The following is a 115,343-nucleotide window of genomic DNA, read 5'->3' on the forward strand; positions in this document are numbered from 1 at the left end:
TTGCAGGACCGATCCGTAATAGTTGCCGGCCTTGATCTCGTCATAGGCGGTGGCAAACAGCGTGCAATCGGTGAACTTGATCTTGCCCGGCTTGATCTTGCCTTCGGCGATCGCGGCTTTGACGGCGGCAAGCGCCCCGACGCCCATGTCGGAGTTGGCCGAATAAACCCCGTCGATCTTGTCCCCGTATTTGACCAGATAGGCTTCCATCACCGACTGGGCTTTCTCACGCGACCAATCGCCCGGCTGTACGTCCATGACCTTGATGTCGGGATGCTGCTTGATGACGTCTAGAAAACCCTTCTCGCGCTCCTGGGTTACGGAGTAGCCCGGGAGGCCGTCGATGATCACGACGTTGCCCTTGCCGCCGAGTGCCTCAACCATCATCTCGCCGGCGGCGTTTGCCTGTTTGACATCGTCGGGGCCGGAGAAGGTGTTGAAGTAATCGGCCGCCGACGGATCGGCCTGCGAGTTCGTGACGACGACAGGAATGCCGGCCTCCTTGGCCTTGCGCAGGGCGGGAACGATCGCCTTGCCGTTCACCGGCCACACGATCATGACGTCCGCCTGCTGCGCGATGAGATCCTGAACCTGGTCTGACTGCTTGACCGGGTCGATCTGCGCGTCGAGCACGATGGTCTTGACGCCGAGTTGCTTGGTGTAGGCGTTGAAGGTATCGAGATATGTCGCGACATAGCCGTTCACGCCCGAGCCCAGATTGGCGAAGCCGATTGTGATTTCACCGAGTGGCTTTGGAAGCGGCGAGGGAAGCCAATCCTGTTTGTCCTGCGCTGATGCGGCGCCGACAAGCATGGCCGACAGGGCGAAGCCAGTCGCGAGTGTTTTCAATGGTTGCATATCTTCCCTCCTGCTCTTGGCATAGCGGCAGACCGTTCGTGCGCTGTGTCGATTGCCCCGGGACCCTTTGGAGATCCCGGGGGAGATCCACTCAAAACGTGGGACGCGGATAGTCAGCGATGTTCTTCTGCGTGATCGAAGGTGAAGCGAAGAAGAGCTGCTTGGGCAGTTCCTTGCCCTCCGCGATCTGGATCGCTGCCTGGATGGCGGCCTGTGCATCGACGACTGGCGATTGCAAGACCGATCCGTAATAGTTGCCGGCCTTGATCTCGTCATAGGCGGCGGCAAACAGCGTGCAATCGGTGAACTTGATCTTGCCCGGCTTGATCTTGCCTTCGGCGATCGCGGCTTTGACGGCGGCAAGCGCCCCGACACCCATGTCGGAATCGGCGGAATAGACCCCGTCGATCTTGTCACCGTATTTGACCAGATAGGCTTCCATCACCGACTGGGCTTTTTCCCGCGACCAGTCGCCGGGCTGGATGTCCAGGACCTTGATGTCGGGATGCCGCTTGATGACGTCGAGAAAACCCTTTTCGCGTTCCTGGGCGACCGAGTAGCCCGGAAGGCCATCGATGACGACCACATTGCCCTTGCCTCCGAGCGCCTCGACCATCATCTCGCCGGCGGAGTTTGCCTGCTTGATATTGTCGGGACCGGAAAAGGTGTTGAAGTAATCGGCCGCCGACGGATCGGCCTGCGAGTTCGTGACGACGACAGGAATGCCGGCCTCCTTGGCCTTGCGCAGGGCGGGAACGATCGCCTTGCCGTTCACCGGCCACACGATCATGACGTCCGCCTGCTGCGCGATCAGATCCTGCACCTGGTCGGACTGCTTGGCGGGATCGACCTGAGCGTCGAGCACGATGGTCTTGACGCCGAGTTGCTTGGTGTAGGTGTTGAAGGTATCGAGATATGTCGCGACATAGCTGTTCACCCCGGAGCCGAGGTTGGCGAAACCGATGGTGATTTCACCGAGCGGCTTTGGAAGCGGCGAGGGAAGCCAATCCTGTTTGTCCTGCGCTGATGCGGCGCCGGCAAGCATGGCCGACAGGGCCAAACCTGCCGCGAGTGTTTTCAATAGATTCATGTCTTCCTCCTGTTTTGGTTGTTGGCTGCACGTGTTCGGGTCGAACTCGCTGGCTCCTCCCAGCCTCTCGCCGTCTCAGGACGTCCCCGCGGGTCCCGGTACGGTCACCGTCATTCCCCCGTCGAGCACGAGCGTCTGGCCGGTCAGGTAGGCGGATGCCTTGGAGGCAAGAAACACCATGGTGCCCCCAAGCTCCTCGGCTTCCGCCCAACGTCGCAGCGGTGTCCTGGAAATGACGGATTGGTAGAAATCCTGGTCGTCCAGGATCTGCCTGTTCATTTCGGTGAAGAAATATCCCGGAGCCACGGCGTTACTCGTGATGCCCTGCGGGCCGAATTCGGCGGCCAGCGACTTCGTCAGGCCGACAACGCCGTGTTTCGCGGCCACGTAAGTGGCTTGGCCGGCCCTGCCTATGTTCCCCATGATCGACGATAGGTTGATGATGCGGCCGTACCCGTTCTTCGCCATCACGGGAGCCACCGCTCCAGCCAGCAGCAGCATCGATACAAGGTCGACATTCAACAGCCTGCGGAATTCGTCACCGGTCGTGTCGACCAGGGGCTTGCGCAGTATCATCCCGGCGTTGTTGACGAGGATATCTATCCGCTCATGACGTGCGGCAATGTCCTTGACCAGAGATCGGATGCCCGGCTCGTCGGTGACATCCAGAAGCGCGGCCTCGGCCTTCAGCCCGTTCTCGAGGAATTTCGCGACCACGGCTTGGGTCACGGGGAGGTCGATGTCCGTCGCCACGACATATGCTCCTGCGCCGGCGAGCGCTCGGGCGGTGGCGAGACCGAGGCCCCGCGATGCGCCGGTAACAAGCGCCACGCGACCGGTGAGATCGAAATCCTCGTTCATTGGCCAACCTTTCGCGTCAGCGCGATCGCGTGGTCGAAGCGCCAGGACGGCGGCTGCATGAGCTCCAGCGTGTAGCCGTCGGGATCATGGAGGTAGCAGGTGAAGCCGCCCTTGTTGATCCCGGCGGTGATCGCCACCGGTTCAGAGACGAACTCCACGCCGGCAGCCGACATCTTCTCGTACATCGCGTGAACGTCACGCGTCCCGAAGGCGAAGTGGGCGGCGCCGATGTTGCAGGGCTTGGTGTCGATCTTGACCCCCTTCGGCTGGATATACTCCATGAGTTCGATGATGTGCCCGGAGAGCCCGGCATCCAGCTCCGGCACCTTCAGAAGCACGGCCTTGAGGATCGCGCCTTCGATGCCGACCAGCTTCCTCGTGTATTCGTTGTCCTGGATCTGCGTGTGGATGACTTCGAGCCCCAAAAGGTCGGTATAGAAGGGCAACGTTCTTTCCATACTCTCCACCGTCCAGGAGGCGTGCCACATGGAACATACGGTCATGGTGATCTCACTCGCTTTCGCTTTGCTCGGCGTTCGGCTTCTAGGCGGCCGGCGCCGCGCTGAACCGGTATTCGATGGTTCGGGGACTGGCGGGATCCAGTTCCACCGTCGTCGCCACGCCGCGCCTGTTGATGGGATTGGAAGCCAGGCTCGCCCGTGTTCCGAGGTCGAACGCCCCGGTGAGCGGCTCGACACCCACGCAGACATTCCTGCCGTTCCATGGCGCGTATGCGCGGCCGCGATTGCTCATCCAAAGAAGAAGCGAATTGAAATCGCCGGGATCCCAGGACAACCGGTATAAGACAGCCCTGCTTGCGTCGATGAGCTCCACCCGCCCGTCGATGCCGCAAAGTTCTACGATTTCCTCTGTGTCATGGGCGAACGGAAGCTGATCGAATGCTGCGGTGCCGCCTGCCGATAGGGGGACGCTGGCGAGGTCGTCGAAAACGGCACCCGGCAAGGCTCGCGACACTCCCGGCTCTGGACCCGCAGCATGCACGATGCCGAACTTGAATGCCCCGGGCTTGATCCGAATAGCGCCCGACAGCTGAGGCAAGGCAAAATTGGGATGCAGGCCAATAGGGCGGGCGACGGCCCTGCGGGTCTCGATGGTCAGCGAGAAAGTCAGGTTCGGGCCGTTCCTGTCGGCGGTGACCTTGCGCACCAACCGCCGGATGGCGGAGGTCTCGGGATACTCCACCTCGATTTCGACGCTTTCTTCATCGCGGTGAACCAGGCGCCAATTCGCGACCGTGCAGTAGCCGTGCAGGAGGAAGTCGGTCGTATCGAGTTGGGCATCTGCCTCGGAGCGGCGCAGGCTCGGCTTCCATTCCTCCGTCACGCTCTCCTGCGGGTAGTCCGCGCCGAAAGGAACGCACGCGAACTCGCTCCTGAGATTTTCCAAGATAGGCGGGTCGGCCTTTATGCCTGGCGCGATCCAGGGCGCCTCGTAGAATGGCGCTACATCTTGACCGCCGACTTTCAACTTGACGCCCGCCAGCATTCCGCCCTTGGCGTGGACGTCGAATTTCCCGTGCGGCCAGTTTACTGTCCAAACCGTCGTCATTTCAAACCTCTGGAATTGGGCGCCGAAAGCTACGCCGCGGCGTGGTCAGGTACGCGAGCGGCTGGCTGCGGACCGCTATCCGAGCAGCCGAGCACGGATTGGTCGTAGTCAACCAGCGACCCGGTCATGATCCCGGAGTCCGGAGACACCAAAAAAACCGCCGCGCGTGCGATCTCGGCCGGATCAAGCAGGCGTCCAAACGGCAGTTTCGCGCCGGCTTCGGCCAGGAACCTGTCCGAGCCCGGGCCGATAACGGAAGCCATCATCGCGCGCTCGCCCGGAGAGTCCGTCCAGCCGATGTTAAGCCCGTTCACCCGGATGCGGTCGGGCAGCAGGGAGAAAGCCACGTTCCTGGTCAAAGTGGCGAGGGCGCCTTTCGACGCGCAATACGGTGTGATGAAGCTCTGGCCGCCATGACCAGACATGCTGATCACGTTCAAGATCGAACCGCTCGTCTTTTCCCGGCGCATGATCTCGACTGCTTTCTGGATCAAAAAGAACGGCGCGCGCACATTGACGGCGAACAGACGATCAAAAGTCTCGGGCGAGGTATCGAGAATGCTGCCGCGACTTGTGTCGCCGGCCGCATTTACGAGGATGTCGACCCGTCCAAAAGCTTTGTCGGCGGCGTCGATGATCCGGGCGGCCGCATCGACCTCGGCCAGATCCGCTTGCACGAAGTAAGCGCGACAGCCTTTGGCGGTAAGATCGGCAGCCACGGCCTCTCCTCTGTCGCGTTGCCGGCCTGTGATCAGACATCCTGCGATGCCGCGGTCGGCCAAAAGGCGCGCGGTCTGCTCGCCCACACCCTGTGTGCCTCCCGTGACGACGGCGAAGCTTTCCCCCAGCGGGGGAGCCGTAAACGACATTGAACCCTCCCAGTCAACTCATTGCTTTATCTGATACACACTATCTGTTATCACAGCAAGGCTAAAAGATCGCCATATTTATCAAAATCTGATGATGACATCCATATTTGACATTTCTAGGCTGTTGCGTCATTCCTCCGAACGGACCCTAAGAAGGAGCAGGAGATGAACGTTAGCGTTGGCGTTAGCCGTCAGCCCTTGAAAGAGTTGGACATGAACTTCGCGCGGGAGATGTTCGCAAGAACCGCATTCATCAGGGCGTTCGAGGCCAAGGCGTGGGCTCTAACGCAGACCAATCCGCCACGCGTCATGGGATCGATGCATTTCTGCGCCGGGCAGGAGGCGGTGCCTCTCGGGGCCGTTGCCGGCCTCCAGGAGGAGGATCAACTCATTGCAACCTACCGCGGTCATGGCTGGGCGTTGGCCGCGGGCTTGGACCCGCATTCGGTCATGGCCGAGATATGCCAAAAGGCCGAGGGCCTGAATGGTGGGCGCGCGGGTTCGCCATACTTTATGGCGCCCGATACCCGGTTCATTGGTGAGAACTCGATTGTGGGGGCGGGGACCACGATGGCGTGCGGGGTGGCCCTGGCAAACCTGTCGCTCGGCAACGGCAGGATTGTCGTCGTCTCCATTGGCGACGGCGCGATGAACCAGGGCGCTTCTCACGAGGCGTTCGCCTTCGCCGCCGCCAAGAAGTTGCCGGTCATTTTCGTGGTGGAGAACAATGGCTGGTCAGAGTTGACCGCGACGTCCGACATGTTTCTGGTGGAACGCCTCGCTCAACGTGCCAACGGCTACGGCATCCCGGCGGCGACCATCAACGGAGCCGATCCGATGATCGTGCGCGACAGCATTGCGCTCGCTGCCGCTCGTGCCCGCGCGGGCCAGGGGCCAAGCCTGCTCGAATGCCGCGTCCCGAGGCTATGGGGTCACTATAACAGGGACATCGAACACTACCGATCCAAGTCGGACAAGGCAGAGGCTGAAGCCCGCGATCCGCTTACCGAGTTGGGGGGGCGCCTTCTGGCCAGCGGTGTGCCGGCCGAGGACCTCGACCGCATAGTGGCTCTTCAGGACAAGCAGGTCGAGCACCTGGTCGAGACGGTGATGTCCTCGCGGGACCCCGATCCCAACTCAGCTCGCAGCAATGTGATCGCACCCCTCCTGACGGCAGGGCGGAAAATACCCAAGGTCGTTGAGACCAGGGAGATGACCTATATCGAAGCTGTCAATGCCGCGCTGCGGGCAGAACTCGAAAACGAACCTCGAACGTTGGTCTACGGCGAAGATGTCGGCAAAGGCGGCGGCATATTCGGCGCCAGCCGATATCTCCAAAGGGACTTTGGCGCGGATAGGGTCTTCGATACGCCAATCGCCGAGAATGCCATCCTCGGTTCAGCGGTCGGCGCGGCTTTGGCCGGAATGAAGCCGATCGTCGAGATCATGTGGGCCGACTTCATTTTTGTCGCCTTGGATCAACTGGTGAACCAGGCAGCGAACATCCGCTACATAACGGGCGGTAAGTCGTCGGTGCCTATGGTGGTGCGGACCCAGCAAGGAGCGACACCGGGCTCTTGCGCTCAACATTCGCAATCCATCGAGGCCATGCTCGCTCACGTCCCGGGCCTCAAGGTAGCCTTGGCCGCCACTGCCTCGGATGTCTATTCGCTGCTGCGCTCCGCCGCGGCCGACCCGGATCCTTGTGTCGTCATCGAATCCCGTTCTCTCTATCAGACCAAGTCGATGGTGGAACTGACAGATGGCGCCGAGGCCGTCGGCACGGCAAGGAAGCGTCGCGACGGGAAAGACGCAGTCATCTTGACCTGGGGAACGATGGTTGGGCCCTCGCTGGCGGCAGCGGAGGCCCTGTCGGCCGGCAAACTCGATGTGGGCGTGCTGGACCTTCGTTGGTTGAACCCGCTGGACGAGAAGGCCATCGTCGACGCCGTCACCACGGCAAACGGCAAGGTTCTCATCGTTCACGAAGCGGTGAGGACGGGGGGCTTCGCCGGGGAAATCGCCATGCGCATTCGCGAGCTCGTTCCAAAAATGGACGTCAGAATTTCGCGGTTGACGACCCCAGATGTTAGAATGCCGTCGAGTCCCGTTCTGCAAAAGGCGCTCTTGCCGAATCCAGAGACAATTGCAGCGGCTGCGAAAACGCTGGCGTCCTGAGGCCTGGTCAAACAGGGCCGTCGAGGAACCTTTGACGTCAGCCGGATTTGGCGATGAAGAAGTCGGACATGGCTTCGATCTGGCCGATCAGCATTCTGTCTCCTCGATGGATACGCACGCCGGCTCTCAGCGCGGCTTGCAGCAGGGGCGTCGTCTCCGGCGCCATGACCACCTCGCAGACGACGCCAGACCGCCGCAGCACGTCCTCGCTGAAAGGCAAAGGGTCATCCTTCCTCATCCCCAGGGAGGTCCCGTTGACGAGCAGATCAAACGTGTCGCCGAGGGCCTGCCCGCCCTCGGCCAATACGTTGGCATGCGGAAAGGCTCGCAAAAGCTGATCACGCAGTTCCTCCGCGGCCTGCCTGTTGCGATTTCGGATGGAAAGTGAGCCAGCTCCCCTCGCGACCATCTCGAACGCGATCGCTCTGGCGGCGCCGCCGGCCCCGGCCAGGGCAACCGATTTGCCTTCCCATTGTATGCCCGCTGCCTCGAGACCCCTGATGAAACCCGGACCGTCGAGCATGTCTCCCTCCATCCGACCGTCCTCAAGACGTCGAACGACATTGACAGCCCCGATCGCGTGAGCGCGTTGCGTCACGACATCGCAAAGAGGGGCGATGTCCGACTTGTGAGGGATGGTCACCAGGAAGCCCGCAATGGAGGCGACACTCCTACAGGTGGAAAACACACAAGCCAGACGATCTCGGGGAACCTGAAAGGGTACCACCACTGCGTCGTACCCGAGCTCGACAAACCGCGCATTGAGCAGTGCGGGCGCCCTGACGTGCAGGACCGGATCGGCCAAAATGGGATAAAGCCTGGTCGTGCCTGAAATAGCCAATTGACGCTCCCTGACAGCCCGCAGATAGAGGCGGAAGGGAAGGCTATGTCAACATGTTACACTCGCATCATTAGTTGATTAAAACCTGCCTATCGCTTCGCAATCTCCTTGAGACGATCGACATAGCGACCAAGGTTCTCATTGAACCGTTGGGATGGGGCCGAGAGGCCTAACACCATTTGCGAAGGCATTTTCCCGATCGGAACCGCGAGACAGGACAGCCCCGGAGCATATTCCTCGTTCTCGAACGCAAAACCGCGCTCGCGCGTCTGGACAAGTTCCCCTTTAAAGACCTCCACATCAATGATGGTGTTCTGCGTCCGCTTTCTGAGTTCGTGTTTGGACAGATACTGATCCCGTTCGGATGGATGGACCATGGACAGAAGCATTTTTCCGCTGGCTCGCGCATGGGCATCACCTGTCGTGCCTTGGGCAATCTCTCCCGCACGAATTGGTGCTGTTCCGGTGGCTGTTGCCATCACCACGATCTCGCCGTCGATCCATCCGACGATGTAGGCGGTTTCACCTGTTATTCTGGCTGCCTGTTCGGCCAGTTCCGCCATCATGCCGGGCGCGGTCAGCTGACGTTTGAAACCATCGGCGATGGAGGCGACACCGAAGCCCAGCGCGTACGAACTGCCGCCGATCTTTCTAAGCATGTCGGTTTCCACTAGCGTATGTATCAAGTGGTAGACGACCTGGCGGGGAATCGAGAGATCGTCACTTATCTGCTTCGCCGAAACGCCTCCACCACCTTGCTGGGCGACATACTTCAGAATTTGAACGGTGCGCGCAGCGGTCTGAACCCGCGGTTTCTCCAAGCGATTGTAAACTGCGTCCATGACCATCCCGGTACTCTCGGCCTCGACATCAAGCTTATCACAGAGCTCCCGACTTTTGACAAATTGAGCAATTCGTCCATAGCTGGATGGCTTCAAGGATCATGGATCCTTCGACAAGCCGGCCTTGCCGAAGGGGCGTGAGGCTGTCGCTGTCTGGCGAAGAGCGATCGATCGGCGCCGCCTCCCGCCGGGGGAGGTCCGGACTATCTGATGCCCGGGAAACCGGCGGCTACGCCAACAAAACCAGCGCTCCGGTAGTCTTTCGGGATCCAAGGTCGCGGTGAGCGTCCGCAACCCGAGCCAGATCGTAGCGCACCGGTGGCCCGATTGTGACGGCGCCCTTACGAAATGCCTCGAAAAAGCGATCGACGTGCGGCGCGAGCTTCTGTGGTGTGTCGGTGTAGTGCGCGTAGTTTGGCCGTGAGATGGTAACCGACTTGGAGGCTAACCGGTCGATATCCCAATTACCGACTGGACCCGAGGCCTGGCCGAAGCTTATCAGGTGACCGCGTATTGCGAGCGCCGCCAGCGACCCGCCGAACGTATCATTGCCGACCGCGTCATAGGCGACATTGGCGCCCCTGCCCCCTGTCACCCGCATGACGGCGTCGGTGAAATTTTCGCGGGAGTAGACGATGATATGATGCGCGCCGAGACGCTCGACTATGCGGGCCTTGTCGTCGCTCGACACCGTGGCGATCACCGTCGCGCCGAGATGACGGGCCCATTGCACCAGCAACTGGCCGATGCCGCCGGCGGCCGCATGGATAAGGACTACGTCGCCCGGCTTCACGGCATGAACATCATGCAGCAGGAAACTCGCGCTGACGCCCTTGAGCAGGCCGGCGGCGGCGATCTCATCCGAAATGTCGTCCGAAAGATGAACCAGCAGTTCAGGCACCATGTTGCGCCGCTCGCAATAGGCGCCGACCGGCGGACACGCATAGGCGACGCGGTCGCCGACAGAGAAGCCCGACACCGCCGACCCAACCGCCTCGATGACGCCGGCCGCCTCCATACCCGGCACGCCAGGCGGCTTCAGAAGGTCGAAATAGCCGGTGCGGCAATAGACATCGATGAAATTGACGCCGATCACCGTATGGCGGATCCGCACCTCGTTCGGCCCCAGTGGCGGCAATCCGATTTCTTTCAGCTGTAACTCCTCCGGTCCGCCATAACGCTCGACCAGGATTGCCCTGGTCGTTGCGGCCTGACCTGGAGCAACCGTTGACGCCGCACGTGGCACGCTTGCGGATGGCTTCGGCACTGCAACCGCCCGCGATTGTCTCGCGTCGATCGGCGAGGCCACACTTCGGCCTCGTAGAAGATAGCGCACCGCCGTAAAGCCGGCCTGATAGATGCCTTCGGCGACCAGTCTGACCAGCTCGTCGCGGCGATGCGCCGGCGGGTTGAACTCCGAGCGCCATTCCCAGAAGGTCGCGTTACCGTCGGTGACCGGTTTCAGCCGCACCGAGGCGACATAGCCCATCAAGGGAAGTGGTGCTTCGAGCAGGCAATAGCTCAGCCGCCGGTCCTTGTCGGACAGCGCCAGCAATTGTTCACGCAACTCGTCGCCGTCGTTCAGTCGGAAGTGACGCACGGAGCCGACCGCATCGACTGGCTCGCCGCCTTCGATCTCGCTGAAGGCAATCGCAGGGTGCCAGCGGTCATGGCCGTTGAAATCGCGCAGGATCGCCCAGACCTCGTCGATCGGTGCATCGATGATCGTGCTCTGGCAAACCTTGACCATTGGCCGATGTCAGCGCCCGAACCGGCGTTTCAACGCGGTGAGGGCGGTCTGGAACACGCCAGTGCCGATCTGCTGCGTCAGGGTTGCCTCGCGACCGGCCTCGCAGTCGAACTCCGCTTGCCATTCGGCGAGCGTCAGATTGCCGTCGGTGATCGGCGTCAGCGACAGGGTGGCGACATAATTCTCCACCGCCATCGGGCTTTCCAGGATCGCGTAGCTGCAGGACAGGTCGTAGTCCGACAGCGCCAGCAGCCTTTCGCGGATTCGGCCGCCATCCCTGAGCGTGAAACTTCTGATGCAGCCGATCTGGTCTGCCTGCGCATTCTGCTCGATGCGGCTCTCGGCAACGAACGGCGCCCAGCTTGGCAGACCGTTGAAGTTGCGGACGACCTTCCACACCTCCGCTGCTGGCGCGGGAATGACCGAAGAGACATAGACCTTGGTCATGCTTGCGGGCCGATAGTGGAAGGACAAAGGCCGTGCCCAGGCGCCCAACGGAACACGATCGTCTCAGTGATCGCGGTCGTCATCGTCGTCCTTGGCGGGTTTGCCCTTGCCCTTCTTGTCGCGGGTCAGGCTCGCAATGTCCTTGGCGTCGCGCAGCACGTCGGTCATGCGGCCGAGCGAGCCGCCCTCGATGCCGATCTCCTTCATCAGATTGTCGATCATCGGCGCCTGCACCCGGTAGCGCAGTGCCGAGTCGATCACCTCGTCGGTGACATTGCGGTTGCCGCCCGTGCCACCGTTGAGGCCGTCGACATGCAGGATCTTGATGCCGTCGATCTTCTCCATCGGCTTGACGCTTTCGCGGATGATGCCTTCCATGTGGTCGAGCAGCTTGCCGCGCAGGCGCCCGGCACGCGCGCCTTCGGAAAGGATGTTCTCGGCCTCGTTGAGCTGGCGGTGGCCGGCAGCGTCGACTTCGTAGCGCTGGGCGGCGGCAAGGGCGTGGATCTTCTCCGACTCGGCCGAAGCGACGGCTGCGATCTTCCGTGCTTCGGCGAGACTCTTCGCCGCCTTCATCTCGGCATCCGCGGCCGAGACGATGCGCAAGGCGTCACGCTCGGCTTCGCGTTGCGCGCCGATCAGGTCGGTCAGCTTGCGGCGCTCGGCAATCTCGCGCTCGCGGGCGGTAAAGGCCTGTTCCTCGGCCTGGATGGCCTTGGCGCGCACGGCTTCGGAAGCCGCGATCGCCGACGAACGTTCCTGCGTCTTCTTGGCGATGTCGATGGCTTTCTGGATCTCGGCGATCTCGATCTTCTGGTCACGGTCGACGCCAAGCTGGCGGATGTCGCGATCCTTGATCAGGCGCGCTTCCTCGATGCCGCGCTCGGTGGTGATCCGGGCGCGCTCGACCTCTTCGCCGGCCGAAATCTCGGCCTCCTCGAAGGCCTGGCGCTTGGCGATCTGCAGCGCCTCGAGGTGGCGCTCCCTTGCGATCCTGACCTCGTCTATGGCGCGGTCTTGCGTGATCCGCGCCGTCTCGGTCGCCTGGTTCTCGACGAACTCGGCGCGGCGTTTTTCTGCCTCGGCCCTGGTGACTTCCAGCGCCTTTTCGGCGAGCGCGATCTGGCGCTCCAACTCGGCGACTTCGAGCAGTTTCCTGCGCTCTATCTCCAGCTGGCTCTGCGTGCCTTCGCGTTCGATGCGGGCCTTTTCCAGCGACAGTTCGAGCGCGATCTGCTCGCGCTCGGTCAGCTCGCGCATCTTCATCTCGGTCTCGTCGAGCGAACGGCGACGCGCGATCTCGCGGCGCTGCGTGTCCTCCTCGCTCTTGATGCGCTCCTCGGTGATGTTGCGCTCCTGGTTGAGGCGCGATTTCTCGACGGCTTCGCGCGACGAAAGCTGCGCCTGCTCGGATTCCTGGTCGCGCAGCGCGCGATCGATGGCGAGCTCGGAACGCTGCGCGGCACGGCGGATCTCGACCTCGCGCTCCTGTTCCAGGCGCGCATATTCGCTGTCGCGATCGATCTCCAACACCTTGCGCTGGGTGTCGAGATTCTGGTTGCGGATGTCGACCAGCGTGCGCTGCTCGATCTCGTTGCGCATCCGGCGCCTTGTCTCGATCGATTCCGTCAGTTGCGTCAGGCCTTCGGCGTCGAAGGCGTTGGACGGGTCGAAATATTCGAGGCTGGTCTGGTCGAGATCGACGATGGCAACGCTTTCCAACTCAAGTCCGTTGGCGGCGAGCGACTCCTCGGCGAGCCTTCGCACCTTGGCGGCATAGTCGCCACGCAGTTCATGCATCTCCTCCAGCGTCATCTGCGCGGCTACCGTGCGCAACGCACCGGCAAACTTGCCTTCGAGCAATTCGCGCAGGCTGTCGGGCTGCAACGTGCGGCGGCCCAGCGTCTGCGCGGCAGCGGCAACCAGCTCGCGGCTGGCGCCGACACGGACGAAGAACTCGGCGATCAGGTCGACGCGCATGCGGTTCCTGGTGATCAGCGCATGCCCGTCCTCTCGGCGCACCTCGATGCGCAGCACGTTCATGTTGACCGGGGTGATTTCGTGCAGCACCGGGATGACGAAAGCACCGCCATTGACCACCACCTTCTCGCCCATGAAGCCGGTGCGCACCAACGCCGTCTCCTTGGTCGAGCGGCGATAGAGCCACCGCAAGATGTAGACGGCGATCACCACAACAACCGCGGCAATGATCAGCCACAACAGGAAAGCGCCAAAGGTTTGCGCGTCCATGATCTATCCTCCCCAAGACAATACGGTCGGCGCGAGGCGACCGATTTCAAACATCCACCCGCAGGGTGGTGAAGTCCAATTTTTCATGCCCGCCTCTGCAGCTTCGGCGTGATCGCATGGAACGCGGCGATCGCCGCGTCGACGAAAGGCGGTTCGTTGATGTTGGCCCGCACCCGCTCAACATGGCGCAAAGGCGTGCGGCGAGCCGTCTTCTCGATCGCCTCGAACAGAGCGTTGTCGGCTTCCGGATCATGAAAGGGCTGGCCGGGTGCATCGAGCATCGAGACGCCGCCCTCGGGCAGCAGAAAGCGAACCGGGCCGTTCATGGCATTGAGCCGCGCGCCGATCCATTCGCCGAAGGCGCGGTTCTCGTCGCGCGTGGTGCGCATCAGCGTGACGTTGGGATTGTGGATGACGAATTTGCGGCTGCGGAATTTCTCCGGAACGCGGTCGCGCGGGCCGAAATTGACCATGTCGAGCGCTCCGGTCGAGCCGACATAGGGCAGTCCGGTGCGGATTGCCGCGCCAAAGCGATCCTCGGTCGCCGGGAACACACCGCCGACGATCATGTCGGCGACTTCGGTGGTGGTGAGGTCGAGGAAGGCCGACAGCAACCGGGAGTCGCCAAGATTTTCCATGGCCCGTCCGCCGATACCGGTGGCATGGAAGACAAGGCAGTCATAGTCGGCTTCGAGGCGTTTGGTGACCGCTTGCACCAGAGGCGTGGTGACGCCGAACATGGTGATGCCGACGGCCGGACGCGCCAGCTTTCGCTTTGCTTCCCACGCCTCGGCATTGGGCAATTGCGCGACCATGCCGGCCATGGCGTGCGCGGCGTTGGACAGCACGGCTTCCGTGATCGAGTTCAGCCCCTGCACATCGGCGACCGAATGGAACATCATGATGTCGGCGCCGCCGACATATTGGGCGACATCGCCGGCCGCCACCGTCGAGACCATCAGCTTGGGAATGCCGACCGGCAGCACGCGCATGCCTGCCGTCGCCAGCGTGGTGCCGCCGGAGCCCCCGGCCGAGATGACGCCGCCGATACGCGGCTCGCGCTCGATCCAGCGCGCGAAGGCGTCGGCCATGGCGCTGACCGAGCCGCCACGATCATTGGTGAAGACCGCTGATGAGCCCCGCGCATGCATGCCCGCCACCTGCATGGCGGGCACATCGGCGCTGGTCGGTTTTCCCGATGTCGACAGGTCGACCGTGCGCACGGGCAGACCCAGCGACTTCAGCCGATCGGCGACGAAGCGCAATTCCTTGCCCTTGGTGTCGAAGGTGCCGACGACCAGCACGGTCCTGCCGATGCGCTCGGCAAACGGAATGGCGAAGACTTTCTTCAGATCGTCCTGCGGTGCAGTTTTGTCGACCGCCGCCTGGCGCAGTTCGGTGACCGGCACATTCCARCGGTTGGGCAGTTCTGTGACCGGGCGATAGACGCCGTTCTGCGGCAGCGGTTCGCCAGAGCCATTCCGATCAATGCGATAGACTTCCGCCAGTTGTTCCCTGGCCTGCGCCACTTCCGCCGGCGTGACTGGTGCTTCCTCGGCATGACGACCGACACCGAGCAGCCGCTGCTGCAATTCACGGTCGGCGGCGAGCGCCTTGGCGTCCATCAGCCGGTTAATGCGACCATTGACCATGATGGCGACCTGGTTGGACACTGCGGTCGCCACGCCGATATTCTGCTCTATGACCAGCACCGCCATCTCGCCCTCGGCGGCGAGGTCGACCAGCATCTTCTCGACCTGGTCGACGATGACCGGCGCCAGGCCTTCGGTCGGCTCGTCCATGACCAGAAGTTTCGGATCGCTGAGCAGCGCACGCGAAATCGCCAGCATCTGCTGTTCGCCGCCCGACAGCTGCGAGCCGCCATTGCCGCGGCGCTCGGCCAGGCGCGGAAAGGTCTGGTAGACGCGCTCGACGGTCCAGCTGGCATCGCGCCTGTTGCCGGCGGCAAGGCGCAGATGCTCGTCGACCGTCAGGCTCGGCCAGACGCGGCGGCCTTGCGGAACATAGCCGACGCCGAGGCGATGGATTTCGTGCGGCTCGAGCGCCGTGATCTCGCGGCCGTCGACGCGGATCGAACCGGACTTCGCCCGCTTCAGCCCGACGATGGTATTGCACAGCGTCGACTTGCCCATGCCGTTGCGGCCGACCACCGACAGCACGCCGCTTTCCAGCGTCAGCGAGACGCCCTGCAGCGCATGGCTTTCACCATAGAAGACCTGCAGGTCATCTATGCGCAGCATGGCCTTGGCCACCTTCCCGGGACGCTCAGCCATGCTTGCCCCCGAGATAGATCTCCTGCACTTCCGGATCGGCTTCGATCTCCTGCGGCGTGCCTTCCTTGAACAGGCGGCCATTGTGCATCATCGAGACATATTCCGAGACGCGCAGCGCCACGTCGAGATCATGCTCGATGATGATGTAGCCGATGTGCTTGGGCAGCGCGTTGAGGATGGCGACGAGGTCGCGGCGCTCGGTCGGCGAAAGACCAGCCGCCGGCTCGTCGAACAGGATGAAGCGCGGGGCGCCGGCCAGCGCCAGCGCAATTTCCAGCTGGCGCTGCTGGCCGTGGCTCAGCGTCGCCACCAGCGTGTCGCGATAGGCTTCGAGATGCACGGCGTCGAGGATCGATTCCGCTTGCACCATGTTGACGTCCGATGTGGCCGGGCGCAGCAGCGAAAACCGCCGGCGCGAGACGCCGCGGCAAGCGAGGAAGATGGAATCGAGAACCGACAGGCCCTTGAACAATTGTGAAATCTGATAGGTGCGGCGCAGGCCGCGGCGGATGCGTTCATGCGGCGGCAGGTCGGTGATGTCCTCGCCGAAGAAGCGGATGCGGCCGGCTGTCGGCAGGAAATCGCCGGTGACGGCATTGAACAGGGTCGTCTTGCCGGCGCCGTTGGAGCCGAGGACCGCGCGCCGTTCGCCGGCCGCGATCCTCATATTGATGCCCGAGAGCGCCACCAGCGCCCCGAAATGCCGCGCCACGCCATCAAGCTCCAGCGCGTAGGCGCCGGTGCTCTGGAGACGGTTTGCAGCAAAACTTTCGGTCACTGGCGGCTACACTCGACGTCCGATGTTACGGGCAGCTTGGATTGTCGCGGTTGACCGCGCCGAGCTTCATGAACTCGTCTTCGGGAATGCCGAGCGTCTGGTTGACCTGCGGCACGACCTTGACCAGCTTGTTCAGGAGATTGCCGTCAGCACCCTCGGTGACCTCGGTCAGGAAGATGTCGGCAATGGCGTTGCGGTTCTTGTCGAGCGACACCTTGCCGGTCGGCGTGTCGAAGGACAGTTTCGACAGCGCGTCGCGCAGTTTCTTGCCGCCGTCGGAGACATCGCCGCCGACCTGGTCGAGACCGAGCAGCGTCGCCTTCATGTCGACATAGTAGCCATGCGCGAACAGCGACGGCGAGGGAAAGGCGCCGGGCTGCTTCTTGTAGGCCTCGACGAAGGCCTTCCAGGCCGGCGCGTCGTTGGTGTCGGCGGTCGGGCCGGCCGAGGGCGTGCCCTTCAGCACATCCTTCAACTTGCCTTTCGAAGTCAGCACCGTCTGGTCGACGGTGATCGAGCCGCCGATCAACGGCGCGGTGCCGCCGCCCTGCTGGTACTGGGTCAGGAAGTTGACGGCATCGGCACCACCGAGCGCGACATAGATCGCATCGACGTCTTCGGGAATGGCGGCGATGACCGAGGAAAAGTCCTTGTTGCCGATCGGCACCCAGGATTTCGACGGCACGTGGCCGCCAGCCTTGCAGAACTCGGCCATGAAGCCGAACACCTGCGTGTAGGGGAAGGAATAATCCTCGGCGACCGTGGCGACCTTCTTGTAGCCCTTGTCCTTGAAGGCATAAGTGCCGAGGCCGGCCATCCATTGCGCGCCATCGGTCGAGAAGCGGAAGAAGTTTTCCGCCGGATCGCGCAGCGTGGTGTCCTGCGCGGCCGAGGTGCCGTTGATGAAGGTCACATTCGGCTGCGTCTTGGCGTAGTCCTTGACGGCGAGGCCTTCGTCGCCCGAGAGCGGGCCGACCAGCACCTTGACGCCGTCCTGCTCGACCAGCTTGCGTGCAGCACGCACGGCGCTGTCGGGCGAAGCGTCGGACGAGCCCTTGACGATCTCGATCTTCTTGCCGGCGACCGTGCCGTTCATCTCGGCAACCGCGGTCATGGCGCCGCGCTCGCCGTCTTCGCCCAGCACCGTGAACGGACCCTCGAAGGTGGCGAGCAGGCCGATCTTGATGGTGTCGTCGGCGGCCAGCGCCATCGAGGGCGCCGTCAGCCCGGTGAACACCGCGAGCGCCAGTAAAGTACGTCTATGCATCCTCATGATTTTCCTCCCGTTGATTTCGTTTTGCAGTGGTGCATTCCATCCCGGATGCTACGGTCCGGGACGCAAGGACTCCTGGACAAGATGTGGCTTGATCCTCCCCCACAACCCAAGAATTCCATCCGGTGAGACGAAGACGATCACCAGGAACACCATGCCGATCAGCGTGTTGAAGCGCTCGGCGCCGACGATGTCGATGGCGAAGGTCTGCATCAGGATGACGACGACCGCGCCGAGAAATGGCCCGATCGGATGGCGCAGGCCGCCGATGACGGCAATGATCAGCACGTCGATCGCGGCATCGACGCCGATGGTGCCGGGCGAGACGCGGCCGTTGAACCAGACCAGCAGCACGCCGGCCAAGCCGGCAATGACGCCGGCGATCAACCAGGCGAAGACTTTGTGTGCGGTGACGTGATAGCCCAGCGCACGCATGCGGCGCGGATTGTCTCGGATCGCCTGCAAGGTCATGCCGAAGGTCGAGCGCGAGCCGTAGAGCACGGCGGCGTAGGACAGCACCGCCAGGCCAAGGCAGAGATAGTAGAACGGTTTGGGATCGCGCCAGTTGACGCCCCAGAACACCGGCGCGCGTATGCCGGCATAACCGGAATGGCCGTTGAAAATGGCGTAGTTCTGCTGCGCGAAATAGTAGGTCGCCGTGGCGATCGCCAGCGTGATCATGATGGTGTAGATGCCCTCAGTGCGCACCGAGATCCAGCCGATCAGTGCCGACGCCAATGCCGCGGCTAGGAGGGCGAACGGCACCGCGAGCCACCACGGCCAGCCAAAGCCGAGGACGTTGGAATTGTTGTTGCCGAGAATGGCGATGGCATAGGCGGCTATGCCGGCGACGGTGATCTGCGCCAGGCTGACCATGCCGCCATAGCCGGCGAGCAGCATCAGCGACAGGCCGAGCATGCCGAAGATCAAGGAATAGCCACCGATCTGCGTCAGGAAGAAATCCGAGGCCACCAGGGGATAGAGCACCAGTGCCGCGCCAAGGATGATATGGCCGGCGCCGAGCTTCTCCAGCCAGTTCTGCTGCGCCGCTGCATTGGGGGTGGCGATGGCCAGGCTCATCTTGCCTTCCCCATAATGCCTTGCGGCCGGACCGCCAGCGTCACCACCATGATGACGAAGGTCAGCACGATGCCGTAGGTCGGGAAGTAGACGAGGCCGATCTGCTCGGCGAGGCCGATCAGCAGCGCGCCGATGGCGGCGCCCGTGATCGAACCCATGCCGCCAACGATGACCACGACCAGCGAGGCCAGGAGATAGCGGACATCCTCGCCGGGCGCGACCGACAGTGCCGAGCCGCCGACGACACCGGCAAAGCCGGCAAGGCCGGCGCCAACGGCAAAGACGATGGCGAACACCGCATGCACATTGACGCCTGACGCCTGCAGCATGGCGCGGTCGTCGACACCGGCGCGGATCATCATGCCGACGCGGGTCCGGTGCAGCATGAGCCACAGGCCGACGCCGATGACGATGGCCGCCGCCAGCACGACGACGCGGTATAGCGGATAGGTCAGGAACACCGAGACGCCGTTGGAGCGCACCGCGGTGATGATCGGCAGCGTCAGTGCGCCGTCGAGCCATTCCGGCGTGGCGATCTGATAGGTGCCGCCGGCCCACACCGCCAGCATCAGGTCGGCGGCGACGATCGAGATGCCGATCGAGACCAGGGTCTGGCGCAAATCGTCGCCTTCGAGGCGGCGGAAGACGAAGACCTGCATGACGACGCCGACGATGGCCAGCACGGCGAAGCCTGCGGCGACGCCGAGCAGCCAGTAGCCGGTGCGGTTGGTGACCTCGTAGCCGATATAGGCGCCGAGCAGATAGAGCGAGCCATGCGCCAGGTTGACGTTGCGCATCAGGCCGAAGATCAGGGTGAAACCGCTGGCGACGAGGAAATACAGGCCAGCCAGCGTGATGCCGTTGAGGATGGCGCTGACGAAGGCCTTCTTCGAGATCAGAACCGCGTTCAGCCAATCCGGCCAGACGGCGAAGACCAGCCATGCGATGACGGCGGCGGCAAGCAGGGCGACAAGGCCCCAGGCCTGCCGGCCTGTCATGCCGCCGCTTGAGAGCGACGACGAGGATGGCTGGTCGAGCAGGCTCATGCGGTCAGCCGCCGGCGCTGCTCGTTCATGCGGGGCGCCTTGTGGAACTTGCCGTCCTTCATGATGGCGAGGATGCGGTTCTTGTCCTGCAGGATGCGTACATCCGAGATCGGGTCGCCATCGATCAACAGGATGTCGGCGAGATAGCCTTCCTTGATCATGCCGAGCTCGTCGCCCATGTTCATGATCTGGCCGCCATATTTGGTGCCTGCCTGGATCGCCTCCATCGGCGAGAAGCCGAGCATTTCGACGAAGGTCTGGATGTCCTTGGCGTTGGTGCCTTGCGGCGTCCAGGCAAAGCCGTAGTCGCCGCCGATCAAGACACGGATGCCGCGCCGGTGCATCTTCTTCATCGTCTCGATGCACATTTCGAGTTCGCGCTCATATTCGAGCGACAGCGGCGAACCGGGCTTGATGCCCCATTGCTCGGCATGGCGCGCGGTGTTGATCAGCCAGGCGATGCCGGGCGCGACGAAGTGCTTGTCCTTGACCGCTTCCAGCATGTCTAGCGCTTCCTCGTCGGCGAAGGAGGCGTGGTAGATGTTCTGGATACCGTGGCGGACGCACTGCTTGACCGAGCCGGACGAGCGCGCATGCGCCGACAGCACCTTGTTGCGGCAGCGCGCCTCGGAGGCGGCCATGGCGACCTCCTCTTCCGACATCGGCGTCTCTTCGGCGCCCATGCCGGTGATGCTCTCGCCGGATAGATTGAGCTTGATGGAATCGACGCCGTATTTGATCAGCTGACGCACCGTTCGGCGGATTTCCTCGGGGCCGGAAACGACGATGCCGAGGTTCAGCCCTTCATGCGGAATGTGCGACGGCGAGGAATCGCCGAGGCCGCCGACCGTGGTGATCTCAGGCCCCGCCGCGAGATAGCGCGGTCCGGGAAAACGGCCCTGATTGATGAATTTCTTGGCGACGACATCGAGGCGCGGTTTGGCGGCGGCGGCACCCCGGCCGGCGGTGAAACCGGCATCGAGCACCAGCTTGGCCATCTCCATGGTGACCAGCATATGCTCTTCGACCTCCATCATCTGGATGGGATCGATGCCGGGCGCATTGTTCCAGGACAGATGCAGATGCGCGTCGATCATGCCCGGCATCAGCGTCGCGCCCATGCCGTCGATTACCGTTGCGCCACCGCCATAGGAAGACGACGAGGACGCGCCGAAGCGCGACGAGCCCTTGGTGATCTGCTTGATGCGGTTGCCCTGGACCAGCACCTCGCCGGTGTAGGGATATTCACCGGTGGCGTCGAGCACGCGCACATTGGTGAATAGCGTGCTGCTCGAACCGTTGCCGTTCCAGCTGTCGTCTGCCATCACAAGCCTCCCAACTTGCCGAGCGCGTAGTTCTACGCCCGATCTGAAATTCTCACCTATCAACCCGTCTCAAAAAATCGGCGAGCTTCTGGCTGCTTTCGCGCGGTCTTTCCACCGTGGCCCAGTGCCCGCACCGATCCAGTGACGAGAATATGGCTCCCTTGATCTTGTCGGCAAGCGCCTGGCCGACACCCGCCGGATTGACCGTGTCGGCGTCGCCGGTGACGAGCAGCGTCGGCGCCAAGATCCGCCGCGCATCGACCGCGGTCACCTTGGCCAGCGCCTCACAGGTGCGGGCGTAGGATTCTGGATCCTGGCGGGTGATCGATTCCCGCACGAAGGCGCCGGCGGCAGGCGAGGTTTCCCTGGTATGTGCCGAGATCGCATTGGCGACGATCTGGTCGGCGATATCGGCAATGCCGCCCGAGCGCGCCAACCGTGCCCTGTTGGCAAGACCTTGTCGCGTTGCTTCCGCCGGCTCAGCCAGCGCGCCGAACAGCGACAGCGAGGCGACCAACGAGGGCTGCGTTGCGGCAATCTGCTGGCAGACGATGGTGCCCATCGAATGGCCCACGAAATGCGCAGCAGTGACCCCTATGCCGGCCATGGCGCGAATGACGGCTTCGCTCATCCCCTCGATGGTCAGCGGCTCGATTGGACGTGGCGAGCGGCCGGAGCCCGGCAAATCGAGCCGGATGACGCGGTAGCCGGAAAGTGCTGCCATCTGCGGCTGGAACATGTTCGACGTGCCGCCAAGGCCGTGGATCATCACCACGGCCGCGCCTTCGCCGACGACTTCGGCAACGACCTGGCCAACCGTCACCGTGGTCATTGCGCGTACTCCGCGAAGCGGTTTTCCAGCGTGCCGATGCCGTCGATCTCGATGCGCACGACGTCGCCCGCCTTGAGGTATTTCGGCGGATCGAAGCCGATGCCGACGCCAACCGGCGTGCCGGTGGCAATGATGTCACCGGGCTTCAGCGTGATGCCTTGCGACAGCGTGGCGATGATGGTCGGGATGTCGAAGATGAGCAGCGATATCTGCGAATTCTGGCGCAGATCCTCGTTGACGAAACAACGGATGCCGGCGGTCGCCAGATCCAGCTCATCCCGGGTCACCGCCCAGGGCCCCATCGGACAGAAGGTGTCCTGCGACTTGCCGATCAGCCACTGGCTGTATTTGCCTTGCAGGTCACGCGCGGTGACGTCGTTGACGATGGTGTAGCCCCAGACATGGTCCAGCGCGTCCGCTTTCGATATGCCGCGTCCGCCCTTGCCGATGATGACGGCGAGTTCCGCCTCATAGTCGATGGCGGTCGAGACGGAGGAATCGATCAGCACGTTTGCCTGGTTGGCGACGACCGAGTCCGGAACCTTGGAAAAGATGATCGGATGTTTTGGAATCGCGCCGGCGCCGGCGCTGGAATCGAAACCGCTGCGGGCGAACTCATGTGCGTGTTCGTGATAGTTCTTGCCGACGCAGAAGATGTTGCGGTGCGGTTGCGGGATCGGCGCTTCGATCTCGACCTGCGCCAGCGGGATCGGGGACAGGGTGCGCGGCACACCAGTGCCGTTGCGCTCGATCAAAGCCAGAATGCCTGATTTGGCCTGATCGACGGTAAAATCGAAAGGGGCGACGGTCTTGGCATCGAGGTCGACAAGACCCACGCGACGTTCGCCGGCGATCGAAAAAGTCGCGACCCGCATCCAGTTCCTCCCTGAACCTTTTCTGAACCAATACTTGTTCTTTCGCTACACGCTACCGCTGATTGGTCCACTCTGCAAGAGGTTTTCGCCTCGCAACTTTGGAAGGGAAGGAATGCCGATATTGCCCTTGTCTCGCGCCTTGACACTGGACCAGGCGGCAATCGGTTGATAATATTGGTTCAACATTGGATCAGATAAAAGACCGCACCGAATGCCGAAACTCGTCGCCAACGATATCGCCACAATGCTCAAGAAGCGGATTTCCTCCGGCGAGTGGCTTGAGGACGGCCGCATGCCGCCCGAGCGTGACCTCGCGGTCGAATTCGGCGTCGCGCGCAATACCGTGCGTCGCGCCGTCGGCTTCCTGGAGGATGACGGAACAGTCGTGCGGCATGTGGGGCGGGGCACTTTTCTGACGGCGACCAACACGATGTCGATCGGATCAATGGTCGCGCGGATGGAGGGCACCAGCCCCGCCGACATGATGGAGATCAGGCAGTTGCTCGAGCCGGCAGCGGCCGCCTTTGCCGCGACCAACGCCAGCGCGACCGAACTGAACGCGGTGCGCGAAGCGCACCAGACTGCATGCGACGCCAGGGACATGCCGGATTTCGAACACTGGGACGCCGAATTTCATCACCGGGTGTTCGCGTGCTGCCGCAATGACTTCCTGAAAGAAATCCACAATCTCATGCGCGCCATTCGCAACCAGTCACCCTGGTTCGAAATGAAGAAGCGTTCGTTCTCGGAAGAACGGCGCCAGGCCTACTGCGACGAGCACCAGGTGATTCTGGATTGCCTGATTCACCGCGATCCGGAAGGGGCGAAAAACGCGATGCAATCGCATCTGAGAACCGTCGAACGCAATCTTCTGGGAAGGTAGAGTAACAAGCCAAGGTTCGCCGTTATTGCGGCCCCCTATACATAGCTTCTCTCCAGGTAGACGCCGAGGGGTATCGGTCACCGGCTGCCAGGCTCACGCTGCCGGCAAAGTCACTTCGCGGGGCAAGCTGTTTCATTCAAAGCGTTCTTGGGTGCGGGCTGCAGGTAGATCCCTCCTGCATAGAATTGAACAGCAGCCTGATCGTCCGAGGACGGCCGACGGTCAACGAGCTTCCAAGACAATCGCCCACGCAGAGCCTGAGCCCGCTTTTTCGGGCTGCAAAGAGGCCAAGCGCGAATTTCTGTCTCCCGAAAGTGGCTTACAGGCCGGCCCCTGCGCAAAGGGCATCCTGTGTCGAAAATGCTGCGATGCACAATGCGACTGCAATAGCTTCAATAGAGCAGAATTTGAGCAAAGGGATTGACGCCGATAAGAACGAATGCTTCTATTCTCGATATTCAATAATGATTCTCAATAATCGAGAACATGGGAATGGGAGAACGGCCTTCAGCCATGGTTAACCACCCGATGCATGTCGGCATGACCGGCATATCCAAAACCTATGATGGCCATAGCTTCGTGGTTCGCGATCTCAACCTTGACATCGCGAAGGGCGAATTCCTGACGCTTCTTGGTCCTTCGGGATCGGGCAAGACGACGACGCTGATGATGCTCGCCGGCTTCGAATATCCGTCAGGCGGTGAAATCACGCTCGACGGGCGGCCGATCCAGGACAAGCCGCCGGAAAAGCGGAACATCGGCATGGTGTTCCAGAACTATGCCCTCTTCCCGCATATGACGGTCGCCGAGAATGTTGGTTATTCGTTACGGGTGCGCGGCTTCTCCAAGCAGCAGATCACCACGCGCGTCGGCGAAGCGCTGGCGATGGTCCAACTTTCGGACCTGGCGCAACGCAAGCCCACGGCCTTGTCGGGCGGTCAGCAGCAAAGGGTCGCGCTTGCTCGAGCGCTCGTCTTCGAACCCAGCCTGGTGCTGATGGATGAGCCACTCGGCGCCTTGGACAAGAAGCTGCGCGAGGATTTGCAGCTCGAAATCCGCCGGATCGCCGATCGGCTTGACCTGACAGTCGTCTATGTGACGCACGATCAGCACGAAGCGCTGACGATGTCCGACAGGATCGCCATTTTCAACGACGGCCGCATCCAGCAGATCGGTTCGGCGCAAGATATCTACGGCCATCCCGCGAGCCGCTTCGTGGCGGAGTTCGTTGGCGACAACAACTGCCTTGACGCGAAAGTCGTCTCGATCGAAGGCGACCTGGCGCGCGCAAGGCTCGCCGGCGGCCAGGAAATTTGGGCGCGCAGCAGCGTTCACACGAAGGTTGATCAACAGGCGACGATCGCCATCAGGCCGGAGAGCGTCCGCATCACCGGGCAGGACCGCGCCGCAACGCTCAGCGGGCAGGTCAGCGACATCATTTACTGCGGCGACCAGTTCCGGATCCACGTCGAACTGCCGGGCGGGGAACGGTTGATTGCGAAGAGTTCATCATCGTTGGGAATCCAGCTGGAGATGGGCAGTCCTGTCCTTCTTGACTGGGAGCCCCGCGATGCCTGGGCGCTTGACGGCAGATAACACAACCGAAAATCCAGAGAGGACATCACATGCCACGAGCACGTTCATTCAAACAATCGTTCCTTGTCGGGCTTGTCTTGACTGCGGTCAGTTTTCCAGCCCTGGCAGACGGTCTGACCGTCGTTTCCTGGGGTGGGGCTCTGCAGGAGGCACAGACAAAGGCATTTCTCGATCCTTATGCAAAAGCCAACAACATCACCGTCTCCCAGGACACCTGGAGCGGCGAACTGGCCAAGCTGCGCGCCATGGTTGATAGCGGCAATGTCGCCTGGGACGTCATCGACGTCGATCCGCAAACAGGGGCGACCGCCTGCGACCAGGGATTGCTTGAGAAGATTGGCGCTGACGCGGCCTTCAAGTCCGCGGGTCTCGTTGATGGCGCCCTTACCGATTGCGCGGTGGGAACGAGCGTCTACGCCACGATCCTGGCGTTTCAGAAACAGGCCTTCCCGCAGGCCCCTACCAAATTGACCGACATTTTCGACACCAAAACTTTCCCCGGCAAACGCGGCCTGCGCAAGAGTCCGGTGGACACGCTCGAACTCGCGCTGCTCGCCGACGGTGTCGCGGTGTCGGACGTCTATACCACCCTCGCAACGCCCGCCGGCGTTGACAGAGCCTTCAAGAAGCTCGACACGATCAAGAAGGACATCGTCTGGTGGGAGGCCGGCGCCCAACCGCCGCAGCTGCTCAAATCCGGCGAGGTGAAGATGGCGCTGGCCTGGAACGGCCGCATAGCGGACGCCAACGCCAAGGAAAATGCCGATCTTGGGATCGCCTGGACCAATCAGATCCGTGGCTTTGACATGTGGGTTATCCCATCCGGGTCGAAGAACCTTGCAGCCGCCAAGGATTTCGTGGCCTTCAGCGTCAAGCCGGATGTCAACGCCACCTTGAGCACCTACATCGCGTACGGTCCGACCGTAAAGGCCGCCAGCGCTCTGGTTGCCAAGGACGTGCTGCCGAACTTGCCGTCTGCCCCGCAAAACAGCGAGGGCGCCTTGGCCCAGGATGGCGCATTTTGGGCCAAAAACGGTGACGCGCTGAACGCCCGCTTCTCCAGCTGGATTTCCCAGTAAGCCAAGCGATGGGAGTTCTCGCATGACACTACCGTACGGTGACGTGGGCCTGATGATGACGCAGAATGATACCCCTGCTGCAAAGGCCGCGGCACCGTCGGTGCGTGTCGTTCGCTCGTCGATCAGGAGCGACAGCCACCGCAGGGCAGTTCGGGCTGCGCTTCCGGCGGCGCCGCTCCTGATTTTTCTGCTTCTGTTCCTGGTGATCCCGATAGGTTCGATCTTTCATACGGCGGTATCGGATGGGGAAATCGCCAGAGCCCTGCCGCTGACAACGCAGGCGCTTCAGGCCTGGGACGGAGATGATGTGCCGCTCAGCGCCGTCTACATGACTTTTGGTCAGGAGCTCGAGGCCGCGGGAAATGCTGGGTCAGTACGCCCCCTAGGCCGTCGGATGGGGTACGAATTGTCGCGCGGGGCGAACATCATCCTGGGTGCCCAGCGGATCCTGTCGGAGGATTTCGACCGCGCCGACCCGCAGGCCTGGAAAGCCCAGTTGATCAAGGCGGACCCGGCCTGGGGACAGAGCGGTGTGTGGAGCATCATCAAGCACTACGATGCTCGCTACAGCGCGTTTTATTTGCGCTGGGCGACAGGCTTTCCCGTAAAGATCGAAGCCGATGGCCGGTTGTCTCAGGAAACGAGTTATGATTTCCGGTCGATCTATCTAAGGACGATCCTGATCAGCCTTGTTGTGACGGGGCTCACGATCTTGATCGGATACCCAGTCGCCTACGTCATAGCCAATGCCAGTGGGCGCACAGCCGCAGTCCTCCTGTTCTTCATTCTCCTGCCGTTCTGGACCTCGCTGCTCGTGCGAACAATGTCGTGGATCGTCTTCCTTCAGACCAACGGCGTTCTCAACGCCACGCTGGCTGGAACGGGACTAATATCAGAGCCGCTGCCCCTCCTTTACACGCGCATGGCGACCATTATCGCGATGATCCAGATCCAGTTGCCGTTCACGGTCTTGCCCATGATCAGCGTGATGCGGGCGATCCCGACGAACCAGGTCAAGGCCGCTCGGAACCTTGGGGCAGGGCCACTCCGGGCCCATGCAACTATTTTTCTGCCGCAGGCGGTTCCAGGCATTGCCGCCGGCGGACTTCTCACCTTCGTGCTGTGCCTTGGCTTTTATCTGACGCCCGCATTGGTGGGTGGACCGTCCGATCAGATGGTGAGCTTCTTCATTGCCAGGTTTACCAATGAGGATCTGAATTGGGGGCTTGCCTCGGCCCTTAGCGTCATACTCATCTTGGGCGCCGGCCTCGTTGCTCTGCCCCTTGCGCGACATGTCGCGCGTCACTCGTCGGATCGGATATGAACATGGGCCGCCGCGTCTACACTGAGTTTCCCGCCTACATTCGTATGCCGCTTTATGGATTTGTTGGGATCGCACTTCTCTTGCTGATGCTGCCGCTGGCGGTCGCTCTCCCAATTTCGCTCAATGCCGATCCCTGGTTTACCTACCCATTCCGTGCGTTGTCTCTTCGCTGGTTTGCGGAGCTTTTTTCCTCGGCCTTGTGGACCGGAGCAATGGTCAACAGCCTGGTGATTGCAATTTCGACCACCGTCGTCGCCACGACTCTGGGCACGCTCGCGGCGATCGGGCTTGTCAATCCACGGTTCCCTTTCCGCACCGCCGTGATGGCGCTTGCGATTTCACCGATGATCGTTCCTGTCGTCGTGCTGGGCCTTGGGCTGTTCATCTTCTTTTCGCCGCTCGGTCTCAACTATTCCTACGCCGGTGTCGTTATTGCACACACGATTTTGGCTTCGCCCTTTGTTGTCATCACCGTGACGGCCACGCTGACGCGCTTCGACTTCAACCTGATGCGGGCCGCGGCTGGCCTCGGTGCCGGCCGCGTGACGGCCTTTCGAACGGTGATGCTTCCAATCATCGCGCCGGGTGTCGCGGCGGGCGCGGTCTTCGCCTTCGCCTCGTCATTCGACGAAGTGGTAATGGTCTTGTTTATTGCCGGACCTCAGCAGCGAACACTTCCAAAACAAATGTTCACGGGGCTGCGTGAACAACTCGATCCGACGATCCTGGCTGCCGCCGCTGTAATGATCCTACTGACGAGTTGCCTGATGGCTATCGCCTACAACGCCAATAAAAATAGGTAACGCAATGCTGCACGTCATGTCGCAAGTCCCCGGGAAAGCCGGTGCGGCGCAAGCCGGATTGTTCGCCGACGACTATGTCGAAGAGCCTTATTGGTGGTCGGCGGCACCGCTGTCCGCAGCCGGCGAGCACACAGAACCCGTCGGCCTCGACGGGAGGGCCTATGTCGTCATCGTTGGCGGTGGCATCACGGGTCTGGTCGCCGCCTTGCATTTGGCCCGTGCGGGTTGTGACGTCGTTGTTGTCGATGCGCAGAGGATCGGCGAGGGCGCTGCACGCCGCAATGCCGGTTTCGTCGGGCGCACCCTCAAGCGGTCCGTTGAATGGTTGGCGCAGAGGTCGGGACGTGAATACGCGTTGAACGTCTATCGTGAGCTTGATGCGGCTCTGCGCGGTGTTGCGGCCTTCGTCGAGCGTGAGCGCATCGAGTGCCACTACCAGAGCTGCGGCCGCTTTATTGCCGCCAATTCGAAAGCCCATTTTCAAGCTTTGATTGGCGAACTCGAACAGACGCGCCAGGCCGTCGGGTTCGACTATTCGGTTGTCGAGAAGCAGGACGTCCGTACGGAAATCGCCTCCGACAGATACCATGGCGGGGCGGTCATTCCGGATCTCGGTTCGATTCACCCCGGCCTTTATCACGCTGGCCTTGTCTCCAAGGTGCTTGAGGCCGGCGTCAGGCTGCATCCTCTCACCAATGTCGTGGGCGTCGAGCACGGCGCAAGCGGGAAGATCGTTCGTACGTCGAGAGGAAACATCGTTGCCCCTCATGTCATTGTCGCCACCAATGGCTATACGAGCCGCGATCTGAAGTGGCTTGCAAGGCGTGTCATTCCCTTCCGTGGTTTTGTTGTCGCGACCGAGCTGTTGCCCACGGAAACGATCGACAAGGTGATGCCGCGCCGCCGCACCTATCTCGACACCAGGATGAACATCGATTTTATTCGTCCGGCACCTGATTCAAGCCGCATTCTGTTTGGCGGCATGACTGGCACGGCGAGCCCGACGGCAACGCCGCTCGCAGGCACGCTCCGCGATCGCCTTGTGAGAATTTTGCCTGACCTTGAGGGTGTCCGTCTCAGTCGCGCCTGGACCGGGCACTGCGCGGGTACTTTCGATTTCATGCCCCATATCGGCGTCAAGGACGGGGTGCACTTCGCCCTTGGGTACAACTTTGCAGGCATTCCCCTTGGAACACATTTCGGGGAGAAGCTTGCGGCCCGAATTCTTCAACGGGGAGACATGTCTTCGGCCTTCGATGTCGAAAAATTTCCTACGGTGCCATTCTTTAACGGCTCGCCGTGGTTCGTGCCCTTGGCTATGCGCTATTTCGACTGGCATGATGATCGAATCGCAAGGGGCTAGAGCGCATACATCATGGCAAAAACTCCGACGGGCAAACCGGCCACTGAAAAGCCGCTTGAGCGCTATGTGCGTATTCTTGAGATCGTCGCCGGCTTTCCCGGCGGTATTTCGGGAACCTCCGTCGGCGAGATGCTCGATCTGCCGAAAGCCTCGGCCTATAGGCTGATGAAGAGCTTGGCTGATGTTGAACTGATCGAGCAGAGCGGCCCAAGCGCGGCCAATTTCAAGCTTGGGCGACGGTTGGAAAGACTGCTCTTTTCAGGTGCGAGCGACGACTGGTTCAAGGTCGTTGCGCGTCCGACGTTGCAAGAGCTTTCAGAAAAAACCGGCCAGGCCTGCTTCATCGCGCGACTGTCGGGCGACAGCGTGCGCAGCCTCGACATGGTCGCGCCCGGCGATCTGGTCAGGGCCTACATCGTCCCGGGGCACGAAATCCCAGCGCACGCCGGCGCCTCGGCCAAGGCGATCCTCGCCTTTCAGGAACCGAACTTCATCGCTTCGGTGCTCGACAAGCCGCTCAAGCGGTTCACGGCTGCGACCAAAGTCGACTTCGCCGTCCTCGTGGAAGAACTGCAACTCGTGCGCAAAACCGGCGTGGCCTATTGCATCGGTGAAGATGTCGACGGATTTGCCGCGATCGCCGCGCCGATCAGGATCGATGGGCAGCGCACGCAGCATAGCCTGTGCGTGACGGGCACGATCCAGGGAATTATCGATACCAACCGAGAAACTAACGTTGCAGTGGTCAAGCGTCTGGCGGAGAAACTTTCTAAGGTCCTGGAGAAACAATTCCGGCATACGTTAAAAAGTACAGCCTGAGTCCAGAAAACCCATGTTTGCTCGACAGCGCTCGGTAGTAACCGAAGCGCTCTATTTGCACGTATTATTATAAAAGTTGTGTTTTTCGCGCAACGTTTGAGGGTATTTTCGCAAGAAATATCTGACGAACGTCGTCGATGGCGCTCGTCTTTTGAGAAATCATTGTGGAACATTGCGATATTGTGTTGACAGCCAGCGACCGAAAGGTCTAGTTCTCATTAAATGACTGTATGTATCGATTATCGAGAAAGGCAGCTTCCATGAGTGCGATCGACTGGCGTCAAGCCGCGTCCAATCTCAATCTCCGCAAACAGGCATTCATTGGCGGAAAATTCGTCGACGCGGTGTCGGGTGGGGTGTTCGACGCGATCAATCCCGCCAATGGAACAACGCTTGCCCAGATAGCGTCGTGCGACGCGACGGATGTCGACCTGGCGGTGCGCTCCGCGCGCGGCGCCTTCGAGTCTGGCTCCTGGTCGCGGCGCTCGCCGAGCGATCGCAAGAAAGTGCTGCAGCGCTTCGCCGAGCTGATGCATCAGCACGGTGATGAGCTCGCCCTGCTCGAGACCTTGAATATGGGCAAGCCGATCTCGGACGCGCGCTCAATCGACGTTCCGGCATCTGCCAATACGATCGCCTGGTACGCCGAGGCGATCGACAAGATCTACGACGAGATTGCTCCGACCGGCAGCGGTGCTCTGGGCATGATTACGCGTGAGCCTGTCGGCGTCGTGGCGGCGGTCGTCCCATGGAACTTTCCTTTGCTGATGGCATGCTGGAAACTCGGGCCAGCGCTCGCAGCGGGCAACTCGGTCATTCTCAAGCCTGCCGAGCAGTCACCGCTCTCGGCGATCAGGCTTGCCGAACTCGCGGCGGAAGCCGGTATTCCCGATGGCGTGTTCAACGTGGTCACCGGCCTTGGCGAGACCGCGGGCAAGGCGCTTGGCCTGCACATGGATGTCGATGCGGTGACGTTCACGGGTTCGACTGAAGTCGGCAAGCTCTTCATGAGCTATTCCGCCCAGTCGAACATGAAACGCGTGGCACTCGAATGCGGCGGCAAAACCCCGCATATCGTCATGGCCGATTGCGGCAACCTCGACGAAGCCGCGACGGCGGCGGCTTACGGCATCTTCTTCAACCAGGGTGAGGTCTGCAACGCCGGCTCACGTCTTCTCGTGGACGCCAAGATCAAGGACGCGTTTCTCGAGAAGGTGATTGCTGTCGGGAAAACGCTGACTGTTGGCGACCCTCTCGATGCGGCCACGAAGCTGGGCGCCATCGTCAGTCAGGTTCAAATGGATCGTGTGCTCGACTACATCGATATCGGCGCCAGGGAAGGGGCCGAGCTCAAGTCCGGCGGCAAGCGTGTCCTCAGCGAGACCGGCGGCTACTACATCGAGCCGACCGTTTTCGACAATGTCAGCAACAAGATGCGGATTGCGCAAGAGGAGATCTTCGGCCCCGTCCTTGCCACCATCTCCTTTTCCGGGGCGGAGGAGGCGGTCGCGCTTGCCAACGACACCATCTATGGCCTGGCCGCAGCTGTTTGGACCGACAACATCGACGTCGCGCTGTCCACCGCTCGCCGGCTGAGAGCGGGCTCTGTCTGGATCAACAACTTTGATGAGAGCAACATTACAATGCCCTTTGGCGGCTACAAGCAGTCGGGCTTCGGACGGGACAAATCGCTGCATGCGATCGACAAATACACCGAGCTGAAGGCAACCTGGATCAAGATCCGCGCCTAGCGGTCGTACTGGCTTCATCCCCTGACAAAGCACGCCCTTCGTCCTTCTTTGAGGCGAAGACACAGAAAGAGCCATGCATGCGCGAACCACGCTTCGATATCCTGTTCGAGCCGGTGCGGATCGGACCTGTTGTCGCTCGCAATCGGTTCTACCAGGCACCTCACTGCAACGGCATGGGCAATTTGCGACCGCAAGCCCATGCCGCCATGCGCGGTATCAAGGCCGAGGGCGGATGGGCGGTGGTCAACACCGAGCATTGTTCGGTTCATCCCTCAGGCGACCTCATGCCGGAGGTTCTGCAGATGCTGTGGGATGACGGCGACATTCCACCGCTCGCTTTGATGGTCGAAGCGGTCCACGAGCACGGCTCGCTGGCCGGCGTGCAACTCGCCTATCCCGCCTACTACAACGCCAATCGCATGACCCGCGACGTGCCGCTCGGCCCGATGGACCGACCCGTCAGCGGACACCATCCGGTCCAGGTTCGCGCCATGGACAAGTCCGACATCAAGGCACTGCTGGGCTGGTGGAAGGCGGCGGCGCAGCGGGCGCGCAAGGCCGGCTTCGACATTCTCAATGTCGACGGCAATTTCTCCACCATCGCCTTCCAATTCATTTCGCCCCGCAACCAGCGCACCGACGAATATGGCGGCTCGCTGAAAAACCGGGTTCGCCTTCTCAAGGAATTGATCGAGGCAACGCGAGAGGGTGGCGGCGATGCCTGCGCGGTGAGCGTACGTCTGATCATCTATGAACTGTTTGGCTCCGAAGGACTTCGCGCCGCGGACGAAGGGATAGAGGCCATCGGCTTGCTCGCCGAACTGCCGGACCTGTGGGATCTCGTCGTTGGCACCTGGGCCGACGATTCGCCGACCTCCCGCTTCGCACCCGAGAACGACCACGAGCCGTTCATGACCGGGATCAAGGGCGTCACCACCAAGCCGGTCGTAGGGGTCGGGCGCTTCACCTCGCCAGACACGATGGCAAGCCTGATCCGCCGCGGCGTGCTTGACATGATCGGCGCCGCGCGCCCCTCGATCGCCGATCCCTTCTTGCCGAAGAAGATCGAGGAGGGGCGCTACGAAGATATCCGCGAGTGCATTGGCTGCAACATCTGCGTGTCGAGCCATTTTGCCATGACGAACCTGCGCTGCACGCAGAACCCGACCATGGGCGAAGAATGGCGTCGCGGCTGGCATCCCGAACGAATTTCCACCAAATCAAGCGATGCGACCGTGCTCGTGGTTGGCGGTGGGCCAGCGGGTCTCGAATGCGCCCGGGCGCTCGGTCAGCGCGGCTACCAGGTAACCTTGGCCGAGCGTCAAAGCCGTCTCGGTGGCCGCGTGACCCTTGAGGGCGAGCTGCCGGGTCTGCGTGAGTGGCTGAGGGTCCGCGACTGGCGCGTCACTCAGCTCGACAAACTCTCGAATGTCGGTGTCTATCTCGAAAGCGATCTCGGATTGGCCGAAATTCTCGAGTTTGACGCAGATGAAGTCGTGCTGGCGACTGGATCGCAATGGCGCGCCGATGGCGTGGGGCGCGCGGCGTTCAAGCCGCTTACGCTGTCGGCCAGCGTGCCCGTGTTCACACCGGACGACATCATGGGCGGCAATATCCCTTCGGGCCGCATTGTCGTCTATGACGACGACCACTACTACATGGGCGCCGTGATCGCTGAAAAGCTGGCGCTGATGGGCAATAATGTGACGTTGGTCACGCCAGCGGCCGACGTCTCCTCCTTCACGATCAACACGCTTGAAAACATTCGAACAGCAAAGCGGCTATATGAGCGTGGCGTTGGAATGGTTACGCACATGGCGCTCGCCGGTGCGCATGAAGGCCAGGCCCTATTCGTCGATGCGCGAACAGGCGCAACGAGCCACCGGGAGACCGACGCCCTTGTCCTCGTCACAGCGCGGCTACCTCGCAACGAACTGTTTGAAGCGCTGAGCGCCCGTCTTGACAGGGGTGACGCAGGCCGACTGCGCCGTGTCTCGCGCATCGGGGATTGCGAAGCGCCGGCCGCCATCTATGCCGCCGTCTATTCGGGGCACCGTTTTGCTCAAGAATTCGACAACGGCCATCCGACCTTGCGTCGCGAGCGGATCAATCTTGCCACGTAGAACCAAGTGATGAGCGACCTCATGTCAGCACCAGCGACACCAAATTCCGAAAACCTCTATGCCCGTGCCCGCGAGGTCATGCCTGGCGGGAACACGCGCACGACCGTCTATCGCAAGCCGCATCAAATCTATGCCTGGCGCGGCGATGGCTGCCGGATCACCGATGTCGATTGCCATGTCCGGATCGACGCCTTGGGGAACTTCACCTCTCTGATTCATGGCTATGGCAATCGCCAGATCCTTGAGGCTGCCACACGGCAGCTCGAAGCCGGCACATGTTTCGGCATGCCCACCGAGAGTGAGATCCGGCTGTCGGAAATCCTGTGCGACCGTCTGCCGTCCGTCGAGCAGCTTCGTTACACCAATTCCGGCACTGAAGCGGTGATGAACGCGATCAAGGCGGCGCGCGCCTATACCGGCCGACCGAAGATTGCAAAATGCGAGGGCGCCTACCACGGGACCTACGATCCGGCCGAGACAAGCCAGGACGCCACCCCCGCCACCTGGGGCGATATCGACAGGCCGGGATCCGTGCCGACCGCCAAGGGGACACCCCAGGGCGTGCTCGACGATGTCGTCGTCATTCCCTTCAACAACACGCCTGTAGCCGAGGCAATCCTTCGCGCCAGCGGCAACAGCCTGGCGGCCGTGCTCGTCGATGTCATGCCCAATCGCGCAGGGCTGGTGCCGGCAAAGCCCGAATATCTGGCGATGCTGCGGCGGGTTACGCGCGAGCTTGGGGCGCTGCTGATCCTCGACGAGGTCATCACCTTTCGCCTTGGCTACAATGGTGCGCAGGGCCGCTTCGACATCGATCCGGATTTCACCACGCTGGGCAAGATTATCGGTGGCGGCTTCGCGATCGGCGCCATCGGCGGCCGTGCGGAGGTGATGTCGGTGTTCGATCCGAGCAAGGGTCCGCCCGCGGTGCCGCATGGCGGCACATTCAGCGCCAATCCCATGTCCATGTCGGCAGGGATAGCCGCTCTGGAGGAATTGACCCCTGCCGCATTCGAGAAGCTCGAGGCGCTCGGTGATCGATTCGACCAGGGTATTCGTGCCTGTTTTGCCCGACACGGGATCAAGGGGCAGGTTACCGGACTGGGTTCGCTGCGGCGTGTCCACCTGACGGACGCACCGCTGAGCGACTACCGCTCCACATTCGCCGCAGATGGGGCCGCGCGGGTATCGGCCCTCGCCAAGGCGTTGTTCGACGAAGGCGTGATCATTGCAGGCAATGGATTGATGGCGTTCTCCACTGCCATGGAAGATGCCGATATCGACGACATAGTGCGGGCCTTCGACCGGGCATTGCTGCCTTTCGCATCATGATAGCGGCAGGAAACTCCAGGACAGCCAAGGAGCGGCAAATGAAAAGGGCCAGGGTCGACGTGAACAACAAGTGGGGCGCGGCTATCGGTTATTCCCGGGCGGTGCGCGCCGGAAACATCATTGTTGTATCGGGCACTTCCGCCTCTGGACCCGATGGGGCACTTCACCCCGGCGATCCGGAACAACAAACCATCGTGGTTCTGCAGCGCATCGGTGCTGCGTTGCACGAACTCGACGCCTCGATCGACGATATTGTCGAGACGCGCATTTTCTTGCGCAACATGAGCGACTGGGAGGCCGTCGGCAAAGCCCACGGCTCCGTTTTCGGCGCCATTCGACCGGCAACGACGATGGTGCAGGCGGGAGCACTAATCGACGAGAGCCTTCTCGTCGAGATCGCCGCCACTGCCATCCTTGCAAGCTGAGAGGGTAGTCTGATGTCGAAGGACACCATCATCACCTGCGCCGTGACCGGTAGCCTGACAAGGCCGCAAGACAACGCAAATCTGCCGGTCACGCCGGAGCAGATCGCTGTCTCGGCGCTTGAGGCCGCCGATGCAGGGGCGTCCATCCTGCATCTTCACGTTCGCCATCCCGACGGTCGGCCGTCGATGGAACTCGATCACTACCGCGAGCTCGTTCGTTTGATCCGCGCCAAGAATACGGAGGTGATCCTGAATATCACCACCGGACCTGGTGGCCGGTTCCAGCCCGGTGAGGAGGACCCCAAGATTGCCGGCCCCCGGACCAATTTCGTGACCGCTGAACGCCGCGTCGAGCATATCCGCGATCTGCGGCCCGACATCTGCACCTTGGATCTCAACACGATGACGTTCGGCAGCGAGGTCGTCATCAACACGCCCCCCAACGTCAAGAAGATGGCGGAGATCATCTATGACTGTGGGGTCCGGCCCGAGTTCGAGCTTTTCGACAGCGGAGACATCAATCTCCTCAACGACTTTCTCGCAAGCGGCGTGTTTCGCGGTCCCCCGCTCGCAAGTCTTGTGCTTGGTGTGAAATACGGCTTCGCGACGACGCCTGAGACCATGATGTTCGCCCGCAACATGCTGCCCCGGGAAGCGATCTGGACAGGCTTTGGCATCGGCCGCGCCGCTTACCCGATGTTGATGCAATCCTACCTGCTTGGCGGCCATGTACGGATCGGCATGGAGGACACGATCCGCATGTCGAAGACCGAGCTTGTGAAGAGCAATGCCGAACTGGTCGAGAAAGCGAAATGGCTTCTGGAAAGGCTTGGCGCCACGATCGCCAGCCCTGCTTCAGCGCGATCTCAGCTCGCTTTGAAGGCTTAGAAGTCCTGAAAACGATGCCAATAGCGGGAATTTGGGAGAATCTGAAATGAGAGCGAGATTTGCATTTGTGGCACTTGGGATCGTCTCGTTGGCCATTACCGGCACTGCCGGTGATCTAAAGGCCTCACCAATTTCGGTTCAAGACGTAAAATCCAGCGCAACGCTGCAGCTACGCTCCAACGACGACTTTGTTTCCTCAAAGGATGCTTCGCACGCCACCAAGCCGTTCAGCGGACATCTGGCTTTTGCCGGGGCAAGTATGGTGAGCACCGACAAGCTTGCGCCGGTAAATGGCAAGGACCTGCATGCATTTCCTGCTTTCGAAATCAGCTTCACGACGGTCGGAAGCACCCTCGTACCCTCTTCACAAGAAATCCTGGGTGACTTCAAACCCACGGGAGCTGGGACCTACTGGCAGATATTGGTACAGCCCGGAAAAGTTTGGTCGGAACCGCATGATCCGCCGGGCTGGACGCGCGCGTCGTTCCCATTTGCCCTTATGAATCCCGTGGAAGGCGGCGAGAGCCATAACGGCGTCGCTCTGTTTATGTACAAGGATGCGGATATCACGCCCTTGCATATTCAAATAACCACCGGAACCACGCCCTTCCAGGCTGGCGCGGTTTTCAAGGCAACCGCAACGTCCGTTTCGACGATGAAACCGATTTCGACAGGGGACGTCCATGCCATTGAAAAGGCGTTTAGTGTGCGAGAGGCCAGCCACCTGCCGGTAAGATCATGGGACAACCTGCCGGTCGGCCTGACCACAGCTCAAAGCACTGAGTTCGGCGGCCGTATGCGTGAGGACTGGAAAGTCGTGACCGCAGTCTTTGCTGACGGCACCATCTATATGAAGAGTTGCCAAACGTCGGAAGGTCCGCTGCCTTACTGCGACCGACAGCGCTTCGGCGTATGGTCTGCGACAAAATCCGCAGTTGCGCGCATGGCCATGCTTCGGATGGCAGCCAAATACGGGGATCAAATCTTCACGATGAAGATCGACGATCTGATATCGGAAACGAAACGCTTTCCGGCCTGGAAGGACGTGACGCTAGGCAGCGCCCTCAATATGGCGACCGGTGTCGGAAACGGGGCTGGGAAGCCTGAAGCGAACATCGGTGACGAGCCGTACGATGACTCCTACATGGCATTTTACAACGACGGCGATTTCGCATCGAAACTGGACAAGGCGCTCGCACGCCCCAGGTCCTATGGCTGGGGTGTCGACAGGTTTGTTCGCTATAGAGACGAGGATTACTTCGTCCTTGTCGCGGCCTTGGACAGCCTGCTTAAACAGAAGGAAGGCGCCGACAAAGACATCGTATCGATGCTACGACGGGAGGTGTACGAAAAAATCGGGATCTACGACCTGCCTGTGGCAACCACGTATGGCGTAAAAAGGCAGCCGCTTGCGTTCGAAGGGCTGTATGCGACCGTTGATGATCTCGTCAAGATCGCCGAGCTCTTTCAAAACAATGGCGCAGTTTCAGGGGACCAAGTTCTTAGCCAACAGAAGACCCAAGAGGGTTTGACGAACCATCACAAGTGGGGCCTGGACACAGGCCGACCAACCGGTCTGGGCCAGAGATACTTTAGTTCTTTCTGGATCGATGACTTCTCCTTTGATGGGTGCAGCGGAAATTTCGCACGGTTCATGGGTTACGGCGGACAGGTGGTTGCAATGCTGCCAAATAAGCTGCTCGCCGTGCGACTTTCATCGGCGCCGACGGACGACGAGAGCGTGAGTGATTTTTCCGGCCTGGTTCCGGCCTCCAATGCAATCAAAAAAGTCTGCAGCAACTGACAGAGTGCGAGGTGAGATTGCCCGTTGCCTGATCGTCGATGCGCTCCTCTATATCCGGCTATCGGTCAGGGTCAGTGCCGAACCGGCTCCTGCCGGTCTCGACAGGATGCTATGGCCGGGCGGGATCCCTGTTCCGGATGCGATCGGCCGCATCAAGTGACGATGGTAGATTTCAGTTGGACGGCTTCAAATCACCAGCAGCAACCGCGACCATCCAGTGGGATCGAAACGATCCATGATGGGGCAAGTGACAGGCGAGGTTCGCCTTTAATCCGTGTCTACTCTTGGCCGCGCAGTTCGAAAATTCGCGCTGCGTGATCGACCCGGTACCAGGCCTCTGTGCTTCGATTTTAGCTTTGCAGCACGTCAGGCCCAATCTCCGCTTGACAATGAGAACGTACTTTGAGATTCTCGAAAATAGAGATTTGGTATCAATAATCGGAACTTTGGAAAAGGTCGCAAATTGAGCGACGCCTCTCGGCAGCCTCAGACCCCGCGGATCTCGGCCGATGCTCGGATACCCACGAGGATGAGCCCCTTCATGGTTGGCATCAAACAGATGACAATGAAGTCCGTCGTTGGCACTGTGGCCCGCCCTTGTCCGGCGCGGCGTCTACAAGATCATGGCGTACGCGAACAAAACAAGTTGCTGCAGGACGCGATCCGCACAGGCCCGCGCATCGGGCGAGCCGCTCTTTCGATGTCAATGCAGACGTATCCGCTCGGTGGGCATGTCCGCGTTGGTAAGGAGGGCGCCATTCGCGCGCCGAATTGGTCAAAACCTGCGCTGGGTTTGTTGGTCGATTGCGATGCCTCACTAAGAAAACAGGCTCGTCACCTGCCAGCCACTGTGCAGATTCAAAGCAGCATCGCTTTTCGTACTGAGCGGCCGTAACCGTATCGGTTGTGGCCTGGACCGTGGTCGCGTCCATCGAAAATTGTGGTGGCAACTCGGAGGCGTGAGCAATTCCGATGAACATTACTATTCGCCAGATCTCGTATTTTGTCGCGACGGCTGAGGAGGGGAGCATATCCGCGGCGGCAGCGGCAGTTGGTATCTCACAGTCGGCCATCACCGAGAGCGTGCGAATGCTTGAACTGCAGACTGGGGCCACCCTGTTCGACCGCCACTCCAAGGGTGTTGTGTTGACCTATCAGGGGCACCAGTTCCTGCGGCATTCGCGGCTGATCCTGGCGGCAGTGGCGGACGCTGGGAGGGCGGTCAGTATCACCAAGCCTCAATCGATCTCGGGCACGCTAACGCTCGGAGTTACGAGCCTTGTTGCTGGTTATTTCCTGGCGGATGTCCTGGCCCGACTGCGTCGGGTGTTCCCGAAGCTAGTGGTCAAAGTCACCGAGGAGGACCGGTCCTACATCGAACATCTGGTCGTCAACGGCGAGCTGCAGGTTGCCTTGATGCTGATCTCCAATTTGGCCAATCAAGATGCACTAGAGTCGGAAGTTCTGGTTCGTTCCAGCAATCGAGTTTGGCTATCGGCGGGTCATCCACTGGTAGCGTGCAAGCAGATCGCCTTGGCAGATATCGCGCGAGAGCCTGTAATCGGGCTGACGATTGACGAGATGGGACAAAACAGCGAGGGGATTTGGCGTCCGACCGGCCTCCATCCGAATATCGTTTTGCATACGTCGTCAGTCGAGGCGGTGCGCAGCCTGGTGGCGACCGGAGCAGGGATCGCGGTCTTGCCTGACATCGCCTTCCGCCAATGGTCTCTGGAAGGAGACCGCCTCGAAGTGCGAGCACTGGAGGACCCGATCCCGACTGTCGACGTCGGTGTCGTTTGGCGGCGGGGATCGATGCTGGCGGAGCCGGCCTCCGTGTTCCTTGCGTTGGCACGAGGTTATCGAATGGTGCGCCACTTCACCGCCTAGTGGCCATCGATTTTTCCGATAGCTGCCGGCTTGTATTTTGAATTTTACGCAACAGGCCCGGTTTCTATAGTCAAGTCGAAAGGGACTAGCACACGTTGCCAGAGGAACCGTTATGGACCTGCCATCTTCACAGATCGAAACGCGGCTTTTCATCGACGGACAGCTTGTTGCTGGCCAGGGAGAGGTCGAGGCCATCGTTGATCCGGCTTCTGGCAGCGTCATCGCACAGGTCGCTGAAGCGTCGTTGGATCAACTTAATGCGGCGGTCGCCGCGGCCATGAAAGCCTTCGCGACGTGGTCAATCACGACACCCGCCTACCGTGCGGGATTGCTCTTCCGTATAGCTGACTTGATCGACAGGGACGCCGAAGCGTTCGCGGCCCTTGAGTCCCTCAACACCGGAAAACCCTATATCCGTATGTTGAAGGACGAGATGCCGGCCGTGGCCGAGCTCTTCCGTTTCATGGGGGGGGCGTCGCGTTGCATGGGGGGCAGCGCCGCCGGCGAGTATCTTCCCAATCATACCAGCATGACCCGACGCGATCCCGTGGGCGTTGTCGGTTTGATCGCTCCTTGGAACTACCCTTTGACGACCGCAGCCATGAAGCTCGCAGCGGCGCTGGCAGCGGGTAACACGGTGCTGCTTAAGCCCTCGGAGCAGACGCCGCTTTCGTCGTTGAAGCTTGCCGAGCTGTTGGCCGGGGTTCTTCCGCCAGGTGTGGTAAACATCCTGCCCGGTCGCGGCGAGACCATAGGTTCCGCGCTCGTAGCCCATCCAGACATCCGGCTTGTGTCACTCACAGGTGACACCGTGACGGGCCAAAAGGTACTGCAAACCGCGGCAAAGACGCTGAAGCGCACCCATCTGGAACTCGGCGGCAAGGCGCCCGTCATCGTCATGAACGACGCCGACCTCGAAGAGGTCGTGCGTTGCATCCGCTTTGCTGGTTTCTACAATGCAGGCCAGGATTGTACGGCCGCGTGTCGTATCTATGCGGCTCCAAGAATCCACGACAAGCTGGTCGCTGAGCTCGACGGCGCCCTCAAATCGTTGTGTATTGGTTCGCCCGGCGAAGGGATGACCGAGTTGGGTCCTTTGATCAGCCAGCGTCAGCGCGAGCGGGTCGCCAGTTTCGTGGAGCGCGCGGCGCAGCAGAAGCACATCGAGGTCGTGACGGGGGGCCGTCCGTCAGATCGCGCCGGCTTTTTCTATGAGCCGACGCTGATTGTTGGAGCCCTGCAGTCGGACGAGATCGTCCGGCGCGAGGTGTTCGGACCGGTCGTTTCCGTCACGCGCGTCGAGGATGCTGACCAGGCCATCGCTTGGGCAAATGACAACGACTACGGGCTTGCCTCGTCGGTGTGGACCCGCGACGTCAAGACCGCGCTAAAGATCAGCGCGCGCTTACAATATGGCGTCGTATGGGTGAACCAACATCTGACTTTCGTGCATGAGATGCCTCATGGTGGCATGAAGATGTCCGGCTTCGGCAAGGAAATGTCGATGTATGGTCTCGAAGAATATACCATCGTCAGGCATGTCATGATGAACTTTGGTAGTGGCTCGACCGGCTTTAGTGGATGACGTTCTTGTTTGCTTTGTGACTGTAAGTGGATGCTTGAGGGTTGTTACTGAGGGAACTCTAAAAGGGAGGAAGAATAATGTTAAAACGTGCAATGTCTCGACGCACCCTGCTCAGGGAGGCAGTTGCAACGGCAGCGCTTGTCGCGGCTCCGACGGCATGGGCTCAGCAGAAGGAAGAGCCCGAAATATTATACGGAACAACTGGCGGGATTGTGGAGGAGGTGCAGCGAAAAACGATCTTCGATCCCTTTACCGCTGCCACGGGCATCAAAGTCGTGTCAGTTCCATATCCGAAGCTCGCCAAGGTCGAGGCAATGGTCTCAACAGACACTGTTGACCTTGATTTCTGGGAAATTGGTGCCACGGATATCGGCATTTTGGGCCGGCGAAACCTGCTTGAGCCCATCGACTACTCGGCACTGCGCTCCGGGCTGAAAGACGACCTAATCACCAACGGCGCACTTCAGTACGGTGTAGGCACGATCGTATGGGGCGCGGGCATCGTATACAGCGCCACCGAGTTCAAAGAAGGGTCGCATCCGCGCAGCTGGGCGGATGTCTGGGACGTCAGCAAGTTCCCGGGTCCCAGGGCGCTGCCCGATCCGAGCTATTATGTAGGACCCATCGAAGCGGCGTTGGTCGCCGACGGCGTGCCGGTCGACAAATTGTACCCGCTGGACGTTGACCGCGCCTTTGCCTCCCTCGACAAGATCAAGCCGCATGTTGCCAAGTTCTGGTCAACCAGCCCTGAAGGCCTCAATTTGATGACGAGCGGCAATGCGGTGGTAGGCATGAACACGCTTGGCCGCATCATTGTGATGAAGCAGCAGGGGCAGGATCCGGGGATCAATATCGAATTCAATCAGGCGATGGCCAAGATCTCCTACTGGGGTATGCCCAAGAAGGCGCCGCACCCGAAGAATTTTCATCGCCTGTTGGATTACTATTTGGAGCCAAAAAATCACGCGGCCTTCCTGAATGCTTATCCAGCTTATGGCCTCACCGTGAAGTCAGCGCAGCAATACATGGACCCCAAAACGGCGGCCAGCCGGATCAATTCTCCTGAACACCTCGCCAGTCTCATAATGATCAATGACGACTGGTGGATGGAACAGGACAGCTCCGGCCGCAGCAATTTTGAAAAGGTCAACGAGCGCTGGGCAAGCTGGGTAAGCCAATAGCCGGTCCCGGGTACAGTGCTAGAGGGATTGTTCGAATAGTGACGTCGCAGCACGCGCGGTTCAGAAAGGTTCTGGGCGCACGCGCGCAGGGATGGAGAAATCATGCCTAAACTGCGGGGACCGGACACAGTCAACCGAGCAGCCGTGATGTTGTTGACGGGTCCGCTGTTGTTTCTTCTATGCTTCTTTTATGTGCCGCTCATCCAGACGCTCTGGATGAGCTTCTGGGTAGACGGTGTCTTTACTTTCAGTAACTACGAGCGGGCGCTAAGTTCGGCACTGTACCTGAACGCCTTTGTCTGGACATTCGAGCTCGCCTTTTTTACCACCATCCTCAGCTTGGTCGTCGGCTATCCGGTCGCGTATGTCATGGCGACCGGCGGGTCGCGACTGCGACTTTTCATTCTGATCTGCATCATCATGCCGTTCTGGACGAGTGCGTTGGTGCGCACCTTTGCCTGGGTCGCCATCCTTGGCCGGGAGGGGATCGTCAATTCCAGCCTAATGTATCTTTCGATCGTATCCCGCCCGATGTCGTTGGTGTTCAACCGTATCGGGGTCTTCATTGGCACGGTCCACGTCATGCTGCCTTACATGGTATTGTGCCTCTACAGCTCCATGCACGGCATCGACCGCTCGCTTGTCCGAGCCGCCGAAACGCTTGGAGCGGGCCGCATGCGTTCGTTCTTTTTGATCTATGTTCCCCAGACAGCTCCAGGAATCATCTCGGGTTCGCTTCTGGTGTTCATCGTTTCGCTTGGCTTCTTTGTGACCCCGGCGGTTCTCGGCGGAAATCAAAGCCCCTCGGTTGTGGTTCTGGTGGAGCGCCATATGGGGGTGATGCTGAATTGGCCGATGGCCGCGACTTTGTCTTCCCTCTTGCTGGCGGCTACACTTTTGCTGTTTGCAGTGTTCAATCGCTACGTCCGTGCCGGACATGCGGCACCGGAAGTTCAAGGCGGCGAAGCGATCAGGCTCTACACGCTGATCGCGAAGCTGGATCAAGGATGGCGCCCTGTTCGCGCGCTGTGGAGACGCTTCTGGCCAAATCCACTGCGGCGTAGGCGGCGGTCAGCGAGATCGCAGCCCAGGCTGGCAACTCTGATGGCGGCGCTGATCGCGACCATAACCGCTTTCCCGATCCTCTTGATCGTTCTTATGGCGTTTTTCCCGTCGCCCTCTAGCGCTATCAGGCTCGGCAATTTCTCGTTGCGTTGGTTCGCATTGTATTTCACGCGCGATGAGTGGATCAGTTCGACACTCACCAGCTTTCAAGTCGCGCTGGTGACAGCGGCCTTGGCGAGCACAATCGCACTTGTGACCGCCCTCGGGCTCCGTCGCTTGCCACCGGCGGTCCGGACGACCTTGGTGTCGATCAACTTGACCCCAATGATAGTGCCGGCGGTCGCATATGGTGTGTCGGCATACTTTCTCTTTGCACAAATTGGCCTGATTGGAACAAGGATAAGCCTGGTCTTGGGGCATACAATCCTTGCGATCCCTCCGACGGTGCTTGTTATGGTGGCGGCGGTCCAATCAATCGACAACCGTCTCGAGGATGCAGCCGCGTCTCTTGGCGCGTCTCCATGGCGTCGGCTTCGTCATATTATTCTACCGTTACTGGCTCCGATGACGGGCGCCAGCGCGCTAATCGCCTTTCTGACATCCTTCGACGATCTCGCGATCGCGTTGTTTCTCACGAGCAGCAAGGCAAAGACGCTGCCGAAACAACTCTACGACAGCATGCTCAACGATAGTGATCCACGCGTTTTTGCTGCGTCTGCGGTTCTCGTGGGATTAACGATAGCGGCGCTGGTCATCATGCATCTGCTGCGATCGCGCTCGATGAGTGAGCGCGGATAAACCTTGTCGCCTTCACGACTTAGGACTGCCCGGCGAAAAAATGTTCAAGGAGAAAAAAATGCGTCAATTGAAGCTCAAGCATATAGGTTACGCCGATGTCCGCGGCGGTGGCCAGGTCAATGTGCAAGGGAACGTTTGCTTCGTGGGCCATATCTCGCCCCCCGAAGGAACCACCATTCTAGACATCTCCGATCCGGCAAAACCACGCTTCCTGTCACATCTCACCATGCCATGGACAGCCCATAGTCATAAGGTTCGGGTGCATGGAGATCTGATGCTGATCAACAACGAAGCTTACCCTGAATTCAGCATAGCGCCGGAATTCCAGGGCGGCGTTCGTATATTCGACATCTCACGACCCGAACAGCCGAAGGAGATCCATTTCCTGCGTACCGGGGGCCGGGGCGTCCATCGCTTCGACTTTGACGGTCGTTACGCCTATCTGTCGACGGAGATTGAAGGCTATCAAGGCAATATCCTGGTGACCTACGACTTGGCCGATCCCACCCGGCCGAGGGAAGTCTCGCGCTGGTGGCTGCCGGGGCAGTGGACGGCTGGCGGTGAAACCCCCTCCTGGGAAGGAGGCGTACGCCATCGCGTTCACCACGGCTTGCGGCGGGGCAATTATATCTATGTCTCTCTCGTCCACGCTGGCATGGCGATCGTCGACGTGACGGATATTACCAAACCCAAGACTGTTTGCCGCCATCCGCTGCACGGCCTATTCACACACACGATCGTGCCAACACCCGGCGCGGTGACCAATGGCGACTTTGTGATCTCGGTCGATGAAGGCTGGTGGGATATGGAAGGGTGGGCCACAAGCCTCGATATTGCCGATCGGCACGCGCCGAAAATCGTCGACGAGTTCAAGCTGCCGCGCGGGAAAGAGATGGGCATTTGGGCAGCGCATCAGCCGCATGAGGAGATCGTTGACAACTTATTGTTCCTGGCCTGGTTCTCCCATGGCTTGCGCGTTCTTGATGTCAGCGATCCGAGGAAAATGGTCGAAATCGCCAGCTGGCTACCTCCGATGCGTTCGGAGTTCGGACCGCTGTCGAACGACGTCTTTGTCGATCGTGCGACGCAACGAATTTATCTGATCGATCGCGTGCGCGGGCTCGAGATCTTGGAATACAGCCTATGAAATCGGCAGTACCTGCCAGGCAGGCAGGCAGCTTGGAGCTGCGGTCATTGCGCAAGTCTTATGGCGGCGTGGTGGCGGTGGACGACGTCTCTCTTTCTGTGCGTGCCGGGGAGTTCCTGACGTTGCTGGGGCCGAGCGGCTCTGGGAAGTCCACCACCTTGATGATGATTGCCGGCTTTGTTCAGCCCGAGGCAGGGTCGATCCTTTTGGACAATACCGATCTGGTCGGTATTCCCACGCACAAGCGCTCAATCGGCGTTGTTTTCCAGAACTACGCCCTTTTTCCGCATATGAGCGTTGCACAAAACATCGGATTTCCATTGCGGATGCGTGACATGGAGGAAGCCGACACACGAGATCATATAGCCCGCGCCACGGCGCTCGTTCGATTGCACGGCCTTGAGGAGCGTTATGCTCGACAACTATCCGGAGGCCAACAACAGCGAGTGGCGCTCGCCCGCGCCTTGGTGTTCCAACCACCGCTATTGCTGCTTGATGAGCCGCTCGGCGCGTTGGATCGCATGTTGCGAGAGCAGATGAAGCATGAGTTACGGCGAGTGCATCAGGAACTGGGGACGACGCTGATCTATGTGACGCACGACCAAGACGAAGCGCTGGTCCTGTCTGATCGGATCGCGATTATGAAGAACGGTCGGGTGGAGCAGATTGCGCCGCCGCGTGAAATATACGAGCGGCCCGTCAATCAGTTTGTCGCCGGATTCATGGGGGAGAGCAACTTCCTCGGCGGTCGCGTCGTTGGCGAGCATGGCGGTACAGCAACCGTCAAGATCGGTGAACTCCTACTCCAGGGCGTACCGTCAAGCGGCATTCGCGCGGATCAAGACGTCGAAGTGTTTATTCGTCCCGAGAAGATCGTCTTCACAGCGCCTGGTGACGAAAAGGGATGGGCCGGGACCGTCAAGGATCTGATCTATAGCGGCGATTCCATTCGATATGTGATTTCGTTGGGATCGGCGCAGGTGATCGTCAAGCAGACTGTGCGGCAAGGCGTGTACCTGCCAGCTCGCGGGGATGCGGTTTCGTTGTCCTGGGATCCGCTCGACATCATCCTGTTTCCCTCTTAACGGGCGCGGTCGTGACGAGGGATGTTACCGTCAACGATTGGCTGTGCGCTGCTGCCAATATTCAGCATTGAGGCCCCACGCAGCTTTCAAACGAGGCCGGCACGGGCCGGGTTACACGAGTGGTATCGACGCCGAGTTCGCTCCGGCTGGTAGGCAACGCCAACGTGGCCGCGTGTAGGACATCCGGTAGCTGTCGCCTTCGACCGGGAGGCGGATGCCTGCGAACATAAAGGAGGATGGCTTGCCTAGCGACCTACACTTGACGATCAGGGACATACTGTCGCGCGCTGACGCCGATGCCCCGGCGATCAGAGCACCCGACAAGGCGCCGCTAAGCTATGGGCAGTTGCTGCAGCATGCGGATGACGTCGCTTGCCGCCTTCGCGGCATGGGCATCGGACCGAATGACAGAGTGGCAATCGTACTTCCGAACGGTGCCGAGATGGCGGTGGCGTTTCTCGCTTCGACGCTGTGCGGCACGGCGGCGCCGCTCAATCCAGCCTATCGCAGGGAGGAGCTTGACTTCTACCTGAATGACCTCGATGCAAAGCTCATCATCGTGGACGCTGACGCATCCGGGCCGGCGATCGAGGCTGCTGTTGCCAGGGGAATGGCGGTCGTTCGCGTCACCTGCGGAACGCAAAAGACGGCTGGGCTCTTGGTATCCCCTGATCTCGATGCGGCGGTGCCGCAGACTGCCACGAGCAACATATCGCCGAAAAACACTGCCATGGTGCTGCACACCTCGGGCACCACGTCGCGGCCGAAGATCGTGCCGTTGTCGCATCGCAACCTCACCTCATCGGCCAACCATATCGCCGTCTCGCTGGCGTTGCGGCGCGACGACGTCTGCTTGAATATCATGCCCCTCTTCCATATCCACGGGCTGGTCGCGGCGGTCCTTGCATCCTTGCACGCCGGAGCCTCAGTGGTCTGCACCCCGGGCTTCAACGCGCTACGCTTCATGGCGTTGCTGAAAGGCGAGAGCCCTACATGGTACACTGCGGTACCGACAATGCATCAGGCGATCACCGAGCGGGCAGCGCGCCAACCGGACGAGGCCATGAAGAACCGCCTCCGCTTTGTTCGCTCGAGTTCGGCCTCCCTGCCGCCCTCGGTTCTGGCGGAGATCGAGAAGACTTTCGGCTGCACCGTGGTCGAAGCCTACGGAATGACCGAGGCGGCGCATCAAATGACGTCCAATCCACTGACAAAGGCAGAGCGCCGGCCAGGAACGGTTGGACGGGCGGCCGGCCCGATGGTGCGTGTCGCCGACGCATTCGGCAATTTCCTTCCGCCCAGCACCGAGGGCGAGATCGTCATCTGCGGACCCAATGTTACCAGCGGCTATGAGAACAATCCCGGCGCCGATGCCACCGCGTTCTTCGAGGACGGCGATGCGAAGACGCGATGGTTTCGCACCGGTGATCTCGGCCGCTTCGATCAAGAAGGTTATCTGACCGTTACCGGCCGCATTAAAGAATTGATCAACCGGGGGGGTGAAAAAGTCGCCCCGCGCGAGGTCGACGAAGTGCTGCTGCTGGCAAGCGGCGTGGCCCAGGCCGTCACCTTCGGCTATCCGCATCCAAAGCTTGGCGAAGAGGTGGCTGCAGCCGTCGTGCTTTCGCCGGGCAGCGGCGCCACAGCCGAGGGCATACGTGCTTTCGCCGCGGAGCGGCTTACGGCATTCAAAGTGCCCCGCAAGATATTCATCGTCGATGAGATTCCGAAGGGTGCAACAGGAAAGATTCAGCGCATTGGTCTTGCTGCGCTGTTGGGCATTAGCCGAACAGAAGGGCATGCATGAAGATCTGTATATACGGAGCCGGCGCGATTGGTGGATATCTCGGGGCCGCACTTGCCGAGGCGGGCTGCGAAGTCAGCCTGATCGCGCGCGGTGCGCACATGGAAGCCATCCGAAGAGATGGGCTTCGCATGGTCCAAGGCGAGCAGGAGTCGGTCCATCGTCTCATCTGTACCGACCGGCCACAAGACCTGGCTGCACAGGACTATGTGATTGTCGCGCTCAAGGCTCATCAAGTGCCAGCGGCCGCCCAATCGATCGCTACACTCCTGGCGCCGGAAGGCAGCGTGGTCACCGCAGTGAATGGCCTGCCATGGTGGTACTTTTTCAAGGCCGGAAACGAATTCGAGGGCAGGTGGCTCGAAAGCGTCGATCCAGGCGGTGTGCAATGGCGCACGATCGGGCCTGAGCGGGTGATCGGCTGCGTCGTCTATCCAGCCTGCGAGATCACCTATCCTGGCGTCGTGACGCTGATGGAGGGGGACCGGTTTTCCTTGGGCGAGCCATCCGGAGAGGCGACGCCGCGCGTATCAGCGCTCTCCGATGCGATGCGCAAGGGTGGCCTGAAAGCGCCGATCCGGGCACGCATTCGCGACGAGATCTGGATAAAACTATGGGGCAACCTGAGCTTCAATCCAATCTCGGCGCTGACACTGGCGACACTCGAAACGATCTGCCGTGATCCCGGGACACGGGATGTGGTGCGATCAATGATGCTGGAGGCGCAACGCATCGCCGAGCATTTAGGTGTCAAGTTCCCGATTGATGTCGATCGCCGTATTGCGGGCGCGCAGGCCGTAGGCAAGCATAAGACTTCAATGTTGCAGGATCTGGAGCGCGGCCGCCCCATGGAGATTGAGGCGCTCGCCGGCTCCGTGCAGGAACTGGGACTTATGACGGGTATGAAAACACCGTCAATCGATCTTGTGCTTGCGCTGCTTCGTCTGAGGGCCAAAACACTGGCTGAAACGAACGCACCGCACTAACAGGTGGACCGCGCCTCGCCCAGTGTAAAATAGATTGGATGGAACCGACGTGACGCACTGGATTCGTTATTCTGCGGGAACAAGTTCAGGCTTCGGCATCCTTGCTGACGATACCATTCATGTCCATGAGGGCGACATGTTCGGAGCATGCGAGCCAACCGGTGCCTTGCTTCCGCTCGTGTCGGTCCAAGTGGACATGCCATGCGTGCCAAGCAAGATGATCGCACTGTGGAACAATTCCCGTACCGTCGCGGCCACGCAGGGTCTTGAAATCCCCAAAGACCCGATGTTCTTCATCAAGCCGGCAAATTCATATGCCGGTCAGAATTCGGTTGTCGAGCATTCAGCGGTTGTCGGGCGCATTCTCTTCGAGGGGGAACTGGGCATCATCATCGGCAGGCGGTGCCTTAATGCATCGATCGAAGAGGCTGAGGCGGCGATCTTTGGCTATACCTGCGTCAACGACCTGACCGCGCACGCATTTCTCCAAGCGGAATCTGGTTTTACCCACTGGACGCGCGCCAAGGGGCTGGACGGGTTCGCGCCATTCGGCCCGGTCATAGCGACTGACGTCGACCCGGCCGGACTGACTATCCGTACGCGCGTCAACGGGCGGGAACGCCAGTCATATTCGACATCGGACCTGATTTTCCAGCCGGCCAGGTTGATCAGTTTGATCTCGCGCGGATTGACCCTGCTCCCGGGCGATCTGATCGCCTGCGGCACATCGGCGGGCGTCGGCCCACTGCCGAAAGAGGGCGTCGTGGAAGTCGAGATTGACGGCATCGGGATACTCACGACGCAATGCCGCCCAGTGTAATAATCCCGCGGCGACCGGTGGTGCGACATCGCAGCCTCTGGAAATGACGACCAAACAGGGCAGGGCTGTCTTCTAACCTGCTTCCTGCCTGTTTCACTCATGGCCGAAACGTCCATGCCTTAGACGACGATGGAGTAGCTGAATGCCCGAAACACCAGGCCAATCCGCGATGCTTACCAGGAACATTCCTTCGAGCGGTGAGCCGCTGCCGGTCGTGGGATGCGGCACCTGGCAGACGTTCGATAGCGGCACATCCCCGACTGAACTCGAGGCACCGAGGCAGGTTCTCGAGCGTTTGTTCGCGGCTGGCGGTTCAGTCATTGACACGTCACCCATGTATGGTCGGGCCGAACAGGTCGCCGGCGAGGTCCTGGCCAGTTTGGCGCCCGGTTCCCCAAGATTCCTCGCAACCAAGGTCTGGACGACGGGTCGGCGGGCAGGCATCAAGCAGATGGAGCATTCCTTCAGGTTGCTGAAGTCCGACGTGATCGATCTGATGCAAATTCACAACCTCGTCGACTGGAGGACCCACCTTCCCGTCCTCAAAGAGTGGAAGGCCGCAGGGCGTCTCAGGTACATTGGCGTGACGCACTACACGGATAGCGCCCACGGGGATCTCGAAGCCGTCCTTCGGTCGGAGACGTTCGATTTTGTGCAGCTGAATTACTCGCTGCTTGATCGTGCGGCGGAGCGGCGGCTATTACCCGCGGCCCAGGACCTCGGCGTCGCCGTTCTTGTCAACCGGCCCTTGGGTGAAGGCACACTGATACGTCGCCTCAGCGACAGACCGCTTCCTGAGGTCGCCAGGGAGCTTGGCTGCGGAAGCTGGTCAGAGCTGGCACTGAAGTACATCGTGGCCCATCCTGCGGTGACATGCATTATCCCCGCCACGTCAGATCCCGAACACATGAAAAGCAACGCGCGGGCCGGGTTCGGAGACGTGGCAACGGATGAGCAGCGCCGCCGCATCTCGCAAGCACTGTAGGCTTCTCGACGTCGTTGAGTTCGGCAGCGCTCCAGGCCAGTTCGGCAGATTTGTTTTACACTGTGCAACGGTGGAACGGACGGCGCTTGCGCAGCTGATCGCAACCAAATGGGCGACCCTTGGCCGCGCTGCCCGTGTCGTCCTCCAAGCCGGCCGGCATCCGCATAGCCAAACCTGCCATCGGGCGGATACGCTTCGCGCACCATCGGCGCATCAAGCGCCGAGTCGGCCGAGGCTCTGCTTCAAATCGACGGCCACTGCCTCCCACCATCCTGTCTGGCATCGAAAATTCACATGATGCGCGAGCGACAGGCGAGGTACGCCTTCAATGCGAATCCGTCCCTGGCCGAGAACCCCGCCGCCTGATTGACCTCGCAGCGGCCACTCGGCGTCCCTGTTCAGCCTTGCAACAAACCCGCAACAGGCCGCGAGGACTGCTCGATCGGCCAATCCCTTGGGTTGCCGGGCGACGGCCCGCTCGACAAAGTTGGCGATGTTCAAGCGTCCGTTCGCCGACCGCCGGATCTTGCTCCGGCACGCCGCAGTAGGCGGCTCACCTCGAGCGGCTGGTCCATCATCGACGTATAAGGGTTGAACTCAGCCGATGACCATGGCGTCGCCAGATTGCGTAGGATGAGATCGGCGCCGCTGAAGTCCTCGTGAGAGGTAAACAGGCTGGCTGTGATGACCGTGCGCATGCCGACCGCACGAGCAGCCATAAGTCCGTTCCTGGAATCCTCGATGCAAAGACACTCGCAACCCTCTACGCCAAGGTCCGATAGCACCAGCCGATAGACTTCAGGATCGGGTTTTTTGGCGCGCACATCCTCGCCGGTACGGATGCTGGAAAACAGGTCCAAGGACCTTGGGCCGAGCGTCTGATGAAGGAGCGACACCACATTCGCCCTACTGGTGGTCGTTCCGATCGCGAGCATCAGCCCCTCCTGCGTGGCATGCTCAATCAGCTCCACCACGCCAGGCCTCAGGCTGATCAGACCCTCTTTGATCTTGAGGTTATAGATTTCTGTCTTTCGTGCGTGCAGAAGATCTGGGTCGACATTTTGCCCCGCCATCTGCGCATACGAAACAATGCGCTCTCGCCCACCCGTGGTGCCGAGCAACTCGGTGTACAGACTATGGTCCCAGACCCAATTAAGCCCGTGCTCGGCAAAAGTCTGGTTGAAAGACTGACGGTGTAGCTCCTCGGTCTCCGCGAGCGTGCCGTCAACGTCGAAGACAAGCGCTCGAATAGCCATTGCACAGCCTTTTCTTACCTCAGGAAAACCGATTCCAGCTGGTCGAGCACGTCGATAACGCAGTCAGCGCCGAGAGCTTCGGCCGCCAGTTCGGTATACCCGCCGCGCACTATGATGCAGCGCATGCCCGCGGCCCTGGCGGCTCCGACGTCGGCCATGCTATCTCCCACCATAACCGCCTGAGCGCTGCTGCAACCGCACGCGTGACAGGCAGCCAGAAGCATATCGGGAGCAGGTTTTTTCGGATGGCCGGCATCGCCGCCGATGACGACATCGAGCTCATTCGACAGGCCGAAGTGCGCCAGGACAATGCGTGAGAAGCCTCCCGGCTTGTTGGTGACGACGCCGGTCCGCATCCCAGCCTTGCGACCCGCGGTCAGCGCCCTGTCTGCTCCGGGGCGCAGGGAGGTCAGCCGGGTGAGGTGGCGGCCATAGATTTCATTCATCCTCTCGCGGCTTGCGCTCTGATCTTCCAGGCCAAGCGCGACTGAATGCGCCGCGAAGGCTCGTTCGATGAGTTTCTCGACCCCATGGCCGATCATGCCACGCACTGCCTCAAGTGAGTGCGGCTCCAGGCCGTATTGCGCCATCAGTTCATTGACGGCGGCGGCCATATCAGGGGCCGAATCGACAAGCGTTCCATCAAGGTCGAAGAAGACCGCCCGCAGGGGCAGGTCCGCGAATGCTTGGCTCGCCTTCATGGCGCCCGTCTCACGAAGCCGCATCGGCTGATTGGCGAATGGCCGCGATGTTGGCCCCGTATGCCGCGGACGTCCCGCCTTTGAAGATGGCCGAGCCCGCAACAAACACATTGGCACCGGCGGATGCTAGGAGGGGTGCGGTCTGCGAAGTCACCCCGCCGTCGATTTCGATATCGATCGGTCGATCACCGATCATCGCCTTCACGCGCTTTACCTTCTCGACCACCGACGCAATGAAGGCCTGGCCGCCGAACCCTGGATTGACCGTCATCAGGAGGACGAGATCCAGACGATCCAGCACGTATTCGATAACGTTCTCCGGCGTCGAGGGATTGATCGAAACGCCGGCTTTCTTGCCAAGGTCGCGGATGGCCTGGAGCGATCGGTCGAGGTGCAGTCCAGCTTCTGCGTGGACCGTTATGATGTCGCAACCTGCATCGGCGAAGGCGGCGAGATAGGGATCAGCTGGCGTGATCATCAAGTGACAGTCGAACACCTTGTCTGTTCGGTTCCGGATTGCCTTGATCACGGCAGGACCGAAGGTAATGTTGGGCACGAAGTGGCCGTCCATAACATCGAGGTGGATCCAGTCCGCACCTGCTGCGGCGACGGCCTCGACTTCTTCGCCAAGACGCGAGAAGTCGGCCGAGAGGACCGATGGGGCAATGATCGTCTGCTTCACTTGGTGGGACCTTCCGCGGCTGTTGGCGTCAAGAACACTCGGCTGGCCCTGATGTCGTCGGCACGGATGGTCGACATCTCCTGCACGGTGACGGGGCCGACCGAGGTTTCGAAAAGACGATTGGCGTGACGCAGCCGGGCGCGGTCCAACGCATTGCGGATCGAGCGTGCATTGGCGAAGTGGGGCTGCGTGCGCCTCATGCGAATGTAGGCGGCCATCATCTGCGTCGCTTCATCGTCGAGCACATAATTCTGCTTGGCCAGCATCGTCTCGGCAATGGAAAGCAGCTCTGCGTCCTCATAGTCCGGGAAGTCGATGTGGTGTGCAATGCGCGATCGAAATCCCGGGTTGGACTGATAGAAGCGCTCCATCCGGTCCCCATAGCCGGCGAGGATGACGACGAGGTCGTCCCGCTGGTTCTCCATCACCTGCAGGAGGATTTCGATGGCTTCCTGGCCATAGTCGCGCTCGTTGTCGGGACGGTAGAGATAGTAGGCTTCGTCGATGAACAACACGCCCCCCATCGCCTTCTTCAGCACCTCCTTCGTCTTCGGCGCGGTATGGCCGATATACTGGCCGACGAGATCGTCGCGCGTTACCGAGACGAGATGGCCCTTGCGCACGTACCCAAGCCGATGGAGCAGATTTGCCATCCTGAGCGCCACCGTCGTCTTGCCGGTGCCTGGATTGCCGGTAAAGCTCATATGCAACGTCGGCGTATGGGTCGACAGGCCCAGGCGGCTGCGCGCGCGCTCGACCAGCAAGAGCGCCGCCGTCTCGCGGATCCGCTGCTTGACCGGCTTGAGACCGGTCAGATCGCGATCAAGCTCCGCCAGGATCTCAGCCACCCCCGATTCACGGAAGTCGGCGGCCAGGTCCACGCTCGGCGTTGCCGTTTCGAATGTCTGCACGGCAGTCATGGATACGTCTCCAGGGCGTTAAAGTGCAGCCTTCATCGAATAGCGTTGGACACGGCTGTCCGTCTCGGTGCGGGTGAGGACGAACCTGGGCTCGACCTTCGGCCGATTGACGATGAAGGACAGCATCACGGTCTCGAAACCACGCGAGGAATCGAAGGCGTTGAGGCGGATATAGCTGTCCGATTGGGCAACGCGGCAGGCGCGTATCTCCATCATAACGCCAGCCGCATCCTTGAGGTCGAACATTGGGTTGCCCCACATCTCCCAGAATATGTTCCGGGGATGCGGGTCGTCAGTGTATTCAACACCGATCGACCATTCGTTGCGCAGGCAATATTCGACCTGCGCGGAAATCTGTTCGTCCGAGAGGTCCGGCAGAAAGGAAAAAGTTCCCTGTGTGATGCGCATTGATCAAGCTCCTTAAACGGCGACGGCGGGGGTGGGGACAAAGTCCGACGTGTCGGTGGACTGATAGTTGAAACTGATGTTGCCCCACACATCGAGGGCCGCTTCGAGGGGTTTGCACCATCTGGCGGCCGCGCGCAGGATTTCGGGGCCTTCAGCGGCAATGTCGCGGCCCTCATTGCGGGCAAGCACCATGGCTTCCAGCGCAACGCGGTTTGCGGTTGCGCCCGCCTGGATACCCATCGGATGACCGATCGTGCCACCGCCGAACTGCAGCACGACGTCGTCGCCGAACAAGTCAAGCAGTTGATGCATCTGCCCGGCATGGATGCCGCCAGAGGCAACCGGCATGACTTTCAACGTGTCGGCCCAGTCCTGCTCGAAGAAGATGCCGCGCGGAAGGTCCACCTCGTTTTTCAGTTCGCGGCAGACATTGTAGTAACCCTGGACCGTCATGGGATCGCCTTCGAGCTTGCCGACGGCCGTGCCGGCATGGATGTGATCGACGCCGGCAAGTCGCATCCACTTGGCGATGACGCGAAACGAGATGCCGTGGTTCTTCTGGCGGGTGTAAGTCCCATGTCCAGCGCGATGCAGATGCAGGATCATGTCGTTACGCCGGCACCATTCCGAGATCGACTGAATTGCCGTGTAGCCGATGATCAGGTCGATCATCACGATGCATGAGCCCAGTTCCTTGGCGAACTCGGCGCGCCGGTAGATCTCTTCCATCGTGCCGGCCGTGATGTTGAGGTAGTGGCCCTTGATCTCGCCGGTTTCGGCGGCTGCGCGATTGACGGCCTCCATGCAGTAGAGGAACCGGTCACGCCAGTGCATGAAGGGTTGCGAGTTGATGTTCTCGTCGTCCTTCATGAAGTCGAGGCCACCCTTCAGACCCTCGTAGACCACGCGGCCGTAATTCTTGCCTGAGAGCCCGAGTTTCGGCTTGGTGGTGGCCCCCAGCAGCGGCCGGCCGAACTTGTCCAGCCGCTCGCGTTCGACCACGATGCCGGTCGGCGGTCCCTTGAAGGTCTTCACATAGGCGACGGGCAACCGCATGTCTTCCAGCCGCGCCGCCATGAGCGGCTTGAACGAAAACACGTTGCCGATGATGGAGGCCGTCAGGTTGGCGATCGAGCCCGGCTCGAACAGGATCAGGTCGTAGGCGACGTAGCAGAAATATTCGCCCGGCCGCCCCGGTACCGGATCGACCCGATAGGCCTTTGCCCGGTACTGGTCGGCCGCCGTCAGCCTGTCGGTCCAGACCACCGTCCAGGTTGCGGTCGAGGATTCGCCGGCAACGGCGGCCGCGGCCTCGATCGGATCGACGCCGTCCTGGGGCGTGATGCGAAAAAGCGCGATCAGATCGGTGTCCTTGGGCACGTAGTCGCCGTTCCAGTACCCCATCTGCGCGTATTTGAGCACGCCAGCGCGATAGCGTTCCTTGCCCCTCAGTTCGGTCGGTTGCGCGGTCATCATCCAGATCCTTCCATCAAAAATTGGTGCTTCAGGCAGCCCTGCTGGCCGCCACTTGTGTGTCGAGCAGGCCCGTTGCGTAACGCCTGGCCATCTCGTCCAAGGGCATCACCTTGATCCGGCTGGCATTGCCCGCGCAGCCAAAGGCCTCGAAACGTTCGCGGCACAGGTCGCGCATGGCATCCATGGCAGGCTTGAGGAATTTGCGAGGGTCAAACTCGGCGCGATTGCTGACCGCGACCTTGCGGAATTGGGCGGCCATGGCCATGCGACAATCGGTGTCGATGTTGATCTTGCGCACGCCGTGGCGGATGCCGCGCACGATCTCTTCCACCGGCACGCCGAAGGTCTGCGGCATCTCTCCACCATAGCTGTTGATGATGTCCTGCAGTTCTTGCGGTACGGAGGAAGAGCCGTGCATCACCAGATGCGTGTTTGGCAGTTTCTGGTGGATGGCCTCGATGACATGCATGGCGAGGATGTCGCCGTCAGGGCGGCGCGAAAACTTGTAGGCGCCGTGGCTTGTGCCACAGGCGATCGCCAACGCGTCGACCTTCGTCTGCATGACGAAATCGACCGCTTGCTCGGGATCCGTCAACAATTGGTCGTGGGAAAGCGCGCCCTCCGCGCCATGCCCGTCTTCGGCCTCGCCATGGCCACTTTCCAGCGACCCAAGCACACCGAGCTCGCCTTCCACCGAGGCGCCGACCGCATGCGCCATCTCGGCAACACTTGCCGTCATCTCAACGTTGTAGTCATAGCTCGCCGGCGTCTTGCCGTCGGCCAGGAGCGAGCCGTCCATCATGACCGAGGTGAAGCCGTGGCGGATCGCGGTCAGGCAGGTGGCCTCGTTGTTGCCGTGGTCCTGATGGACGCAAAGGGGAATGTCGGGATAGATCTCCGCCAGGGCATCCATCATCTTCGAGAGCATGATGTCATGGGCGTATGCGCGGGCGCCGCGCGAGGCCTGGATGATAACCGGCGCGTCGCAGGCCTTTGCCGCCTSCATGATGGCGAGMCCYTGCTCCATATTGTTGATGTTGAAGGCYGGAACGCCATAGTCACGTTCAGCGGCATGGTCGAGCAGCTGTCGAAGTGTAATCTTGGCCATTTTAGACGGTCTCCGAATTTTCGACTCTTTTGCGCAGCACTTCGATGCCGGGTAAGTGGCAACCTTCCAGCCATTCCAGGAAGGCGCCGCCGGCGGTCGAAAGGTAGGTGATCTGGTCGGCGACGCCCGCCATCGACAGTGCGGCCGCCGTGTCGCCGCCGCCCGCGATGGTGGCGAGTTGTCCGGCCTTTGACAGTGCAGCTGCATGGCGCGCCACCGCGAAGGTGGCGTCTCCAAATGGCCGCATCTCGAAGGCCCCCAGCGGGCCATTCCACAACAGGGTGCGGCAGGCGTTCAGGACCTCCTTGATCTCGGCGACTGTCCTGGGGCCAACGTCGAGCGCCATTGCCTCGTCAGGGACAGCTGCCACGGGGACAGTTGTGGCCAGAGCCTCTGCCTCGAACATCCTGGCAACGGTCACGTCGCTGGGCAGAAGGATACGGCAACCGTTGGCGGCGGCGGCCTCCATGATATCGCGAGCGATCGAAACACACTCCGGCTCGTGGATTGACCGCCCCACCCGATATCCGCTTGCAGCCAGAAATGTGTTGCCCATGCCGCCACCGATGATCAGGTGGTCCATCCTGCCGATCAGGTGCTTCAGCACCCGTATCTTCGACGAGACCTTGGCACCCCCTACCAGGGCGGCCACCGGCCTTCTCGGCGCGTCGAGGGCGGCAGTCAGTGCGGCGACTTCGGCGAGCAGGGACGGCCCGGCGTAGGCGGGCATGATTTGCGCGATTGCGTGGGTCGAAGCATGCGCCCGATGAGCGCAGGAAAAGGCGTCGTTGACAAAGAGATCGCCGTTGACCGAGAGCCGCAATGCAAAATTGCGACTGTTGGCCTCCTCACCCTTGTGAAAACGAAGGTTTTCGAGCAGGAGAACCTTGCCGTCGTGATGATGCCTGGCAGCCTTCTCCGCAGTGGAACCGACACAATCTGGGACGAACACAACTTCGCGGCCGACTTCGCTGGACAGGGTGGCTGTTACCGGCCTCACTGAATAGATGGGATTGGCATCACCGTCGGGTCTGCCAAGATGCGTCATGACGACAACCTTGGCACCTCGCGCCAGGAGATCCCTGACAGTCGGAGCAAAACGCACGATCCTGGTGGCATCGGCGACGATGCCATTCTTGAGGGGTACGTTGAGGTCGGCGCGAACGAGAACGGTCTTGCCGGCAACGTCAGCGGAGCGGATATCGGGGAGGGGTCTCAAAGCACGCCCCCAACAGCGACCGCGGTGTCGGCCATGCGGTTGGAAAAGCCCCACTCATTGTCGTACCAGGACAGCACCGAAACGAAGTTGCCGTCCATGACCTTGGTCTGGTCGAGCGCCATGATCGAGGAGCGCGGATCATGGTTGAAGTCGATCGAGACGTTCGGATGATGGGTGACGCCGAGAATGCCCTTGAGCTTGCCATTCGACGCGGCGATCACCGCTTCGTTGATTTCCTGGACCGTGGTGGCGCGCTTGGCGATGAACTTGAAGTCGACGACCGAGACGTTCGGGGTCGGTACGCGGATCGAGATGCCGTCGAGCTTGCCCTTGAGGTCGGGAAGCACAAGGCCGATCGCCTTGGCGGCACCGGTCGAGGTCGGAATCTGCGACAGGGCGGCAGCGCGGGCGCGGTAGAGATCCTTGTGCATGGTGTCCAGCGTCGGCTGGTCGCCCGTGTAGGAGTGGATCGTCGTCATCATGCCCTTTTCGATGCCGACAGTCTCGTGCAGCACGGCAGCCAGCGGCGCCAGGCAGTTGGTGGTGCAGGACGCATTCGAAATGACGATGTGGTCCTTGGTCAGCTTGTCGTGGTTGATGCCGTAGACGACGGTCAGGTCAGCACCTTCGGCGGGCGCCGAAACGACGACGCGCTTGGCGCCGGCGATCAGGTGCGCTGCCGCCTTGTCGCGGGCGGTGAAGATGCCGGTACATTCGAGCGCGATGTCGACGCCGAGTTCCTTCCACGGCAGCTGCGTCGGATCCTTGATCGCGGTGACCTTGAACTTTTCCTTGCCGACGGTGATCTGGTCGCCGGACACCGACACCTCATGCGGGAAGCGGCCGTGCACGCTGTCGTAGCGCAGCAGGTGCGCATTGGTCTCGACCGGGCCGAGATCGTTGACGGCGACGACGTCGATGTCCTTGCGGCCGGATTCATGGATGGCGCGCAGGATGTTGCGGCCAATGCGGCCGAATCCGTTGATGGCAACTCTGACGGTCAAGGCTTCAATCCTTCTGAACAACTGCACAAGCGGCATCGGCAATCGCCTCGGCGGTGATACCGAAATGCCTGTAAAGCTCCGCGGCCGGTGCGCTGGCGCCAAAGCCGGTCATTCCGATGAAGGCGCCACCTTCGCCAATCCAGCGGTCCCAACCAAGGCGCGCGGCCGCCTCGACGGCTATGCGCGGAGCTGTTCCGAGAACCTCGGCGCGATAGGCTTCGTCTTGTTCTTCAAAGAGTTCCCAGCAGGGCATGGAGACCAGGGCAACCCGTATATGATGGCGCTCCAGAAGCAGGTCGGCGGCCGCGCGGGCGATTTCCACTTCCGAACCGGTGGCGATCAGCGTCAAGTCACGCCGGCCGACGGGCTTGCGCATAAGGTAAGCCCCTTGGGCCGAGCGACTGGCTTCGGGAGCCTTCGTGCGGAGCATCGGCAGGTTCTGTCTCGACAGCACCAGCACGCTCGGCCGGTGCTTTGACCTCAGCGCCAGCTCCCAGCACTCAGCTGTCTCGATTATGTCGGCCGGACGAAAGACATTGAGATTTGGCGTGGCGCGCAGCATCGCCAAATGTTCGACAGGCTGGTGCGTGGGCCCATCTTCGCCAAGTCCGATGGAATCATGGGTCATCACATAGATGACGCGCTGGCCCATCAGCGCCGAGAGCCGCATTGCGCCGCGCGCATAATCGGCAAAGCACAGGAACGTCCCGCCATAAGGGACAAGCCCGCCATGCAGGGCCATCCCGTTCATAGCCGCCGCCATGGCGTGCTCGCGGATGCCATAGTGGATGTATCGTCCGGAAAAGTCGCCCGGTGAGACGCGAGCCATGCCCTTGGTGATGGTCAAGTTGGAATGAGTGAGATCCGCCGATCCACCGACAGTCTGTTCCGTCGCCTCGTTGATCACAGCGAGAGCCAGTTCCGAGGCCTTGCGGGTTGCGACGTTGGTCGCATTTTCGAAGTGTTGCTGGCGAAATGTCGACAGTGCCTCGAAGACGCCCACGGGAAGGTCGCCAGCCACGGCACTTTCGAATTCCTGGCGGCGCGGCGAAGCGGCAAGTCTCGCCTCCCACGCCGCGCGCGCGGTTCGGCCGCGTGCTGGCGCGGTGCGCCAGGCGCGCAAAACTTCGCCGGGGATCTCGAAGGGTGGATGATCCCAACCGAGGTTTGTTCGCGTCGCGGCGATTTCGGCCGCGCCGAGCGGCGCGCCATGGGTTTTTTCCGAGCCGCCCAGGTTCGGCGCGCCCTTTCCGATTGTGGTCCGGCATGCGATCAACGTCGGCCGATCCGACGTCCGCGCCTCTTCCAGCGCCGCCGCGATTGCATCCAGGTCGTGGCCATCGATCGAAAGAACGCTCCAGCCGGCGGCCCGGAACCGCATCGGTTGGTCCATCGATGTCGCCAACGAGGTCGGACCGTCAATCGAAATGCGATTGTCGTCCCAAAGCACGATCAATTTTGAAAGGCCAAGATGGCCGGCGAGGTCAATCGCCTCGTGGCTCATCCCCTCTTGCAGGCAGCCATCGCCGGCGATGGCATATGTGAAGTGGTCGACAAGGCCGGCACCAAACCGGGCGGCGAGCATGCGTTCGGCCAATGCCATGCCGACCGCTGTCGCAATGCCCTGACCAAGCGGACCTGTCGTGGTTTCAATGCCAAGGGCATGGCCGTATTCGGGATGCCCGGCGGTGCGGCTGCCAAGTTGCCGGAAGCGCTGCAGCTCCTCGATCGGCATGTCTTCGTAGCCCAGCAGATAGTGCAGCGCGTATTGCAACATGGAGCCATGGCCCGCCGACAAAACGAAACGGTCACGGTCGGGCCAGTCGGGACGCGACGGGTCGATTTGGAGGAAGCGATTGAACAGGATGGTGGCAACATCGGCCATGCCCATCGGCATGCCGGGATGGCCGGAGTTTGCCTTTTGAACCGCATCCATGGCGAGCGCCCTGATGGCGTTCGCCATCAGCTGCTCATCCGTCTTGGCAGGGGCGGGGCTCTCGATTGCGATCTGGTTCATCTTCGCTTCCTCAGTTGGCGCGGCGCTTGCGTTCGATCAGTTGCATGATCAGCGGTGTGAGGATCAGCTGCATGGCCAGGTCGAGCTTGTTGCCCGGCACGACGATCGAGTTGGCGCGCGACATGAACGAGTTGTGGATCATCGAAAGCAAGTAGGGGAAATCGATGCCGCGCGGGTTGGCGAAGCGGATGATCAGCATCGATTCGTCAGGTGTCGGGATCCAGCGAGCGACGAATGGATTGGATGTATCGACGATCGGCACGCGCTGGAAATTGATGTCGGTCTTTGAGAACTGCGGCACGATGTGGCGCACGTAATCGGGCATGCGCCGAAGGATCACGTCCACCACGGCTTCCGTCGAGTAGCCACGCGTGGAGCGGTCGCGGTGAATCTTCTGGATCCATTCAAGGTTGATGACCGGCACCACGCCAATCTTGAGGTCAGCGTGTTTGGCCAGATCCACCCTGTCGGTGACGGCACAACCATGCAGGCCCTCATAGAAGAGCAGGTCGCTCGGGGCGAACTCGCGCCACGGCGTGAATGTGCCGAGATCGCAGCCATAGAGGTCAGCCTCCGCCTCATCGTGAACATAGGTTCGCGTGCGGCCAGCACCCCTCAGCCCATACGCCTCGAAGACTTCCTGGAGCGCATCGAGTTCGTTGGCGTCCGCGTTGAAATGGGTGAAGTAGGGGTTGCCACCCTTCTCGTCCTCGGCAACCTTCACCTTCATCGCCGCGCGATCGTAGCGGTGGAATGCATCGCCCTCGATGAACGCCGCCTCGACGTTTTCGCGCCGGAAGATCTGCTCAAAGATGCGCTTGACCGAGGTGGTGCCGGCACCTGAGGAGCCGGTGATCGAAATGATGGGGTGCTTGGCCGACATCTTGTGCTTCCCTCATCAGGCCCGAAACAGGCCGCGGTTGCCAAACAGCGGTGACCGCTCGGCTATCGCGCTTGGCTCGGTATGGTAGCGGGCGACGCGCTCGACCTCCCTGGCGGAGCCGAAGACAAACGGGACGCGTTGGTGCAGGCCCGTCGGAACGATGTCGAGGATGCTGCAGAGCGCATTCGTCGCGCGTCCGCCGGCTTGCTCCACCAGCATCGCGATGGGATTGGCTTCATAGACGAGCCGCAGCCGGCCGCTTGCGTAGCCGGCACGGCTATCGCCGGGATAAAGAAAGACGCCGCCGCGCATCAGGATGCGATAGACATCGGCGACAAGCGAGGCGATCCAGCGCATGTTGAAGTTCTTGCCGCGGGGACCTTCCTCGCCCTTCAGGCAATCATCCACATAGAGCCGCACGGCTTCTTCCCAATGGCGATAGTTGGAAGCGTTGATGGCGAACTCCTGGGTGCGTTCGGCCACTGCCACGCTCTCATGGGTCTGGACGAAGGTGCCACGTTCAGGCGAGAAGACGAACGCGTGCGTGCCGAGGCCAAGCGTCAAAACGAGAACCAGCTGCGGTCCGTAGACGAAAAAGCCTGCCGCGAGCTGGCTGCTGCCTGGCTGAAGAAAAAAGGCGGCCGGGTCGATGCCGGGCGCGCCAGTCGCTGGGAGAAGCGAGAATATTGTGCCAATCGACACGTTGACGTCGATGTTGGACGAACCGTCCAAGGGGTCGATGGCTAGCGCGATGCGGCTCTCGGGGTCGAGTGCGACCGGTGCGACACGCTCTTCAGAGGCGACACACCGCACCGGAGCACGGCGCATGGCTTCCAGAAAAATATCATCGGCATAGATGTCCAGGTCCCTTTGGGTATCACCGTCCGCGTTGACCGTTCCGTTGGTCCCGCCAAAAGCGGACCCAAGCGTGCCAGAGCGGATGCCGTTGTTGATCGCGAGAGCCGCACCAGCCAGCGCCGCGACCGTTGCCAAGACGTCGCCATCATGCCCTTGCCGTTGGTGCGACGCCAGAAAGGCGTCGAGTGTCGGATTGCTCATTTTCCCCTCCCGATCTCGCGATAGGCCGCAGATCTGAAGACGGTTGGAACAGCCCGTCATGGATTAGTAAACTTTAATCTATTTACGACGGCGATAAGTTCTGCTTACTTCGATCGATGCGCAACATAACGCTCCGCCATCTTCGAATCATCTCGGCCATCCACACCGAGGGCAAAATCATCAACGCTGCCAAGGCCTTGGGACTAACCGGGCCGGCCGTGACGCTACAGCTCCAACAGGTTGAAGCAGAAGCGGGAATTCAGCTTTTCGAACGTGCTCCACATGGGATGCGTCCGACTGACGCAGGTTTTGCCTTCATCGAAGCGGCACACGCCATTGATGAGAGATTGGGGCTGCTCCAGGAGGAAATTGATGCCGTCAAGGGTCTCCGGAAGGGGCATTTGATCGTCGGCGCGGTCTCCACGGCGAAGTATTTCGCGCCTCAGATCATTGCTGGTTTCAAGAAGGAGTTCCCCGACATCGAACTGAAGCTGGTGATCGGCAACCGGGCCGAAACCATTGCGAAGCTGAAGGACCATGTCCTTGACATTGCACTGATGGGGCGACCGCCCCCGGATCTGCCGGTGGAGGCCAGAGTGTTCGGGGACCACCCCTTGATCATCGCGGCCGCCCCCGATCATCCCCTGGCACAGGCGCGCGACATAACCAAAGCCAGGATCGCGAAGGAGCATTTCATCGTGCGCGAACCGGGTTCGGGCACGCGCATGTCGTTCGAACGGTTTCTTGGCGACATCCCCGGGCGATTGGAGCAACCGGGAACGGAGATGGATTCCAACGAAACGATAAAGCAGGCCGTGATGGCCGGACTGGGCGTTGCCTTCATCTCCGCCCACACCATAGCCTTCGAGGTCCAGGGCGGACGGCTGTCGGTGCTCGATGTCGTCGGTATGCCAATTCGCCGCCAATGGTTTTCGGTGGTGCGCAGCGACCGCGTCGTGACGCCAGCCATCGGTGCGTTCTGCGCCTTCCTGGCGCGTAAGGGAGCCGCTTTCCTGCCGATCTCTGGTAAGCTCTATCCCGAGATCCGCTGAGACCTGCGGCGGCGCCAACCTGTCCATGGTTCAAAAAGCAGCAGCTGTTCAGGGCAATTGAAGCCGTCGCGCCGTTTTGCTAACAAGGTGCGCAAAATGGAAACCTAGTTGTATGGATGAGCCGGGCACCGTCGTCATCGTCTCGCGGCAGGGCAGCGACTGGACATGGCCGCTTCACGTGCTGGCCGAGCGCTACGCATACCGTGTTGTTCTGGCGCACTCCTTTTCTGAAGCCCTGACCACGATGGCCACCATCCACGTCGATCTGGCCATAGCGGAGGATCATGCGGGGGAAGATGCCGGTCTCACCTTCCTTACCGGCCTTCGGGTGTCTCATCCCGACATCACCCGCATCTATGTGACGTCGAATTCGGACTGCATCTCGGAGCCGGCATTGTCCCAGGCGGCAATCTACCAGTTTCTGCTGAAGCCCGTTGATGCTTCGCAATTGGGCCTGCTTGTCGAAAGAGCATTGGAGACCCGCGAACTTGCACGCCGCCATCGCATCCTGTCTCGGGAGTTCAAGATCTCGGGCGACGGACTGATCTTCGGTGAGCGCAAGAATGCCGCCTTCAGAGCGGAGAGCCAGCGTTTCGAAAAACTCGTCTATGTCAGCGCGAAAATGGCTGAATTGTGCGATCTGGCCCGGCAAGCGGCCAAGACCGAGCTGCCGATTCTCATCGAAGGCGAGACGGGCACCGGCAAGGAACTGCTGGCCAGGGCCATCCATTACAACTCAATGCGCCGGGCAAGTCCTCTGCTGGTCCAGAACTGCGGAGGCGTGCCGGACGAATTGCTGCAATCGGAATTGTTTGGACACAAGCGCGGATCCTTTACCGGAGCTATTTCGGACCGGCTGGGTCTGTTTCGCGCCGCCGACGGCGGGACGGTTTTCCTGGATGAGATTTCCGAAGTGTCGCCGTCCTTTCAGGTCAGCTTGTTGCGATTTCTCCAGGAGGGCGAGGTCAAGCCTCTTGGCTCCGACAGGGTCACACACTGTAATGTTCGCATCATCGTGGCATCCAACCGGCGCCTGAAAAATCTGGTCGCGCGTGGCGAGTTCCGGCAGGATCTCTATTTCCGGCTGAAAGGCTTTGAGTTCGAAGTCCCTTCCCTGAGAGAACGCCCCGAAGACATTGGACCCCTGGCGGAGTTCTTTGCGGCAAAACATGCCGATGCCATTGGCCGCAAGATTCTGGGAATCACGGCCAACACCATCGAAAAGCTTTCAAGCGGCGAATTTCCAGGCAATGTCCGGGAACTGGAAAATGAAATCCGCCGCATGGTGGCTCTCGCCAAGGATGGCGAATATCTGACGACACGCAACATGTCAGCGACGCTCCTTGCTGCGTCGCCCCGGCGCAGTTCGGAAGCCGTTGCCTTCCTCCCGGAGGGCGTGACGTTGAAGGACCAGGTGGAAAGCCTCGAAAAGCAGATCGTCAGCAGGGCACTTGTTCGCAATCACTGGAACCAAAGCCGCACGGCAAACGAACTCGGGCTGTCGCGGGTTGGTCTGGCAAACAAGATCAAACGCTACAGCTTGAACGAACACGGCCAGCAACACCAATGACGGCGAAGCCGTAGCGACAGGCTCCTGCCGTTGGCAATCGGTGATGCTGGATGTTGCGACGCAGGCTTGGCGGCAGTTGGCTGCGAGCCGGGGTGACAAATCGGTCATGTCCGCCCTATGCTCAAGCTTCGAGCGCGGACGTTTAGGAGAGCGCCATGAGCCAAGCCGACGAACCCTCATCATCGCCGCAACCAGACATAATTCCTTTTCCCCAGTCCCGGGTTCTGCCTTCAAGCCGACACAAGCCGATCAAATATCTGGGGCAGGGGGCAATGGCAAAAGCGATCGGCGCGCCTGAACGGCAGGCGACGGGCCACTGGTGCAGTCGCTGCCAAGGCATCTGGTATGGCTATCTGCTCGAAGTCACATGTCCCGCCTGCGGCAATCGTCACGGATAGAAAACAGGTTGTGACGTCCTTGGCGTCGTTCACAATCTAGTTTCCAACAGCAAAGTTAGTTTGCAGCCTGGGACCCGTGCCAATTTGGCGGCCAGATCCGCGCAAGACACGCCAACATACTGATAACAAACGAATTCCTGACCATCGCTTCCGGCTGGCACGGCGCTTGCATCACACTAATCGGAGGCGTGCATACGGCAATGCTTCGTTACAGGCTGTGGAGGAGATAATGGCCAATCTTTTGTGGCTCCAGGGTGGAGCATGCTCCGGCAACACGATGTCGTTTCTCAATGCCGAGGAACCGAGCGCGTGTGATCTGGTTACCGACTTTGGCATTAATGTGCTGTGGCATCCTTCGCTCGGGCTCGAGCTTGGCGAGAACCTGCAAAAGATGCTGAAGGCGCTGACCGCCGGCACGCTGGCGCTCGATATTTTCGTGTTCGAAGGCACCGTGGTGAATGCCCCCAACGGAACAGGCGAATGGAACCGCTTTGCGGGTCGTCCCATGCGCGACTGGGTAAGGGACCTGTGCAAGGTCGCCAATTTTGTCGTCGCCGTCGGCGACTGCGCGACGTGGGGCGGCATCCCCGCGACCGCGCCAAACCCGTCCGAAAGCGAAGGCCTGCAATTCCTCAAGCGCGGCCACGGCGGCTTCCTGGGCAAGGATTTCAAATCCAAGGCCGGCCTGCCAGTGATCAACATTCCAGGGTGTCCGGCTCACCCCGACTGGATCACGCAAATCGTGGTCGCCGTGGCGACCGGCCGTGGAGGGGATCTCACGCTGGACGAGTTCCAGCGTCCGAAGACCTTTTTTACGTCCTTCACGCAGACCGGCTGCACCCGCAACATGCACTTCGCCTACAAGGTTTCGGCGACCGAGTTTGGTCAGCGCAAAGGCTGCCTGTTCTACGACCTGGGCTGCCGCGGGCCGATGACGCATTCGCCGTGCAACCGCATTTTGTGGAACCGCCAATCGTCCAAGACGCGAGCGGGCATGCCGTGCATGGGCTGCACGGAGCCCGAATTCCCGTTCTTCGATCTGGCTCCGGGAACTGTGTTCAAGACGCAGACCGTCATGGGTGTCCCAAAGGACATGCCGAGCGGGGTCGACAAGACCGGTTACATCAAGCTGACGGCCGCGGCCAAGGCTGCTTCGCCGCGCTGGGCTGAAGAAGACATCTTCGTCGTCTGAAGTCACCGATTGCTAGAATCCAATTTTCCAGGGAGGTCCGGAAGACCATGTCAGCTGCTGTTCAAACACTTGATATTTCTCCTGTCGGCCGTGTCGAGGGCGATCTCGACGTGCGCGTCGACATCCAAAATGGCGTTGTCGTCAACGCCTGGACGCAAGCCGAACTGTTCCGCGGGTTCGAGATTATCCTGCGCGACAAGGATCCGCAGGCGGGGCTGGTCGTCACGCCGCGCGCTTGCGGTATTTGCGGCGCCTCGCACCTGACCTGCGCGGCCTGGGCGCTCGATACCGCCTGGAAAGCCGAGGTTCCCCGCAACGCCATCCTTGCGCGCAATCTCGGGCAGATCGTCGAAAGCCTGCAGAGCTTGCCAAGACACCATTACGGCCTGTTCATGATCGACTACACGCACAAGAACTATTCGCATTCGAAATACTATGAGGAGGCGGTCAAGCGCTGGTCGCCATACACCGGCACCAACTATGAACTTGGCGTGACGATCTCTGGACGACCCGTTGAAATCTATGCCCTGCTGGGGGGCCAGTGGCCGCATTCCAGCTACATGGTGCCTGGCGGCGTGATGTGTGCGCCCACGCTTACTGACGTAACCCGGGCCTGGTCCATCCTCGAGCATTTCCGCCGCAACTGGATGGAGCCGGTTTGGCTGGGCTGCTCCTTCGAACGCTACGAGCAAATTCGTTCCTATGACGATTTCATGGCCTGGCTTGACGAGCGCCCCGAGCACGCGAACTCGGATCTGGGCATGTTTTGGCGCATGAGCGTGGACGTCGGTGTCGACAAGTATGGCAAAGGTCATGGGAAATACGTTTCGTGGGGCTACTTGCCGCATGAGGACAAGTACAATCGGCCGACGATCGAAAACCGCAACGCCTCGCTGCTGATGAAAAGCGGTGTCTATGACGGGGCGGCCGATACCCACAAGCTGATGGACCAGGTCCACACTAGAGAGGACGTCTTGCATGCCTGGTACGACGAGCCGAGCGGAAAGCATCCGTTCGATCGCACGACAAAGGCCGTCGGCAAGAATCCCGTCGAATACGATAATCAATACTCATGGTCGACCGCGGTGCGCCACGACAATAACGGTCGGCTCGAAGCTGGACCCTTGGCCCGCCAGCTTATCGCAGGTGGTAGCCACGGAGAAAGCTGGCAGCATCACGACCCGCTTGTTCTTGACATGTACAAGAAACTTGGCGGGGCCAGTGTCATGCTGCGTCACTTCGCCCGCATGCACGAGGGCGTTAAGCTCTATCGTCAGGCCGAGCATGCACTGCGCGAGTTTCGCCTCAATGACCCGTGGTACGTCAAGCCGACGGAGAAGGACGGCCGCGGCTGGGGAGCCACCGAAGCCATCCGCGGTGCGCTTTGTCATTGGATCGAGGTGCAAAACGGCAAGATCAAGAACTACCAGATCATCGCGCCGACCACTTGGAATGTCGGGCCAAGATCGGACGGTGGCGAGCTTGGCCCGATCGAGCAGGCGCTGATCGGCACGCCGATCGCGGATCCAAGTGATCCCGTCGAGGTCGGCCATGTCTGCCGCTCGTATGATTCCTGTCTTGTCTGTACCGTGCACGCCCATGATGCCAGCACCGGGACAGAACTCGCACGCTTCCGCACGGCTTGATTCGACGCGACGCGTCGAGCGCGCTCAGCCTCGATCGTCCGGCCGCGCGCCGGACGATCGGATCTGCTGCACACGAACCCGGGAGCGCAGGCAATGAATAGCGAGCAACAGCATGCTTTGCTGCGCAAGATGGCGCAATTGATGCAAGGCGGGCTAAAGACGCAGACCGAACCTTTTCCCGAAACGGAAAAGGAGTTTGCCGCGATTTTGACCGAACTGCGGCAGTTGAAGGCCGACGACATCGAGGGCAAGATGGTCATCAGCGGCTTCGTGGATCAACCCTACGGCCCTGACAAGCAGCGCTGCATGGAATGCATGTATTACCTCGTCCACCGAGAATGGTGCGACCTGCCGGAACTGGCCGTGCCGGTCGATGCCGATTGGTGGTGCAGGCTTTGGCGCATCTAGGCCCTTGCAACGACGTTGGGCCCGCGCGGTAGGAGGAGCCGGTGGCGAACGAAACCAACGACGAGAATGTGGCGGGCCAAATCCGCTCTTTGCTTGCTGGCGGCTTGAAGACTGAAGTTTTTCCACGTGCCGACGACCAGGACAGCGTGGCCGAAATCCTTGGCCGTTTGCGCGAGGCTGGCGGCGACATTTCGGCTGGACTGGTGATTGCGGGCTTCACCCTCCAGCCCGTGGAGCACGGCGGCATCGAGCAGGCCTGCGAGACCTGCATGTACTATCTGGTCCACCGGCGCTTCTGCGAGCTTCCCGAACTCGCCGTTCCCGTTGAACCGCAGTGGTCCTGCCGTCTCTGGCGCATATGAGTGCACTTCTATGATCATCGTCATCGGCTGCGGAAATCTGAACCGGCAAGACGATGGGGTGGGCATAGAGGTCATACGCGCGTTGCGGCACCGCAACCTCGAAGGACCGGATGTCAAATTGCTGGACGCCGGTACGGACGGCATGTCGGTCATGTTTGCCGCGCGCGGTTGCACGTCCTTGATCGTGGTCGATGCGTCAAAAACCGGGGTAACGCCAGGCGCCATTCACGAGGTGCCTGGCACTGTCCTTGAACGCCCCTATGTCCCCGGTCTCAACCTTCATGATTTCCGCTGGGACGCGGCCCTTTATGCCGGACGGCAGATTTTCCGCGAGGAGTTTCCCACCGACGTGACGGTCTTTTTGATAGAGGCGGCCGAACTTGGCTTCGGCATAGGGTTGTCGCACGATGTCGCTGCATCGGCTGAGCAGGTTTCACGGCGTATCGAGGTGCTCATCGGCGCAATGTTGGCCAACGTGCCCGCATGAACGCACCCCCCGCCAGTGTCCAGATCAGGCGCGGCGGGCTCTATCTGTCTTCGGCAACATGCGACCGATATTTCGCCGGCCTGGAGAGCGTCATTCTGCTGCGGCGCGACGACGACCTGGTGATCCTGCCGGTTCGTCACGCCGCATCTGGCGGCTATCTGCTGAAGCATCGCAACGGTGCAGGGGACCGCGTGGTCTTTGCGCCGGATTTCTTCCGGGAGCATGGGATTGATGATGAAACGGTGCGCGAATTTTTCGCGCAGTGGGACTCGGAGCAGGCCGCACTCGTGGCCAAAAATATGTTTTGTGTAAACTAAGTTATCAGTTGGTAATTTTAGTAGACAGCTTTGGAAAACTAGGCTAGCTTTTTGCCAAGATAATAAGCTGCGCCAAAAGCAGCCGTGGAGGAAGCCCAGTTGCAGAGCACTCGCGCCGAAGATGAGGTGCGCGCAGCAATTGCTGCGGCAGAAGACGAATCGGCGAGCCCCGCCGAGAGGGCCGAGATGCTCATGGAAATCGCCATGGGACTCCAGCAGCGCCCCAAGAGCGCTGAGCAGATCCTGGCGGCAGTCGACCTCTACGATCGCGCGCTCAGTGTCTGCCCGCAGGATGAACGCCTGCTCGCGGCCCGTATCTTTGCCCGCAAGGGCACGGCTCTTTTGATCCTTCCCGACGAAGGAACGGCAGCGTTGCAACAAGCGCGCGCCGCCTTCGAGGCCGCCATGCCATCCCTGGTCGATTTCGGTCGGCCAGAAGAACTGGCAGAGGCGGAAATGAACCTTGGTCTGGCGATCCAGAATCTGGCCGGCCAGCACAAGGCCCGCATCACCGACGCGATTTCGGCCTATCAGCGGGCGCTGCGCACGTTCGACAAGGCACACTTCCCAAAGGAATTCGCCATCCTGCAGAACAATCTGGCGACGGCGTTTCTCTCCATTCCGTTCACCGATGCCAGATCCAAGATGCGGGAGGCGCTGGCCGTGCAAGCCTTCGAAGAAGGATTGAAGATCGTCAATCTGATCGATCATCCCACCGAATACGCCATGTTGCAGAACAACCTCGGCAATGCCCTGCAATACGCGTCCTCAAGCCATACGCTGGAGAACAACCTGCGCGCGCTCGACGCCTATGACGAAGCTCTGAAGGTTCGTCTGCGGGCCACCATGCCGCTCGAATATGCCAACACGGTCGCCAACAAGGCGAATTGCCTGTGGAATCTTCCCGACGACCCGGAACGGCCGGAGAACGGCAACCGCGCCAATGTGCGCGCGGCTCGGGAGTATTATCGCGAGAGCCGGGAGATTTTCAGCGCCAGCGGGCAGGCCGAGAAGGCCCGCACCGTTGCCGAGGCCCTCGAGCAGATCGAACGTGAACTGCTCTCGGCAGCCCCTGGCGATAGAGATCAACAAGGTGACGGGGAACACCGACATCTCAACTGAACCGAACTCAAGGAGACTATGACGTGGCAGGAGTTGAACTGACGGCAGCTGGCGCGCTGGTTGCGCTCATCATCGGACTGGTCTGCTCCGGCATCGGCGGAGCGATCGGCGGTATCGCGATTGGCGGAAAATCATTGGGCAACGAACTTGCCGCCATGATGGGCAGTTTTTACGGACCGATCGCTGGCGTGCCGGGACTGGTCGCCGGACTGATAATTCTGGCGCTGATCGGCTGAGGGGCAATCATGTTGGAAATGGCAAAAAGCTCGATCACGCTCTTCTTTCGGGGAAAGCTCTTCTCCGAACCCGGCAAGGTCTATCGCCAGACAGCAATAGGCGCGACTATCACCGCCCTGCTTGTCATTGCCCTTGCCAAGGCCGGCCTGCCGTTGGCGGCCGCAGCAGCACTTGCCTGCCTCATTGGCGGTGGATTGCAGCCATACCTGTTCAAGAACCTCAAGTACCGTTGATATGAACGCCATCGATCAGATCCCGACCAAACGCGAGGATCTCGCCGGTCTTGCCGGCGACATCGAGCGTGTCGAGGCGATCTTTTCGAGCTGGGACGAGACGCAGCGCAACGCGGTCGAGGCCTACCGTCGCGCCATAGAGGACCTGCATGGGGAGGCGTTGCGACGCCTGGTGCGGGCGCTGAAAGATGAACCGGCCGCGCTCACGGCGATGAAGCAGGCGGTTACCGACGAGGTCGTCTATGCTGTGCTGCGCCGTCACAACATCCTCAAGCCCAGCCTCAGTGAGCGGGTAGAGGCGGCGCTGGACGGCGTGCGCCCGATGCTTGCCTCGCATGGCGGCAATGTCGAGTTGGTCAACGTCAGGCCGCCGGCGATCGAGGTGCGGTTCGTCGGCGCCTGCGACGGCTGTCCGGCCTCCGCTCTCACTTTCCATGCAGGCGTAAAGAAAGCAGTCGAGGAAGCCTGTCCCGAGATCACCGATATCGTTCAGATCAAGGGCATGAGCAACGCTGCCGACAATGATAGTGTCCGCTTCGTCAGTCCGTTCGCGCTCGGCGCCGTCGGCGGCTGGCATTTGGTGTGCCGCCTCGATGAGATCCCGCAGGGCGGCATCAGTGCCGTCGTGGTCGGCGGACAAAATGTGATCCTGTCGCGTCAGGAGGGGGTCGTTTCCTGCTTCCAGAATGCCTGTGCGCACCTTGGCATGGAGCTCGACGGCGGTAGCATCGATGAAGGCATCATCACCTGTCCATATCATGGCTTCCGGTATGATCTTTCCAGCGGCGAGTGCCTGACCGCGCCCGAAGTGGCACTTCAGTCGCATGCCGTGCGCGTCATAGGCAATCGGGTCGAGGTGAGGCTGTCGTCATGATGCGCATCTCCCTGGCGCCCGATTACCGCCGTCCTCTCCCGGGCAGCGTCACACAACAGCTGCTCGATCCGCGCGGTGCGCGAACTGTTCTCGGTGACCAGATCGCTGCCAACGGAGTTCCAGATCCCATCAGGCCTCAACCGAATTCGCTGTTTGGGCCGCGTGGCGTCTGCTTTGCACCGCACGGTGGACCGTTCTTCGTTGCCGATACCGGCCATCATCGCCTGATGATCTGGAACAAGGTGCCGCAAGCAGACAATGCCGACGCGGACCTGCTGATCGGCCAGCCTGATTTTTACTCCGAAGGTCGCAACGCGCATGGGCCGGTTGGTCCCGCCACGTTGAACATGCCGACGGGACTGTCGAGCGATGGCAAGGTGCTCGCCATTGCCGACGCATGGAACCACCGTGTGCTGATCTGGCGCACACTGCCCGAGCATTCGAACCAGCCGGCGGACCTGGTGCTCGGGCAGGCGGATTTTTCCAGCGGCGCCGCCAACCGTGGCGCGGCAACTGCCGCGGCCGATACGCTGAACTGGTGCTATGGGGTCACAATCGCCGATGGCAGGGTGTTTGTTGCCGACACCGGAAACCGTCGGGTGCTGGTCTGGAACTCCATGCCGCGGCGTAACGGCCAGCCTGCCGATCTGGTTCTCGGCCAGGTTGATGCAACCACCCGCGATGACAATGCCTCCGGGGTTGGCGGCGCTGTCGGCATGCGCTGGCCGCATAGCGTGTCTGTCGAAAACAACAAGATTCTGGTGGCGGACGCCGGCAACAACCGCATCATGGTCTGGAATTCCATGCCCAATGCCGATGGCGCGCCCTGCAGCTTCGTGCTGGGTCAATCCGGCTTCGACGGCAATGACCACAACAGGGCCTCCTATCATCCAAACAATCGTGCACTCAACATGCCCTATGGCATGGCCATACACGACGGCACCCTCGTGTGCGCCGACACCGCCAATTCCCGGTTGATCGGCTACCCGCTCGACGATCTGCGCATGGATGCTGCTGCTTGCGGTCTCGCCGGCCAGTCCGGATTTGCCGACAAGGGCGACAATCGCTGGCGCTTTGCCACCCGCGACAGCGTCTGCTGGCCGTTCGCATTGGCCGCGTCGGGGAAAACGTTGGCGATCGCCGATACGGGCAACAATCGCGTCCTGTTGTGGGAGGCGGTGTCATGAACACGCCGCTGCGGATGGCCGACGCGACGCGCAGTGTCGAGATAAGGGTCCGCGGCCGTGTGCAAGGTGTTGGTTTCCGTCCGACGGTGTGGCGGATCGCCAGCCGGCTGGGCCTCGACGGCGACGTGCTCAACGACAGCCAGGGCGTGTTGATCCGCGTGCGTGGCGTCTCGTCGACCATTGCAGCACTTGTCGAGGAGTTGCGGGCGTCGCCGCCGCCGCTGGCCGAAATCACTGCCATCGAGACCCGCCCTTGTGAGGGCGACTTGGCGTCCGGCTTCGTCATCGTCGACAGCGAGGCGGGTGCTCATGCCCGCACCGAAATATCGCCCGATGCCGCCATGTGTAGCGTCTGCGCGGCCGAAGTGCTCGATCCGTTCCTGCGGCGTTTCCGCTATCCCTTCACCAACTGCACCCATTGCGGGCCACGGCTGAGCATCGTTCGCGGCGTTCCTTACGACCGCGCCACCACGACCATGGCGCCGTTTCCGCTGTGCCAGGCCTGTGGCGCCGAATATCGTGATCCTGGCGACCGCCGCTTTCATGCCGAGGCGACGGCCTGCCATGTCTGCGGACCGACAGCAAGATTGATCCGCTTCGATGGCCGCGCCTTCTCCTTCGAACAGCATTCGATGCTCGACGATGTGGACGCGGCATTGAGCCTGATCCAGAAGGGCGAGATCGTCGCCATCAAGGCACTTGGCGGCTATCAGCTTGCTTGCGATGCCACACGGCCGGAGGCGGTGGCTTTGCTGCGCCAACGCAAGCGCCGCGACGCAAAACCCTTCGCGCTGATGGCGCGTGACCTCGATGTTGTTCGCCGCCACGCAACGGTCAGTGACGCGGAAGCGGCAGCCCTTGCAAGCCGCGAGGCGCCAATTGTCCTGCTTGCCGCCACCGGTCCCGAAAAACTGCCCGCCGAGATCGCGCCCGGTCTGCAGACCCTGGGCTTCATGCTGCCTTCAACCCCTTTGCATCTGCTCTTGCTCAGGCGCATGGGCCGGCCGGTGGTCATGACCAGCGGCAACCTGTCCGATGAACCGCAGCTTATCGATGACGCGGAGGCGGCAGCAAAACTGTCCTCGATCGCACCATACGCTTTGACCCACAATCGCGATATCGCCAACCGCATCGACGATTCCGTTGTGCGCCAGATGGGCGCAAAACTGCGCGTGCTGCGCCGCGCGCGCGGCTATGCGCCGGCTTCAATCGAGCTTCCGCCAGGTTTCGAGGCGGCGCCAGAAATCCTGGCCTACGGTGCTGAACTGAAAGCGACCTTCTGTCTGATCAAGGACGCCCGGGCTGTGCTGTCGCAGCACCAGGGCGATCTCGAAGACGCGCTGACCTACGACGACTATCGCAAGAACCTCGTCCTTTATCGCGATCTTTTCGATCATCGCCCGGCGGCCTTGGCCGCGGACCTGCATCCTGAATATCTGTCAGCGAAACTGGCGCGCGCCACCGCCAGGTCTGACAACCTGCCGCTTGTGGAGGTTCAGCATCATCATGCGCATGCCGCTGCCTGCCTCGCTGAAAACGGACGGTCATTGAACGCCGATCCTGTCCTGGCCATCGTGCTCGACGGGCTCGGCTACGGATCTGACGGTGCGATCTGGGGCGGCGAGTTCCTGCTCGCGGACTATCGCCGCTTCGAACGGCTTGGCACGTTCAAGCCGGTCGCCATGCCAGGGGGCGCTCAAGGCATACGCGAGCCGTGGCGCAACCTCCATGCCCATGTTTTGTCCGAGATGGGATGGCCGGCCTTCGCCATGAATTTTGGTGAACTGGACCTGTTTGCCGCGCTCACCGCCAAGCCGTTGGCGAGCGTCGAGGCGATGATTAAGGCGTCCCTCAATTCGCCCAACGCGTCATCTTGCGGTCGCCTGTTCGACGCAGTCGCTGCGGCTCTCGGAATCTGTTTCGACCGTCAGGCCTATGAGGGCGAGGCGGCCGGGCGGCTGGAGGCGATGGTCTCGGCCCGCTCGCTTGAAGAGGAGGGCGATGCTCTCGCCTATCCGTTACCGATCCCCAACCTGAAAGGTTCAGGCTTGCCATACATCGAACCGCTGGGCATGTGGAACGCTGTCTTTGGCGACCTGATCCTGAAAACGCCGGCGCCCCTCATCGCGGCGCGCTTCCACAAGGGTCTGGCGAAATCCATCGCCGCCATGGCTTTGAAGCTGGCGCGTCGCGACGAAGACGGCGCCCTGCCGCGTTTCGACACGGTGGTCCTGTCGGGCGGCTGCTTCCAGAACAAGGTGCTGTTCGAGCAGGTCCTCGGCCGGCTTGAGGACCTCGATTTCAACGTCCTGACGCATTCCCGCGTGCCTTCCAATGATGGCGGCGTCGCGTTCGGCCAGGCCGTGATCGCGGCAGCCCATCTCATCGACGCCGGCGGTGTCCGACAGAAAGCGAGCTGACAATGTGCCTTGGCATTCCTGGAAAGATCCTCAAGATCGACGATCATGAAAAGAAGCTGGCGACCGTCGATGTCAGCGGCGTCAGGCGACAAATCAACATCGCCTGCATTGTCAACGAACACCATTCGGTCGACGACTGCGTCGGCGACTGGGTGCTGATCCATGTCGGCTTCGCCATGAGCCGCATCGATGAACATGAAGCAGCCGAAACCCTGAAAATCCTCACCGAACTCGGCGAGGCTCAAGCCGAGATGGAGTCCATGCGACTGTCGGCGGTCCATTAGGAGGACGTGAAAATGTCCAGCGAAAGCGAACTGAAAGGGCTCTATCCATTCCTGCACGGCAAGGCCCAGGATCCGGAAAAGATGAATGTGGCGCTGCTGCATTCCGTTGCCGAAAAGGCCCGCGACACGCGCGAAACCAACGAGCGCTTCTTCGCCGGGCAGGCCGACATCCTTGTTGGGGCCGCGCACGCGCTGGCGGATGTCTACCGCAACAACGGTCAGCTGTTCTCCATGGGCAATGGCGGCTCGAGCTGCGATGCGTCCCATGTCGCGGTCGAGTTCGTCCATCCCGTCACCGCCGGCCGGCCGGCGCTGGCCGCCACCAATCTCGTCGCCGATCTGGCGATGATTTCAGCCGTCGGCAATGATCTCGGCTTCGACCATGTCTTCGTGCGCCAACTGCTGGCACACGGCCGCAAGGGCGATGCGCTGATCGGCATCTCGACCAGTGGCAATTCGCAAAACCTGGTCGCGGCCTTCGCCAAGGCCAAGGAGATGGGCGTCCATACCATCGGGCTCGCCGGCGGCGACGGGGGGCGCATGAAATCGTCAGGCACCGTCGAGCATCTGCTCGTCGTGCCGTCGACCTCTATCCACCGCATCCAGGAATGCCATGTCGCCGCTTACCACATCCTGTGGGACCTCGTGCACACGCTGCTCGCCGACGAACGCGGCTCCGCCGCAAAAGGAAGCGCCCAATGAAATACACCGACGAATTCCGCGACGCGGAAAAGGCGAAAGTCTTGATCAAGGAAATCGACAAGCTTGTCGCCACCATCGAGATCGCAAAAACGCGCCCGATCAACATCATGGAGGTCTGCGGCGGCCACACCCATTCGATCTTCCGCTACGGGCTGGAAGGCATGCTGCCTGACGCGATCGAACTCGTGCACGGGCCGGGTTGTCCAGTCTGCGTGCTGCCGATGGGCAGGGTCGACGATTGCGTGTCGATCGCCGAGCGGCCGGAAGTGATCTTTACCACCTTCGGTGACGCCATGCGCGTGCCAGGCTCAAAGAAGAGCCTGCAGCAGGCAAAGGCCGATGGCGCCGATGTGCGCATGGTCTATTCGCCGATGGACGCATTGTCGCTGGCCAGGAAGAATCCAGACCGTGAAGTGGTGTTCTTCGGCCTAGGCTTCGAAACCACAATGCCGTCCACGGCCCTGACGGTGCTGCAGGCCGAAGCCGACGGCATCAAGAATTTTTCGGTGTTTTGCAATCACATCACCATCGTGCCGACGATTAAGGCGATCCTCGACAGCCCGGATCTGCATCTCGACGGCTTCCTGGGACCAGGCCATGTCTCTATGGTCATCGGGACCGCCCCTTACGAATTCATCGCCGACTTCTACAAGCGGCCCATGGTCGTCGCCGGCTTCGAACCCCTCGATGTCCTGCAATCGATCTGGATGGTGCTGAAGCAGATCAAGGATGGCCGCGCCGAGATCGAAAACCAGTATGCCCGCATCGTTCCTGAAGCGGGAAACAACGCCGCTCTCACTGCCGTGGGCAAGGTCTACGAACTGCGTGAATTCTTCGAATGGCGGGGGCTCGGCTCCATCGACCATTCCGGCGTCAAGGTGCGCGATGACTATGCCCGCTTTGATGCCGAGCGCAAGTTCGCCATCCCCGGCGTCAAGATAGCCGACCCCAAATCCTGCCAGTGCGGCGAGGTCCTGAAGGGCGTCATCAAGCCGTGGCAGTGCAAAGTGTTCGGCACCGCCTGCACCCCGGAGATGCCGCTCGGTGCCCTAATGGTTTCATCCGAGGGCGCTTGCGCTGCCTATTACCAGTATGGCGGCGTCAAGAAGCATACCACGGTCCGGTCCGGTAGCCAGCCGGTGAGCGTGTCATGAACATGCGGCCACCCCCACCCAAACGCGTGCTGGGACGGGTTTTCATACCCACCGTGACGCTTGCCCATGGCGGCGGCGGCAAGGCGATGAAGGACCTGATCGACGATGTCTTCATCAGCGCCTTCGCCGATGGCGCACCTGAAGTGCTGGAAGACCAGGCGCGCTTCGATCTCGCAATGCTGGCAACGCATGGCGACCGGCTTGCCTTCACCACCGATTCCTTCGTTGTCGACCCGCTGTTCTTTCCCGGCGGGGATATCGGCAAGCTTGCTGTCTACGGCACTGTCAACGACCTGGCGGTCGGCGGTGCCAAGCCGCTCTATCTGTCCTGCGCCGTCGTCATCGAGGAAGGCATGAAGGTCGAGGTGCTGCGCCGGATCGCGCTCTCGATGGCGCAAGCGGCACGCGAAGCCGGCGTCACCATCGTGACGGGCGACACCAAGGTCGTTCAGCGCGGCGCATGCGACAAGATCTTTATAACGACCACCGGAATTGGGGTGATCCGGCCCGGACTTGAACTCGGCATCGATCATGTCAGGCCCGGCGACGCTATCCTGGTTAACGGCCTGTTGGGTGATCATGGCGCGGCGATCCTGTGCGCGCGCGGCGACATGGCGCTGGAAGCCTCGATCGAGAGCGACTGTGCGGCTTTGCATGAACTGATCGAGTTGCTGCTGGCCGCCGCGCCCGGCACGCGCTGTATCCGTGACGCAACACGCGGCGGCATCGCTACGGTGCTCAACGAGATCGCCGACGCCTCCGCGGTGTCGATCGAAATCGACGAGGCAGCGACGCCGCTGCGCGATGAAGTGCGCGGCTTTTGCGAGATACTCGGTCTCGACCCGCTTTATCTGGCCAACGAAGGCAAGATCGTCATTGCGGTGCCGGCGCAAGAAAGTGAGGCCGCGCTTGCCGCATTGTGCGCGCATCCGCACGGCCAGGGCTCTGCAATCATCGGCCATGCCGGCCTCGGCGAGCCGGGGCGCGTGACCATGCAGACCTTGTTTGGCGGCCGGCGCATCGTCGACATGCTGGTCGGCGAACAATTACCGCGGATTTGTTGAGGAAGGCCCGTGCACGAACTCGGCATCACGCGCAACATCGTCTCCATCGTCGAGGAAGCGGCGAAGGGCCGCCGCGTCAGGCGCGTGACACTTGATGTGGGTCAGCTTTCCGGGATCATGCCCGACGCCATCCTGTTTTGCTTCGACATTGTCGCCAAGGGCACATTGCTCGATGGCGCCCGGCTGGACATCCACAAGATTGCCGGGCGTGCAAGCTGCCGGACTTGCAGCGCAACGTTCGAGACGGCCACCCTTTATCAGGCCTGCGCCTGCGGCTCCCATGCCATCGACCGGTTGGCCGGCGAGGAACTGAAGATCCGGGAAATGGAAATCGAGGAGGCTGCCTGATGTGCGGAACCTGTGGCTGCGGCTCCAAGGCCGAAACCCGAATTCTCAACCTGCAAACCGGCAAGGAAACGGCTCTCAGCGACGGGCACGGTCATAGCCATGCGCATAAGGGCGACTTGGCGCATCGGCACGGCCACGATCATGACCACAGCCACGCCCATCCGCACGACCATGGCGACGGACATAGCCACGATCACCAGCATCCGCACAGTCATGGCCACGACCACACTCATGGCCACGAGCACGGGCTCGACCACGCGTTCGGGCAGGCGCGCGAGCATCGCCACCATCACGATCATCCCCATGACGACGCGGAGTTGCATGGTCACGACCATTCGCATGAGCATGATCACCACGGTCATGATCATGCTGACGGCCATCATCACCATGGTCACGAGCATCGCCACCGCCAAACCGCGGTGGTCGAACTCGAAATGCAAATCCTGGCCAAGAACGACGCGCTTGCCGCCAGCAATCGCGGCTGGTTCGCCGGTCGTGAAATCCTGGCGCTGAACCTTGTTTCTTCGCCCGGCTCCGGCAAGACGACGCTGCTTGAGCGCACCATCCGCGATCTCAAGGACCAGATGCCGATATCGGTCATCGAGGGAGATCAGGCGACCGCCAATGACGGCGAGCGCATCCGCGCCGCGGGAGCTGCCGCCATCCAGGTCAACACCGGCGCCGGCTGCCATCTTGAAGCCGACATGCTGGCCAAGGGGCTTGCCGAACTGAAGCCGGCCCTCGGCTCCGTGGTCATGATCGAAAATGTCGGCAATCTTGTCTGTCCGGCCATGTTCGATCTCGGCGAACACGCCAAGGTGGTCATCCTCTCGGTCACCGAGGGCGATGACAAGCCGCTGAAGTATCCGCACATGTTCCGTGCTGCCAAGGTCATGATCATCAACAAGATCGATCTTTTGGCGCATGTCGATTTCGACGTCGACACCGCCATCGCCAACGCGCGGCGGATCAATCCCGAGATTGCCACGCTTAGCGTGTCGGCAAAGACGGGGGAGGGGCTCGGGGGTTGGTATGAATGGCTTCACAACGAAGCGGCGCAGGTACGGCTCTAGGCATGGATGCGCTAGATCGTCCCAGAATTTGCCGCGCCATACACGGACCGGGGAGGAGAGAAATGACGCAAGGAGCCGCGCTCACGGCGCCAGCGATGCACCAGGAACCGGCTAAACGACGTCTGCCCAATCCCTTCGACGACCAGCCGGTGCGTGTGAGAACCAAGGCGGTGATGATCTACGTCTTGCTGATCGCCGCCAACATCGCTGCGTGGATGTGGGCCTGGGTCGCTTTTTCCGACCGACCGGCCCTGCTCGGCACCGCTTTGCTCGCCTATATGTTCGGTCTCAGGCACGCATTCGACGCCGACCATATCGCAGCCATCGACAACGTCGTGCGCAAGCTGATGCAGGAGGGCAAGGCCCCTTACGCGACCGGCTTCTTCTTTTCGCTCGGCCACTCAAGCATCGTCGTCCTGGCCTCGATTGCCATCGCTGCGTCCGCCACGATGATGCAAGGCAGACTGGATGAGTTTCACAATGTGGGCGGGTTGATCGGGACCAGCATCTCGGCCCTGTTCCTGCTGGTGGTCGGCATCGCGAACCTGTTCATCCTCAAGGGCATATGGGCGGCTTTCATCCGGGCGCGCCGTGGCGAGAAGATCGTCGACGAGGATCTCGACGCCCTGCTTGCCGGGCGTGGCTTGATCGCCCGCATTTTCCGCCCGCTATTCGGCATCGTTTCTCGCTCCTGGCACATGTATCCGATCGGCTTCCTCTTCGGTCTCGGCTTCGACACCGCGACGGAAATCGGCCTGCTAGGCATCTCCGCAACCCAGGCAACGCAGGGCATTTCATTCTGGTCTATTCTGATTTTTCCAGCGCTTTTCACCGCCGGGATGTCCATCATGGACACAACGGACAGCGTTTTGATGACTGGCGCCTACAGCTGGGCGTTCGTCAATCCGATGCGAAAGCTCTGGTATAATCTCACCATCACAATTGCCTCAGCGGTGATCGCGATCTTCATAGGCGGCATTGAGGCGCTCGGGATCCTCGCCGACAAGCTTGGTCTGCGAGGCGGGCTTTGGGGCGCGGTCGAAGGGATCAATGAGAATTTTGCCACTTTCGGCTATGCGATTGTCGGTATCTTCGTGGTGAGTTGGGTGGTCTCTGTGATCGTCTACCGAGCGAAAGGCTACGGAAGATTGAGGCTGGAGAACACCTAGGCTCCGATGTGCTGGATCTCGACCTAGTAACGCGAGATGCTCTGGTTGAAAGACGTCTGGCGCTTGATGATGAGAAATCGGCTGGGTAGAATGGCACATTCGCTTGGTACCTGAGAAGCCTTTGAATTCACGGCCAAGGCGGCTCAAGTGGCCGGAAATTGCACCCTGGTAGACCCGGCAAGTTCCTCATCAAACCATGCGTTCACTCCTGCGTCCGGAATTTGATCGGAACCCCGTCCGGTTCAAACTCGGAATCCGCACTGTGGACGCGATCAATGTCCGTCCCCGGTCGCAGGCGCGCCTTCAACGTATTCCTGCTCCAACACCGGAGCCAGCGCTGCAACCAGCCCGGCAGAAAGTCCGACCGCTGGTGTTCTTCCTCTCTCAGTGGGCGGCGATCATTCGATAACTTACCCGATCCTGAAAGCCGTCGGAAAGAAGGCTCCTGTCGGATTGATTCATATAGACGCCCACTGCGACACCGGCGGTACGTTCGACCTTACCAAGTTCCATCACGGCGGCCCTTTTCAGAGGCCGTTTGGAAAATCGGAAAATTGGGATTTCGGCGGAGGCGGGTTTGTGGTTCATCTTGGGGATGTGGACCAAACAGAGCCGTGGCCGGATGGCCTAGATCGCCAAGAAGACCCAGCGCTACCCGTCCGATCTGACGGACGAAGAGTGAGAACAGATCGCTGCGCTGATGCCTAAGCCTGGGCGTCGCGGCCGCCCGCGCGAGGTTGATTTCCGTGAGGTAATTAACGCGGTGCGCTACCTCGTGCGCTCGGGTTGCGGCTGGCGGATGCTGCCGATCCATTTCGGCGCCTGGCAGACGGTCTACGGCTGGTTTCGCGAGTTGGCGCGGCGCTTTCTGTTCCAGACCATTCACGACGTGGCGCTGATGCTGGACCGCCAGCGGGCCGGGCGCGAGGCCAGCCCCACGGCTGGCGTGATCGACAGCCAGTAGGTCAAGGCGCCGCAAGTTGAAAACAAGGGGTACGACGCCGGCAAGAAGATTGTCGGCCGCAAGCGCCACATCGCCGTCGATACCGACGGGCGGTTGTTGATGGTCAACCTGACGCCGGCCGACATCTCCGACAGCGCCGGCGCACAGGCGATTCTGGATGGTATCCGCAAGCGCTGGCCCTGGGTGAAGCATCTGTTCGCCGACGGCGCCTACGCCGGCTCACGTTCACGGACAAGGCCGCCTACCTCGATTTCGTGGTCGAGATCATCCGTCGCTCCGACGACCAGAAGGGCTTCCAGGTTCTGCCCCGCCGCTGGGTCGTCGAGCGGACCTTCGGCTGGATGACAAGATGGCGCCGCCTCGTGCGCGACTACGAGCAGCGTAACGATGTCTCGCGAGCCATGATCCTCGTCGCTATGGGCGGAAATCTTATCCGCAGAACCGCTCATCCGTGAGTTTCCAAACTCTTACATCGCCTTCGACCTTCGGGTGAAATGGAGTCATTTTGTATGGCAACAATGAAGGGCGCCTTGCTCAAGGGCGCCCTTCGCATCGGCGGCACGCTTCGATCCGGGGAGTACAGACCTTAGCATTCTGGAGGAGCCGCCGATGAGCGCTGTTTGGTATTCCGCTTCGCCATCGCTGGCTGGATTAGCGAAGCCTGGTGTCCGCAACCGCAATGCTGCGGGCACCCTGGTTCAATGGTGCGATCCGCTAGAACGAGCGCTGGAAGCGGAGGATACCGCCGATGCTGTTTTCCTTGTCGGCCTTGGTCCAGTTGGTGACGGTGTCTGCGCCGACATGCAGATAGTCGACTTCGGCCGTGACCTTGAAGCCCTTGACGATTTCATAGGCAATGTTCGCAGCTACGCCGAAGTTCTTGCCTTCGTCATAGGAGAGCTGGGTGTTGAACGAAGTCTTCTCGTTGATGGTGTAGGTGCCACCACCCCAGATCGCCCAGTTGCCGCTCCACTGCTTGTAGAAGCCGCGGCCGTGCGCGTCGATAGCGTTGCCCGCGTCGTCCAAGAGGTTGTCGTCGGTGCCGTAGCCACCCATGATGAATAGTGACAGGTTGTCCATCGGCTTTACGTCCAAGCGGACCTTGCCGGCCACTTCCTCGTAGTTGCTGTCGTAGGCGACGACGCCGGTGATGGCGCCCCAGCCCTGCGTGTACTTCACGCCGCCGACGACATGCGGAACATAGCTGTCGATCGTGCCGACCGCGCCGGAGCCCTCTTCGAGCGAGGCCACGGCCGTGAAGCCATTGCCGGCGTCGAAGTAATACTGCACGACGTTGGTGTCGAAATCGCCGTAAGGAACCAGCGTATCCTGGATGACGGCGCCGGCGTAGCCGATGAAGGTGTCGAAGGCCGATTCGTCCTTACCGACGCGCAGACCACCGAGTTGGATCCAGGCGAATTTCACCGAGACGCCCTTGTCGAAGGCGGTATTGCTGGTTGCCGTGTTGCCGAAGTTGAAGCGCATTTCGGTGTAGGTCTTTAAGGTGCCTAGCTCGGTTTCCTGGCCGGTCCAGGTCTTAAAGGTGAAGCGGGCGTTCTTCTTCCAGGTGTCCTGGATATCGCCGTCCTGGCGGTCCGTGGCGAGTGCACCATCGAACGAGCCAATGTCGCCGGCGCCGATGTCATAGCGGACATAGCCGCCTATGCGCAGGCAGGTTTCGGTGCCCGGAATATAGAAATAGCCGGCGCCGTAGACGTCGCAGATCTTGACGTATTCGGCCGGTTCCGGCTCGGCGACGACGACCGCGTCGGCCGCACGCGCGCCCGTAACTGCGATCAGAGCCGCAGCGGAGCCGAGAAGAAGGCTCTTGATGTTCATTTTGATCTCCACTCAAAAGATTAAAAAAGGGCCAGGGTATCTTTGCTGAAAGACAGCATCCCCTCCCATTCCCCACGATCGAGAACCATGCGCACCGCGCTGCTCCCTCGCAGTTTGACGCTACCGGCTGCGTTGAATTATTCAATACTTCTGGCGCTTGGCGCAGCGGTATATACAGCAACTGTTGCAGTTATGTCGCGAAAATACAAATATATACTGCACTATTGGTACAAACTATACAAACAGATCAATCTGTACAATTGGAAATAGCTGGCAGATATACACGAATCAATGGGGGCGGTGCGCACGCGCTCGGCCGGCATCGCTGCCAGCCGACGCTGATTTGCAGCTGGGCCCGTGAGTTCGGCTTTATGTCAAGGAAAAGTCTCGTGCGGCCAAAACGACTTCTTCAGCCAGATCTTGCCTGAGCATTTCTATGGGAACGCGACCATCGAGAAGCGGCGAAGGACGGATCAGCCAGAACCAGGCCAGTCTTGGATTGGAGATCGAGGCGAGCACCTGCCGAATTCCAGGTGCTGGCCTGCCGTCGATGAACTGAGCCAACGGGAACACATGCTTGCGGGCGCCTTTTCGCAGTGCCACCACGTCGTTTTGCCGTTGCCACCAATGCAGTGTCGATCGCGGTATGCCGAAGCGTTTTTCCAGATATGTTGGCCCTGCAACCTGACCAGCCCAGTCTTGAATGCCAAGGCAATCGCTTTGCTGATCTCGCGTTTTTTGGACTGCGCTCCCATGAGCGCCCTCGGTTCGAACCGTGAGCGGAACTCCCTCACGAGCGCCGGCACTGAAATCTCGCGCTGCTTCGGCCGCGAGCCTGTGAACAAATTCGGAGGCCAGGGCGGTCAAATCGTCATGAACCGCTCGTTTGCGAGTTAGCGAAGGTAGATCGGTGCCAGCGATGTTGCCAGCGCTCATGTGGGCTGGGGTTGAAGTGTGTGCCTCTATGACCTCGTCTAATTGAGCCAGGACGCGCCGGACCTCTTTTGCAACCAAGCTAGAGAGCTTGTCCTGGCGAGGTTCTTTTTCAAAATCAAATGATTTTGCCATGTGTGGTCCCCTGCCGCGTAAGAGTCCCGCGTCCTGCGCGATCGAATTGTGATTATTGGCTATGTATGTGGACACGAGCGACCCGAGGCCCGATGGCTCGGCTCGAGACGAAGCGTTGTCCGATCGATCTCACCGATGAGTAATGGGATCGGATTGCCCTGTTGCTGCAGAAGCCGGCCAGGCGAGCCGTAGGCTTAGAATCGACCTGCGCGAGGTTCTCAACGTGATCCGCCACATGACGCGTACGGGCGGCGGCCGTCAGATACCGAAGGACTTTCCGCCCTGGCAAACGGTCTACTGGTGGTCCCGACGTTTTGTACAACTGACGCTGTTTTACATGATCTGCAACATCGCCGGGATGCTCGATCGCGAGCGGGGCGGGCGCGAAGCCAGCCCGAGCGCCGGTATTATCGAAAGCTAGACCTTCAAAGCACCTTCGCTGGACGCCGAGCGAGGCCATGATACGGCCAGGAAGATGGCCGGGCGTAAGAGCCCGGTCGACACCGATGGGCGGCTGCTGATTGTCAATCTCCCGCCGGCCAACATCTCCGACAGCCCCGGAGTGCAGATGATCCTCAAGTCTATCTGCTGGCCAGGGATCAAGCATTTTTTCGCCGACGGCGCCTACGATCGCAGGCAATTGAGGCAGTAGGCGGCGTTCCTCGACTTCGTCTTCGAAGTGGGGGCGCGGCATCGACACCGAGGCCGGTTTCAAGGTACTGCCCAGGTGTTGGGTCGTCGAGCGAACCTTCGACTGGTTCGCACGCTGGCGCAGCCTCTTGCGCGACTGCGAACAGTGCGTCGACACCTCCGAAGCCACGAAACGCGTCGCTGTGGGAAGTCTCTTGCTGCACAGGATCAGCCATCGAACGAATTCCCAAGCGGACTCTTACCAAGTTCCATCACGGCGGCAGTGCTCGACGGAGTTCTCGACTCCATACGGACGATCCAGATCAGTCTCAGGAGTGGGGGCCGAGTGGCTCTGGGAGTTTTCTTACGCATCCGGAATGACCGTCATACACGAAAGAGAGGTGTCATCACTTGGCATTGGGGCAAACTGGCTATCCTTGAACATTAAACTCTCCCAAAACAATCGAAGGGTTCCTTGCCATACCTGTCGGCAACCAAAACATTGCAACAGATCCGAAACAGGTTGTTCAATCCACCGCATCAATCGGCGTGTGTTGAATGATCGCCTTTAACGCTGAGGAGGTGGCGAGTTCTATCCTCCAGAATTACGCAATTAAGAACTCCGCGGGTGTAAATTTCCGTGTCAACGTTAATTCTGTTCGGCAGGCTTTCCACGTTCTTGGCCGGGGTATGTCCATGGACCACTACTTTCCCGAAATCCTTTCTTGACTCCAAGAATTTGTACCGGATCCAAGTCAGATCATGATCAGTCTGCTGATCGAGCGGGATATCCGGATCAACACCCGCGTGGGCAAAAAAGTAGTCACCAAATTCAAAGTGGCTCTGTAAGGAACGAAAGAACGCCATATGTTCCAGTGGCACTAAGTTCAAGAATTGACGACGGACATCCTCGGCAACCAAGGGGTTCTCGATGCCTGCTTCAATCTGCGACAAGGGCACCCCATACGAACAGAGAGTCTGCAGACCTCCTTTTCGACCCCAGAGAGGAAGAACCGTACTGTCTTGTGCGAAATCGATGAGCCATTGCTCATGGTTACCTCTCAATAAAACACAGTCAAAGATTCCATTCGTCCGCAGTTCACAAAGTCTTTCGACCACGAGTTTTGAGTTCGGGCCACGATCAATATAGTCGCCAAGAAATATAATGATGGGGTTTGCGCCCGGCACCTCCGCCATATCTTCAGAGATTCTCCTCACCATGGAGTTGAGCTGAAAATCATAGCCGTGGATATCAGCGACCGCGTAGATCCGGCGAGAGGTCATCGGTGCTTGCGCTCTGATACGGAAGTGTTCCCAATCGCCACTTCTGAAATCCACCTCAAGTTGTATTCTAATGTTCTCCGCACGGACTTTGTTGGTCATTGTACCGCTCCGGCACGGGCACCTGTCGCAACGTCATTCGACATAGCCCCCTCAACGCCTCCTTCGTTTAGGTACATGCGGTCACCCAACTTGGTGACGCTGAGCACGGTTGGTTTGATGCCTCCCGACGATCGCATCTTCATACTGGTGACCTCGCTCAAGATCGACCTGTCTTCAGTGAGCTCTCTCAGGACCCTCCCGCTCATTGATGCTGGGCATGGAATACCTAATATGCTCAGGACTGTCGGAGCGATATCTGTGATCGAGCTTGGCGCATCCGCAACGAGCCCCTTCGCCTGCCCCGCTCCATAGGTGGCGAGAACGGCCGAAAGCTCGGCAGCGTGGAGACCGCCATGTGTTCCGCCACCCAGCCGCAAATCGTAGTCACCCGCATCATAGTAGGCACTACCACGGATGCCAGCCGCGCTGACGCCGAGACCGTCTGCAAGATTGACGCATAAATCTGGCGCGCGGGGTCCACCGGCACCAATGAGTTCGAGCGCCAGCGTGTTGGCCAAGATACCGTCAGAGCCCCCCGGATCAATGGCACGAGTAAATGCACCACCAAACCATTCTTGTTCACTCATGAAGCTCAAAACATCCCCGAGAAGTACGGGATCGAACCTTCGCATCCAGATTCCTGCTGCACGGCCAGGCCTCAAAAGAAGGTCAGTAGCATTATCCTCGAAAGACGAGTCTGCGGCAAAGCCGGCCTTTCGCAGTTCTTCTGCAACCGACAACAAACCACTAATAGTGATGTGCCCATGGTCTGACACGACGAAGATGCTGGTTTCGTCCCGGTCGGGTTGAAGGCTATGCCAAGAGAGAAGCTCTCCTACCACTTCGTCGCAAAGGCGCATCCTGTCATAATGTTCGGGCGAACCTAATCCGTACAAATGGGCGGCGCTGTCGACCTCTGTGAACCACAGGATAGATACGGCTGGACGATGGTGCGGCCATACTTCCTTCTGAAACAACTTGAGAGCTGTTTTCGGGCCGTCCACGGACAGACCTCCGGCTGGAATGTTTAGATTGCGATGCGCTCTCGCTGCGAAGTCATGAGGAAAGGAAGTCTGGGGATGTTTTACATTGAACCCAATTTGTCCGTACTTGTCACCTTGCCAATTCAACGCCGACAGAGCTCCAGGACCGCTGGATGTTATGACTGCGAGTTTTTTCTGTGCGTCACGCAAGATTTTCGCAAGCGATGTAGCGGTGACCAACCGCCCTTTGAGCCGATTGTCTGCAGCATACCAGTCGTGGGTAGTTTCAGTGAAAATCTGATTGGGGTCGGTGTCTCTAATGTAGAACTGATTACCGAAAATCCCGTTGGCTTCAGCGTTTGCTCCAGTGACGAGAGCAGTCAACGCGCCTCGTGTCTCGCTAGGGAAGACGGTCTTATGGTTCTTGCTCCAAGTGCCCTTTCGTCCCAATTCAGTCAGATTGGGCATCGTCCATTCATTGACCATGTCCGGTCTTAAGCCGTCGATGCCAAGAATAATGGCGGTTTTCGCTTCACAGATCATGTTGTTTAGTTCCAAAAATACTTGGGTAGATAACTTTGACGCTCGATTCATTGAAAGCGGTGACGAAGTCTTTTGGCGGAGCATGGTCCGTGACGATCGTGCCGATTTCTGATAGGGGAACGGAAACGTAAGAGCCAGAAGCGCCGAACTTGCTGTGGTCAGCAACAAAGATACGCCTTCTACTCCTCTGACAAAGTAGGCGCTTGAGATGCTGGTGGTATTTCTCGGCCTCGACCAACCCATGCACAGGGTTGATTCCGTAAGTACCCATAATGGCGGTGTCGAACACGCACTCGGAAATGGCCTCAAGCACCGCCTGGCCGCCCAAAGTACCATCGGCGTGATTGTATTCGCCGCCGGTTAACACAACGCGATGCTTTGCTCCACCGTGGAGAGCCTCAGCAATTGCCGGCATGTTGGTCATCACGGAAATTGGAGGGCCGTCGTTAAGCGCTTTGGCAACTGAGAGCGTCGTGCTTCCATGCGTCAGGAATATCCATTCATCTTTCTCTATCAGCCTCGCCGCCAATGCTCCTATCGACGCTTTTTCGAGACTGAGGTTATTCACCCGGATGTCGATAGTAGCTGAACGCCCAGCGGGCATGGCGCCACCGTGCACACGGTAGACGAGCCCTTCCTTTTCCAACGCTGCGATATCGCGACGTATGGTCTCCATCGACACTGAGTACTGCTCTGCTAGCCCGGCAATGCTGATACTTGATCCAGCCTCGACCATTTCGGTTATTGCCTGCAGCCGACCAGCAGCAGGCAATCGGCCTATTCGTTGGCTTCCAACTTCATTCATCCCGCGAGGCACTCCGTAGCCAGACTGGTATCTTTCGTGAGGAATAATGATATTTTGTGTATGCTGTCGTGTCAACGAGGCCAAACACCCGTTTCCCAAGAGGCTGGCCTAAGACGGCAGCTTCAAGATCGGCTTACGCCCAGAATAGGCGCCCAAATATGAAATCCGGGGAATCCATTGATGGGGATGCGGGAGTAGCCGTCTGGACTCAATCGGGGAAGTTATCCTAGGGAAGGAACCTAAAAACTCACATTGTCAAAGCCGCGCGTCCCCATAAACCTCGCATTGCATAACGCCACCTATCATTTTATCGGGGTTTCTTCCCGGCGGGGAAGGCCTTTGGAGTCTCCCGCCTCATCTCGTTCGGAATGTATAAGATATTGAAATTGTTGCTATTTCTCGGGCAAGGCAGCAGACGAAAATCAGGGGGGCGGACCGAGCAAAACCCCTTGACAAATTAAAAGTCATAAAATACCAGTTATTATCTAATAATGTCACATAGATGTTACGCAAGGTCCATAATCTGGCTGTCGATAGGGCGGCCTCATATGGGTGCCTCCAAGCCTGTTTGTGGGATCAAGAACTAGGAGAGAGAATCATGCGCGTGAATACAACTGCAGGACTGCTCGCCGGCGTGGCGACAATGGCACTGGCCGTCCTTCCCGCCGCTGCATCGGCACAGGACCTCGATGCCCTCGTTGCTGCCGCCAAAGCTGAAGGTCAATTGACAGTCATTGCCGTTTCACACGACTGGTGCGGTTATGGAGCCCTCATTCAGGGCTTCGAGGACAAGTACGGCCTCGTCGTAAATGAACTGAATCCGAACGCTGGTTCGGGAGAAGAACTTGCCACGATCAAGGCCAACATCGGCAACACAGGGCCGCAGGCTCCAGACGTCATCGACATTGGCATGGTGTTTGGTCCGACTGCCATGCAGGACGAACTACTGCAGCCGTACAAGGTCAAGACTTGGAATTCGATTCCGGACGCCGTTAAGGATCCGGAGGGTCACTGGTACGGCGACTATTATGGAGTGCTGGCATTCCTTGTGAACAAGGACGTGGTCCAGAAAAGCCCTGCTGATTGGTCTGATCTCCGCGATCCGATGTACAAGAAAAGCATCTCGGTGCCGGCAGACCCGAGAACGGCGAACAACGCGATCCTGAGCATTTATGCCGCCGGATTGGCCACTGGCGCGAAAACGGGTGCCGATGCAGCCAAGGCGGGTATAGAGTTCTACCGCCAACTCAATGAAATCGGTAATCTCGTTCCGACTTTCGGTAACGCCGCTGCAATTGCCAAAGGCGAAACGCCGATTACAACACGCTGGGACTTCAACGGTGTCATTTACAACGAGAACTTCCATGGCAACCCTCTCATTGAAACAATCGTCCCCAAGGTGACCGTCGCGGGCGTTTACGCCCAGGCGATCAGCAAGTATGCGCCTCATCCCAACGCGGCGAAGCTCTGGATGGAGTACTTGTATTCCGACGAAGGGCAGATCGGATTTCTGCACGGTCTCTGCCATCCGATCCGTTTCGACCAAATGCGGAAGGCAGGCTCAATCACGGATGAGATGGTCGCTAAACTTCCTCCATCCGGGGATAAAGTCGTGTTCCCGGAGCTTCAGGATCTGATCGAAGCCGGCAAGATTGTCGCTGAAAGCTGGACAACGACCATCAATGCGAATGCCAAGAAGAACTGAGGTGTCCCTGTCGGAGAAGGAAGTCGCTGAGTTGGGAATTTCCGAACCCAGCGAGCTTCCTATCACTCAGCGAGCTTCGGCGGTACGACGATTGGATTGGTCCGCGCTGATCGGTGTCGCGCCGTTTTTCATCTTCGCTCTCGTGATGATGGTCGCGCCAACAGTTGCGCTGATCGCCAACGCGTTTGTCGATCAGCAGGGGCACCTGACGTTCGGGAATTTTGCTGACCTCAACACGCCTGAGGTCACGGGGGCGTTTGTCGAGTCTATAAGGCTCTCTGCAGCGTCAGCCGTGCTTGGTGCAGTAATTGGCCTCGGCCTTGCTCTAAACGTGGGGCGCGGTATAGGCAGCACTCAGGTCCGTTCTATCGTGATGACATTCTGTGGCGTCGCTTCGAACTTCTCCGGCGTTCCGCTCGCCTTTGCGTTCGTCGCAACACTTGGACGTCTCGGATTGGTCACCGCAGCAATCAAGGCGGCCTTTGGCATAGATATTTATGCCGCCGGTTTCGATCTGGCCAGCTTCTGGGGGCTAACAGTCACCTATCTCTTTTTCCAGATCCCGATCACGGTTACGATCATGATGCCAGCCATTGATGGCTTGCGGAGAGACTGGCGCGAAGCTGCGTCAATCCTTGGCGCCAGCTCTTGGCAGTATTGGCGACATATCGGCCTGCCGATCTTGTGGCCCAGCCTCCTTGGGACACTAGCGCTCCTTTTCGCGAACTCGTTTGGGGCAATTGCCACAGCCTATGCCCTCACCGGTTACGCGGTGAACATCGTGCCGATCCTGCTCTATGCGCAGATCCGTGGTGACGTCCTGCACAACGAGAACCTCGGTGCTGCATTGGCGCTTGGCATGATCATCGTCATGGCATTTGCCAACACCATCTATCTCGTCCTCCGCACCCGCGCTGAACGGTGGCTCCGATGATAAAAATCATGCATCTTCTTCGCTGGATCTGTCTGTCCTTAGGTGTTGCTTTCTTCCTGATGCCATTGATCAGTACAGCAAAGTTCTCGCTTAGCCTAAGGCGCGACGGCTATAGTCTCGATGCCTACCGTTACGTCTTCGCCGATCCGGATTTCATTTCGAGTTTCAGCTATTCGGCGCTCATCGCGTTGTGCACAATCTTCGTAGGTACTGTTCTCGTCGTGCCAACCGTATATTTGGTACGCCTGCGCCTCCCATGGCTTAGGCCGGTCGTCGAGTTTATCGTGCTGCTGCCGCTGATCGTTCCGCCGATAATATTGGTATTCGGTTATGTGCGGATGTTCTCCTCTTCATCGCTACTTCCTCTTACAGGAACGTCTCGCGGGTCAGATATATTGTTGATATGTGGTTACGTGACGCTAGCGCTTCCGTATCTGTACCGAGCTGTTGATACCGGCCTCCAAGCAATCAATGCCCGCGTGCTCACTGAAGCCGCAACAATTCTTGGCGCCAGACCAATCACTATTATCACCCGCATAATTCTACCCAATATAATGGTTTCTGTGCTGTCTGGTGCGTTCCTGACTTTCGCCGTTGTAATCAGTGAGTTCGTAATGGCGAGTCTTCTCACGAGGCCTGCCTTTGGCCCCTACATCCAGAGAGTTGGGGTCGCAAAGGCCTATGAACCGGCGGCATTGGTCATTCTGTCATTCTTCATTACCTGGACCGCCATGGGACTGGTCCAAATTTTGGCGCGCTTTTCCCCTCCTGTGCGAAGAGAGAGTAAATGAATCTGGTCGCGTCCTCCGCCAAAGCAAATACCGCTCTTCACCTTTCCGGGATCATCAAACGGTTCGGGGGGCATGAAGTCGTTCGCAATCTAGATCTTGAAGTACGAAAAGGCGAATTCATTTCGGTTCTCGGCCCATCCGGCTGCGGAAAGACTACGGTCTTGCGTATGATTGCAGGATTTGAGTATCCGACAACTGGCCGAATTCTGATTAATGGGAGAGATGTTTCCAGGTTGCGCCCAGATCAGCGCAACCTCGGAATGGTATTCCAATCTTACGCGTTGTTTCCGAATATGTCGGCTGCCGCCAACGTCGGCTTTGGTCTCAAAATCGCGGCCATGGCAGATCGAGACATTCAAAGGCGTGTTGCTGAAATGTTAGAACTCGTCGGCTTGACAGGGTTGGAGCGGCGTTTTCCGTATGAGCTTTCGGGTGGCCAGCAACAGCGCGTGGCTTTGGCACGAGCGTTGGCAAAGAAACCAGCGATGCTCTTGCTTGATGAACCGCTCTCGGCACTTGATGCAAAGATTCGTCTTTCTTTGCGTGAACAGATTCGAGAGATCCAAACTGAACTCGGCATCACCACGCTTTTTGTGACACACGACCAGGAAGAGGCATTGTCGATGTCTGACCGGGTTGCGGTCATGAACAGCGGAAGGGTTGAGCAGTTTGGCACACCACTTGAAATCTACAATCGTCCGGCCACGCGTTTCGTCGCATCATTCGTTGGAACGCTTTCTGTCCTCAAGGCAACGTTATTGGACCCTGCGAGCGGGTCGGTTGAGGTCGCAACCGCGACTCTCAAAAATCTGGAACTTCCGCAGGGTTTAGCGCGGGGTGACCATCTCTCACTGGCAGTTCGGCCAGAAGCAATACGCTTTGGCGCCCACAAAGGAGATGCCATACTGAGAGGCAAGGTTACGGGGGTTGGCTTTTATGGCTCTGTAATTCGGGTTCGCCTGATCGTTGGCAATGAGACAATCACTATTGACACGTTTAATACGCAGCTCTCCTCCCCGCCGTCGCGCGGCCAGGACGTTGATATTTCGATAGACCCCAAGAGCGTGTTTGTGATGCGAGCCGAATAATGGGATCTGCTGCAACGTTTGGTTACCGACAGCATCGCAAGGGTCCCTTCGATTGTTTTGGGAGAGTTTTGATGTTCAAGGGCCCAGTTTGGCGTCACGACACGAAAGTGCGCCAGGTCATTGGCGGCTGCTTCTTCCGCGCGCGAATACGCGCGCCGCGTGGTACGAGACGCTTTTCGGATAGGACGACATCGCTAAATCATCTGGACGCATCAGGCCGGCACCACCGCCCTTGAGTGGAAAGTAGGGAATGGTCATAGCGATTGGCAGCCCGCACCCATGCACACGTCCAAGGCCGGCGCCGGGCCATGTCCGCTCGCTTCAACGGCCTGTGGCAAAGCCTCGGTAGACACGCGCCATCAACAACAAACGACGGATCGCAGGAGACGGATATGACACTGCGGCGCAACTTTCTCATGGGCAGCATGATCGCAACGACAGGAGCGGCAACCCTGCGGACCGCAGCGGCGGAAACCGTCGCCCTTCCCACAGCGGATACGTCGAATTTGGCGACCGACGACGGGTACTGGGCGGCCGTGCGAGACCTCTACGACGTGGACCGATCGATCGCCAATCTGGAGAACGGCTATTGGGGTATTATGGCACGGCCGGTGCTGGAGGTTTACCTGGAGAACACGCAGCGAGTGAACCGGCAAAATTCGCTCTATCACCGCAGCGCCTTCGGAACCGATTTCGAGAATGTCCGTACGCGCGTCGCTGCCGCTGTCGGCGCGCTGCCGGAGGAGGTCGCGCTGACGCGCGGCGCCACCGAAGCCCTGCAGGTCCTGATCACCGGCTACAACAAGCTGCAGCATGGCGATGCGGTTCTCTATTGCGACCTCGACTACGATTCGATGCAATATGCGATGGCCATGCTGAAGGACCGGCGCGGCGTCGAGGTGAAGACCTTTTCCATCCCCGAACCGGTCACCCGCGAGGCGGTTCTCGAAACCTATAAGGAGGTTCTCGACCAGACGCCCAAGGCGAAACTGCTGCTTCTGACGCATCTTTCGCACCGGACCGGGCTGGTGATGCCGACCCGCGAGATCACCGACATGGCGCGGGAAAGGGGCGTCGACACAATCGTCGACGCCGCGCATTCCTGGGGACAGATATCCTTCAACGCAACCGATCTCGGCGCCGATTTCGTCGGCTTCAATCTGCACAAATGGATAGGTGCACCCGTCGGGATGGGTTTCTTCTACATCAAAAAAGGTCGGCTGGCCGATATCGACATCCATATGGGCGACCAGGACTGGCCGGCAGACGACATCCGCTCGCGCATCCACACCGGAACGCTGAACTTCGCCGCCGCCCTCAGCGTACCCGCGGCGCTCGACTTGCACGAGAAGATCGGGGCTGCGTCCAAGAACACGAGGCTAGCCTATTTGCGCAACCAGTGGGTTGGGCCGGTCCGGGCGATGGAAACCTACGAAATCCTGACGCCCGACGACCAAAGCATGCATGCCGGCATCACCTCGTTCCGCGTCAAGGGCAAGGGGACGAAGGAAGACAACAACGCTCTGGTGGCGAAACTGCGCGATGAGTTCAAGGTTCTGACGGTGTGCCGCGCCGGTGTAGCGGCCGGCCAGTGCATCCGTGTGTCGCCCGCTCTCTACACGACTGAGGAGGAGGTCGCCCGACTGGTCGAAGCGCTCGCCGTCATCAGCAGTGCTTAATTAGGTTGAATACTCACAAACAGGCTTTCCGAATTGGCGAAGCGGTGATTTGGGGCCGGCACTTGGGAGCATTCTATCCTACCGATTTTCCCAGACGTGGACACCAGCGCCGTTATACCTTGGGCTGGCTGCGCCCTACCGAACATGGTGCCAAGAATCGGTGTCGGGCGCAGTCCCGGCATTTTCTACAACACCGGTCATGGGCATCTAGGGTGGACGCTCTCAGCTGCCGCTGCTCAAATCATTGCGGAGGAGATTTCTGAGCAGCTACCCAAGTAGCGCGTGGCTGACATTCGCTCGAAAGATAAGTGAGCAATCGTGCATCAAGCAGAAGGCCTTTCCGTTATACTGGAAATTGGCTATACGATATGAATGTCAGAATCATCCGCCCCGCCGCTAATTGGTCCAAATGTACAACGCCGACGAAAAGACTCCGGCCTGACGCTTGAGCAGCTGGCGATGCTGTCTGGCGTTTCAAAGTCGATGCTTTCTCAAATCGAACGTGGCCAGGCGAATCCGACATTTGCGGTGCTCTGGGGCCTGACGCGCGCGCTCAAGATCGAGATTTCGGATCTTGTGGAAGGAACCTCAGCTGGTTCGAATGCCGACACCGTCGAAGTTATCACGGCGCCTCACACGCCGGAGATCAAGAATGCTGACGGATCATGCCATCTTCGTATTCTGAGTCCGCCCCGCCTAGCGGGCGACACGGAGTGGTATGAGGTCGAGATTGCTCCGGGTGGGTGCCTCGAAAGCTCCGCGCACGCACCACGTGCATTCGAACATCTCACTGCGTTCACCGGAGGCTTCGAGGTCACGAGTGGTGGCGTGACCAAAATCCTCAAGACCGGTGAGACCGCGCGATACCCGGCTGACGTGCCCCATCGGATACGAAATACGTCGAAGACCGCTGCCAAAGGCTTGATGGTTTTGCTCTACAGATAATGAATTTCCACTATCGCTTGACATCATTCCTGTATAATGGATTTATTCCCTTATAACGGAATTTGGTGACGATGTGGCTGCGACCTTCCTGAGACATTTGAACGAAACCCTCGCGACAATCGAAGCCGAGGGCCTCTACAAACGGGAACGGTTGATCGCCGGTCCCCAGCGCGGCCGCATAGATGTGACGTTGCCTGCAGGAACCCGCGACGCTGTCAATCTCTGCGCCAACAACTATCTAGGCCTAGCGAACCATCCGGAAATCGTGGCGGCCGCCAAAGTAGGTCTTGATAAATTCGGCTTCGGAATGGCGTCGGTTCGGTTCATCTGCGGCACGCAGACCTTGCATCGCGAGCTTGAACAGACGATCGCACACTACCTAGGCAAGGACGACGCGATCCTGTTTGCCGCTTGCTTCGATGCCAATGGCGGCATTTTCGAGGTACTGCTGGGAGCGGAGGACGCAATCATTTCAGATTCGCTGAACCACGCTTCGATTATCGATGGCGTGCGTCTCAGCAGGGCAAAGCGTTATCGCTTTTTAAACAGCGACATGAACGAGCTTGAGGATCGGCTCAAGGAGGCTGCCGCCGATGGCGCCCGGTTCAAGCTGATCGTCACCGATGGCGTCTTCTCTATGGATGGCTATGTCGCCAACCTGCCGGCGATCTGCGATCTCGCCGAGCGCTATGGTGCGCTTGTCATGGTGGATGACTGCCATGCGACCGGCCACCTGGGCGAAGAGGGCCGGGGCACACCGGCGCTGACCGGCGTTGGACCGCGCGTCGACATCGTTACCGGAACCCTGGGCAAGAGTCTGGGGGGCGCGATGGGCGGTTTTGTTGCGGCTGCGCAGCCGATCATCGATCTGCTTCGCCAGCGCGCCCGGCCCTATCTGTTCTCGAACAGTCTCGCCCCTGCAATCGCAGCCGGCTCCATCAAGGCGATCGAGATCGCAAGACAAGCAGACGACCGTAGGCAGATTCTTGCCGCTCACGCCGTCCGGTTCCGGTCCAAGCTCGCTAGTGCGGGCTTCGAGTTGCTTCCTGGCGAGACGCCAATCATTCCGGTCATGCTCCATGACGCGCGGCTCGCCCAACAGATGGCGGCAGCGCTCGACGAGCGCGGCGTCTATGCCGCGGCCTTCTTCTTTCCCGTCGTTCCCAAGGGCAAGGCCCGCATCAGGACACAGATGTCGGCGGCGCTCACCGAAACGGACGTCGACTTCGCCGTAGATGCCTTCAAGGATGCCGGCGGGGCGATCGGGATAATTTGATGATTGAGAGGGGTAATTTGATGCGAGCGCTTGTGAAGGCAATGGCCGAACCCGGCCTCTGGCTGGATGATCTCCCGGTACCCCCGATCGGACCGGACGACGTCCTGATCAAGATCAACAAGACGGGGATCTGCGGAACCGATATCCATATCTATGCTTGGGACGAATGGGCGCGGCGCACGGTTCCAGTCCCCATGGTAGTCGGGCATGAGTATGCCGGCGAGATCGTCGAAACGGGATCAAACGTTCGCAATCTCCCCATCGGCCAGCGTGTCTCGGGCGAGGGCCACGTCATCGGGATGAACAGTCGTGCAGCCCGCGGAGGCCGATTCCATCTCGATCCCGAAACCAAGGGGGTCGGCGTCAACATTCCCGGCGCCTTCGCAGAATATCTCAGGCTGCCGGCGTTCAACGTCGTGCCTCTCCCCGACACGATCGACGACGAGATCGGCGCCATCCTCGATCCACTCGGCAATGCGGTCCATACCGCATTGTCCTTCGATCTGGTTGGCGAGGATGTCCTCGTGACCGGTGCCGGTCCGATCGGCATCATGAGTGCGGCGGTGGCCAGGCATGTTGGCGCGCGGCATGTGGTTATCACCGACATCAATCCGATGCGGCTTGCGCTCGCGGCCGAGGTCGCCGACGTCGTGCCGGTCGATGTGTCGAAGGAGGACCTAAGCTCCGTCAAGGCCAAGCTGGGCATGAAGGAAGGCTTCGATATCGGCCTGGAAATGAGCGGCGCACCAGCGGCCTTCGACCAAATGGTCGAGCATCTCGTCATGGGCGGCAAGATCGCAATGCTCGGCATCCCGGCAAGGCCGGCTCCGGTCGACTGGACCAAGGTCGTGTTCAAGATGCTGACGGTCAAGGGCATCTACGGGCGTGAGATGTTCGAGACCTGGCACAAGATGCTGGCGATGCTGCAGAGCGGCCTCGACGTGCGCAAGGTGATCACACATCGCCTGCCTATAAGCGACTACGAGCTTGGCTTCCAAGCCATGCAAAGCGGTAACTCCGGCAAGATCGTGTTGGACTGGAAGCGCTGATGTCAGCGCTTCCAGATTCCGGGATCTCGCCAGTGCATATAGGTGGGAAGGACCCCCATGATTGACCTCATCGGCGCAGTTGCACTTCTGCTGTGGGGTATACGCATGGTCAAGACCGGCGTGAGCCGGGCATTTGGCGCCCGACTGCGCCGCTGGATCGCCGCGGGGACGCGCAACCGGCTGTTGGCCTTCTTCGTCGGACTTGCCGCCACAGTGGCGCTGCAGAGCAGCACGGCCACCGCGCTCATGACAGCTTCATTCGCCGGCAGCGGCTTCATAAGTTCGGCCATGGCGCAGGCGATCATGCTCGGTGCCAATGTCGGCACCAGCCTGGTCACGCGGATTCTGGCCTTCGACATCCACTGGCTCGCGCCGCTGATGATCGCAGCCGGTGTCGTCATGTTCACGTTCAGCGAAGCCAGGCCGCACAAGGGGATCGCCCGCGCGGTGCTGGGGCTGGGGCTGATGCTGTTGTCGCTTCATCTGCTTGGCCAATCGACCGAGCCGATGCGGCAGTCTGAGGTGCTGCGCGCGCTAATGGCCTCGCTGGATGCGGTGCCGGCGCTGGCGGTCGTCGTCGCGGCCGTGCTGGCAATCGCCTCGTCCTCCAGCCTCGCCATCGTCCTTCTCGTTATGTCGCTGGCTGCCAGCGGAACGGTTGGACCCGGTCTCGGCATCGCTCTGGTTCTCGGCGCCAATCTTGGCGGCGCTGTCCCTCCTGTGATCGCCACGATGGGAGACGGCCCGCTGGCACGGCGGGTGACCATCGGCAATCTCGCCGTCCGGCTGATTGGCTGCGTGATCGTGTTGCCCTTCGCCGATCAAGCGGCTTCCGCGCTCTCCGGCTTCGCCTTGGAGCCGGCGCAACTCGTTGTCGACGCACACATCGGATTCAACTTGCTGCTCGCGGCAATCATGCTGCCACTACTCGGTGCCGTTTCGTGGGCGATGCGCCGGTTGCTGCCGGAAGTGCTGATTCAGGGCGGTCCTGGCCATCTCGATCAGGCGAGTCTCAGCAATCCAGCAATGGCGCTTGCTGGTGCAGTCCGCGAAACGTTGCGCATCGGCGACAACGTGACGGACATGCTGCAAAAAAATCTGGAAGCGCTGCGTCGGAACGACACCAAGCTCTGCGCCGACATCGCCGCTATGGATGACGAAGTCGATCGCTTGCACGAGCAAGTAAAGCTCTATCTCTCCAACCTCAATCGGACAGATCTCGACGAAGACGACGCACACCGCTCGGCCGAGATCGTCTCCTACGCCATCAATCTCGAGCACATCGGCGATATCATAGAAAAGAACTTGCATGATCTGGTCGTGAAAAAGATCAGAAACCAGCTGACCTTCTCGGCCGCAGGAGCGGCAGAGATCGAGGAGGTTTACGCAGTCACGATCGCGAACCTGCGCATCGCCCAGAGCATCCTCGTGTCAGGCGACGCAAAGCTCGCCCGCCGGCTGGTCGAGGCGAAAGTCGATATCCGCTATCTCGAGAAGCGGTCAACGGACAACCATCTTAATCGGCTTCGCGACGGGCAGATCGAAAGTCTCCAGACTAGTGCGCTGCACCTCGACATCCTGCGTGATCTTAAGCGTATCAACGCCCACATAGCGGCGATCGCCTATCCTATTTTGAAAGAAGCTGGTGTTTTGAGTGAGTCTCGTCTGCTCGAGATTACCAAGCCGTCGGGACGCGCAAGTTGATTGCAGAGCATCACGATCAGCGCACCGGAATCCAGTCAATCCAGGACGACGAGCGACATCGTGTGCTCGCTCGGCACAAAAGCATTGCCACAATCGATTGACGAAATACCAAGAAGGGAGCGTTCTTCGATGCCATCCGAAAAGGTGAATGCTCTTCCGCGATTGGTGCGGCACACTTCGCGGCGGAGAGGTTCACGACGATCACCCACTGCTAGCCCGAGCGAGGTGCGAGCATAGGCACGCAACAATACGAGGAGGTTGATGTTGCCAGCAAAAGCAGAACGCGTCCTAGACGATCATCTTGATCGTTTGATCGACGCGATCGAGCTCGCTCGGGATAAGCGCTCGATCAAAACCGCCCTGCAGGAATTCGCCACGGATTCCGGTTTCGAGCATTTTGCCCATTTTCAGCGTGCGCGTATCGGATGGGCGAGCGGTGTCGAACTACCCTCTGAAATGGCAGGAACGTTATGTGTCGAACAACTATGTGACGCTCGATCCGGTCATCGCTCAGGCGAAGCGCCTGATGTGTGGTCCATGAAGCAAAATGCAGTCGTCGACCTGTTATCGCGCCGCGTCGTCGGCTGGTCGATGAAGGCCGAGATGACGGCCCAGCTCGTCACCGACGCCCTCATCATGGCGAACTGCCTGTTCCAGTTAAGTGGCCACTACGGTTGCGGTGTGGTGCGTGAGCAGGTGTCTAGGTTCAGGTGCCGTTTGGTACAAGCGCGTGTCGACGGTACACTACCTGCTGCGACCAAGGTTATGGGCCGAAATGCCATCGGGGGAGAGGTGTGACTTGGCAAATAATTTGGTTCTGCCTCGACCCGCGTGGCGCGACTATCCTTTGACCGAGACGAGATGGCCCTTGCGCACGTACCCAAGCCGATGGAGCAGATTTGCCATCCTGAGCGCCACCGTCGTCTTGCCGGTGCCTGGATTGCCGGTAAAGCTCATATGCAACGTCGGCGTATGGGTCGACAGGCCCAGGCGGCTGCGCGCGCGCTCGCCCAGCAGGAGCGCCGCCGTCTCGCGGATACGCTGCTTGACCGGCTTGAGACCGGTCAGATCGCGATCAAGCTCCTGCCCTGCCGGGGGAGCCAGCCTCGGAGCTGATGGCTGGGGACTTCAACCCAGTTCGGACTTGCGAGCAGCGGCTGCCAGCATCGCCTGACCGACGCCCGTGTCGCCCTGTGCGACGAGCACTTCGCCAGCATTGCGAATATCGCGCGGCTCTTTGGTCTGGCTCAACTTGGCCTTGCCGACCAGATGCGTAATCTCGATCTCCAGTCCCACGATCTCCTTGACCAGCGTCTCAATAAAGTCTCTCGGCGCATCCCCCATCTTCCATGGGACGGGCTGGATTGACTCATGCCGATGCGTCAGTTTGGCCACGTTCCGACGCACAAAGCGCTCATTGTCGTGAACGGTGATCCGTCCGTGCGCATGTGCGACCAGGTAGTTCCAGGTCGGCACCTGCCTGTGGAACTCGTGCTTGCTGGGATACCACTGGGGAGAAATGTAGGCGTCGGCGGCCCGGAACACGACGAGGACCTCATCGCCGGTCGACACCTCCTGCCAGACCGGGTTGCTGCGCGCGACGTGACATCGAAGCACGCCTAGTTTTCCTGCCGAGCTGTCGAGTTCGAAGGGGATGTGATTGGCGTCGAGTCCACCTGGTCCATGGGTGATCAGCACACCGAGTGCGGTGTTCTGGATCAGATCAAAAAGAACCTCTCGGCTGAGCTCTTCGTTGTGCGGCGGGACATACATGGTCGGTTCTTTCAATGATCTCGAAGTTCGCGGCTCACGACATGGCAGCTGTTCGCACACGTTCCAGTGCGTCGGCGACCTGGTGCTTCGCCGCGATGGAAAGCGGCATGATCGGAAGCGGGGGTGCGGCCCGGCAGATGTCGAAGGCTTCAGCGAGCGTATAGACCACGCGAAGGCTCGAATACTTCTTGAAGAGTTCCCATAGCGGGACCAGCGTGGCGTCGATGCGACGCGCTTGCGCGTGGTCGCCCTGTTGGGCGGCCCTGACGATCCCCATGCAAGGTTCTGGCAAGATGCCGCCCAGCACACTGTACCAGGTGTCGGCGCCGGCAATCATGGCTTGGGCGGCGTTCCAGTCGCCGCTGTAACCGATCGAGAATCCTTTTGGCACGATTTGCCTCTGATCCTGCAGATGGCCTTGGATCGCATCGCCCCCGTCGGTCGGATTCTTGATGGCCACGATCCCAGGCACTTGCGCCAGACGTGCGACGAGCGCGGGTGTAAAGCGAAAATGCGTCGTTCCAGGATTGTCGTAGATGACGATCGGCAGTCCGCTTCTGCGCGCGACCGAGGAGAAATGCTCGAACACCTCGTCATCGGTGAGCGGGGCATAAGAGACGGCTGCGAGCAAGCCTGCGGCCGCGCCGAGGGCCTTTGCGTCTCTTGCGTGTTTTATCGCCTCGTCGGTGCGCAATGCGCCGACCCCTACGATGACCGGGATACCTCCACCAGTCTCGTCCAGCGCCTCGGAAAGGGCCCGGCGTCGTTGCTGTCGCGACAGATACATGTAAATGCCGGTGCTGCCAAGAAGTCCGATGGAATCCACCTTTGCGGTGCAAAGCCTCGCAATCAGATGGCGCAGCGCCAAGGTATCGACCCGCCCGTCACTGTCGGTAGGCGTGATCGGGAAGGCGCAAAGGCCTCTCAAGAAGGCCATGTTCAAGCTCCCATCGTCTGATTGGTTGCGGCGCTCGGCATCAGACCGCGTCCAGCCCCTGCCGCAGATCCGCAATCAGGTCGGCGGCGTCTTCGAGCCCCACCGACAGGCGCATCAGGTCTTCGCCGACACCGTCGGCCAGATGCGAATCCTTGCGGATTGCCTTGCGCGCGCGGGTCAGGCTCGCAGGATGATAGATGAGGCTGTCGGCGTCGCCGAGGCTGACTGCACGAGTGATCAGCTTGAGCCGGTTCATCATCTGGCGAGCGCCATCGAAGCCAGTGTGGAGGCCGAAGGCCAACATGCCCGAGCCCTGCGACATCTGTCTGCGCGCGATATTCCGATCGGGATGGGAGTCGAGAAACGGATAACGCACCCAGGCCACGGCCGGGTGCGCTTCGAGCGCCTGCGCGACCGCAAGGGCAGAGGCGCTGTGACGGTCCATCCGCAGGGTGAGCGTTTTCAGCCCGCGCAAGATCAGGAACGCTGACATCGGCGAGAGCGCTGCACCGGTAATATAGCGCAAGCCCGTTTCGTGCAGGGTGTGAAGTGTTTTCGCGTCGCCAAGGATTGCCCCGCCCAGAGCATCTCCGTGGCCATTGATATACTTGGTCAGCGAGTGGATCACGATGTCGGCCCCGTGTTGCAGAGGACGCTGTAGCGCGGGCGAGGCAAAGGTGCTGTCGACCGCGACCTTCACGCCGCGCGCATGGGCGTGCTGAGCAATGGCCGCAATGTCGAGGATGCGGCTCAGCGGGTTGACCGGCGTCTCGAAGAAGACAAGCCTGGTCCTGTCAGTTATGGCGCCCTTGAGATCGCTTGGTACGGATAGATCGACCGCGACGACCTTGATGCCAAACCGCGGCACCGCCTGTTCGACCATGGCGAGCGTGTTGGCATAAAGCGTCTTGTGGACGATGAGCTCGTCGCCTTGCGACAGCAGCGACAGGATCAGCGTGCCGAAAGCCGCCATCCCCGAGGCAACAACCAGCCCGGCTTCGGCTCCTTCGAGATTGGCGAGCCGCCTTTCCAGAATGTCGGTCGTCGGGTTGTATTCGCGTGCGTAAAGTCTGCCGCCCAGCGCTGCCGCAGCCTCGTTTGCGGCCACACTTTCGAACCCGTAGGTCGAGGTCAGAAACACCGGCGGCTGAACGGCATTGGAAAAACCGGCCGGATCATAGCCATGATGGATGGCTCGCGTGGCGAATGCGAGATCGGCATCGCGAGGGGACGGTGCTGGCGCTCCGGTTCCGGATTGGTCTGTGGTGCGGGGCATCGGTGTTTTGAAATCCTTTTGGCTTCAAGAACATTGCCGCCAAACTGGCTTGGATGTAACGTCCAGTTGACGATGAAACAAATGGTCCAGTCTACTCGTGCCGTGTCAGCAGGTCACTCGCAGGGTCTGGGTGCGCGCCAGATCTACGAAGCGCTTCGCGAGCAGATCTTGAGCGGTGTCTACGAGACCGGCAGCCAGCTGCCGTCATCTCGCGGCCTTGCGAATGACCTCGGTGTTTCGCGAACGACGGTCACCGTCGCCTACGAGCAGTTGGTCGCGGAAGGCTTCATCGATGTCAATCAGGGCGCACGGCCTCGCGTTGCCGCTTCCCTGGTCGGTCGCCRGGCCAGCAGCGCGGCCCCAAAACGGACTGGCCCGGTCCATCTTTCCAGCTATGGCGAGCGACTGCGTGGCAGCCCGCCATGGCCCGATTATCTGCCCAACCGTTTGAAGGTCGATTTCCGTTATGGCGACCTTGCGCCGTCTGATTTCCCGGCGCTGACCTGGAAGCGCGCGATGAACGCGGCGATGTCACAACGACCAGGAAGGCTGGCCTATGACGATCCACGCGGGTCGCTCCGCCTGCGCCAGGCTCTGCAGGGATATCTGTGGCGCGCTCGAACGCTAAGCTGCGAGATCGAGCAGATCCTCGTCGTAAGCGGCTCGCAGCAGGGCCTCGACATGTGCGCGCGCTTGCTGCTTGATCGTTCGGACAACTTCGTCATCGAGGATCCGTGCTACAGAATGGCGCGCCAGGTGTTTGCCAGTACAGGGGCGACGCCTGTCTTTGTCGCCGTCGATAGCGACGGCATGAAGACGGAACTGCTTGAGGGGGTCACGGCGCGGCTGGCCTATGTGACGCCGTCGCATCAGTTCCCGCTCGGCGGCGTCCTGCCGATCTCGCGGCGGTATCAGCTCCTCGAATGGTCCCGGCGCAGCGACGCCTATGTGATCGAAGACGACTACGATGGCGAGTACCGCTACGACATTCGTCCGGTTCCCCCTCTGCACAAGCTGGAAGACCGAAGTTCCGTCATCTATCTGGGCACGATCTCCAAGACGCTGTCGCCGATGCTTCGCATCGGCTATCTGGTGGTTCCGCCGGAATTGCAAAACGTCTTCGCGACGGCCAAGCAGCTGCTGGACAGGCATTGCCCTGTTGCAGAGCAGGAGGCGTTGGCCTCGCTCATCGAAAGCGGCGGCTACGAAAGCCATGTGCGCCGCGTTCGCCGTCTGAACGGCGAGCGACGAGGAGCCTTGCTCGCCGCCCTTCGACGCGCGTTCGCCGACCGCATCGTCATCGAGGGCGCCGACGCCGGGCTGCATGTCGTCGCCTGGTTCAGGGATCTGTCTAGCTCATTGGAAGACGTCTTGGTTGAAGAGGCGCGACGGGCCGGCGTGGGCGTCCATTCAATATCGCCGCTCTATGCTCACGAAACCGACGAACGCCGTGGCGACCGCATCGGGTTGGTGATGGGTTATTCCGCCTTGACCCTGCGGCAGATCGAGAACGGTGTCCGGCTGCTCGCCGGCGTTGTCCAACGGGTAGGCAAGGGCTTGCCCCGTCAGTTGAGCAACAAGCTCGGCAGGGACAGCGACAGCGCCTGACCGGCGGTGCCGCCGAGCCCAACACGATATCGTCCACTGGAATAGCAAGACTCGGCAAAACTGGCTCTGTCTGTCGGGCCAGCATCCGGGCACAGCGTGATGCCGGCACGCTGTCCCTGGAGTGTGGAAGCAAAGATGGCAAACGCACATCTCGATGAGACCCTCGCATCCGGCCGGAAGCTGGGCGCTGCGATGGCGGTCTTGGAGGGCTAAGCATGACGTGGAATGGAACGCTGCTCCACATCCACGTCGCGCCGGCAGCCTCCTACGAGATGGAGGAGTTGACCCAGGCACAGCTTGTTCCTGGTCGCGGCATCTTGGGAGATCGATATTTTCTGGGAACGGGAACCTACTCCCCGAAACCGGACGTTCGCGAGGTGACGCTGATCGAGGTCGAAGTCCTGGACGCGATCGCCGCAGGTGAGCCAAAGATCCCGGGCTTCAAAGCCAGGCTCGAGCCGGAAGACCATCGGCGCAACTTGACCACCCGGGGCGTGCCGCTCGGCCACCTCGTCGGCAAGCGTTTCCGCGTTGGCGAGACCGTGCTGCGGGCCGCGCGGATGAACTTTCCCTGCAAGTACATCGAAGAGCTGCTTGGCATTCCCGGCCTCTACGAGGGTCTGTTGAACCGTTCCGGTCTGAATTGTGCAATCGAGATCGGCGGCGTGATCCGCCCGGGCGATCCGATCCTTCCGATGGATGAGTGAACCTGCATGGCCGCGCCTCGTATCATCATGAAGTTGATCGTAACCGCCATCCGCAAGGAGCCCGGCGAAGTCCTCGTGATCGATTTGAAGCACCCGCGCAAACCGTTGCTGCCGCCGTTCGAACCTGGCTCCCATGTGGATGTCCATTTGGCCGACGGGAAGGTGCGCCAGTATTCGCTTTGCGGCGACCCGAGCGATTTGAACCGCTACACGATTGCAGTGAAGTTCGAGCAGGAAGGCCGCGGCGGATCAAGCTGGATCCACCGGACTGTTTGCCCTGGATTGACACTGCCGGTCTCCGCTCCGCGCAATCATTTCCCCCTCAGCGAAAGCCGCGCGCCGGTCCTGCTTTTGGCGGGAGGTATCGGGATCACGCCGATCCTGGCAATGGCGCGGGTGCTGGAGCGGCGGGGCAGACCTTACGAACTGCACTACTTCACGCGCGCCAGAGCGCTCACGCCGCTCTTGTCGGAAATTAGGAGCGCCCTCGACCCAGCCAATGTGCGGCTGCATTTCGACGATGAGCCCGAAACCCGGCAGGATCTTCAAACCTTGCTGTCGACGCCTTCGTCCGACCCACAGCTCTACTATTGCGGGCCACCTGGTTTCATGGCTGCCGTCGACCGGGCAAGCGCCCACTGGCCGGCAGGCACGGTGCATTTTGAGGCTTTTCAGCCGCTCGAGCACGACGATGCCCCACCTGAACCGTTCACGATCATATTGCGCGACGGCGCATTGGTCCCTGTCGCGGCCGACACGACCGCGCTCGCGGCACTGCGGCGGGCGGGCGTACTGCTCATGGCTTCATGCGAGAACGGCGTTTGCGGGACCTGCGAATGCGGAATGCTGGAAGGTCAGCCGATCCACCGCGATGCCTTCCTGTCCAGCCAGGCTCGCGACAGCCGGTTTATCCCATGCGTGTCTCGCGCCCGGGGTGTGCTCAAGCTCGACCTTTGAAGCCAACGAGGTTTCAGTCCAGCTTCAGTACGGAAAATGAGCGAATAGCGTAGAGCCAGCCGAACCCTTCTGCCTTCAACGATCAGGTCAGGGGGCTGTCCTGCGTAGGAATTGCACAGCGCCCGCCATCGACGCTCAAGCGGCGAAACCGGCGGCCTTCACCGAAGAAGCAGTGCCAGCCGACAGCGGCCTTCAACGCGTCATCAAAGGGAGGCGCGTCTCATGATTTGTTTCTGGTGCCACTAATTATCGAATTTCGGAATTATTTTTATTGTTTTGTAAGAACGTATTAGACAGGCAGATAGCTTCGTGCGCTTATTCCGACGTCGATGGCCCTTCACTTCGTAAAAGAAAAGATCACCCACAAAAAAACGATGAGGCTCAGCGGCGGCTAGCTATCTGCGAAATCCGAATCGAATGTCTCAGTTTAAAATATATGAGACAAGCGTTGCATGTCTCGGAAAAGAGACTTGAATGCAGCCCGGTGAAGCAGAAGCGCACGCGGCGGCTAGCTTTGCCGAAGGAAAGGTGTCCGTTCGAGCTGCATCTTCGATGTCTGCCTGAAGATGCAATCAAAGTTGCGTATAGGACTTCTAACTAGAAAAGGGGAATGAACAATGACTGTATCTCGACGCAGTGCGCTGAAATTGGCCATGGCAGCCGGAGCATCGCTCTCTATGCCGTCCATCCTCCGCGCGCAGGCAACTTCAGCCGACGCGAAAACTGTCCGTATGGTCATGGGCGACGCGCTTACCGCTTTCGATCCAATCTTCACCTCCAGTGACGTCACAGCCAGCCATGCTATGGCCATTTACGATACGTTGTTCGCTTTGGACTCGCAGCTTAAGGCGCAGCCTCAAATGGTGGAGAAATGGACCCTATCTGAGGACAAAAAAACCTATACGTTTCAACTGAGAGAGGGCCTCGAATGGCATGATGGCACACCGGTTACGGCGGGAGACTGTGTGGCTTCTGTTCGAAGATGGGCCCAAGTCGACGCCGGCGGACAACTCATCATCTCGCGGGCGCAAGACATTTTGAAGAAGGATGACAAAACGTTTGCGATCGTTCTCAAGGATCCACTGCCAATATTGATAGACATCCTCGGCGCATCCAGCGGCTATTACCTGGCTGTAATGCGTGAGAAAGATGCAAAGCTTGCTGCCACTGAGCAGGTGACCGCAAATATCGGCTCAGGACCGTTCAAATTCAACCAGGAACTCGCTCGTCCAGGCGCTAGTTTCGCCTATGATCGCAACGAAGCTTACGTACCGCGGAAACAACAGCAGGACGGATATGCGGGCGGGAAAATTCCGAAGGTAGATCGAGTCGTTTGGGATCAAATCTCAGATCCGCAGACCGCCGTGGGAGCTCTGCAGGCGGGCGAAATTGATTTCATCGAACGGCCAAGCGCAGATCTGTTTCCAGTTATTGGAAGCGACTCGAACCTGGAGCTCCAGGTGTTGAATGCATCCGGCCAGGACTGGTGCCTGCGAATGAATTTCCTTCAACCGCCGTTCAACAACGTGAAAGCGCGCCAGGCGGTGCTCCACTTGCTCGATCAAGAAGCGTTCTTGCGCGTAATCGCTCCCGATGCGCAGTACGGTCATACAGTGACATCGATCTTTGGCAACAGCACGCACTACTCGAATGATGAAAATACCGGCTGGTTCAAGAAGGGGGGTGACGCTGACAAAGCCGCGAAACTTCTCAAAGAGGCGGGATATGCGGGCGAGAAGGTCGTAATTCTTCAAGACTCCACCCAGCCTGCACACAGAGATGCCTCGCAACTTCTCGCAGACTCCCTCCGAAAAATCGGGATGAATGTTGAACTCGCTGCCAGCGATTGGGGCGGGCTTTCTAAGCGCCGAACGAACAAAGGACCTGTTGAAAGCGGCGGTTGGAGCATGTTTATGACCACCGATACCGACTTTCTCATGAGCGATCCGACATCGCAGATCTTCATGAATGCAGGTGGCGAAAAGGCTTGGTATGGCTGGCCGAAGAACGAGGAGTACGAGGCACTCCGAGCCAAGTGGCCAGACGTCGAAACTCTAGAGGAGCGCAAGGCGTTAGCCCGACAAATGCAGAAAATCTGGTGGGATTTCGTCGGCGATATCAGGCTTGGCCAAGAACTGAGGCCGGTCGCCCGGCGCAAGGAACTCACCGGCATTGTCGGCATGCCTATCAACCGTGTCGCGTTGTGGAACATGGAAAAGGCGTGAGTCCATGGCGTTCTACATCATCCGCAGGATGATCTCGGCCATCGCCGTCATGGCGATGGTCGGAGCGTTTATTTTCCTTCTTGTTAGATTTGCGCCAGGCGACCCTGCCGTCATAATCGCCGGTCCAACAGCGACGGAAGCAGTCGTCGCCGGAATCCGGGATCAGATGGGTTTGAATGATCCTTTGGCGGCCCAGTTCATCCGTTGGGTTCAGGAAATTGTTAGCGGCAATCTCGGAACCTCAATATTTTCTGGCCGTCCCGTCAGCGAGTTGATTGCTCAACGCTTGCAGCCTACCATCTCGCTGTCACTCTTGACGGTATTCCTCTCAGTAATTGTCGGGATCTCCTTCGGGGTCCTTGCCGCATGGCGGGCAGGGGGGGTGGCAGACCGCTTTCTGATCGGTTTCTCAGCTATCGGATTTTCTGTCCCTGTATTTGTCATCGGCTATTTCCTGGTCTACGTCTTTGCGATCCAGACACATTGGCTGCCTGTTCAGGGATACAAGCCGATAGGTCAGGGTATGACACCTTGGCTCGTGCATTTAATCCTTCCAACACTGACTTTAAGTCTGGCGTACATTGCTTTTATTGCCCGGATAACCAGGGCGAGCATGCTTGAAGTTCTGTCAGAAGATTATATGAGGACGGCCGCAGCCAAAGGTGCGTCGTCCTATGCCATGCTGTTCCATCATGCTTTGAAAAATGCTGGCGTCCCGATCCTTACTGCGGTTGGACTAAGTTTCGCGGGACTTGTCGGCGGCGTCGTCCTTACGGAAACCGTGTTCAACATACCGGGCATCGGTCGCCTGGTCGTAGATGCCATTAACGGGCGCGACTACCCCATAATTCAAAGCGTACTGATTATCGTCTCGGGCCTTTATGTCCTGATCAATCTCATGGTCGATCTTGCTTACACGCTGATCGATCCGCGTATTCGGTACTGATATGGTCATCTCAACATCACCGACACAATCTGGCTCGCAGGATCGTTTTCGGATCTCAGTTCTTGCCCGGCGCCACCGGCTGGTCCTGACCGGCGGTGGTCTCCTCGTTCTCCTGATTGTTCTTGCACTTCTTGCTCCATTCTATGCGGGGGATCCGGGAAGAATGGATCCATTCGCTCGCTTAAAGCCTCCCTCTGGTGATCATTGGCTGGGTGCCGATAATCTGGGCCGTGATGTTTTAGTCCGGACCATTTACGGCGCGCGTATATCGCTCCTGGTCGGGCTGGCGTCAGCGCTAGCAGCAGCCTTGGCAGGGCTCATGGTCGGCATCGTGGCTGGTTACATCCGCGCATTCGACAATATAGTGATGCGATTCATGGACGCCTTGATGTCGATTCCGACGATACTCTTGGCCATCGCGCTAATTTCGTTAACCGGATCTGGCATCGGAATTCTGGTCCTGGCTATCGCTATTCCCGAAATACCGGGTGTGACCAGACTTGTTCGCTCGATTGTCCTAAGCGTTCGGGAGCGACCATACGTCGAGGCAGCTGTTTGCGGTGGCGCTCGTCTTCCGAAGATCTTGTGGCGCCACGTTCTTCCGAGCACTCTTCCGCCGCTGATGGTTCAAAGTGCGATTGTCTGCGGAAATGCGATCTTGACCGAAGCCGGCTTGAGCTTTTTGGGCATTGGCGTGCCGCCAGAGATTCCAAGTTGGGGAAATATGATTTCCAGCTCGCGCCTCTATCTTTCCATCGCTCCGCTGACGCTCTTTGCCCCTGGCATTTGCCTTGCTCTTACAGTGCTGGCTGTCAATCTATTCGGGGACGGCTTACGCGACCTTTTCGATCCGCGCGCGAAGCGGAGGCATTGATATGAAGACGTTGAATAGTGTTGACAAC

The 115,343-nt window shown here is 60.2% G+C and carries 104 protein-coding genes and 6 pseudogenes (1 of these 110 running past the window's edge); 70 read left to right on the forward strand and 40 right to left on the reverse strand.

Annotated features, from left to right (window positions below; translation table 11 throughout):
- The 6 genes from AC1DXN_RS25955 to AC1DXN_RS25980 form a co-directional block, all read right to left on the reverse strand.
- Positions 1-858: sugar ABC transporter substrate-binding protein (locus AC1DXN_RS25955; protein WP_477421719.1), on the reverse strand; the 858-nt coding region annotated here is incomplete at its 3' end.
- A gap of 91 nt (positions 859-949) precedes the next feature.
- Complete coding sequence (locus tag AC1DXN_RS25960; RefSeq protein ID WP_477277739.1) at positions 950-1,948, reverse strand: sugar ABC transporter substrate-binding protein; 999 nt, start codon at positions 1,946-1,948, stop codon at positions 950-952.
- Between the two features lie 75 nt (positions 1,949-2,023).
- On the reverse strand, positions 2,024-2,809 hold the full coding sequence (locus AC1DXN_RS25965; RefSeq protein ID WP_477277741.1) for an SDR family NAD(P)-dependent oxidoreductase: 786 nt from the start codon (positions 2,807-2,809) through the stop codon (positions 2,024-2,026).
- The gene (locus AC1DXN_RS25970) at positions 2,806-3,312 is read right to left on the reverse strand and encodes a VOC family protein (protein WP_477277743.1); all 507 of its coding nucleotides are present in this window, start codon (positions 3,310-3,312) and stop codon (positions 2,806-2,808) included. Before AC1DXN_RS25970 ends, AC1DXN_RS25965 begins: the two co-directional genes overlap by 4 nt.
- Before the next feature lie 40 nt (positions 3,313-3,352).
- Positions 3,353-4,378: an aldose epimerase family protein gene (locus tag AC1DXN_RS25975; RefSeq protein ID WP_477277745.1), complete on the reverse strand. Its 1,026-nt coding sequence runs from the start codon at positions 4,376-4,378 to the stop codon at positions 3,353-3,355.
- 29 nt (positions 4,379-4,407) lie between these two features.
- The gene (locus AC1DXN_RS25980) at positions 4,408-5,247 is read right to left on the reverse strand and encodes an SDR family oxidoreductase (protein WP_477277747.1); all 840 of its coding nucleotides are present in this window, start codon (positions 5,245-5,247) and stop codon (positions 4,408-4,410) included.
- 165 nt (positions 5,248-5,412) lie between these two features.
- Between AC1DXN_RS25980 and AC1DXN_RS25985 the strand changes: the two genes are divergently transcribed.
- Positions 5,413-7,425, forward strand: coding sequence for an alpha-ketoacid dehydrogenase subunit alpha/beta (locus AC1DXN_RS25985; RefSeq protein ID WP_477277749.1), 2,013 nt, complete (start codon positions 5,413-5,415; stop codon positions 7,423-7,425).
- Positions 7,426-7,462: 37 nt separating this feature from the next.
- Here the strand turns inward: AC1DXN_RS25985 and AC1DXN_RS25990 are convergent, their stop codons facing one another.
- From AC1DXN_RS25990 to AC1DXN_RS26050, 13 genes are all read right to left on the reverse strand, one after another.
- Complete coding sequence (locus AC1DXN_RS25990; protein WP_477277751.1) at positions 7,463-8,266, reverse strand: shikimate dehydrogenase family protein; 804 nt, start codon at positions 8,264-8,266, stop codon at positions 7,463-7,465.
- A gap of 89 nt (positions 8,267-8,355) precedes the next feature.
- Positions 8,356-9,204: an IclR family transcriptional regulator gene (locus AC1DXN_RS25995; RefSeq protein WP_477277753.1), complete on the reverse strand. Its 849-nt coding sequence runs from the start codon at positions 9,202-9,204 to the stop codon at positions 8,356-8,358.
- Positions 9,205-9,337: 133 nt separating this feature from the next.
- A complete protein-coding gene (locus AC1DXN_RS26000) occupies positions 9,338-10,858 on the reverse strand; it encodes an SRPBCC family protein (RefSeq protein ID WP_477277755.1) in 1,521 nt (506 codons plus the stop codon).
- 9 nt (positions 10,859-10,867) lie between these two features.
- Positions 10,868-11,305, reverse strand: coding sequence for an SRPBCC family protein (locus AC1DXN_RS26005; RefSeq protein WP_477277757.1), 438 nt, complete (start codon positions 11,303-11,305; stop codon positions 10,868-10,870).
- A gap of 63 nt (positions 11,306-11,368) precedes the next feature.
- The gene (locus tag AC1DXN_RS26010) at positions 11,369-13,555 is read right to left on the reverse strand and encodes a flotillin domain-containing protein (RefSeq protein WP_477277759.1); all 2,187 of its coding nucleotides are present in this window, start codon (positions 13,553-13,555) and stop codon (positions 11,369-11,371) included.
- 83 nt (positions 13,556-13,638) lie between these two features.
- On the reverse strand, positions 13,639-15,849 hold the full coding sequence (locus AC1DXN_RS26015; protein WP_477277761.1) for a Tm-1-like ATP-binding domain-containing protein: 2,211 nt from the start codon (positions 15,847-15,849) through the stop codon (positions 13,639-13,641).
- Entirely contained in the window at positions 15,842-16,627 is a 786-nt protein-coding gene (locus tag AC1DXN_RS26020; protein WP_477277763.1) for an ABC transporter ATP-binding protein, read from the reverse strand. The genes AC1DXN_RS26015 and AC1DXN_RS26020 overlap by 8 nt, the downstream gene beginning before the upstream one ends.
- 25 nt (positions 16,628-16,652) lie before the next feature.
- The gene (locus tag AC1DXN_RS26025; protein WP_477277765.1) at positions 16,653-17,900 is read right to left on the reverse strand and encodes an ABC transporter substrate-binding protein; all 1,248 of its coding nucleotides are present in this window, start codon (positions 17,898-17,900) and stop codon (positions 16,653-16,655) included.
- A 51-nt stretch (positions 17,901-17,951) separates the two neighbouring features.
- Complete coding sequence (locus tag AC1DXN_RS26030) at positions 17,952-18,980, reverse strand: branched-chain amino acid ABC transporter permease (RefSeq protein WP_477277767.1); 1,029 nt, start codon at positions 18,978-18,980, stop codon at positions 17,952-17,954.
- Complete coding sequence (locus AC1DXN_RS26035) at positions 18,977-19,978, reverse strand: branched-chain amino acid ABC transporter permease (protein WP_477277820.1); 1,002 nt, start codon at positions 19,976-19,978, stop codon at positions 18,977-18,979. The genes AC1DXN_RS26030 and AC1DXN_RS26035 overlap by 4 nt, the downstream gene beginning before the upstream one ends.
- A 44-nt stretch (positions 19,979-20,022) precedes the next feature.
- Positions 20,023-21,351: a metal-dependent hydrolase family protein gene (locus AC1DXN_RS26040; RefSeq protein WP_477277769.1), complete on the reverse strand. Its 1,329-nt coding sequence runs from the start codon at positions 21,349-21,351 to the stop codon at positions 20,023-20,025.
- A gap of 52 nt (positions 21,352-21,403) precedes the next feature.
- Positions 21,404-22,183: an alpha/beta fold hydrolase gene (locus tag AC1DXN_RS26045; protein WP_477277771.1), complete on the reverse strand. Its 780-nt coding sequence runs from the start codon at positions 22,181-22,183 to the stop codon at positions 21,404-21,406.
- Positions 22,180-23,058: a fumarylacetoacetate hydrolase family protein gene (locus tag AC1DXN_RS26050; RefSeq protein WP_477277773.1), complete on the reverse strand. Its 879-nt coding sequence runs from the start codon at positions 23,056-23,058 to the stop codon at positions 22,180-22,182. Before AC1DXN_RS26050 ends, AC1DXN_RS26045 begins: the two co-directional genes overlap by 4 nt.
- Positions 23,059-23,269: 211 nt before the next feature.
- Between AC1DXN_RS26050 and AC1DXN_RS26055 the strand changes: the two genes are divergently transcribed.
- From AC1DXN_RS26055 to AC1DXN_RS26175, 25 genes and pseudogenes are all read left to right on the forward strand, one after another.
- Positions 23,270-23,941: a FadR/GntR family transcriptional regulator gene (locus AC1DXN_RS26055; RefSeq protein WP_477277775.1), complete on the forward strand. Its 672-nt coding sequence runs from the start codon at positions 23,270-23,272 to the stop codon at positions 23,939-23,941.
- Positions 23,942-24,454: 513 nt separating this feature from the next.
- Positions 24,455-25,537, forward strand: coding sequence for an ABC transporter ATP-binding protein (locus AC1DXN_RS26060; RefSeq protein ID WP_477277777.1), 1,083 nt, complete (start codon positions 24,455-24,457; stop codon positions 25,535-25,537).
- 77 nt (positions 25,538-25,614) lie between these two features.
- Complete coding sequence (locus tag AC1DXN_RS26065; protein ID WP_477277779.1) at positions 25,615-26,616, forward strand: ABC transporter substrate-binding protein; 1,002 nt, start codon at positions 25,615-25,617, stop codon at positions 26,614-26,616.
- A 22-nt stretch (positions 26,617-26,638) separates the two neighbouring features.
- On the forward strand, positions 26,639-27,940 hold the full coding sequence (locus AC1DXN_RS26070; RefSeq protein ID WP_477277781.1) for an ABC transporter permease: 1,302 nt from the start codon (positions 26,639-26,641) through the stop codon (positions 27,938-27,940).
- A 2-nt stretch (positions 27,941-27,942) separates the two neighbouring features.
- Positions 27,943-28,743: an ABC transporter permease gene (locus AC1DXN_RS26075; protein WP_477277822.1), complete on the forward strand. Its 801-nt coding sequence runs from the start codon at positions 27,943-27,945 to the stop codon at positions 28,741-28,743.
- 4 nt (positions 28,744-28,747) lie between these two features.
- Entirely contained in the window at positions 28,748-30,106 is a 1,359-nt protein-coding gene (locus AC1DXN_RS26080) for an NAD(P)/FAD-dependent oxidoreductase (RefSeq protein WP_477277783.1), read from the forward strand.
- Between the two features lie 12 nt (positions 30,107-30,118).
- On the forward strand, positions 30,119-30,925 hold the full coding sequence (locus AC1DXN_RS26085) for an IclR family transcriptional regulator (RefSeq protein WP_477277784.1): 807 nt from the start codon (positions 30,119-30,121) through the stop codon (positions 30,923-30,925).
- A gap of 260 nt (positions 30,926-31,185) precedes the next feature.
- Positions 31,186-32,676, forward strand: a complete 1,491-nt coding sequence (locus AC1DXN_RS26090) for an aldehyde dehydrogenase (RefSeq protein ID WP_477277785.1) — start codon at positions 31,186-31,188, stop codon at positions 32,674-32,676.
- Positions 32,677-32,753: 77 nt separating this feature from the next.
- A complete protein-coding gene (locus AC1DXN_RS26095; RefSeq protein ID WP_477277787.1) occupies positions 32,754-34,799 on the forward strand; it encodes an oxidoreductase in 2,046 nt (681 codons plus the stop codon).
- Positions 34,800-34,808: 9 nt separating this feature from the next.
- Positions 34,809-36,131, forward strand: coding sequence for an aspartate aminotransferase family protein (locus AC1DXN_RS26100; protein ID WP_477277789.1), 1,323 nt, complete (start codon positions 34,809-34,811; stop codon positions 36,129-36,131).
- Between the two features lie 38 nt (positions 36,132-36,169).
- Positions 36,170-36,556 carry a RidA family protein gene (locus tag AC1DXN_RS26105; RefSeq protein WP_477277791.1) on the forward strand — a complete coding sequence of 129 codons (387 nt, stop codon included), beginning with the start codon at positions 36,170-36,172 and terminating at the stop codon, positions 36,554-36,556.
- A 12-nt stretch (positions 36,557-36,568) separates the two neighbouring features.
- Entirely contained in the window at positions 36,569-37,444 is an 876-nt protein-coding gene (locus AC1DXN_RS26110; RefSeq protein WP_109658976.1) for a beta-keto acid cleavage family enzyme, read from the forward strand.
- A gap of 46 nt (positions 37,445-37,490) precedes the next feature.
- The gene (locus AC1DXN_RS26115; protein ID WP_477277793.1) at positions 37,491-39,248 is read left to right on the forward strand and encodes a serine hydrolase domain-containing protein; all 1,758 of its coding nucleotides are present in this window, start codon (positions 37,491-37,493) and stop codon (positions 39,246-39,248) included.
- Positions 39,249-39,789: 541 nt separating this feature from the next.
- On the forward strand, positions 39,790-40,143 hold the full coding sequence (locus AC1DXN_RS26120; protein WP_477277795.1) for a hypothetical protein: 354 nt from the start codon (positions 39,790-39,792) through the stop codon (positions 40,141-40,143).
- Positions 40,144-40,220: 77 nt separating this feature from the next.
- Positions 40,221-41,138, forward strand: a complete 918-nt coding sequence (locus AC1DXN_RS26125; RefSeq protein WP_109658978.1) for a LysR family transcriptional regulator — start codon at positions 40,221-40,223, stop codon at positions 41,136-41,138.
- 133 nt (positions 41,139-41,271) lie between these two features.
- Positions 41,272-42,723 carry a gamma-aminobutyraldehyde dehydrogenase gene (locus AC1DXN_RS26130; RefSeq protein ID WP_477277824.1) on the forward strand — a complete coding sequence of 484 codons (1,452 nt, stop codon included), beginning with the start codon at positions 41,272-41,274 and terminating at the stop codon, positions 42,721-42,723.
- 77 nt (positions 42,724-42,800) lie between these two features.
- Positions 42,801-43,904, forward strand: a complete 1,104-nt coding sequence (locus AC1DXN_RS26135; protein ID WP_477277797.1) for an ABC transporter substrate-binding protein — start codon at positions 42,801-42,803, stop codon at positions 43,902-43,904.
- 102 nt (positions 43,905-44,006) lie between these two features.
- The gene (locus tag AC1DXN_RS26140) at positions 44,007-45,767 is read left to right on the forward strand and encodes an ABC transporter permease subunit (protein ID WP_477277799.1); all 1,761 of its coding nucleotides are present in this window, start codon (positions 44,007-44,009) and stop codon (positions 45,765-45,767) included.
- Positions 45,768-45,807: 40 nt separating this feature from the next.
- Positions 45,808-46,914: an LVIVD repeat-containing protein gene (locus tag AC1DXN_RS26145; RefSeq protein ID WP_477277801.1), complete on the forward strand. Its 1,107-nt coding sequence runs from the start codon at positions 45,808-45,810 to the stop codon at positions 46,912-46,914.
- Positions 46,911-47,999 carry an ABC transporter ATP-binding protein gene (locus AC1DXN_RS26150; protein ID WP_109658985.1) on the forward strand — a complete coding sequence of 363 codons (1,089 nt, stop codon included), beginning with the start codon at positions 46,911-46,913 and terminating at the stop codon, positions 47,997-47,999. Before AC1DXN_RS26145 ends, AC1DXN_RS26150 begins: the two co-directional genes overlap by 4 nt.
- Before the next feature lie 214 nt (positions 48,000-48,213).
- Positions 48,214-49,806, forward strand: coding sequence for an acyl--CoA ligase (locus AC1DXN_RS26155; RefSeq protein WP_477277803.1), 1,593 nt, complete (start codon positions 48,214-48,216; stop codon positions 49,804-49,806).
- A complete protein-coding gene (locus tag AC1DXN_RS26160) occupies positions 49,803-50,789 on the forward strand; it encodes a 2-dehydropantoate 2-reductase (RefSeq protein WP_477277804.1) in 987 nt (328 codons plus the stop codon). The genes AC1DXN_RS26155 and AC1DXN_RS26160 overlap by 4 nt, the downstream gene beginning before the upstream one ends.
- A 49-nt stretch (positions 50,790-50,838) precedes the next feature.
- Positions 50,839-51,609 carry a fumarylacetoacetate hydrolase family protein gene (locus tag AC1DXN_RS26165; protein WP_477277806.1) on the forward strand — a complete coding sequence of 257 codons (771 nt, stop codon included), beginning with the start codon at positions 50,839-50,841 and terminating at the stop codon, positions 51,607-51,609.
- 142 nt (positions 51,610-51,751) lie between these two features.
- A complete protein-coding gene (locus tag AC1DXN_RS26170; RefSeq protein ID WP_245951618.1) occupies positions 51,752-52,594 on the forward strand; it encodes an aldo/keto reductase in 843 nt (280 codons plus the stop codon).
- A 146-nt stretch (positions 52,595-52,740) separates the two neighbouring features.
- Positions 52,741-52,960: pseudogene (locus AC1DXN_RS26175) on the forward strand (IS6 family transposase); the annotation flags it as partial.
- Between the two features lie 131 nt (positions 52,961-53,091).
- On the opposite strand, the gene AC1DXN_RS26180 reads toward AC1DXN_RS26175, so the two are convergent.
- The 12 genes from AC1DXN_RS26180 to AC1DXN_RS26235 are packed head-to-tail and all read right to left on the reverse strand — an operon-like array spanning position 53,092 to position 65,327.
- Positions 53,092-53,850: an HAD-IA family hydrolase gene (locus tag AC1DXN_RS26180; protein WP_477277808.1), complete on the reverse strand. Its 759-nt coding sequence runs from the start codon at positions 53,848-53,850 to the stop codon at positions 53,092-53,094.
- A 14-nt stretch (positions 53,851-53,864) separates the two neighbouring features.
- Positions 53,865-54,551 (reverse strand): phosphoglycolate phosphatase, encoded by a 687-nt coding sequence (gph, locus tag AC1DXN_RS26185; protein ID WP_477277810.1) that lies wholly within the window; start codon positions 54,549-54,551, stop codon positions 53,865-53,867.
- 10 nt (positions 54,552-54,561) lie between these two features.
- Positions 54,562-55,233: a ribulose-phosphate 3-epimerase gene (gene rpe / locus AC1DXN_RS26190; RefSeq protein WP_477277812.1), complete on the reverse strand. Its 672-nt coding sequence runs from the start codon at positions 55,231-55,233 to the stop codon at positions 54,562-54,564.
- The gene (gene cbbX, locus AC1DXN_RS26195; RefSeq protein ID WP_109659000.1) at positions 55,230-56,153 is read right to left on the reverse strand and encodes a CbbX protein; all 924 of its coding nucleotides are present in this window, start codon (positions 56,151-56,153) and stop codon (positions 55,230-55,232) included. Before cbbX ends, rpe begins: the two co-directional genes overlap by 4 nt.
- Positions 56,154-56,171: 18 nt before the next feature.
- The gene (locus tag AC1DXN_RS26200; protein WP_109659002.1) at positions 56,172-56,561 is read right to left on the reverse strand and encodes a ribulose bisphosphate carboxylase small subunit; all 390 of its coding nucleotides are present in this window, start codon (positions 56,559-56,561) and stop codon (positions 56,172-56,174) included.
- A 12-nt stretch (positions 56,562-56,573) separates the two neighbouring features.
- The gene (locus AC1DXN_RS26205; RefSeq protein ID WP_210266357.1) at positions 56,574-58,037 is read right to left on the reverse strand and encodes a form I ribulose bisphosphate carboxylase large subunit; all 1,464 of its coding nucleotides are present in this window, start codon (positions 58,035-58,037) and stop codon (positions 56,574-56,576) included.
- Positions 58,038-58,065: 28 nt separating this feature from the next.
- Entirely contained in the window at positions 58,066-59,145 is a 1,080-nt protein-coding gene (gene fba / locus AC1DXN_RS26210) for a class II fructose-bisphosphate aldolase (protein ID WP_477421721.1), read from the reverse strand.
- Between the two features lies 1 nt (position 59,146).
- Positions 59,147-60,364 (reverse strand): phosphoglycerate kinase, encoded by a 1,218-nt coding sequence (locus tag AC1DXN_RS26215; RefSeq protein ID WP_477278193.1) that lies wholly within the window; start codon positions 60,362-60,364, stop codon positions 59,147-59,149.
- The gene (gap, locus tag AC1DXN_RS26220; RefSeq protein ID WP_477278195.1) at positions 60,361-61,368 is read right to left on the reverse strand and encodes a type I glyceraldehyde-3-phosphate dehydrogenase; all 1,008 of its coding nucleotides are present in this window, start codon (positions 61,366-61,368) and stop codon (positions 60,361-60,363) included. The genes AC1DXN_RS26215 and gap overlap by 4 nt, the downstream gene beginning before the upstream one ends.
- Positions 61,369-61,372: 4 nt before the next feature.
- On the reverse strand, positions 61,373-63,385 hold the full coding sequence (tkt, locus tag AC1DXN_RS26225; RefSeq protein WP_477278197.1) for a transketolase: 2,013 nt from the start codon (positions 63,383-63,385) through the stop codon (positions 61,373-61,375).
- A gap of 10 nt (positions 63,386-63,395) precedes the next feature.
- Complete coding sequence (locus AC1DXN_RS26230; RefSeq protein ID WP_477278199.1) at positions 63,396-64,268, reverse strand: phosphoribulokinase; 873 nt, start codon at positions 64,266-64,268, stop codon at positions 63,396-63,398.
- A 15-nt stretch (positions 64,269-64,283) separates the two neighbouring features.
- Positions 64,284-65,327 (reverse strand): class 1 fructose-bisphosphatase, encoded by a 1,044-nt coding sequence (locus tag AC1DXN_RS26235; RefSeq protein ID WP_477278201.1) that lies wholly within the window; start codon positions 65,325-65,327, stop codon positions 64,284-64,286.
- 116 nt (positions 65,328-65,443) lie between these two features.
- On the opposite strand from AC1DXN_RS26235, the gene AC1DXN_RS26240 reads away from it, so the two are divergent.
- The 24 genes and pseudogenes from AC1DXN_RS26240 to AC1DXN_RS26355 all read left to right on the forward strand — a co-directional run bounded on the left by AC1DXN_RS26240 (position 65,444) and on the right by AC1DXN_RS26355 (position 86,045).
- Positions 65,444-66,379, forward strand: a complete 936-nt coding sequence (locus AC1DXN_RS26240; RefSeq protein WP_477278203.1) for a LysR substrate-binding domain-containing protein — start codon at positions 65,444-65,446, stop codon at positions 66,377-66,379.
- A gap of 178 nt (positions 66,380-66,557) precedes the next feature.
- Positions 66,558-67,949: a sigma-54 dependent transcriptional regulator gene (locus AC1DXN_RS26245; protein ID WP_246707332.1), complete on the forward strand. Its 1,392-nt coding sequence runs from the start codon at positions 66,558-66,560 to the stop codon at positions 67,947-67,949.
- A 155-nt stretch (positions 67,950-68,104) separates the two neighbouring features.
- A complete protein-coding gene (locus tag AC1DXN_RS26250; protein WP_477278205.1) occupies positions 68,105-68,347 on the forward strand; it encodes a hypothetical protein in 243 nt (80 codons plus the stop codon).
- 76 nt (positions 68,348-68,423) lie between these two features.
- The gene (locus tag AC1DXN_RS26255; RefSeq protein ID WP_477278207.1) at positions 68,424-69,539 is read left to right on the forward strand and encodes an NADH-quinone oxidoreductase subunit B family protein; all 1,116 of its coding nucleotides are present in this window, start codon (positions 68,424-68,426) and stop codon (positions 69,537-69,539) included.
- A 47-nt stretch (positions 69,540-69,586) separates the two neighbouring features.
- Positions 69,587-71,185 carry a nickel-dependent hydrogenase large subunit gene (locus AC1DXN_RS26260; RefSeq protein ID WP_109659020.1) on the forward strand — a complete coding sequence of 533 codons (1,599 nt, stop codon included), beginning with the start codon at positions 69,587-69,589 and terminating at the stop codon, positions 71,183-71,185.
- 93 nt (positions 71,186-71,278) lie between these two features.
- Complete coding sequence (locus AC1DXN_RS26265) at positions 71,279-71,593, forward strand: hypothetical protein (RefSeq protein ID WP_013896579.1); 315 nt, start codon at positions 71,279-71,281, stop codon at positions 71,591-71,593.
- A 41-nt stretch (positions 71,594-71,634) separates the two neighbouring features.
- Positions 71,635-71,955 carry a hypothetical protein gene (locus AC1DXN_RS26270; protein ID WP_109659022.1) on the forward strand — a complete coding sequence of 107 codons (321 nt, stop codon included), beginning with the start codon at positions 71,635-71,637 and terminating at the stop codon, positions 71,953-71,955.
- Between the two features lie 10 nt (positions 71,956-71,965).
- Entirely contained in the window at positions 71,966-72,442 is a 477-nt protein-coding gene (locus AC1DXN_RS26275; RefSeq protein WP_109659024.1) for a hydrogenase maturation protease, read from the forward strand.
- Positions 72,439-72,759 (forward strand): hypothetical protein, encoded by a 321-nt coding sequence (locus AC1DXN_RS26280; protein WP_109659026.1) that lies wholly within the window; start codon positions 72,439-72,441, stop codon positions 72,757-72,759. Before AC1DXN_RS26275 ends, AC1DXN_RS26280 begins: the two co-directional genes overlap by 4 nt.
- Before the next feature lie 84 nt (positions 72,760-72,843).
- Positions 72,844-73,881 carry a tetratricopeptide repeat protein gene (locus tag AC1DXN_RS26285; protein ID WP_477278209.1) on the forward strand — a complete coding sequence of 346 codons (1,038 nt, stop codon included), beginning with the start codon at positions 72,844-72,846 and terminating at the stop codon, positions 73,879-73,881.
- A 23-nt stretch (positions 73,882-73,904) separates the two neighbouring features.
- Positions 73,905-74,117, forward strand: a complete 213-nt coding sequence (locus AC1DXN_RS26290) for a hypothetical protein (protein ID WP_109659028.1) — start codon at positions 73,905-73,907, stop codon at positions 74,115-74,117.
- 9 nt (positions 74,118-74,126) lie between these two features.
- Complete coding sequence (locus AC1DXN_RS26295; protein WP_109659030.1) at positions 74,127-74,351, forward strand: hypothetical protein; 225 nt, start codon at positions 74,127-74,129, stop codon at positions 74,349-74,351.
- A 1-nt stretch (position 74,352) separates the two neighbouring features.
- Positions 74,353-75,225: a NifU family protein gene (locus AC1DXN_RS26300; RefSeq protein ID WP_109659032.1), complete on the forward strand. Its 873-nt coding sequence runs from the start codon at positions 74,353-74,355 to the stop codon at positions 75,223-75,225.
- The gene (locus AC1DXN_RS26305) at positions 75,222-76,412 is read left to right on the forward strand and encodes an NHL repeat-containing protein (protein WP_477278212.1); all 1,191 of its coding nucleotides are present in this window, start codon (positions 75,222-75,224) and stop codon (positions 76,410-76,412) included. The genes AC1DXN_RS26300 and AC1DXN_RS26305 overlap by 4 nt, the downstream gene beginning before the upstream one ends.
- Positions 76,409-78,832, forward strand: a complete 2,424-nt coding sequence (gene hypF, locus AC1DXN_RS26310) for a carbamoyltransferase HypF (protein ID WP_477278214.1) — start codon at positions 76,409-76,411, stop codon at positions 78,830-78,832. The genes AC1DXN_RS26305 and hypF overlap by 4 nt, the downstream gene beginning before the upstream one ends.
- A gap of 2 nt (positions 78,833-78,834) precedes the next feature.
- On the forward strand, positions 78,835-79,116 hold the full coding sequence (locus tag AC1DXN_RS26315; protein ID WP_095774167.1) for a HypC/HybG/HupF family hydrogenase formation chaperone: 282 nt from the start codon (positions 78,835-78,837) through the stop codon (positions 79,114-79,116).
- Between the two features lie 12 nt (positions 79,117-79,128).
- Positions 79,129-79,818 (forward strand): D-sedoheptulose-7-phosphate isomerase, encoded by a 690-nt coding sequence (locus AC1DXN_RS26320; protein ID WP_477278216.1) that lies wholly within the window; start codon positions 79,129-79,131, stop codon positions 79,816-79,818.
- Positions 79,815-80,972 (forward strand): hydrogenase formation protein HypD, encoded by a 1,158-nt coding sequence (hypD, locus tag AC1DXN_RS26325; protein WP_477278218.1) that lies wholly within the window; start codon positions 79,815-79,817, stop codon positions 80,970-80,972. Before AC1DXN_RS26320 ends, hypD begins: the two co-directional genes overlap by 4 nt.
- Positions 80,969-82,036, forward strand: coding sequence for a hydrogenase expression/formation protein HypE (gene hypE / locus AC1DXN_RS26330; RefSeq protein WP_477278220.1), 1,068 nt, complete (start codon positions 80,969-80,971; stop codon positions 82,034-82,036). The genes hypD and hypE overlap by 4 nt, the downstream gene beginning before the upstream one ends.
- A gap of 9 nt (positions 82,037-82,045) precedes the next feature.
- Positions 82,046-82,384 carry a hydrogenase maturation nickel metallochaperone HypA gene (gene hypA, locus AC1DXN_RS26335; RefSeq protein WP_109659046.1) on the forward strand — a complete coding sequence of 113 codons (339 nt, stop codon included), beginning with the start codon at positions 82,046-82,048 and terminating at the stop codon, positions 82,382-82,384.
- On the forward strand, positions 82,384-83,457 hold the full coding sequence (gene hypB / locus AC1DXN_RS26340) for a hydrogenase nickel incorporation protein HypB (protein WP_477278222.1): 1,074 nt from the start codon (positions 82,384-82,386) through the stop codon (positions 83,455-83,457). Before hypA ends, hypB begins: the two co-directional genes overlap by 1 nt.
- A gap of 95 nt (positions 83,458-83,552) precedes the next feature.
- Positions 83,553-84,626, forward strand: a complete 1,074-nt coding sequence (locus AC1DXN_RS26345; RefSeq protein ID WP_477278247.1) for a HoxN/HupN/NixA family nickel/cobalt transporter — start codon at positions 83,553-83,555, stop codon at positions 84,624-84,626.
- A gap of 366 nt (positions 84,627-84,992) precedes the next feature.
- Positions 84,993-85,157: pseudogene (locus AC1DXN_RS26350) on the forward strand (arginase family protein); the annotation flags it as partial.
- A 100-nt stretch (positions 85,158-85,257) separates the two neighbouring features.
- A pseudogene (locus AC1DXN_RS26355) lies at positions 85,258-86,045 on the forward strand (IS5 family transposase).
- A 259-nt stretch (positions 86,046-86,304) separates the two neighbouring features.
- On the opposite strand, the gene AC1DXN_RS26360 reads toward AC1DXN_RS26355, so the two are convergent.
- The gene (locus tag AC1DXN_RS26360; RefSeq protein ID WP_172225053.1) at positions 86,305-87,429 is read right to left on the reverse strand and encodes a porin; all 1,125 of its coding nucleotides are present in this window, start codon (positions 87,427-87,429) and stop codon (positions 86,305-86,307) included.
- 369 nt (positions 87,430-87,798) lie between these two features.
- The gene (locus AC1DXN_RS26365) at positions 87,799-88,497 is read right to left on the reverse strand and encodes an antitoxin Xre/MbcA/ParS-like domain-containing protein (RefSeq protein WP_109659054.1); all 699 of its coding nucleotides are present in this window, start codon (positions 88,495-88,497) and stop codon (positions 87,799-87,801) included.
- Positions 88,498-88,562: 65 nt separating this feature from the next.
- Between AC1DXN_RS26365 and AC1DXN_RS26370 the strand changes: the two are divergent.
- Both AC1DXN_RS26370 and AC1DXN_RS26375 read left to right on the forward strand, forming a co-directional pair.
- Positions 88,563-89,366, forward strand: a pseudogene (locus AC1DXN_RS26370) (IS5 family transposase); the annotation flags it as partial.
- Positions 89,335-89,552, forward strand: a pseudogene (locus tag AC1DXN_RS26375) (agmatinase); the annotation flags it as partial. The pseudogenes AC1DXN_RS26370 and AC1DXN_RS26375, both read left to right, overlap by 32 nt.
- 115 nt (positions 89,553-89,667) lie before the next feature.
- Here AC1DXN_RS26375 and AC1DXN_RS26380 read toward each other — a convergent pair.
- Genes AC1DXN_RS26380 through AC1DXN_RS26390 form a run of 3 tightly spaced genes read right to left on the reverse strand, consistent with a single transcriptional unit; the run spans position 89,668 to position 92,841 of the window.
- The gene (locus AC1DXN_RS26380) at positions 89,668-90,510 is read right to left on the reverse strand and encodes a metallophosphoesterase (RefSeq protein WP_477278225.1); all 843 of its coding nucleotides are present in this window, start codon (positions 90,508-90,510) and stop codon (positions 89,668-89,670) included.
- Positions 90,507-92,036 (reverse strand): alkaline phosphatase family protein, encoded by a 1,530-nt coding sequence (locus tag AC1DXN_RS26385; protein ID WP_477278227.1) that lies wholly within the window; start codon positions 92,034-92,036, stop codon positions 90,507-90,509. Before AC1DXN_RS26385 ends, AC1DXN_RS26380 begins: the two co-directional genes overlap by 4 nt.
- On the reverse strand, positions 92,026-92,841 hold the full coding sequence (locus AC1DXN_RS26390) for a DeoR/GlpR family DNA-binding transcription regulator (RefSeq protein WP_477278229.1): 816 nt from the start codon (positions 92,839-92,841) through the stop codon (positions 92,026-92,028). The genes AC1DXN_RS26385 and AC1DXN_RS26390 overlap by 11 nt, the downstream gene beginning before the upstream one ends.
- A 598-nt stretch (positions 92,842-93,439) precedes the next feature.
- Between AC1DXN_RS26390 and AC1DXN_RS26395 the strand changes: the two genes are divergently transcribed.
- The 11 genes from AC1DXN_RS26395 to AC1DXN_RS26445 all read left to right on the forward strand — a co-directional run bounded on the left by AC1DXN_RS26395 (position 93,440) and on the right by AC1DXN_RS26445 (position 104,810).
- Positions 93,440-94,546, forward strand: coding sequence for an ABC transporter substrate-binding protein (locus AC1DXN_RS26395; RefSeq protein WP_477278231.1), 1,107 nt, complete (start codon positions 93,440-93,442; stop codon positions 94,544-94,546).
- A 1-nt stretch (position 94,547) separates the two neighbouring features.
- Positions 94,548-95,480 carry an ABC transporter permease gene (locus AC1DXN_RS26400; RefSeq protein WP_477278233.1) on the forward strand — a complete coding sequence of 311 codons (933 nt, stop codon included), beginning with the start codon at positions 94,548-94,550 and terminating at the stop codon, positions 95,478-95,480.
- Positions 95,480-96,271 (forward strand): ABC transporter permease, encoded by a 792-nt coding sequence (locus AC1DXN_RS26405; RefSeq protein ID WP_477278249.1) that lies wholly within the window; start codon positions 95,480-95,482, stop codon positions 96,269-96,271. The genes AC1DXN_RS26400 and AC1DXN_RS26405 overlap by 1 nt, the downstream gene beginning before the upstream one ends.
- Positions 96,268-97,359, forward strand: a complete 1,092-nt coding sequence (locus AC1DXN_RS26410; protein WP_477278235.1) for an ABC transporter ATP-binding protein — start codon at positions 96,268-96,270, stop codon at positions 97,357-97,359. The genes AC1DXN_RS26405 and AC1DXN_RS26410 overlap by 4 nt, the downstream gene beginning before the upstream one ends.
- A 392-nt stretch (positions 97,360-97,751) precedes the next feature.
- The gene (locus AC1DXN_RS26415; RefSeq protein ID WP_477278237.1) at positions 97,752-99,038 is read left to right on the forward strand and encodes an aminotransferase class V-fold PLP-dependent enzyme; all 1,287 of its coding nucleotides are present in this window, start codon (positions 97,752-97,754) and stop codon (positions 99,036-99,038) included.
- Between the two features lie 84 nt (positions 99,039-99,122).
- A complete protein-coding gene (locus tag AC1DXN_RS26420) occupies positions 99,123-99,317 on the forward strand; it encodes an FAD-dependent oxidoreductase (RefSeq protein WP_477278251.1) in 195 nt (64 codons plus the stop codon).
- Between the two features lie 93 nt (positions 99,318-99,410).
- Complete coding sequence (locus AC1DXN_RS26425) at positions 99,411-99,983, forward strand: helix-turn-helix domain-containing protein (protein WP_477278239.1); 573 nt, start codon at positions 99,411-99,413, stop codon at positions 99,981-99,983.
- 73 nt (positions 99,984-100,056) lie between these two features.
- Complete coding sequence (locus AC1DXN_RS26430) at positions 100,057-101,259, forward strand: glycine C-acetyltransferase (RefSeq protein ID WP_477278241.1); 1,203 nt, start codon at positions 100,057-100,059, stop codon at positions 101,257-101,259.
- Positions 101,259-102,308, forward strand: coding sequence for an L-threonine 3-dehydrogenase (tdh, locus tag AC1DXN_RS26435; RefSeq protein ID WP_477278243.1), 1,050 nt, complete (start codon positions 101,259-101,261; stop codon positions 102,306-102,308). The genes AC1DXN_RS26430 and tdh overlap by 1 nt, the downstream gene beginning before the upstream one ends.
- A gap of 57 nt (positions 102,309-102,365) precedes the next feature.
- Positions 102,366-104,012 carry a Na/Pi cotransporter family protein gene (locus AC1DXN_RS26440; RefSeq protein ID WP_477278245.1) on the forward strand — a complete coding sequence of 549 codons (1,647 nt, stop codon included), beginning with the start codon at positions 102,366-102,368 and terminating at the stop codon, positions 104,010-104,012.
- Positions 104,013-104,273: 261 nt separating this feature from the next.
- A complete protein-coding gene (locus AC1DXN_RS26445) occupies positions 104,274-104,810 on the forward strand; it encodes a hypothetical protein (protein ID WP_477278253.1) in 537 nt (178 codons plus the stop codon).
- Positions 104,811-104,861: 51 nt separating this feature from the next.
- On the opposite strand, the pseudogene AC1DXN_RS26450 reads toward AC1DXN_RS26445, so the two are convergent.
- The 4 genes and pseudogenes from AC1DXN_RS26450 to AC1DXN_RS26465 form a co-directional block, all read right to left on the reverse strand.
- Positions 104,862-105,095: pseudogene (locus AC1DXN_RS26450) on the reverse strand (CbbX protein); the annotation flags it as partial.
- 45 nt (positions 105,096-105,140) lie between these two features.
- Positions 105,141-105,800 (reverse strand): FMN-binding negative transcriptional regulator, encoded by a 660-nt coding sequence (locus tag AC1DXN_RS26455; RefSeq protein ID WP_477276677.1) that lies wholly within the window; start codon positions 105,798-105,800, stop codon positions 105,141-105,143.
- A gap of 19 nt (positions 105,801-105,819) precedes the next feature.
- On the reverse strand, positions 105,820-106,722 hold the full coding sequence (locus AC1DXN_RS26460) for a dihydrodipicolinate synthase family protein (RefSeq protein ID WP_477276675.1): 903 nt from the start codon (positions 106,720-106,722) through the stop codon (positions 105,820-105,822).
- A gap of 40 nt (positions 106,723-106,762) precedes the next feature.
- Positions 106,763-107,998: a trans-sulfuration enzyme family protein gene (locus AC1DXN_RS26465; RefSeq protein WP_477276674.1), complete on the reverse strand. Its 1,236-nt coding sequence runs from the start codon at positions 107,996-107,998 to the stop codon at positions 106,763-106,765.
- A 72-nt stretch (positions 107,999-108,070) separates the two neighbouring features.
- On the opposite strand from AC1DXN_RS26465, the gene pdxR reads away from it, so the two are divergent.
- The 7 genes from pdxR to AC1DXN_RS26500 all read left to right on the forward strand — a co-directional run.
- Positions 108,071-109,606, forward strand: a complete 1,536-nt coding sequence (gene pdxR, locus AC1DXN_RS26470) for a MocR-like pyridoxine biosynthesis transcription factor PdxR (protein ID WP_477421733.1) — start codon at positions 108,071-108,073, stop codon at positions 109,604-109,606.
- 215 nt (positions 109,607-109,821) lie between these two features.
- Complete coding sequence (locus AC1DXN_RS26475; protein ID WP_477276672.1) at positions 109,822-110,313, forward strand: MOSC domain-containing protein; 492 nt, start codon at positions 109,822-109,824, stop codon at positions 110,311-110,313.
- A gap of 6 nt (positions 110,314-110,319) precedes the next feature.
- On the forward strand, positions 110,320-111,270 hold the full coding sequence (locus tag AC1DXN_RS26480) for a PDR/VanB family oxidoreductase (protein WP_477276670.1): 951 nt from the start codon (positions 110,320-110,322) through the stop codon (positions 111,268-111,270).
- Between the two features lie 617 nt (positions 111,271-111,887).
- Positions 111,888-113,495, forward strand: a complete 1,608-nt coding sequence (locus AC1DXN_RS26485) for an ABC transporter substrate-binding protein (RefSeq protein WP_477276668.1) — start codon at positions 111,888-111,890, stop codon at positions 113,493-113,495.
- Between the two features lie 4 nt (positions 113,496-113,499).
- Entirely contained in the window at positions 113,500-114,441 is a 942-nt protein-coding gene (locus tag AC1DXN_RS26490; protein WP_477276666.1) for an ABC transporter permease, read from the forward strand.
- Between the two features lies 1 nt (position 114,442).
- Positions 114,443-115,315, forward strand: a complete 873-nt coding sequence (locus tag AC1DXN_RS26495) for an ABC transporter permease (RefSeq protein ID WP_477276665.1) — start codon at positions 114,443-114,445, stop codon at positions 115,313-115,315.
- A gap of 1 nt (position 115,316) precedes the next feature.
- Positions 115,317-115,343, forward strand: the 5' end (the start) of a protein-coding gene (locus AC1DXN_RS26500; RefSeq protein WP_477276664.1) for an ABC transporter ATP-binding protein. Its footprint extends 981 nt past the window's final position; 27 of the gene's 1,008 nt are visible here — the first part of the coding sequence; it begins with the start codon at positions 115,317-115,319; the stop codon falls past the right edge of the window.

The organism is Mesorhizobium sp. P2_H9 (assembly GCF_056403215.1).

Excerpts from the sequence above, each read along its gene's own strand:
- AC1DXN_RS25960 (WP_477277739.1), bottom strand. The coding sequence starts at position 1,948 with ATGAATCTATTGAAAACACTCGCGGCAGGTTTGGCCCTGTCGGCCATG.
- AC1DXN_RS25965 (WP_477277741.1), bottom strand. The coding sequence starts at position 2,809 with ATGAACGAGGATTTCGATCTCACCGGTCGCGTGGCGCTTGTTACCGGC.
- AC1DXN_RS25970 (WP_477277743.1), bottom strand. The coding sequence starts at position 3,312 with ATGACCGTATGTTCCATGTGGCACGCCTCCTGGACGGTGGAGAGTATG.
- AC1DXN_RS25975 (WP_477277745.1), bottom strand. The coding sequence starts at position 4,378 with ATGACGACGGTTTGGACAGTAAACTGGCCGCACGGGAAATTCGACGTC.
- AC1DXN_RS25980 (WP_477277747.1), bottom strand. The coding sequence starts at position 5,247 with ATGTCGTTTACGGCTCCCCCGCTGGGGGAAAGCTTCGCCGTCGTCACG.
- AC1DXN_RS25985 (WP_477277749.1), top strand. The coding sequence starts at position 5,413 with ATGAACGTTAGCGTTGGCGTTAGCCGTCAGCCCTTGAAAGAGTTGGAC.
- AC1DXN_RS26000 (WP_477277755.1), bottom strand. The coding sequence starts at position 10,858 with ATGGTCAAGGTTTGCCAGAGCACGATCATCGATGCACCGATCGACGAG.
- AC1DXN_RS26005 (WP_477277757.1), bottom strand. The coding sequence starts at position 11,305 with ATGACCAAGGTCTATGTCTCTTCGGTCATTCCCGCGCCAGCAGCGGAG.
- AC1DXN_RS26010 (WP_477277759.1), bottom strand. The coding sequence starts at position 13,555 with ATGGACGCGCAAACCTTTGGCGCTTTCCTGTTGTGGCTGATCATTGCC.
- AC1DXN_RS26025 (WP_477277765.1), bottom strand. The coding sequence starts at position 17,900 with ATGAGGATGCATAGACGTACTTTACTGGCGCTCGCGGTGTTCACCGGG.
- AC1DXN_RS26030 (WP_477277767.1), bottom strand. The coding sequence starts at position 18,980 with ATGAGCCTGGCCATCGCCACCCCCAATGCAGCGGCGCAGCAGAACTGG.
- AC1DXN_RS26035 (WP_477277820.1), bottom strand. The coding sequence starts at position 19,978 with ATGACAGGCCGGCAGGCCTGGGGCCTTGTCGCCCTGCTTGCCGCCGCC.
- AC1DXN_RS26040 (WP_477277769.1), bottom strand. The coding sequence starts at position 21,351 with ATGGCAGACGACAGCTGGAACGGCAACGGTTCGAGCAGCACGCTATTC.
- AC1DXN_RS26045 (WP_477277771.1), bottom strand. The coding sequence starts at position 22,183 with ATGACCACGGTGACGGTTGGCCAGGTCGTTGCCGAAGTCGTCGGCGAA.
- AC1DXN_RS26050 (WP_477277773.1), bottom strand. The coding sequence starts at position 23,058 with ATGCGGGTCGCGACTTTTTCGATCGCCGGCGAACGTCGCGTGGGTCTT.
- AC1DXN_RS26055 (WP_477277775.1), top strand. The coding sequence starts at position 23,270 with ATGCCGAAACTCGTCGCCAACGATATCGCCACAATGCTCAAGAAGCGG.
- AC1DXN_RS26060 (WP_477277777.1), top strand. The coding sequence starts at position 24,455 with ATGGTTAACCACCCGATGCATGTCGGCATGACCGGCATATCCAAAACC.
- AC1DXN_RS26070 (WP_477277781.1), top strand. The coding sequence starts at position 26,639 with ATGACACTACCGTACGGTGACGTGGGCCTGATGATGACGCAGAATGAT.
- AC1DXN_RS26075 (WP_477277822.1), top strand. The coding sequence starts at position 27,943 with ATGGGCCGCCGCGTCTACACTGAGTTTCCCGCCTACATTCGTATGCCG.
- AC1DXN_RS26080 (WP_477277783.1), top strand. The coding sequence starts at position 28,748 with ATGCTGCACGTCATGTCGCAAGTCCCCGGGAAAGCCGGTGCGGCGCAA.
- AC1DXN_RS26085 (WP_477277784.1), top strand. The coding sequence starts at position 30,119 with ATGGCAAAAACTCCGACGGGCAAACCGGCCACTGAAAAGCCGCTTGAG.
- AC1DXN_RS26090 (WP_477277785.1), top strand. The coding sequence starts at position 31,186 with ATGAGTGCGATCGACTGGCGTCAAGCCGCGTCCAATCTCAATCTCCGC.
- AC1DXN_RS26095 (WP_477277787.1), top strand. The coding sequence starts at position 32,754 with ATGCGCGAACCACGCTTCGATATCCTGTTCGAGCCGGTGCGGATCGGA.
- AC1DXN_RS26100 (WP_477277789.1), top strand. The coding sequence starts at position 34,809 with ATGAGCGACCTCATGTCAGCACCAGCGACACCAAATTCCGAAAACCTC.
- AC1DXN_RS26105 (WP_477277791.1), top strand. The coding sequence starts at position 36,170 with ATGAAAAGGGCCAGGGTCGACGTGAACAACAAGTGGGGCGCGGCTATC.
- AC1DXN_RS26110 (WP_109658976.1), top strand. The coding sequence starts at position 36,569 with ATGTCGAAGGACACCATCATCACCTGCGCCGTGACCGGTAGCCTGACA.
- AC1DXN_RS26115 (WP_477277793.1), top strand. The coding sequence starts at position 37,491 with ATGAGAGCGAGATTTGCATTTGTGGCACTTGGGATCGTCTCGTTGGCC.
- AC1DXN_RS26120 (WP_477277795.1), top strand. The coding sequence starts at position 39,790 with ATGGTTGGCATCAAACAGATGACAATGAAGTCCGTCGTTGGCACTGTG.
- AC1DXN_RS26125 (WP_109658978.1), top strand. The coding sequence starts at position 40,221 with ATGAACATTACTATTCGCCAGATCTCGTATTTTGTCGCGACGGCTGAG.
- AC1DXN_RS26135 (WP_477277797.1), top strand. The coding sequence starts at position 42,801 with ATGTTAAAACGTGCAATGTCTCGACGCACCCTGCTCAGGGAGGCAGTT.
- AC1DXN_RS26140 (WP_477277799.1), top strand. The coding sequence starts at position 44,007 with ATGCCTAAACTGCGGGGACCGGACACAGTCAACCGAGCAGCCGTGATG.
- AC1DXN_RS26145 (WP_477277801.1), top strand. The coding sequence starts at position 45,808 with ATGTTCAAGGAGAAAAAAATGCGTCAATTGAAGCTCAAGCATATAGGT.
- AC1DXN_RS26150 (WP_109658985.1), top strand. The coding sequence starts at position 46,911 with ATGAAATCGGCAGTACCTGCCAGGCAGGCAGGCAGCTTGGAGCTGCGG.
- AC1DXN_RS26155 (WP_477277803.1), top strand. The coding sequence starts at position 48,214 with ATGCCTGCGAACATAAAGGAGGATGGCTTGCCTAGCGACCTACACTTG.
- AC1DXN_RS26160 (WP_477277804.1), top strand. The coding sequence starts at position 49,803 with ATGAAGATCTGTATATACGGAGCCGGCGCGATTGGTGGATATCTCGGG.
- AC1DXN_RS26170 (WP_245951618.1), top strand. The coding sequence starts at position 51,752 with ATGCCCGAAACACCAGGCCAATCCGCGATGCTTACCAGGAACATTCCT.
- AC1DXN_RS26180 (WP_477277808.1), bottom strand. The coding sequence starts at position 53,850 with ATGGCTATTCGAGCGCTTGTCTTCGACGTTGACGGCACGCTCGCGGAG.
- gph (WP_477277810.1), bottom strand. The coding sequence starts at position 54,551 with ATGAAGGCGAGCCAAGCATTCGCGGACCTGCCCCTGCGGGCGGTCTTC.
- cbbX (WP_109659000.1), bottom strand. The coding sequence starts at position 56,153 with ATGACTGCCGTGCAGACATTCGAAACGGCAACGCCGAGCGTGGACCTG.
- AC1DXN_RS26200 (WP_109659002.1), bottom strand. The coding sequence starts at position 56,561 with ATGCGCATCACACAGGGAACTTTTTCCTTTCTGCCGGACCTCTCGGAC.
- AC1DXN_RS26205 (WP_210266357.1), bottom strand. The coding sequence starts at position 58,037 with ATGATGACCGCGCAACCGACCGAACTGAGGGGCAAGGAACGCTATCGC.
- tkt (WP_477278197.1), bottom strand. The coding sequence starts at position 63,385 with ATGAACCAGATCGCAATCGAGAGCCCCGCCCCTGCCAAGACGGATGAG.
- AC1DXN_RS26230 (WP_477278199.1), bottom strand. The coding sequence starts at position 64,268 with ATGTCGGCCAAGCACCCCATCATTTCGATCACCGGCTCCTCAGGTGCC.
- AC1DXN_RS26235 (WP_477278201.1), bottom strand. The coding sequence starts at position 65,327 with ATGAGCAATCCGACACTCGACGCCTTTCTGGCGTCGCACCAACGGCAA.
- AC1DXN_RS26240 (WP_477278203.1), top strand. The coding sequence starts at position 65,444 with ATGCGCAACATAACGCTCCGCCATCTTCGAATCATCTCGGCCATCCAC.
- AC1DXN_RS26250 (WP_477278205.1), top strand. The coding sequence starts at position 68,105 with ATGAGCCAAGCCGACGAACCCTCATCATCGCCGCAACCAGACATAATT.
- AC1DXN_RS26260 (WP_109659020.1), top strand. The coding sequence starts at position 69,587 with ATGTCAGCTGCTGTTCAAACACTTGATATTTCTCCTGTCGGCCGTGTC.
- AC1DXN_RS26265 (WP_013896579.1), top strand. The coding sequence starts at position 71,279 with ATGAATAGCGAGCAACAGCATGCTTTGCTGCGCAAGATGGCGCAATTG.
- AC1DXN_RS26275 (WP_109659024.1), top strand. The coding sequence starts at position 71,966 with ATGATCATCGTCATCGGCTGCGGAAATCTGAACCGGCAAGACGATGGG.
- AC1DXN_RS26280 (WP_109659026.1), top strand. The coding sequence starts at position 72,439 with ATGAACGCACCCCCCGCCAGTGTCCAGATCAGGCGCGGCGGGCTCTAT.
- AC1DXN_RS26295 (WP_109659030.1), top strand. The coding sequence starts at position 74,127 with ATGTTGGAAATGGCAAAAAGCTCGATCACGCTCTTCTTTCGGGGAAAG.
- AC1DXN_RS26300 (WP_109659032.1), top strand. The coding sequence starts at position 74,353 with ATGAACGCCATCGATCAGATCCCGACCAAACGCGAGGATCTCGCCGGT.
- AC1DXN_RS26305 (WP_477278212.1), top strand. The coding sequence starts at position 75,222 with ATGATGCGCATCTCCCTGGCGCCCGATTACCGCCGTCCTCTCCCGGGC.
- hypF (WP_477278214.1), top strand. The coding sequence starts at position 76,409 with ATGAACACGCCGCTGCGGATGGCCGACGCGACGCGCAGTGTCGAGATA.
- AC1DXN_RS26315 (WP_095774167.1), top strand. The coding sequence starts at position 78,835 with ATGTGCCTTGGCATTCCTGGAAAGATCCTCAAGATCGACGATCATGAA.
- AC1DXN_RS26320 (WP_477278216.1), top strand. The coding sequence starts at position 79,129 with ATGTCCAGCGAAAGCGAACTGAAAGGGCTCTATCCATTCCTGCACGGC.
- hypD (WP_477278218.1), top strand. The coding sequence starts at position 79,815 with ATGAAATACACCGACGAATTCCGCGACGCGGAAAAGGCGAAAGTCTTG.
- hypE (WP_477278220.1), top strand. The coding sequence starts at position 80,969 with ATGAACATGCGGCCACCCCCACCCAAACGCGTGCTGGGACGGGTTTTC.
- hypB (WP_477278222.1), top strand. The coding sequence starts at position 82,384 with ATGTGCGGAACCTGTGGCTGCGGCTCCAAGGCCGAAACCCGAATTCTC.
- AC1DXN_RS26345 (WP_477278247.1), top strand. The coding sequence starts at position 83,553 with ATGCACCAGGAACCGGCTAAACGACGTCTGCCCAATCCCTTCGACGAC.
- AC1DXN_RS26360 (WP_172225053.1), bottom strand. The coding sequence starts at position 87,429 with ATGAACATCAAGAGCCTTCTTCTCGGCTCCGCTGCGGCTCTGATCGCA.
- AC1DXN_RS26365 (WP_109659054.1), bottom strand. The coding sequence starts at position 88,497 with ATGGCAAAATCATTTGATTTTGAAAAAGAACCTCGCCAGGACAAGCTC.
- AC1DXN_RS26380 (WP_477278225.1), bottom strand. The coding sequence starts at position 90,510 with ATGACCAACAAAGTCCGTGCGGAGAACATTAGAATACAACTTGAGGTG.
- AC1DXN_RS26385 (WP_477278227.1), bottom strand. The coding sequence starts at position 92,036 with ATGATCTGTGAAGCGAAAACCGCCATTATTCTTGGCATCGACGGCTTA.
- AC1DXN_RS26390 (WP_477278229.1), bottom strand. The coding sequence starts at position 92,841 with ATGAATGAAGTTGGAAGCCAACGAATAGGCCGATTGCCTGCTGCTGGT.
- AC1DXN_RS26395 (WP_477278231.1), top strand. The coding sequence starts at position 93,440 with ATGCGCGTGAATACAACTGCAGGACTGCTCGCCGGCGTGGCGACAATG.
- AC1DXN_RS26410 (WP_477278235.1), top strand. The coding sequence starts at position 96,268 with ATGAATCTGGTCGCGTCCTCCGCCAAAGCAAATACCGCTCTTCACCTT.
- AC1DXN_RS26415 (WP_477278237.1), top strand. The coding sequence starts at position 97,752 with ATGACACTGCGGCGCAACTTTCTCATGGGCAGCATGATCGCAACGACA.
- AC1DXN_RS26425 (WP_477278239.1), top strand. The coding sequence starts at position 99,411 with ATGTCAGAATCATCCGCCCCGCCGCTAATTGGTCCAAATGTACAACGC.
- tdh (WP_477278243.1), top strand. The coding sequence starts at position 101,259 with ATGATTGAGAGGGGTAATTTGATGCGAGCGCTTGTGAAGGCAATGGCC.
- AC1DXN_RS26440 (WP_477278245.1), top strand. The coding sequence starts at position 102,366 with ATGATTGACCTCATCGGCGCAGTTGCACTTCTGCTGTGGGGTATACGC.
- AC1DXN_RS26445 (WP_477278253.1), top strand. The coding sequence starts at position 104,274 with ATGTTGCCAGCAAAAGCAGAACGCGTCCTAGACGATCATCTTGATCGT.
- AC1DXN_RS26460 (WP_477276675.1), bottom strand. The coding sequence starts at position 106,722 with ATGGCCTTCTTGAGAGGCCTTTGCGCCTTCCCGATCACGCCTACCGAC.
- AC1DXN_RS26465 (WP_477276674.1), bottom strand. The coding sequence starts at position 107,998 with ATGCCCCGCACCACAGACCAATCCGGAACCGGAGCGCCAGCACCGTCC.
- AC1DXN_RS26475 (WP_477276672.1), top strand. The coding sequence starts at position 109,822 with ATGACGTGGAATGGAACGCTGCTCCACATCCACGTCGCGCCGGCAGCC.
- AC1DXN_RS26480 (WP_477276670.1), top strand. The coding sequence starts at position 110,320 with ATGGCCGCGCCTCGTATCATCATGAAGTTGATCGTAACCGCCATCCGC.
- AC1DXN_RS26485 (WP_477276668.1), top strand. The coding sequence starts at position 111,888 with ATGACTGTATCTCGACGCAGTGCGCTGAAATTGGCCATGGCAGCCGGA.
- AC1DXN_RS26490 (WP_477276666.1), top strand. The coding sequence starts at position 113,500 with ATGGCGTTCTACATCATCCGCAGGATGATCTCGGCCATCGCCGTCATG.
- AC1DXN_RS26495 (WP_477276665.1), top strand. The coding sequence starts at position 114,443 with ATGGTCATCTCAACATCACCGACACAATCTGGCTCGCAGGATCGTTTT.